Genomic DNA, 115,343 nt, shown 5'->3' on the forward strand with positions numbered 1-115,343 from the left:
GGCTCAGGCAGTCCCTCGCCATCAAGACGAAGTGTACAAACAGTCACTGGAGACTATCTCCACTTGGGTTCGCGCTTATTTCGATGTGAATGACCCGAGCACCAAAGCTTTTCTGGATGAGCTAGAGAGCCTGAGTCAACAGTCAATCTCAATGGACGTACCTGATCAATTGAAGAGCCAGCCAATGCTGGAAAAATTGATGCAAACCCGGGTTCGTAACTTACTGGCACAACCGCCAGTTGCCGCTCAGGGGGAATAAGTATGCTGCGAGTTTTACTGTTATTCCTTATCCTGACCGCCGGCATCGTCCTCGGCCCCATGTTGGCTGGGCACCAAGGCTATGTATTGATTCAAACTGACAACTATAACGTTGAGACCAGCGTGACCGGTCTGGTGATTATATTGGTGCTGGTATTGGTCGCGTTCCTTATCATTGAATGGATACTGCGCCGTATTTTCCGCACCGGTGCCCGTACCCGTGGTTGGTTTATGGGCCGCAAACGCACCCGCGCTCGTAAGCAAACCAAAGCTGCATTGATCAAACTAGCCGAAGGGGATTTCAAGCAGGTTGAAAAGTTGCTCACCCGTAATGCCGATCATGCTGAACAACCGATGGTAAACTACCTGCTGGCTGCGGAAGCTGCCCAACAGCGTGGCGATGAATTCCGTACCAATCAATATCTGGAACGAGCAGCAGAAGTTGCTGATACAGATCAGTTGCCGGTAGATATCACCCGAGTGCGCATTCAACTGGCGCAAGGCCACGTTCATGCGGCCCGCCATGGAGTGGATCGTTTATTGGATCAAGCCCCACGTCACCCAGAAGTGCTGCGTCTGGCTGAACAGGCTTTCCTGCGTACCGGTGCTTACAGTTCATTGCTGGAAATTTTACCCGCGATGAGCAAAGTGCAGGTCCATACACCAGAAGAAATCGCCGCATTGGAGCAGCAAGCTTATATTGGCATGATGAATCAATGTATGGCGGAAGAAGGCAGTGATGGTCTGAAACGCTGGTGGAAAGATCAAAGCCGAAAAGTCCGCAATGAGATCCCGCTGCAAGTCGCACTGGCAGAACATCTAATTGAGTGTGACGATCATGATGTCGCCCAGCAAATCATTCTGGATGGCCTGAAGCGTCAGTATGATGAGCGCTTAGTACTCCTGATCCCACGCTTAAAATCAGGTAACCCAGAGCCGCTGGAGAAAGCATTGCGCCAGCACATCAAGCAGCATGGCGCGACCCCGCTACTTAATAGCACCTTGGGCCAACTCATGCTAAAACACGGTGAATGGGAGAAGGCCCACGAAGCCTTTAAAGCAGCGCTTGAGCAGCGTCCAGACGGTTATGACTATGCATGGTTAGCTGATGCCCTGGATAAACTGCATCGCCCTGAAGATGCAGCGCAGGCGCGTCGTGAGGGGCTACTGTTGACCTTGCGGCAGAATGGGGAATCGCTCTGACCATTAGCAAAACAGCAATCTAAAGGCTCCTACGGGGCCTTTTTTCTGCTCCTGATTCGGGGAACAAATCTGTCGGGAGCAGATTTGAACGCTGCTTGCAGCGGCCTCAACGAAGCGAGGCCCACGGATGGACCGAGTAACTAGCACAGCTAACAACCCTGCGGCTTCAAGTAGCAAAGAGTACCCAAAGTAATTGGAGTTGCAGGTAGGCAGCCAGCAAACGCATCCCGATGAGCTGACTCAAGTCAGTGACTCGGGGAACAAATCTGTCGGGAGCAGATTTGAACGCTGCTTGCAGCGGCCTCAACGAGGCGAGGCCCACGGATGGGCCGAGTAACTAGCGCAGCTAACAACCCTGCGGCTTCAAGTACGAAGGGTATGCAAAAAAAAACGCTTGCCGGAAAGGCAAGCGTCTAAAATTTTCAGGTCTACAGACAACAATGTCGGCGCCTCACTCAACGTTATGCCCGGTATGTGATGAAGATATTCGACATCGTTTACATGGACAATAGGCACCCTAAAATCGGCTCTGCATCATCTCTGGGTTTATGAAGCTAATTTGGCTATAACACCACGCTATCATAATAAGTGAGATGAGCATCTACAGGGTAGATATTGCACTTAGCGTGCCAACTCCATCTAACCGAGAGCAATTTCATCTAATTACCCGCGAGTAAGCGTTTAATCAACTGATAAATAATAAATTTATTTTCATCCTAATAGATGGTGCGATACAACGCACCAGCCATAGCGCGACCAATACTGTCTAAGTGATCTGTCGCTACAAAACGACGTTATACACTATCATTTATTTTCTTTATTTTTATCATGATCTTATATGTCTCTGTTTGGAGACAAAGCCTCTGCCTTTTGTCGCAAAAAACCAACACCTATTCTTTTACCTGATAAATCACCAGTCTGGTCACCCTATAGGGCTAATTTGATCAAAGGGTGCCAACAAAGGTTCTAATACAAGGGGGACAGACTGTGAGGTCGGATTAGCGACCGTCAATACAACAGGATGAAAAGAGAGGGCTATGATGGGGAATCGATATTATACCGACGAAAAAAAACCCCGCATTGCGGGGTTTCTTCTGAAATTGGTCGGCGAGAGAGGATTCGAACCTCCGACCCACTGGTCCCAAACCAGTTGCGCTACCAAGCTGCGCTACTCGCCGATTTCTTACTGTTCACTCTACATGGTCTCTCGACCTATGTCCATGTAAATATTAATGAATATCTACATGTTTGTGTGGTGCGAAGGGAGGGACTTGAACCCTCACGTCCGTAAGGACACTAACACCTGAAGCTAGCGCGTCTACCAATTCCGCCACCATCGCATGTTCCACAAAATTTGGGGTGGCTAATGGGGCTCGAACCCACGACAACTGGAATCACAATCCAGGGCTCTACCAACTGAGCTATAGCCACCATAACTTCTTTACAGCTTACTTCGTCGTACGCGGCAATCTTACCACCGCAGCTCTTGCACACAAAATTAATGGTGCGCCCGACAGGATTCGAACCTGAGACCTCTGCCTCCGGAGGGCAGCGCTCTATCCAGCTGAGCTACGGGCGCTTAGCGCCGTTGCGGGTGAGGATACTACGGTTTTAATACTTGGCTGTCTAGTGCTTTTTTAGAAGAAATGGTGTGTTTGCTTACGCTTTGCACACTCTGCCGCAAAAGTTAGCCATTAATAGCCCCACCTCGCCTTGTTCGCTGGTTTTATAGACGTTTTATCCCCTTCATACTTGAAGCCGCAAGGATGTTCACTGCTCTCGGTACCCGGCCCTTCCATGGACCGGGCCTCTAGGCTACTACTGCAAGCAGCATTCAAATCGGTTCCCAGCAGATTCGTCATTCGCTTGCGGCCTACCTACAACGCCAATTACTTTGGAGATGTTTCAGCAACGTTGTGTTTATGCATTCTCAGTCCGAAATAACATGCCGACACCAATCCAAGGAAAATCACCCCGACTAACAAAGATAAACGGGTATCAGGGTTAATCCCCATCCCGACCAGTACACATATCAAGAAAGCGATAGTTAGATAGTTTACATACGGGAACATGATGGATTTAAACGGATGCTGCTTTAACGCTTCTTTATGTACCTGGCGGAAACGCAGCTGGCTAACGAGGACCACAAACCACGGCACCATGCCCGGTAATACACTGGCACTGTAAACATAGACAAACACCTGCTGTGGATTTGGAATAATGTAATTAAGGCTTGACCCCACTAGCAGACACAGAATCGTCACCGCAATACAGTAAACTGGCACACCGCTGGCCGACAGTTTAGTCAGGCAGGCAGGTAACTGGCGATTTTTCGCCAGTGCATACAACATACGCCCGCCGCTATACATACCGCTGTTACAGCCTGACAGTGCCGCAGTCAGCACCACGAAGTTAATAATACCCGCAGCTGAAACTATCCCAATCTTGGCAAATGTCAGGACAAACGGGCTGCCTTCCGTGCCGATACCATTCCACGGGAAGATAGTGACAATGACAAATATCGCGCCAACATAGAAAATCAGGATGCGCCATAAAATATTATTAATGGCTCGCTTTAATGTCACTTGCGGGTTTTTAGCCTCACCGGCGGTGATGCCCACCAGCTCAACCCCCTGATAGGACGCCACCACAATACACAAAGCAAACATGAACCCTTTCCACCCGCCGGCAAAAAAGCCGCCATGGGCTGTCAGGTTATCAAAACCAATCGCTTGTCCGTGATTACCAAAACCGAAGAAGATAACGCCCAGCCCCACCAAAATCATCACAATGATGGTGGTAACCTTGATCATCGCGAACCAGAACTCCAGCTCACCATATAATCTAACCGCCGCCAGATTAGCCAGCGCCACTATGGCCACCCCGGCAATCGCAGGTAACCATTGTGGAATTTCTGGGAACCAAAACTGAACGTATACCCCAATCGCGGTAATTTCTGATATCCCCACCGCTATCCACATAAACCAATAACCCCAAGCCGTTAGATAGCCGAAATAGGGGCTAAGATACTTATGGGCATAGACGGCAAAGGAGCCGGCAACCGGCTCCAGATAAAGCATTTCGCCCATGGCCCGCATAATAAAGAATACAAATAAGCCAGCAATGATATAAGCCAGCAATACCGAAGGCCCGGCCCATTTTAGGGTGCTGGCTGACCCCATAAACAACCCGACGCCAATTGTCCCACCTAACGCTATCAGTTCGATATGCCGGGCTTCCAACCCACGGTGTAATCCTTTTTTCTCTTCGTTATCTGCCATATATCCTCTGTGAGCTGATGATGTGTCTGCTCCGGCTTTCCCGGTTGTTTTTATTAATTAATCTATTGTTTTTATTAAAAATAGACGTTTTTCACACAAAAAAATCTAACGACTGCACCAACGTGTTCAGCCTAATGATGACTACTTTAATTTATGCAAGTTAACGAATAGGGAAACCACCCACAATAAAAGGCGATTATGAGCACATAACCCTAACCGGCCGGTATCCTTCCGTATCTGGGTCAGATTAGCAAACAGGAAACTAAAACTTTATGGAATAAAAATTAAATAATCGATTCCAAAATGGAATTAAGGCGTGATGATATTGGTAGAAGGAATAAATGCGAGAGGTTTTATAACAGCAGGGTTGGTGAAACCCTGCCCAAAAGACAATATTACAGACGGCCGCTGTAATAATAACCAACAAACTTAAGCAACTTGAACTGACGCCGGATACGACTTGGTTGCGCCAGCAGGCGATAAAGCCACTCCAGCCCCATGTTCTGCCATATCTTAGGTGCACGTTTGACATGACCGGTAAAGACGTCATAGGTGCCACCAACGCCCATATACAGTGCATCGGGATAGAACTTACGGCAGTCACGCATAAACATTTCCTGTTTAGGCGATCCCATGGCGACAGTCACTATCGCCGCGCCACTAGCCGCTATTCTCGCAAACAGGGCTTCGCGCTGCTCTGGTGTAAAATAGCCATCCTGGCTACCCACCAGATTCACATTCCATTGCGCGCGTAATTTAGCCTCAGTTTCTGCCAACACGTCAGGTTTACCGCCCACCAAAAAGACCGGCGTCCCTTGCTGCCCGGCACGCTGCATGAGTGCTTCCCACAAATCTGCACCCGCTACCCGTGACAGCTTCGCCTGTGGGTATTTACGACGAATCGCACGCACCATACTGATACCGTCGGCATACAGATATTCAGCCTCGGTGATCAACTCACGCAACGCCGCATCATCCTCAGCTTTGAGCAGTTTCTCTGCGTTCATTGCCACCAGCGTTCCGGTCTTCACCGGGCCACTGCTTAGCAAATGATCCAGCGTTTGAGCCATATCACGAAAGCCCCAAATCTCGAAACCACGGACATTATATTTTGGAATAACAGTATTCGGTTCCATTACGATCCTTACAGTTGGCGGCCCGTTTCAGGAGTGGATGAACGCTTCGGCTTGTTAACCCGACGCTGTAACTGTTGCGTTATCAAACCCGCGGTATCGAACAACCAATACAACAATTTTGCCAGTACCAGACAGGCACCAAAAATCACGCAGAAAAACACCACGCGTGACACAAACGAATCTAATCCTTCCCGTGCCAATACAATGATGTTAAATACCGCACCAAAACAGAAACTTTGCAGAATTGCCGCTTTATAACGGTTGTTTTCTGCTTTGCCTTGTTCGTAGAGCCAATCGAACCATTTAATGATTAATCCTACGACAATGGCACCCAGTGGAATAAACAGCACCCCGCCCATGACCACCAAAGAACCGATCAGGGTTGGAGAGATAGCCAGCCCGGAGTGATTATCCAGCACATCCCAAGTAAAGTAATTGGCGGTATTAAGTACCAAGTCTGGACGCTCCGGCCAAAGCGAACTGGGAATAAAGACATAAAAATCACGAATAATCGGCGCCAGCCCTTGGAAATCTATTTTGTCGTAGTTTTGTAGCAGCAGCCCTAGGTTTTCCCACGGCGAGAAGGTATCCCGTGTCAGGTAGAGGAAAGTGTAAAATGCCTCTGCGCCGTTCACATCCAAACCATAGCGTTTCAGGGCCAGCCAGAACATACCAACAATCCCAAAGACACCTGCCGCAGCCAACATCCACAACGTTATCCAACCGCGAACAATACCGATAAACAGGAATAATGAGAACGCGATAATGATATTAGCGCGGGTACCGCCGACGATAACATAGGTCAGGATGCCAAACGCCACCGTGCTTGCCAGGAAGAAAAACCAGGCGCGCATATCTTGTTTCAAGAAATAGACCACCAACATCGCCGGGATAAAGAAGTAGAAAAAGCGCTTCAGTGCCACACCCGAAACATCACTGGAGAAGATTTTGCTGTAGGAATCGAGCTTAAACAACAGGAAACCATTTTGCATAAAGAAGATGCCGACAGTGCCAATAGCCACCAGTGCCAACAGTATCCAGGTCAGATTAGTTTCCACCCGATTCATGGTGAATACCGGCGCCCGTGGCTGGCGGCGCGGCTTAGTCAGGCGTGTTTTGTAACTCACATAATAAATGCCATAAAAGGCCGTGGCCGACAGCATTGCATACAATAAGTACTCAACCGGCACCACCGCAACCCCGAACTGAAACACCAGCATACAAGTCAATGGGAAGCCAAAATAGAAAGTCAGCAGGTAAAGCATTGAAAACAGCACATTGAAGTTAAAACGAACCCGCCGAAACTCCTGATAGGTTAATGTCAGGATAAAAATAACTGCCATCAGATAGACACAGAAAAGACCACCAAATTGCCCCAGCGTCATGGGTGTTCTCCTGCGGCCAACGCCAGCGCCTGCTGCCAACCTTCGATATAATTTGGATTAAAGAAAGCGATAGATTGCTTATCCAGCCCGGCTAATTGGCGCTGTGCCTCACGGATCAACGGCTCATCCAATGAGTCACCATAGAAAAGTACCGGAATATGCTGCTCAGCCAAGTCTTGCCAGAAAGGGTTTTTGCGACTCAAGACAAAAGGCACACCAAATTGCGTTAATAAACATAAGGTGCCGATACCTTGCTGCCGATTAAAAATAAAATAGCCCAAATCGCATTCACGCAGGATATTCAGATAATCATCGAACGGGATCTGTTCTGTCAGGAGACGCAGATTTTCTGCGGCAAACAGCGCCAGCCCAGCCTGCCTGACCTGCTCGATATACAGCTCATTATTAGCCGGATACCCCATCGGCAGAATAACCCGGGCATCAGGGCCAAATTGCTGATGAATGGCCTGCAACGCCTCGATATGACGATTGGTGGTATCACCAGAGTTCCCCACCAGAATAGTCATCGGGCCAGCTAACGACTTTTCGATGTTGACCCCCGTCAATGCCGGATCCATACGGGTTGGGAAATAGAGCAACGATGCGGGCACCCGCGGATGACGCTGCTGAAAATGGATTAAATCGCCACGGGTCGCAAAAACATGACCAACCCGCCCTTGAGCAATACGCCGCAATAGGTAAAACAGGCGAAACTTCCAGCTTTTGGCATCTTCATATAAATCAGCACCCCAGATATGCCAGTAAACCTGGCGTGGCTTGATTTTGCCACTCAGTAGGGCCAGCCACAGGGTGGCATTAAACTGACCATGCCAGAAGAAGCGCGTGCTGCGATCAGCTTGTGCACGGGCGATAACCGCCTCAGCCAAAGCTTTCTTGCTGCTGTGCGTTTCGATATCCAACTGAGGGAATGACGAAAAAGGTGCTGTCTCTTTTGCCGCGACCATAAAATGCCGCACCTGTTCTATCGGCACACGCGTTGTCAGCACGTCATTAAAGAAGCGCAGCACAGTCAGATTATGGTGCGGGATATCAGATCCCAGTACATGAATCAGGGTTGTCATTTTTTTCTACTGTAAAGAGTGTCTACGGTGATGAATGTCTACGATACATAATGAATACGCAGCTACAGAGCGCAAAATAGACGATATAAGTTGCCATATAGGCCTGTGCTGCACCTAAAGAGCCATTCATTGGAATTAACCAATGGGCAAACCCGGTCAACAGTAAGAACTGGCTCACTTCCGTCAGAATGTAAAAGCGCAAAGAGGCTTTGGCAATAACCAGATAGCCAAACACATACGACCCGACTTTCAACACATCACCCACCAACTGCCAGGCAAACAGGTCACGCATGGCGGTAAACTGGTGCGAAAACAGCAGCCAGATAGCAAAATCACGTAACAGCCACACCATCAAACTGGCGGTCGCCACTGCCGGTAAGACAAATTTCAGTGAGCGCAGGATTTCACGAGAGATATCCGCTTTAGCTTTGAGCCTTGAGAGTGTGGGTAGCAAATAGACCGTAAATGACGCCGTAATAAATTGTAGATAAGCATCTGAAATACTGCTTACCCCCTGCCAGATCCCGACGGCATCCCAACCATACCTATCTGCCAGCAAGTTACGCATCATCACATAGGCGACTGGCAAGGTCACTGAGGTAATCAGTGCCATGATAGTAAACTTACCTAAATGGCTGGCTAATGCCTTATCCCAGCTAAGTTTAAGATAACTTAGGGGGATAGTCTTGCGGCGAATCAGCATGGCTGCCGCAGGTATCACCACCAGCGCGGGGACTAATGCCAACCCCACTAATGCGCCGGGATAACCGCCGATACGAAAGCAAAGATAATACGCCACGACACCAATCAGACTGCCGCCTATCACCGCCAGCGCATTACCCATGGCGTCGCGATAGCCTTTGAGGATCGCCAAAAACAGGTTGGCGTAGGCAATACCCATCTGGATAAGCGCCACTGCGCGCACCACATTCTGGTAATCCCCATGGCCGAATAACGCAAAACTAACAGGTTTAGCTGCCAGCAAAAAAATTAACGCCAGCAGAGTGGAGAACCCCAACACTATCGCTGAAGAGGTACCCAGTACCGCACGTAAACGTTCAGGTTGTTGATGATATTCAGCAACATACTTAGTAATACCGTTAAAGATACCCGCGCCGGAAAGCACGCCTAATACCGTAATTAGCTGGCGAAAATTACCTGCCTGCCCAACGCCGCTGGGACCAAAGGTCACCGCCAGCAGCTTAACCACTAACAACCCTACGCCGATTTTAATCAGCGTAGAGCCAGCAGTCCAAATCGATGCTTTTGCCAGAGACATATCAGGCGAAGAAACTCAGAACAGTATTAATGACCGTTTTCTGATTCACATCAGTCAGGTTAAAGAAGATAGGCAAGCGAACCAGACGCTCACTCTCCTTGGTGGTAAAGCGGTCTTCACCCGCCATACGGCCAAATGCCTCACCTGCCGGGCAACCATGCAACGGAATATAATGGAATACCGCCATAATCTCAGCTTCTTTTAAGTAGCTGATAAAATTAGAACGATCGTCAATATCGCGTAGTTTGATATAAAACATATGCGCATTTTGCACCACATCACCGGGGATCACTGGCAAATCAATGCGCCCAGCATCAGCCAACGGTTTGAAAGCATCATAATAGGCTTGCCACAGCGCCAAACGGCGTTGGTTAATTTGTTCTGCGGCTTCCAACTGGCCCCACAGATAAGCGGCCTGTAAGTCAGACATCAGATAGCTAGAGCCGATATCACGCCAGGTATATTTATCGACCTGCCCACGGAAGAACTGGCTACGGTTGGTACCTTTTTCGCGAATGATTTCAGCGCGATCTATCAGTAACGGGTCATTAATGAGCGTCGCGCCACCTTCACCGCCAGCCGTGTAATTCTTGGTTTCATGGAAACTAAAGCAGCCGATATGGCCAATAGTCCCTAACGCTTTGCCTTTGTAGGTGGACATCACACCCTGAGCGGCATCTTCTACCACAAACAGATCATGCTTTTTCGCCAACGCCATAATGGTATCCATCTCACAGGCAACACCTGCATAATGGACTGGCACGATAACCTTGGTTTTATCAGTAATCGCCGCTTCAATCTTGGTTTCATCGATATTCATGGTATCTGGGCGGATATCGACAAACACCATTTTTGCCCCACGCAGCACAAAGGCATTCGCGGTGGAAACAAAGGTGAAACTCGGCATGATCACTTCGTCGCCGGGTTTGATATCCAGTAACAACGCAGCCATTTCCAGTGAGGCGGTGCAAGAAGGCGTCAGTAAAACTTTCGGACAACCGAAACGCTGCTCCATCCACTGCTGACAGCGACGGGTAAACCCACCATCACCGCATAATTTACCGCTAGCCATCGCGGCCTGCATATAACCAAGTTCGGTGCCTACTACCGGTGGAGCGTTAAATGGAATCATCTCATCCCCTGCATAACCAATACGCGGTGCTCTCAATAGCAGCACCACTGCGAATATAAAGACGTAAAGCAGCAATATTGCTCATCTGTGTGGCTACCCGTAATCGCTGTAACCCATGACTCTGGCACCACTGCTTTGCCGCCGACATTAACGATGAACCAACACCTTTACCCTGTGCCTCGGGGAATACCGCCAACAAGCCAATACGCGCACTGCCATCTTGCAAGTCTCGTAGCGTCACAAACCCCGCTGGCTGGCCCAACGTATCAGTCACCAATAAACATTGATGGTCGAACGTACCCAATACGGCTTTTTCTGCCCACAATGCATAAAATCGGCCACTGTCCTGCGGGTCATACCACGGCGCACGGAAACGACTTAATGCAAAAGCATTGGTGGCGACGCTGCGCAATTGCGGGATATCCGCCGCCGTTGCAACTCGGTGTCTGGATACAGTGACATCGGCCTCAGATGAAGCATTTTCCGTGCCAATTACATTTTTTACATCAATGGCTAACGAGAGATCGACTTCTCCTTCAACCAGATGGAAATCGAGTTGACCAAGAGAATCAATGAGATCAAGGCGATGGGTAGGTACTTTAGCTTGGGTAAGCGTAAAAGCGTCCAACTCAGCCGGATTAAGCTGCGGGGCTGAGTCGGAGAAAATCAGTTTTGCACTGTGGCGCTGGAAAAATTCACTTTCCCAGTCCAAGGGCTCAATACTGGCGTGGACGGGCATGTAACAGATCCAATAGATATTTGCCGTAACCGGTTTTGGCTAGTGCAGTCGCCGCACGCCTGACACCGTCATCATCCAACCAGCCATTACGCCAGGAGATCTCTTCCAGACAGGCAATTTTGAAACCTTGCCGTTTTTCAACGGTTTGCACAAAGGTACTGGCCTCAATCAGGCTGTCATGCGTCCCTGTGTCCAGCCAGGCAAAACCACGGCCTAAGAGCTCAACGGTTAATTCATCACGTTCCAGATACATCTGGTTGATACTGGTAATTTCCAGTTCACCACGCGACGATGGCTTGACTTTTTTAGCAAAATCAACAACTTGATTATCATAAAAATAAAGCCCGGTCACCGCCCATTTGGATTTAGGCTGACTTGGTTTCTCTTCGATAGACAACGCGCGGAAATTGTCATCAAACTCCACCACACCAAAACGCTCGGGATCCATCACCTGATAACCGAAAACGGTTGCCCCTTTGGTCCTTTCCGCCACATGTTTCAGTTTCGGGCTAAAACCTTGACCAAAGAAGATATTATCGCCAAGAACCAAGCAGCAAGGTTCATTGCCGATAAATTCTTCCCCGATAATAAATGCCTGTGCCAATCCGTCGGGACTCGGTTGTGCGGTATAACTCAGATGAATACCAAACTCATCACCATTACCCAGCAAGCGCTGAAACGACGGCAAATCTTCTGGGGTGGAAATAATCAAGACGTCACGGATCCCTGCCAGCATCAGCACTGACAGCGGATAGTAAATCATCGGTTTATCATAGACGGGAAGCAGTTGCTTAGAAACGCCACGGGTGATGGGGTGCAAACGGGTACCAGAACCACCAGCCAGAATTATGCCTTTCATACGATCTCCTGAAACATACAATCTCCTGAAACCATCAGGCAGACGTTATACACAGGCAAAACATCATGCAAACTACTGGATGACGTCATCCCAGTGATTAATAGACTACGAACCTATCGTCAGTCGCTTAAGCCCAAACGCTCACCGGCGTAAGAACCATCCTGTACCCGCCGCCACCACGATTCATTATTCAAATACCACAATACGGTTTTGCGGATGCCACTTTCGAAGGTTTCCTGTGGCCGCCAGCCTAATTCCCGCTCAATTTTGCCGGCATCGATGGCATAGCGCATATCGTGGCCTGGACGGTCTTTGACATAAGTAATCAGGTCACGGTAATGCACAATTCCGGCCGGTTTGGTGGGGATAAGTTCATCCAGAAGTGTACAAATGGTCTCAACCACCTCAATATTTTTGCGCTCATTATGGCCGCCAATATTGTATGTTTCGCCCACCACACCTTCGGTAACCACCTGATACAAGGCCCGCGCGTGGTCTTCGACATACAACCAGTCGCGTACCTGTGCGCCATTGCCATACACCGGTAACGGTTTACCCGCCAGCGCATTCAGAATAACCAGCGGTATCAACTTCTCAGGGAAATGATAGGGACCATAGTTATTTGAGCAATTAGTTACCAGCGTCGGTAGGCCATAAGTCCGCAACCAAGCACGAACTAAATGGTCACTGGACGCCTTAGACGCTGAATAGGGGCTGCTTGGCGCATAAGGTGTGGTTTCGGTAAACAGATCATCCGTACCATGCAGATCCCCATACACCTCATCAGTTGAGATATGGTGGAAGCGAAATGTTAATTTCGCCTCAGCGTGCAGTTGCTGCCAATAATGGCGCGCCGCTTCTAACATAGTGTAAGTGCCCACCACATTAGTTTCGATAAAAGCCGCTGGGCCATCAATCGAGCGGTCCACATGACTTTCTGCCGCCAGATGCATCACCACATCCGGCTGATAGTGCGCAAAAACCCGATCCAATTCGGCGCGATCGCAGATATCTACCTGTTCAAACGCATAACGTTCGCTCTGGGCGACAACAGCCAATGACTCCAGATTTCCGGCGTAGGTGAGCTTATCTACCACCACTACGCTGTCTGAAGTATCATCGATAATATGTCTTACCACCGCAGAGCCGATAAAACCGGCCCCGCCTGTGACTAGAATGCGTCTCAACGCCATACTCCTTTGGTGTCAACAATCCACGATTGCTTCACATCTTCAGGTTTAATTGCTTTGAATTGGCGGTGATCGACCAACATCACCAGCACATCCGCTTGCTGCAACGCAGTCGCGGTGTCTTTCAGTGTCACGTGACCTGCCAGTGATTTTGGCAGTTGCTCAACATTAGGTTCAACTACCAATGTTTCGCCGATATGCCATTCGGCGATCAAATGGGCAATTTCGACTGCCGGGCTTTCACGCAGGTCATCAATATTGGGTTTAAATGCCAAGCCAAAGCAGGCAATTTTCACTTCAGAAGCACGTTTATTGGTGGCTGCCAAACAATCAGCAACAGCGGTTTTAACCCGATCCACGACCCACAATGGTTTGCCGTCATTCACCAAACGTGCTGTATGGATCAAACGAGCTAATTGTGGATTTTGTGAAACGATAAACCACGGATCAACTGCGATACAGTGGCCACCCACACCTGGGCCTGGCTGCAAAATATTTACGCGTGGATGACGGTTCGCCAAGCGAATCAGCTCCCACACATTGATGCCCTGCTCATCACAAATCAGTGACAATTCATTGGCAAAAGCAATGTTAACATCGCGGAAGCTGTTTTCTGTCAGCTTACACATCTCAGCAGTGCGGGAGTTAGTCACCACACATTCGCCTTCGAGGAAGATTTTATACAACTCACTGGCGCGGGCAGAACATTTCGGCGTCATACCACCGATAACACGGTCATTCTGAATCAGTTCAACCATGACCTGGCCGGGTAACACACGTTCAGGGCAGTAGGCGATGTTGATATCAGCATCTTCACCGGCTTGCTGTGGGAAGCTCAGATCCGGGCGCACTTCAGCCAGCCATTGGGCCATTTGTTCAGTCGCACCAACTGGAGAGGTGGATTCCAGAATGACCAGATCACCTTTTTTCAATACTGGGGCGATAGATTTAGCAGCTGATTCAACATAAACCATATCCGGTTCGTGATCGCCTTTAAACGGTGTCGGTACGGCAATAAGAAACGCATCAGCTGCCAGCGGTTTGGTCACCGCTTGCAGGTAACCGCCTTCAACAGCAATCTTCACCACTTTGTCTAAATCCGGCTCCACGATATGGATAGCACCGCGATTAATGGTTTCAACAGCATGGGCGTTGACATCAACCCCAATCACTTTCTTCTTGCGCGACGCGAAAGCAGCAGCAGTTGGCAGACCAATGTACCCAAGACCGATAACAGAAATAGTTTCAAAACTCATAACGTCACCTGATGATTCTTTAAAGCTTCAAGGATGCGTTGACAGGCATGCCCGTCACCGTAAGGATTATGCGCCCGTGTCATTTGATGATAGGCAGTTTCATCAGTGAGCAAGCGGGTCACTGCATCGACAATTTTATTAATATTAGTGCCAACCAACAGAACCGTACCGGAATCGACTGCTTCCGGGCGTTCGGTGGTATCACGCATCACCAACACCGGCTTACCTAATGAAGGCGCTTCTTCCTGAATACCGCCAGAATCGGTCAGGATCAGGTAAGCGTGGTTCATCAGATACACGAATGGCAAGTAATCTTGCGGGTCAATCAGAATGATATTATCAATACCCTTCAAGATGCGATTGACCGGCTCACTGACATTCGGGTTGAGATGCACCGGATAAACCACCTGCACCTCGGGGTGCTTAAGGGCAATTTCAGCTAACGCACTGCAAATCCGCTCAAAACCACCACCAAAGCTCTCACGACGGTGACCCGTGACCAAAATCATCTTCTTACTGATATCAAGGAACGGGTAGCGTTGCGCCAGGCTGGAGCGTAACTCCGGGTTATTCATCACCCGATCCCGCACCCAGAACAGCGCATCGATCACCGTATTGCCGGTGACAAAAATGCGGTTCTCCGGCACCATCTCACGGAGCAGGTTTTGGCGGGAATTCTCGGTCGGTGCGAAATGGTACATAGCAAGATGCCCCGTCAGTTGACGGTTGGCCTCTTCCGGCCACGGAGAATAGAGATTCCCTGTGCGCAATCCCGCCTCGACGTGGCCGACAGGAATACGGTGATAAAATGCCGCCAGGCTGGTTGATAGTGTCGTGGTCGTATCGCCATGAACTAAAATAACGTCTGGCTTAAATTCTGCCAGAACAGGCTTTAACCCTTCCAAAATACGGCAGGTTATTTCCGTCAATCCCTGTCCCGGTTTCATGATATTTAAATCATAGTCCGGTTGAATCTCAAATAAGCGTAACACTTGATCCAGCATCTCGCGATGCTGGGCCGTCACGCAGACTCTCGATTCAAAGGCTTCATCCTGAGCCAAGGCATGCACCAGAGGAGCCATCTTAATGGCTTCAGGCCGGGTGCCAAAAACAGTCAACACTTTCACAGTGAATCTCTTTAAGGTCAGTTAGCCGCAGACAACGCCTGCAAGTTGGGCGCACAATGCGCCCATTAACGATTTATACTCTTTTTACCTGGCACTGCTACATGGCCGCTTTACCCGACGGCAACGCCAATGAATTACGCTGGTATACTGGTACGACGAACCAACACCACGCCAGCCCCAACTAGTGCGCCAATCGCACCCCACATAATCAGCAGGAAAATACGGCGCGGACTATCACGGGTAACTGGATCTTCCGGTGTACGTAAGTAGCGATATGTCTGGAACGTCTTATCCAACGTTGGACCGACGTTCAATGTTGCCAGCATGGCACGGTTCTGATCGTAATCAATATCAAAACTTGGTCCGGTAGCCTGTAATGTTTCCAAACGGGCTTCAAGCATCGGTTTACCCAGCATAAACATCTTGGAATCTGGTAACTGCTCTGCCGGAGTATCCGTTTGGTTTCGGTTAATTCCTTGCTGACCTGCGACTTTCAATGCTTGCTTAACTGCCGTCACTTCACGATCAAACACCGCTTGAGCGACCGCTTCTTGCCGTTTAACTTGTGCTTTCATCGATTGAGTACGAGCCGCCCATGCCCCTTGAATCTCATCGTTCAAATGGCTGGCAGCACGCTGACTGGCAAAATCAATATAACCACGAAGTAATTTATTGGAATCACTGGCCGTTTCTGCCGTCAATTTAATGCTGTCATTCAGCATTTTTTTGTCATCGCGTGGGGTGAAAACAATATTGTTTATCAGCTCATCCAGTAATGCGGCATCAGCCTTGGCATCACCTTCCAGACGCTGTTTGTAGTAATCACTTTGCAGCCAGAAATCACGACGGGTATCGTAAGCCGCAAGTTGGGTAATAAACTCACCATAAGCTTCGTCAGAGATACCGGGTTGTTCACTGGCAACTCCGCTATTAATGCGAGTATCCAGATTACGTAAAAACTGCTGCTGAGAATAAAAACCACCCAAATTATTGACTGTTGGCCGGTCAGTAATGGCTGTCGCACTCCACTGTTGTTTCACCAGATAGGAAACACCCAGCGCGATCGCAGCAAAAAGAATTGCCATACCGATAATCCACACCTTACCGCGCCAAAGAGTACGGAACAGGCTGCGGATATCTAATTCGTTATCCACAGTAGGCTCATTATTGGTAGACCCTGTTTTATCAGTCGACATAGATTCTGGTTTCATCACTGCCTAAAAGCCTCAGGTTAAGATTCATGCTTATTTTGCGATGCACGACGCATCCGACGCTTCATCCGTTTGATAAAACGTGCCACACGCCATGCTCGTTTAATGCAGTAGCCATACAACAGAAATGCAAGCAAGAATAATGCCAACATCACCCATTCAGGGACAAATGTCAGCCTTTCGCCAATAACACCAATCGCCGCTAACAACGCTGCCGCCAGTGTAATTAAGACAAATGCCTGCCGTGAGGTAAAACCAGCACGCATAATCAAGTGATGGATATGTTGACGGTCTGGTGAGAAAGGACTCATTCCTTTACGTAAACGCCGGTACATGATGGCAATCATATCCATCAATGGAATTGCAATAATCCATAATGCAGTCACCGGGTTAATCGGATGGGAATTCCCTTGTGTGGTTTGCAGCAACATCCAAATAGCGGTGAAGCCAATTAGCGTACTGCCCGCATCACCCATAAAGACTTTATAGCGACGCCCTAATAACCCAAGGTTTAACAGAATATAAGGCAAGATAGCGGCTATCATGGCAAAGCACCATAATGCCAATGCCATCTGCCCGCTTTGATACAATAGAATACCCATGGCACCGAAAGAGACACAAGACAGCCCCCCCAGTAAACCATCAATACCATCCACCATATTGAAAGCATTTATCGCCGCCCACACCGCGAACAGTGTGACGACATAGCCAAATGGCCCTAATGACATCTCCCACGGACCAAAAGCATGTCCCAGGCTCCGCAAATAGAGCCCCGCGACTGCCATCATGGCGATACCCACCAATGCCTGAACAAAGGCACGGATTTTTACACTGATATCAAAGCGATCATCTAAAGCACCAATGAACACCAATAAACCGGCGCAACCGAGATAGAGTCGGAAATGAGGGATCTGCTGATTGGTTATCAGAAAGGTAAAACAAATACCCGCAAACACGGATATTCCGCCCACTAATGGAATCAACCCTTGGTGACGTTTGCGATAATTAGGTTTATCAACGAGTCCGATTTTCTTGGCAACTTTGCGAGCAACAAATAAAAATGCCAGAGAAAACAGGAATATAATAAATATTTCAGTACTCATAGTGAGTAAGTTCACGTTTAACCGCTCTCTGCAAAAATGATACGACAGCTTAGCATGCGGCTTGGCGCATACCATGCCTTCCCCACGCTTTCAGTTATTTCCGAATATGATGACAGCCTTGCTTGTTATTCCCAACTCTATTTTTTGCTATTTTCTCATTGGTAATGAGAATAACTACCAAAATAGCCATAAATTATGGAATGCCTATCACTTAATGGATAACAAGCCCAACTATCGTATATTCCAAAAGCAAAAAACGCCACGACTGTGCGTGGCGTTTTGACTGATTTTACTCGACTTACGAACGTCTCATATTATCGAAGAACTGATCGTTAGTTTTCGCTGTTGCCAGTTTACTGATGAGGAACTCCATCGCATCGATTTCACCCATTGGATGAAGAATACGGCGCAAGATCCACATTTTTTGCAGCTCTTCAGTGGTGGTCAGCAGCTCTTCTTTACGTGTACCAGAGCGGTTGAAATCGATGGCTGGGAACACACGTTTTTCGGCAATTTTGCGCGATAAATGCAGTTCCATGTTGCCGGTACCTTTAAATTCTTCATAGATAACTTCATCCATTTTAGAACCGGTATCAACCAATGCCGTGGCAATGATGGTCAGGCTACCGCCCTCTTCAACATTACGTGCAGCACCAAAGAAACGCTTAGGACGATGCAAGGCGTTAGCATCCACACCACCTGTCAGCACTTTACCTGAAGCAGGAACCACGGTGTTGTATGCTCGGGCCAGACGAGTAATGGAGTCCAGCAAGATGATAACGTCTTTTTTGTGCTCAACCAGACGTTTCGCTTTCTCGATAACCATTTCAGCTACCTGAACGTGACGGGATGCTGGCTCATCAAAAGTGGAAGCAATAACTTCACCCTTAACCAGACGTTGCATCTCAGTCACTTCTTCAGGACGTTCGTCAATCAGCAATACCATCAAGACGCAATCAGGGTGATTGTAAGCAATGCTGGTAGCGATGTTCTGCAACAGCATAGTTTTACCCGCTTTAGGCGGTGCCACAATCAGACCACGTTGACCGCGACCGATTGGCGAGGCCAAATCAAGTACACGGGCAGTTAAATCTTCCGTCGAACCATTACCACGTTCCATGCGCAGACGAGAGTTGGCATGTAATGGGGTTAAGTTTTCGAACAGGATTTTGTTACGGGCGTTTTCCGGTTTGTCGTAGTTAACTTCGTTAACTTTTAACAATGCAAAATAACGCTCACCCTCTTTCGGCGGACGAATCTTACCGGCAACGGTATCACCAGTGCGAAGGTTGAAACGGCGAATTTGGCTTGGGGATACATAGATGTCGTCGGGACCGGCGAGGTAGGAGCTGTCTGCAGAGCGGAGGAAACCAAATCCATCCTGCAATATCTCCAATACACCGTCACCGAAGATATCTTCTCCACTTTTCGCGTGCTGCTTAAGAATAGAGAAAATAATATCTTGTTTACGCATCCGGGCCAGGTTTTCCAGCCCCATATTTTCGCCAAGTGTTATCAGATCAGAAACCGGCGTGTTCTTTAATTCGGTAAGATTCATAATGGTGGGTTCTTAAACTCGGGGTATGTCTCGAACTATGGTCGTGAATGGTATGGCAGCGTCATCCGTGCCTGTTTAATGGGACATTCAATCACCGGCCTTGAGCAAACTACGCAAGTAATGACTTACGCGGGATTTGCGCGACACAACGGTCAAAAGATTGAAGGTACCTTAGACTGATTTGTAAAACCGTTAGACTGTCAAAAAACTGATTGAGTTCATAATCATTCTCAACACACATTATTTCGACATAGAGTAAAGCTTTAGATTCAAACTATTTAGGTGCTACAGACTATTTATTAGATGCTAAAGAGTAAATTAGATACTAAAGAATAAGCTAGATGCTATAAACCCGGACTCGATACACAGGAATGTTCTATATGCAGTAGAGTAAACTTAACACGCTTCTTTGCAGGCGTCTAGCGGTCAGTGTGAGAAATCACAACTGCCGCTAAACATACCCTACAGCCTTGCAGCCACAGCCGTGTTAGCCGCTATTACAACTCAGCCCATCCATGAACCTCACCTCGTTGAGCCCGCTGCAAACAGTGCTCAAATCTGCTTCTGGCAGATTTGTCGCCCGAATCACTAACCTTAGTCAGCTCATCGAAGCTCACTTGCTGCAACGCCAACGACTTTGGGTATTGACGGCTAATACCGCTTACAGATTTGCATCCAAGAAGGCTTTAAGCTGGCCTTTAGACAAGGCACCCACTTTGGTGGCCACTACTTCACCGTCACGGAATAACAACAATGTAGGGATACCACGGATACCGTATTTCGGTGCCGTGCCCTGATTGTCATCAATATTCAATTTAGTGATGGTCAGTCTGCCTTCGTACTCTTCAGCAATTTCATCCAAAATCGGAGCAATCATCTTGCACGGACCACACCATTCAGCCCAGAAATCGACCAGAACCAGGCCGCTGGCTTTCAGCACGTCAGTGTCGAAGCTGTCGTCACTCAGGTGAATAATTTTATCGCTCATGTTCTACTCCAAAGGATTGTGTCTACCTCGTTGGTGTAGCATTAACCAACAATAGGATGACTTTATTTCACCGGATACGCTTTCGTAAAGCAATAGTTAGCTGATATTCTACCACACTATGAGCAAAACACACTTGACCGAACTGAAGTTTTCCGACTTCGCCCTGCACCCGCTAGTTATAGAAGCTCTTGAAAACAAAGGGTTTCATAACTGTACGCCGATCCAGGCGTTAGCATTGCCACTCACCCTCTCTGGGCGTGATGTAGCGGGTCAGGCGCAAACAGGTACCGGCAAGACGCTGGCATTCTTAGCGTCTACTTTCCATTATTTGCTTTCTCACCCGGCTGAAGAGGGTCGCCAGACTAATCAACCACGCGCATTGATTATGGCACCAACGCGTGAATTAGCAGTACAAATTCACTCCGATGCGGAATCACTTTCCCAGATGACTGGCCTGAAATTAGGCTTGGCTTATGGTGGTGACGGCTACGATAAACAGCTTAAAGTGCTGGAAAGTGGCGTTGACATTCTGATCGGTACTACTGGCCGTTTAATCGACTACGCGAAACAAAATTATATTAACCTCGGTGCGATTCAGGTTGTGGTCCTGGATGAAGCTGATCGGATGTACGATCTAGGCTTTATTAAAGATATCCGCTGGCTGTTCCGCCGTATGCCTTCCGTTGATAAACGTTTAAACATGTTGTTCTCTGCCACACTCTCGTACCGGGTACGTGAATTGGCATTCGAACAAATGAATAACGCTGAATATGTTGAAGTGGAACCGTTACAAAAAACCGGCCACCGCATTCAGGAAGAGCTGTTCTACCCTTCAAATGAAGAAAAAATGCGTCTGCTTCAGACGTTGATTGAAGAAGAGTGGCCAGACCGCTGTATTATTTTTGCCAATACCAAACATCGTTGTGAAGAGATCTGGGGTCACCTGGCTGCAGATGGTCATCGTGTTGGTTTACTGACCGGTGATGTGGCACAGAAAAAACGCCTGCGTATTCTGGAAGATTTCACCAAAGGTGATTTGGATATTCTGGTTGCTACCGATGTTGCCGCCCGTGGCTTGCACATTCCACTGGTCACCCATGTGTTCAACTATGACCTGCCTGACGACTGTGAAGACTATGTTCACCGCATTGGCCGTACCGGTCGTGCTGGCGAAAGTGGTCATTCTATCAGCCTGGCATGTGAAGAGTACGCGTTAAACTTACCGGCTATCGAGACCTACACCGGTCATAGCATTCCGGTAAGCAAATATAATAGCGATGCGCTATTAACTGATTTGCCGGCGCCAAAACGTCTGGCCCGTACCCGTACCGGGAATGGCCCACGCCGTAACTCTGCCCCACGTCGCAGTGGTGCACCACGGAATAACCGTAAGCGACCGAGCTGATAAATGATGCTAAGTTCCACCTCACTTTATGCTGCCATCGATCTTGGCTCCAACAGTTTCCATATGTTGGTAGTACGTGAGGTGGCAGGCAGTATCCAGACGTTGGCCCGAATCAAGCGGAAAGTCCGTCTGGCTGCGGGTCTGGATAGTCAAAACCATTTATCACAAGAAGCGATGGAACGCGGCTGGCAATGTCTGAAGCTCTTTTCAGAACGTTTGCAGGACATTCCTTTGGACCAGATCCGGGTGGTTGCAACTGCAACCCTGCGTCTTGCCTCAAATGCTGAAGAGTTCCTGCAAACTGCAATCGACATTCTTGGTTGTCCGATTCAGGTCATCAGTGGCGAAGAAGAAGCTCGTCTGATTTATCACGGTGTGGCACATACCACCGGTGGGCCGGAGCAGCGTCTGGTAGTGGATATCGGCGGTGGTAGCACCGAACTGGTCACCGGCAATGGTGCTCAAGCGAACATTCTCGTCAGTTTATCAATGGGTTGCGTCACCTGGCTGGAACGTTATTTTAGCGATCGCAATCTGGCAAAAGACAATTTTGAGCGTGCGGAACTGGCTGCACGTGAGATGATCAAACCGGTCGCGAAACGTTTTCGTGACCATGGCTGGCAAATTTGTGTTGGAGCATCGGGTACGGTTCAGGCCCTACAAGAAATTATGGTTGCTCAGGGCATGGATGAACTGATCACGCTGGCCAAATTACAACAGCTCAAGCAGAGAGCCATTCAGTGCGGCAAGTTGGAAGAACTGGAGATTCCCGGTTTAACACTAGAACGAGCGCTGGTTTTCCCCAGTGGTTTGTCTATCTTGATTGCGATATTTCAGGAACTGGCAATTGACAGTATGACACTGGCTGGCGGCGCGCTGCGCGAAGGGCTAGTCTACGGCATGCTTCATTTACCGGTCGAGCAAGATATTCGTAGCCGGACAGTGCGCAATTTGCAGCGCCGTTATTTACTCGATATCGAACAAGCCAAACGCGTGAGCAAGTTAGCCGATAATTTTTTTTTACAGGTAGAAAAAGAGTGGCAACTCGATAATCGATGTCGGGAGTTATTGCAAAATGCCTGTTTGATTCATGAAATTGGTCTAAGTGTCGATTTTAAACGTGCTCCCCAACATGCTGCTTATCTGATCCGCAATCTAGACCTACCCGGCTTTACCCCCGCGCAAAAGCTATTACTGTCCGCATTGTTGCAAAATCAGAGTGATACTCTCGATTTGTCCCTGTTGAATCAGCAGAATGCATTGCCGGTGAATATGGCACAACATCTGTGTCGAATCCTGCGTCTGTCGATTATTTTCTCCAGCCGTCGGCGGGATGATACCTTACCAGCTGTCAGGCTACGGGCCACGGGCGAGGCTCTTTATGTGCTGCTACCTCATGGCTGGTTACAACAGCACCCTTATCGAGCAGAAGCGCTGGAACAGGAAAGCCATTGGCAAAGCTATGTCCAATGGCCACTGTCATTAGAAGAACTTAATTAAATTCTTTGCTGTTGGGCGGCCTGGGTCGCCCTATCCCCTCATCCTTCACACTGAAATCTCTACAAAACCATTAGATTGTGATCATCCTCAGCTTAAAAAAGAAACATTGTGTGTATTTTTATAAAACAACGTTTCTTTTTTTTGAAAGAGGTAACAATGCGAGCACAGCTTCAACGTCCACATAGCTTGGCTATGTTGGTAATGATGTCCAGTCTGATAGCCAGCACCCCAACAGCAATTGCAGCTAAAGCAAGTGCCCACCATGCCCCGCAACAGCTTCAGGTTCCTACTCTCGCTTATGATGAGAGCACTATTGTATTAGTGTGGAAAGCACCAGAAGACACCGGTAAAATTGTCGATTATCAAATTTATTCTGCTGGAAAGCTGCTGGGCAAAGCCAGTGATAACAATAATAAATTCTCTCCCGCCAAGCCCTATATTGATCACTTTTATGCCAATGATAAAGATAATTTCCAGCATAAGATTGTGCTACAAAACTTCACCGTTGATGGCCTGAAACCCGATACCCGCTATCAGTTCACGGTAAAAGCCCAATATGCTGATGGCTCGTTATCCGCTGCCAGTAATCTTGTTACGGCAAAAACCAGCGCCAAACCACAAATCGTCAACGTGCGCGACTTCGGCGCAGTTGATGATGGCAAGACATTGAATACCAAGGCGATCCAACAGGCAATCGATAGTTGTAAGCCGGGCTGCCGGGTTGAAATCCCTGCGGGTACTTTCAAAAGTGGCGCACTGTGGCTAAAAAGTGATATGACCCTCAACCTGCAAGCAGGTGCAACACTATTAGGCTCAGAGAACCCTGATGATTATCCAGCGGGCTACCGTTTATATCCCTATTCCACCATTGAGCGCCCAGCCTCACTGATCAATGCCATTGACCCGAATAAAAGCACACCAGGGACTTTCCGCAACATCCGTATTACCGGTCCGGGGGTGATTGATGGTAATGGCTGGCAACGGGCAAAAACGGCTGAAGTGACCGATGAGCTAGGTCATCCATTGCCACAATATGTGGCGAGCAAAAACAGCAAAGTGCATGAAGATGGGATTCTGGCTAAAAATCAGGTTGAGAAGGCTGTTTCTGATGGTATGGATTTGAAAAATGCCTATGGTCAACGTCGCTCCAGCCTGATGACATTGCGCGGTGTAGAGAACGTCTATCTGGCAGGTTTTACCGTACGTAACCCCGCATTCCACGGCATCATGAATCTGGAAAACCACAACGTGGTCGCCAACGGTTTAATTCATCAAACCTATGATGCAAACAACGGTGATGGTATCGAGTTTGGTAATAGCCAAAATGTAATGGTGTTTAATAACTTCTTTGATACTGGCGACGACTGCATCAATTTTGCTGCCGGTACTGGAGAAAAAGCACAGCAGCAAGAGCCGATGAAAGGTGCATGGCTGTTTAATAACTATTTCCGTATGGGCCACGGTGCCATTGTAACCGGTAGCCATACCGGTGCCTGGATTGAGGATATTCTGGCGGAAAACAACGTGATGTATCTGACCGATATTGGCCTGCGTGCCAAGAGCACCAGCACCATTGGTGGCGGCGCCCGTAACGTGACATTCCGTAATAATGCCATGCGCGATTTGGCCAAACAGGCGGTAGTGATGACGCTGGACTATGCCGACAGTAATGCCAATATCGACTATCCACCAGCTAAAATACCGGCTCAATTCTATGATTTCACAGTAAACAATGTGACATTAGATAATATAACCGGCAAAAACGCTGTGATTGAAATCAAAGGCGATACGGCAAACCAAGCCTGGCACCGTTTGGTACATGTCAACAATGTGCAATTGAAACAGGTAAACCCAACCGCTATCAGTGATTTACGTGACAGTGAATTTAATAACGTGGTCTTTACTGAGTTACGGGGTGATACCCCTTGGCACTTCAGCGACGTGAAAAACGTGACTGTCGATGGCAAACCCGTAACGCCTTAGCGGGGCAAAAACGGGCAGACCCAGACACTGCCCGTTACTGTTTTCGCCTTCGCGGCTATTTTTAGCTTTGACTACTGTTTCTTCGCATTTGCTAATTGCGCACGAATATTGGCCAGATGACTCTGGCCTTTTTGCATCCGCTCTTCCGGGCTAACGGCTTTGCGCTCATCTTCCCATTTCAAGTCGTCTTGCGGTAACTCCATCAGAAAGCGACTGGGTTCCGGCCGAATCAGCTCACCATACTGCCGCCGCTCTTTGCACAAGGTAAAGAACAACTCACGCTGGGCGCGGGTGATACCCACGTAGGCCAAGCGCCGCTCTTCATCTACATTATCTTCATCGATACTGCTTTGATGCGGCAGCAAGCCCTCCTCCATGCCAACCAAAAACACATAAGGGAACTCCAGCCCTTTGGAGGCATGCAAGGTCATTAATTGCACTTGATCCACTTCTTCATCACTTTCCCCCCGCTCCATCATGTCGCGTAGGGTAAAACGTGTAACGACCTGAGTGAGCGTCATCGGCTCATTCAGCTCAGAGCCTTCCAGCATTTCAGTCATCCAACTGAATAAGAGATTAACGTTCTTCATCCGCATTTCTGCCGCTTTGGGGCTGGGAGAGGTTTCGAACAACCAACTTTCATAATCGATGCCGTGAATCAGATCGCGCACTGCCGCCACTGGCTCACGTTCTACCAGCCGAATAATACTATCCATCCAGTGCGTGAAACGCTGCAATGACTCCAAACCACGGCCTTTCAGATGCTCGCCTAATCCCAAATCAAAACTGGCTCGAAACAGGCTTTTATTACGTAAATTGGCCCATTCTCCCAGTTTTTGCACGGTCGTTGAACCAATCTCACGCTTGGGTGTATTCACGATACGTAAAAATGCACTGTCATCGTCCTGATTGGTCAATACCCGCAAATACGCCAATAGGTCTTTGATCTCTGGCCGCGAGAAAAATGAATCGCCTCCCGAAATACGATAAGGGATACGGTTTTGCATCAGTAGCTTTTCGAACAACCGCGACTGATGGTTACCGCGATACAAAATGGCGTAATCACTGTATTGAGTCTTTTTGACAAAGTGATGGGCGATAAGCTCACCGATCACTCTTTCCGCCTCATGATCTTCATTATTAGCAGTGATCACTTTCAGCTCATCGCCATAACCCAATTCAGAAAAGAGTCTCTTTTCAAAAACATGGGGGTTATTGGCAATCAGAATATTTGCCGCCTTTAGAATACGGCCCGAGGAGCGGTAATTTTGCTCCAGCTTGATCACCTGCAATTGCGGGAAGTCTTCATTCAATAAGACTAAGTTCTGTGGTCGCGCTCCGCGCCATGAATAGATAGATTGGTCATCATCACCGACTACGGTAAAACGCGCCCGGTTGCCCACCAGTAATTTAACCATTTGATATTGGCTGGTATTGGTATCTTGGTATTCATCGACCAGTAGGTATCGCAGACGATTTTGCCAGCGTTCGCGCACGTCCAGATTGTTTTGCAGCAGCAGTGTCGGCAGGGTGATAAGGTCGTCGAAATCCAACACATTGCAGGCTTTCAAATGGGCGTCATATAAGCCGTAGCAATGCACAAACAGCTTATCACGCTCGGATCGCGCCAGTGCCGCAGCCGCCGCTGGCGAGAGCAGATCATTCTTCCAGTTGGAGATCTGGGATATCAATTGTTGCAGTAACGTTTTATCGTCTTCCAACCACTTGTGGGTCAGATCTTTCAATAGCCCCAATTGGTCCTGTGCATCAAACAGCGAGAAGTTGGATTTCATCCCCAACGCCACATACTCTTTTTTGATAATCTCTAATCCCAGAGTATGGAAGGTTGCTATCATCAAGCCACGTGCTTCTTTACGCCCCAATGTTTGCGCCACACGTTCTTTCATTTCACGCGCCGCTTTATTGGTAAAAGTCACCGCCGCAATATGTTTCGGTTGATAGCCACACTGGCGGATCAAATGGGCAATCTTGTTAGTGATAACTCTGGTTTTGCCCGATCCCGCACCGGCCAACACCAGGCAGGGGCCAGTAACGAATTCGACGGCTTGTTGTTGGCTGGGATTTAATCGCATGGCACTCAGAAGCTCAGTGGGTTAACGGGGGAACAGGATTGTAGCAGAAAGCGGTCGGCGAAAAAAAACCACCTGCTGTTTTTGATTTGTAAAACGCTCGCCGCAGTGGCCCCATCACGACCAAAATACGCTACACTGGCGCGCTTCAAGACCTATTGAAGATAACCTTCGTTCAAATAACTATGTAGTCTAAATAACTTAGTGGTGATTGTTACTATGGCAAACAAAGCTTCTGCACTGCACATTTTGGTTGATGATGAAAAGCAGGCAAACGATATTCTGGCGCAATTGAATAACGGCGCAAATTTCCAAGAGTTAGCGAAAAAATTCTCTAACTGCCCGTCAAAACGTAATGGCGGCGATTTGGGCGAGTTCAATAAAGGGGATATGGTCCCAGCTTTCGATAAAGCGGTATTTAGCTGCGAACTGCTGCAACCTTATGGACCGGTTAAGACCCAGTTTGGATATCACATCATTAAAGTGTTATATCGTAACTAAGTTAGTGATGCGCCACCTTTCTGGCGGCGCAATAACTCAGTTTTAGTCCAGTGGCTCTCATCTGATGTAATCCTCATGCTATAAGATTATTTTTAATAAATAATATTATATCCCTCATGACTTTATCTATACTTTCTATACAAATACTCCACTAAACTTTACAAAAGAACCAGTGAAATTATATAGAAAAGCTATTTTTAGGTACCAAAAAACAGCAAAATCAATATTTTTTAATAAAAACAACAAGAAAGATCCCATTAGTTGTTTTATTTTAAATAAAAAAACCATTTAAATACAATAAGTTGACAGATATTTTGTAGATGCACAGTTTTTGTAGGAATATTCCCACACAGATTGGTTCGTTTATCTGATGTGAAGTTAAGACAGCTTTCTATATTATCTCCCTCATCAAGTAACAGACGTGGCGGAATATTTACCACCGATTTACTTAAACGAAAAGAATGTGGAAAGCTGACAAGTATAATCGAATAACATTCGCACATATAGTCATTAACCCACTTCATATTTATTAAGTTAAGTATTCATTCATATTTAAATTCGAATGAATGCTCACCCACATTTAATTATTATATTGGAGTTTTAAATGAACAAGTTAACTTTGGCTATGGCGTTATTCTCAGCATCTACAACTATTGCAATGGCAGCAAGTAATAATACAATTACTTTCCAAGGTGAAGTCACAGCACAAACCTGTTCTGTTACCGTCAACGGCGTTGATGCCAACCCAATGGTATTGCTGCCAACTGTATCCAGCAGCGATTTGGATTCTTCAGGGAAAACAGCAGGTAAAACGGCCTTTACCCTGGGTGTATCTGGTTGTGCAGTTGGCAATGATGATATTGATGTCAAAACTGTTTTCGTCGCTAACCAAGTCACAGCTTCCGGTAACTTAAAAAATACAGGCACGGCAGCAAACGTTGAGCTTCAATTGCTGAAAGACACAACAACGACTTCAGGTATCGATCTGAATAGTGGTTTGGCGCAAGATGGTATAGTGTTAAAGGCTGGTGATACAGCAGCAGAGCATGATTTTGCAGTTCAATATTATGCAACTGGACAAGCAGGCGCTGGTTCTGTGATCGCATCGGTACAATATGCAGTTTCTTACCTGTAATCCCTGCTTTGCCGAATAGGATATACTTTAACTAGTTGGCGCTGCAATCAGGCAAAGTAAATGACAAATCGGTCATAGACCTTTTTGAATAGCATTTATACTAGCCCACAGGGTGAGCCTCAATGAGGCTCATTAATCCCGATGATCTTCACAATAGTGATTCGGGTAAAGTTCCCCGATGTGTATTCAGCAGCTTCAAGCACCAACAAAATAGCTATTCGGCCAGTTTCATTCAGAGGGTATCCCCATGATGGTTAACATACATAGCTACAGTTATCGTTATCTGTTCATCGCGTTATTAATTTTTATGGGCATCTCTTCTGCTAAAGCCAGCGTCATCATGACGGGTAGCCGCATTATATATTCGGCGGGCGAAAAAGAGCACAGCGTACAATTAACAAATAAAGACAACTTCCCCAATGCGGTTCAGGTCTGGCTAGACAGTGGTGATGCCCAATCAACACCAGAAACAGGCAAAGCACCCTTTATCGTCACACCACCGTTCTTTCGCATGGAAGCCAATGCGGGACAAACATTGCGGCTGAAATATACCGGTAGCGGCCTGCCAACAGATAGAGAATCCGTGTTCTATCTTAATTTTTTACAGGTGCCTCCCGTCAACAAAGCAGAAAAAAGTAATAAAATGTTAGTGTTGATGCGTAACCGCATTAAAGTATTTTATCGACCCGAAAGTATTACTGGCCGTGTTGATCAGGTCTCCAGCGCACTGACTTTCAGTGTGCGCCAACGGGGTAAAGATGTTGTTGTAACAGGGAAAAACCCAACAGGATTCTATGCCACCATTGCCAGTGGTGAAGTTGTTGGCAGTGGTAAAAAACTTAAAATGAAATCCGAAATGATTTCACCGATGTCTCAAGCAGAATGGGTTATCCCAAATTCATCTGTACCTTCTAATGCTATTGTTAATTTCCTGATAGTGAATGATTTCGGCGGGCAAGATACCGGAAGTTATCGTATTTAGCCGGTAAAGGAAGATTTATGAGGCTTGCACGCGCTTCTGTGAAGAGAAAATTCTTTGGACGCAAGAAAGCATTAACACTATGTATTGCTTTAATCTTACATGTTGATACGGCTGTGGCTCAGGATGAGCCACAAAACCTCGAGTTCGATGAATCTCTGTTTTTAGGGACCAATTTTGCTTCAGGTTTGAATCAACTCAATAAAGAGAATTCTGCCACAGCCGGAAATTACGATGCTGTCGATGTCTTGGTTAATAACAAACCGTTCAAACGCACTACCATTGAATTTATTAAGAATGCTGACTCATCAGAGATTTACCCCTGCCTGAGTGATGAGTTCTTAACTGCGGCTGGCGTACTTCTAACCAACAAAGACGGCGCTGTAACCAACGAAACTAATACCCAAGAGACAGAATCAGCCCCTTCGGAGACTGCTGCAACCTCGTCTACAGAGCAATGTAGGCCACTGGCTGAGCGAGTAAAAGGGGCCTCTTTTCACTTTGATCAGGCTAAACTTCGCCTGGAACTGTCGATCCCACAAGCTTTGTTGCAAAAACGCCCCAGAGGTTATATCGAGCAGAGTGAATGGCAGGAAGGTGAAAAACTCGCATTCATCAACTACAGTTCTAACTTTTATCGCAGTGATACTCAGGCCCAGCAAAATAGCACCTCTGATTACGGGTTTGTTGGCTTAAAAAGTGGCCTCAATCTCGGATTATGGCAACTGCGTCAACAATCAAACGTACGTTATTCCAGTAATGATAATAGCAGCGATACCCAATGGAATAATATTCGTACTTATGTCCAGCGCCCTATCCCCCAATTGGATAGTCAATTAACGCTGGGCGAAACCTTCACCGACAGTACATTATTTGGCACCATGTCGTTTCGTGGCGTTAAAATGGCAACCGACCAACGTATGTGGCCAGAATCCATGCGTGGATTTGCCCCTGAAGTCCGTGGTGTTGCCAGTACCAATGCGCGGGTGGTTGTTAGCCAGAATGGGCGTGAAATTTATGAAACTACGGTTGCGCCTGGCCCATTCGTTATTAACGATTTATATAGCACCACCAGTCAGGGTGACCTCAATGTTGAGGTGATTGAAGCGAATGGTAGCCGTTCGACATTTACCGTGCCATTCAGTGCCGTCCCGGACTCAATGCGCCCAGGTGTTAGCCGTTATAATGCGGTGGTCGGCGAATCCCGTGATTTCACCAATATTGATAACTATTTCACTGACTTCACCTATGAGCGCGGTGTTACCAATCAGTTAACTGCGAACAGCGGCCTGCGTTTAGCACAAGACTATACGGCACTCCTTGTCGGTGGCGTATTGGGTACCCCCATCGGGGCCTTTGGCCTCAATACTACCTACTCTCATGCTAAAGTTGAAAATGATGAAACGCAGAATGGCTGGCGAATGCAAGCAACCTATAGCCAGACATTTAATCAAACCGGGACCACATTCTCATTGGCTGGATATCGCTATTCAACCAAAGGATATCGCGATTTAAATGATGTTTTTGGCGTGCGCTCAACGCAAAAAAATGGCGGGACATGGGATTCAACGACCTATAAACAACGCAGCCAGTTTACAACCTCAATTAATCAGACGTTGGGTAATTATGGTCAACTTTCTGCGTCTGCATCGACCAGTGATTATTATAATGATACGCAACGAGATACGCAGTTACAGCTAAGCTATTCAAACAGTTACCAAGACATCAGTTACAACCTGGCCATTAGCCGTCAGCGCACTGTTTATACCTCAACCCAATATAATTGGGATGACGATACGACGAATGAGACAACAACGCGCTACGGTAATACTGAAAATATTGCGACGCTAACGGTGTCTATTCCACTAAGTATTGGCAATAAGAACCAATATTTATCGATGTCTGCTAGCCGTAACCCAAAAAGTGGTAATAGCTATCAGACGTCATTATCAGGTACCGCCGGTGAACGAAACACCTTTAACTATTCAGTGAATGCCGGCTATGACGACAGCAATATCAGTAGCAGTTCAAATAACTGGGGGGCAAATGTGCAAAAACAATTCCCTAATGCGACCGTCAATGGCAGCTATTCCCGCGGCAATAATTACACCCAATATGGTGTTGGTGCTCGCGGAGCCGCAGTAATACATAGTAAAGGTATGACACTCGGGCCTTATTTGGGCGAGACCTTTGGTTTAATTGAAGCGGATGGTGCTCAGGGTGCAACAGTACGAAATGCACAAGGGGCGAGGATTGATAATAACGGATTTGCCTTGGTGCCATCGTTAACACCCTATAATTACAATACGGTGGGTTTGGATACTAAAGGCATTAATCGCAATACTGAACTGAAAGAGAATCAGGGCCGCGTCGTTCCTTACGCCGGGGCCGCTGTGAAAGTAAAATTCGACACCCTGAAAGGCTATGCCGTGTTAATTCAAACCCAAACTAACGAGGGTGAAGGGTTACCACTGGGTGCCGATGTTTATAACAGCAAAAATGAAATCGTCGGGATGGTAGGTCAAGGGAATCAGATCTACGTACGAGTGAAAGACGACAAAGGCTCACTTTATGTGCGCTGGGGTGAAAGCAGCAGTGAGCAGTGTGAATTACCTTATACTTTTGATGGTCAAGATACTGAGCAGGATATTATTCATATAACAGGCAGTTGCCACCGTTAACAATTATGAGAAAAATAATGTTAAGAACAACAGAGCAGTTAATATCTTGCGAACTATCACCGCCAACGGCCACTACTTATCACCGCCGCTCGCGTATTTTGGCTGGAGCGATATTATTTATAGGGCTATGCAGCACCTCAGTATGGTCAGCCTGTACTCGCATTACGGCACAAACTCAACTTGGTGCCGGTGATGGTACGGCAAGTGACTGGGCGGGTTCTCTGGATTATAATAATGGCTCACTCGGCTTGCCGGGCCTTATCGACCTTAGCACGGCGGCGAATTTTCAACCCGATGGGACATTATTAGCCGCAGGTACCTCTGACTTCACCACCTTTGCCCTGAACACCGGTTATGACCCTAATCGGGTGCTATTCCGCTGCGCTGCGGCCGATGTTGATCAACTCTTCGAAATGTATGCCACTAACGGAGATAATGACTTTGGTGGTAAAAATGAAGATGGTGCCATTGCCGGTAATGTTCCCTCTGGTTTTGCCACCTATGTCCGCAATGTTGTTATCAGGCTTACAAATCTATCCACTGGCGAGTATTACTCGCGCTTATGGAAAGGGCGGCGCTTAACCGACCTGGATAAAGATAGCAGTGGCCGTATTTTAGTCAAAGCCAAGAATTTCAGTAACCTGTATACCGAGCTGTTTCGTATTGATTATGTCCGTGCCGGCACTAACAATGCAGCCTCTTACCTGTATGCCTATACCCAACCCAATGCTTATATCGCGTTTAAAGGACCAGGAATTAGTGGCCCTATTGAAGGAACTGACTCAGTATCAAACTGGCCCGGCTGGTATGCCACCTGGCCTGCCTCTATTGGATTGTACAATTATGTCACTTTCCGTCGAACCACGATTTGTGCGGTAACCAATTTTACCCCCACAGTGATATTACCGAGAATTTCTGTGGCAGAGCTGAACAGTGGCAGCACCACTTCGGCTGAATTTAAAGTAGATTTTCAGTGCCAGACCGGCGTGACATCAGGTGTCACTGCTGGCACGGTAGCGATGGGCTTTCTGGTACCAGCAGCAAATGCCGCTAAAGCGCAAGCTTTGGGATTAATGAACGGCAGTGGCGGGATCAGCCACTTGGTGTCAGATAGTTATGGTTCTGCCGGAACAGCAAGCGGTGTAGGCATCCGTATCTACCGCAATAATAGTCCGATTTATCTGCTATCAAAGAATGTAACTCAAACCGGTAATAACGCCGGCTGGTATGGCATCTTCCAGGGCGCCCAAGAAATAACCGGCACGGTGAGTGGGGGTAACAGTTACACTGAGAACTTTCGGGCTGAGTTAACTAAAATCAGCGGGCAAACTGTGACACCAGGAGCGGTGAATGCACATGCGCAAGTGGTTATACGTGTCCAATAATATGTTTTTCAGACACATAAATAGTGGGATTGGTGGGTTACTTTTGTTGCTTATGGTTACCAGTATACCGGCCACGGCAAGTGTCATTGCGGAAAGAACACGTATTATCTTCAGTGAAGGTAGCACCGAAGAGTCACTACAACTGGTTAACAGCAATAGCTATCCGGTGGCAGTGCAGGTCTGGGTGGATGACGGTGATTTGACCGCAACACCAGAGAAGTCTATTTCACCGGTATTAGTGTTGCCCCCGCTATTTCGGCTACAACCACAGGCACAACGCAGCCTGCGATTGATCTTATCGGGGGCCAGTAAATTACCCGTTGATAGGGAGTCTGCATTTTGGCTCAATGTTTACGAAATTCCACCGAAGGTGACCCCTAAAACTGAGGATGAATCTTTCGTCACGCTGGCCTTGCGCATGCAATACAAAGTATTTTACCGCCCTAAAAACTTACCAGCCCCAGGAGATACTTTAGGTAAGGCGTTAACCTTTACTCTTGAGACAAAAAGCGATACCGCCCTGATTCGGGTTGATAACCCGACGCCTTATTATGCATCATTAGCCTCACTGACATTAGGCTCAACTGAAAGCCTGCCAGATATGGTTGCTCCTTTTTCGAAGCTCGATTTTTCGCTCAATCGTTTACCCCCAGCAGTCAGCAAGACGGTCAATTTTGTCTTAATTGATGATTTAGGTAACCGAAAGGTATTTAGCAGCAATTTAAAATAAAAAATTAATGAATATAAACTGTCGCAGAGACAGTTTATATTCTGGTTTCTAATTACCACAACCAGTCATATGCCTTGCCCCGCCCTATTCCACGTCTGATTCAAGTCTAATTACCGATAATAAGATCTATTCTTGATTGCTCTATTCTATTAAAGCTTATTATGTTTATAAAAAATCACTCCACCTGCATTTCCAGTGAAATGCCCAATTGCATTATGCATCCTTCAATAAAACTTTCAGCAACTTGTAATTGACGTCGAATCTCCCGTTCATTACATTTTTTCAATCGGGCAATAGAGGCTTTAGATTGCCCATACACATAATGTCGAAGGATAAGCTCCAGTTCTTTTTCTCGCGAGGCCCGCTGTAAATTTCCTATTGTTTTATCAATGGCTAATCCATCATTATCGCAACATGACTCTACCTGTCTATTGCTCGTCACCAATCCCTTAAACCCGCTAGCGATATGAGGATAATCCAGATGAGAGTTATCCCTAGCCCATACACCCCAACGCGTCAAAACAGTTTGGATATCACTCATTACTGCTCTCCTTTTATATTTAAATGCCTTTTCATTTATTTGATTAATATCACCCACAAAAAAGACCTCACTAATTAGCAAGGTCTATTAATTAATAATATTGAGAAATAATAGATATACCCATAATGTGTTAAACCACGATTAACACCTTACAAGATTTTTTTCGGACCGGGATAGCATTAATTTAATAAATTTCACCCCCATGAAATACATAGGCATTAAGATAGAAAAGTTAACATATCCTCATCCGAACTTAGAGCTATTTATATCATATAACCGACTCATTAATTATAGAATAATAAATCATGAAAATATAAACTGCCAGAAAGGCGGCTTATATTATTAATTAACGATATAAATTACTCTTTGAATCCAGGCTTGCCATTTTCGGCCCGCCATTTTTTAATGAATTCAAGAATACCTTCGGGGCTATTATCAACGTCTGAGTCGGGATAAAATAGCACACCATTCCCGTGAGGATGCTCAGTAAGCATTACAAAATGATGAATAAGAGCATCATGTTCCTTCTCTGAAACATCTACGGCCCAAATTTTGTTTAAAAAAGCTAAAAACTCAGATTCAGTATATTCAGTTATACTATTTTTTAATTCCATTACTCACCTCCATTCTTTGAGTGAATATTTATATGTCGTTTTGGTGTCATTACCCTTATATTTTCAATATCATAAACTGCACCATCATCACGAATAAATCTAACATGATGGAGCTCAAACTTCTCTCTTCCTCCTACCTGCTCAGTTGGTATTGGATATGGAGCGTAACCACGTTTCATTCTATTCTGGTTCAAAGGCGAGAACTGCCCAGCCAATTCAGGGTCATTCGCAACCTCCTGCCAAAACGCTTCCCTAAATCTATCAAAACTACTGAACTTTCTGCCACGTAATTTATCGGCAATTTGTGCCGGGATCGGTGCTCCCAGCTACTAAGAATCTGATGACTAAATGATATAATAAATGAGTGTTTATTTTTTTATTAACTAATTAATAACAGAAGTATAAACCGCCAGAAAGGCGGCCTATATTTTTACTTAACGATATAAGTTACTCTTTGAATCCAGGCTTGCCATTTTCGGCTCGCCATTTCTTAATGAATTTAATAACTCCCTCGGGGCTATCCTCCACTCCAGCCTCAGGATAATAAAGGATATCAGTACCATTAGGGTGTTCTGTAATTTTTACAATATGATTTACAAGTTCGTCATGCTCCTCTTCTGAAGAGAATTCACCAATAAATAATAAATTAATCAACTCTAGAAACTCATTTTCAGTATAGTCTGTTAACTCTTTTTTAAGTTCCATATTATTTCCCTCTATTTCCGGAGTGAATATTAATGTGCCGTTTCGGTGTCATGATTCTTAGGTTTTCAATATTGTAAACCTCTCCTCCGTTATTTATAAACTTAACATGATGAATTTCATATTTTTTCCTATCACCAATTTGCTCTATGGAAGGTGGGTATGGGGCTCGTTGATTTAGCATTTCGACGTAGTTAGTTTTATTAAACTGCCCAGCCAATTCAGGGTCATTCGCAACCTCCTGCCAAAACGCTTCCCTAAATCTATCAAAACTACTGAACTTCCTGCCACGTAATTTATCGGCAATCTGTGCTGGGATCGGTGCTCCCAGCCACTAATAAGCTGAGGACCAAATGATGTAATAAATAGAGTATTTATATTTAAGCGAATAATTAATAAAGTAAATATAAACCACCAGAATGAACTGGCGGCTTATATTATTAATTAACGATATATATTATTCTTTGAATCCGGGCTTGCCGTTCTCGGCCCGCCATTTCTTGACTAATTTAAGTATTCCTTCAGGGCTATCGTCTGCGCCATCTTCTGGGTAATAAATTAAATCTGTTCCTGAAGGGTGCTCACTAACTTGTATAAAATTCTCCAAAAGAAAATCTAATTCATCCTCTGAACCTTCATCTGAAATTATTATTGAGATCAGTTCAATGAATTCAGATTCCGTATATTCTTCTAGCTTATATTTTAATTTCATTTCATTCGCCCTTCTTTGAGTGAATCTCTATATGTCTTTTGGGTGTTATCACATGCAAATTATCTACATTATAAACATCTCCACCATCACGAATGTGTTTTACATGGTGTATTTCAAAAGAGCGTCTTTTTCCCACAGTATCAACAAATCTAGCTCTAGGGGATCTTTCATGCTTCATTCGGGTCACATTTCTCGGGATAAACTGCCCAGCCAATTCAGGGTCATTCGCAACCTCCTGCCAAAACGCTTCCCTAAATCTATCAAAACTACTGAACTTTCTGCTACGTAATTTATCGGCAATTTGTGCCGGGATGGGTACCCCCAGCCCCTTACCCGCCTCTGCCAGTCAAACGCCTGCAACTTGCTGCCCACGACCGGTGACCACTCCCGGCTCATCCCGTGGCGTTTTAAGATAAATATACTCCGGTTCCAGCCCCGACGCTGCTGGGAACCAAATGACGTAATCGTGGAAATCAATCTCGTTCGGAGACAAAAATGTCATGCTAAGATTGGAGTGATCGAAGCTGATATCCGTTCCGGTATGCTGCGGAAAGACCGGTGCACTGGCCGGTGGCGGCGATACCGAACCGATATTCATGCCGGGTGGCCGCGTCGGGGTAAAGATAAAAGTATGTGGCGGTTGGCTGTCGGTGGTAAAAAGATATTAGGATTTCCAGCACTAAGCCCTCTCGGCACGCCCTTGACGCCATCAGTTGAGCCACGGCGGCCCTGACTCATGACATTACTGTGTCCTTTTCCCATACTTTATTTCCTTATTTAAGTTTTTATAATTAACGAGAATATTGACTGCTAAACCTATTTATCTTTTTCACCTCCTTAACATTATTTAAATGTCATTATTTTTATTCTTTAGTTTTGCCAGCCCCACAAATAAAAACACCCTGCTAATTAGCGAGGTGCGTCATTACCTTCATAAGAATATTATGATTAATAGAGTTTAATACTGAGTTTATCTGCGATGTGTTAAACCACGATTAACACCTTACAAGATTTTTTTTCGGGCCGGGATAGCATTAATTTAATAAATTTTACCCCCATGAAATACATAGGTATTAAGATAGAAAAGTTAACATTTCCTCATCCGAACTTAGAACTATTTATATCATATAACCGACTCATTAATTACAGAATTATAAATCATGAAAATATAAACTGCCAGAAAGGCGGCTTATATTATCACTTTAGAAACTAAGTGGGCCAATAGCTAAATTTTTGATATGGCTATTTTAATTTCTTCCAACAACTGGTTAAGGTTAAACCCTAAAGTACTAGAGTAAATGGGATTCTCCCAGTCATCACGTCTAATAGACATAACTTTAAAATAACCACTCTCGTCAAAAGAAGGATACCAACCAACATCAACAATAGAGCCATTTAGATATTTTATCTGTAGTAGATCCTCATCAAGAAGGTCAATAACATCCGACAACCCATCATCTTTTTGAATAGAATGCAGATCATTATATATATATTCAGCATTACTTATATATAATATGTCACCAAATAATTTTAATTCTTTGTTCATTTTATTAATCTCCTAGATTCGGTTTCACCAATTGGATGAGAGTGAATAACACCCCCCGATTCTTTAGTTACTACCCAGCAAGTTTCCTTTCCTTTATATGCACCTTGAACATCTCTAAATTCCTTAACTTTCCAAGATTGACCATTAGTTACTGAAATCCCTGTCAACCAAACTTCTTGATCAACTTCAGGGATATTAACACCTTGTTTGAATTTTGCCGGACCTGATTTAGTCGAGTTAACAATATCGTCCCACTTCATATTCTTAGGTGGGTAATGTTTGATACCATGAGGATATGACCCTTTAGATGTACTTAGATAAACATACACCGGTTCCAGCCCCGACTCTGCTGGGAACCAAATGATGTAATCGTGGAAATCCATCTCCTCATGTGCAAGGAACGTCAGTGCTCGCTTTGTCGCCAGAAAAGTGATATCGGTTCCAGTATGCTGCGGGAAGACCGGCGCACTGGCAGGTTGTGGTAATACCGAGCTGATATCCATGCCGGGCGGTTGTGCTGGAGTAAAAGTAAAGGTGCTTGGCGGCTGGTTGTCGGTGGTAGAAGTATATTAGGATTTCCAGCACTAAGCCCTCTCGGCACGCCCTTGACGCCATCAGTTGAGCCACGGTGGCCCTGACCCATGATATTACTGTGTCCTTTTCCCATACTTTATTTCCTTATTTAAGTTTTTATAATTAACGAGAATATTGACTGCTAAACCTATTTATCTTTTTCACCTCCTTAACATTATTTAAATGTCATGAGTTTTATTCTTTAGCTTTGCCAGACCCACAAATAAAAACACCCCGCTAATTAGCGAGGTGCGTCATTACCTTCATAAGAATATTATGATTAATAGAGTTTAATACTGAGTTTGTCTGCGGTGTGTTAAACCACGATTAACACCGTACAAGATTTTTTTCGGGCCGGGATAGCATTAATTTAATAAATTTTCGTCTGCAAGATATGGCTTAAATTTGAGATAAAAAAAGCCGCTGCCATTATTTAATGGCAGCGGCCTGTTTCACCCAGAGTTAAACGCCGCTAATAACGCAGCGGGTCAAAGACAAAAGGGACTTAGCCCGCAACTGCGATACGTTTCATATCGGTCATATAGCCACGCAGTTTGTGGCCTACGGCTTCAATTGGGTGGTTACGAATGGCTTCATTCACATCACGCAGTTGCGCGTTATCAACCGCAGTACCGGCAACGCTCTTACCCAAATCCCCTGCTTGCAGTGAATCCATGAATTTGCCTTTCAGCAACGGAACCGCCGCGTTCGCGAACAGGTAGTTACCGTATTCAGCCGTATCAGAAATAACCACGTTCATTTCATACAAGCGCTTACGAGCGATGGTATTGGCGATCAATGGTAACTCATGCAGTGATTCATAATATGCAGACTCTTCGATGATACCGGAGTCAACCATAGTTTCGAATGCCAGCTCAACGCCCGCTTTCACCATGGCAATCATCAATACACCGTGGTCAAAGTATTCTTGTTCGGAGATTTTACCTTCAAACTGTGGCGCATTCTCGAATGCTGTTCTGCCGGTCTCTTCACGCCAGTTCAGCAATTTAACATCGTCTTGCGCCCAGTCAGCCATCATGCCGCTAGAGAAAGCACCAGAAATGATGTCATCCATATGCTTTTGGAACAGCGGAGCCATGATTTCTTTCAACTGTTCAGACAGCGCATAAGCACGCAGTTTAGCCGGATTGGACAGACGGTCCATCATCAGCGTAATCCCGCCTTGTTTCAGCGCTTCGGTAATGGTTTCCCAACCGAACTGAATCAGTTTCTCAGCATAAGCCGCGTCAGTACCTTCAGAAACCAGCTTATCGAAACACAGCAATGAACCGGCCTGCAACATACCACACAGGATAGTCTGCTCACCCATCAGGTCAGATTTTACTTCCGCAACGAAAGAGGACTCCAACACACCCGCGCGATGGCCACCGGTTGCTGCCGCCCAAGCCTTGGCAATCGCCATGCCTTCGCCTTTAGGATCGTTTTCCGGGTGAACCGCGATCAGCGTCGGCACACCAAAACCACGTTTGTATTCTTCACGAACTTCAGTGCCAGGGCATTTCGGCGCTACCATCACCACAGTGATGTCTTTACGAACTTGCTCACCCACTTCAACGATATTGAAGCCATGAGAGTAACCCAGTGCTGCACCATCTTTCATCAGTGGCTGAACTGCCTGAACCACTGCGGTGTGCTGTTTGTCTGGTGTCAGGTTAACCACCAAATCAGCCTGTGGGATCAACTCTTCGTAAGTACCTACTTTGAAGCCATTTTCAGTCGCTTTACGCCATGAAGCACGCTTCTCAGCAATCGCTTCTTTACGCAGAGCGTAAGCCACGTCCAGGCCAGAGTCACGCATGTTCAAGCCTTGGTTCAAGCCTTGTGCGCCACAGCCGACGATCACCACTTTTTTACCTTTCAGGTAGCTTGCTTCATCGGCAAATTCGTCACGTGCCATAAAGCGACACTTACCTAATTGCGCCAACTGCTGACGCAGGTTCAATGTGTTGAAATAGTTAGCCATGGTATTACTCCGTTCGGGTTCTGTTTTGTGGGTGCAGCTATTTATTTTGGTTACTGCAAACGAATATTGTGTTTGTGTAGCTAATGTTGTGTGTTGCTGTTTTTCACATCCCCTGTCTGGGCCGGGGATTATCTTGGATTCACTATATGACAGGAAACACATTGCTGAAATTGATATATTAACAATGTGACGTTGCAAATTCTGCAATACAGTTTATTTCTTATGCAATACAATAGCTCTTCTCACCTAAGAGGCTGTCTGTTATGGATTTACGTGACCTGAAATTGTTTCTGCATTTGGCTGAAAGCCGCCACTTTGGCCGCACGGCTAAAGCGACACACGTCAGTCCATCCACCCTGTCGCGCCAGATCCAGCGGCTGGAAGAGACGCTCGGACAGCCCCTGTTTTTACGTGACAACCGCACGGTGCAACTGACCGATGCCGGTACACAGCTCAAGGCTTTTGCTCAACAGACATTGCTACAGTACCAGCAACTGCGCCATGCACTAGGCCAGCATGGGCCATCGCTCAGTGGTGAACTGCGGCTATTTTGTTCGGTCACCGCCGCTTATAGCCATTTGCCCCCCATTCTGGATCGCTTTCGCGCACGCCATCCGTTGGTTGAAATCAAACTCACTACCGGTGATGCCGCCGATGCGGTGGATAAAGTGCAATCGAATGAGGCTGATCTCGGTATTGCGGGTCGCCCTGAAGTGCTCCCCACCAGCATTGCCTTTACCCAGATTGGCGAGATTCCACTGGTTCTGATTGCACCAGCACTGCCTTGCGCAGTGCGTTCACAGGTTTCGGTGGAACAGCCCGATTGGGCCACGGTCCCCTTTATTTTGCCTGAGCATGGCCCATCACGAAAACGCATTGATTTGTGGTTCCGCCGTCAACGCATCAGTAACCCATTGATTTATGCTACGGTTTCCGGCCATGAGGCGATTGTATCAATGGTAGCATTGGGCTGCGGTGTGGCACTGATCCCATCGGTAGTGGTGGATAACAGCCCGGAACCGGTGCGCAACCGCATTTCCTTGCTGGATGATATCTCGTTGGTCGAGCCATTTGAACTGGGGGTTTGTGTACCCAAAAAACGGCTCAATGAGCCGTTAATCGAAGCATTTTGGGGGCTGCTGTAGTTTACAATCGAGAAGAGTAATTCATGACGGGAACAAGATTCCTCGGCCCCAGAGTTAAAGGATTACCCATAGTCGCCTCCACAGGAGCAGGAGCGCTCTCTTTGGTAAGGAAACTGTTTATCTCATTTGCCAGTTGGCAGACATCGCTTTGCAAATTGTTGGTACTGTTTACGTTGGGATCGGGATTAATCACGCTATAAATGGTTCCACCAGCAGCATCAAATATCTGTTCAGCGCGGCGAGTTATATTATTTTTAGCATCGAAGCTTTGTTCTATTACCGAGGTTTCTCCCAATTGAACCGCCTTTTTAACCGAATCATAGCTAAAGCTTTCAACGACCCTATTAGTCATATTACTCTTCAAATCAAAGTGCTCGATAGCCTGATTCATCGTATTGGTAGCTGCATCAAAGGTTTTCACTTCAACCATCTTATTGCTTGCAGCATCAATGTGTTCTTTTGTTACAATTAGCCTAATGATCTCCCCTTTGCGACGCGTTGTTTCAATTGTTGTCGCCCCATCGGGCATTGAATAAGACTGAATTGCGTTTTGCAGGGGATTAAAACGACTACTTAGCGGTGTAGGGGGTATGTAGTCAGGTGCCGATGGCTTAATTGATGCCTTAATCAAGGCTAATGTTTCACTCATATAAAAACTCCATATATTATTCAAACCATGAAAAAAAATAAACATTCAACCATGTGGTAATTAATTGCGATATTATTCATCTCAATTAATAAATCCACAGATGATATTACGCTGCACTAATACTGAATTTCATTTGGAATGCTTATTTTTGAGAATATATAAGAAGATTAAATATAACTAAGTAGAAATAAAAAACTCAGCACTTATTAGCCCTGAGTTTTATTGTTATTGATAGGTATTCACCGCCACTTCATCCAGCCAAAACTTAACCCGCCAAAAAGAACTTAAACGCCGGGTTGTTGGTTTCATCATGGCAATCATAGCCCAAAGCGGCCAGGTGCTCTTCAAATTGCGGCTCAGAATCTGACAACTCAAACCCTGCCAATACCCGGCCAAAATCAGTGCCATGGCTACGATAGTGGAACAAAGAGATATTCCAGTGCGTACCTAATGTATGCAAGAACTTCAGCAATGCGCCCGGTGATTCAGGGAATTCAAAGCTGTACAGCCGCTCACGCAATGGTTTGGAAGGTCGGCCACCCACCATATAACGCACATGCAGTTTGGCCATCTCGTCGTCAGATAGGTCCACCACCTGATAATCTTTTGCCTGTAGCTCAGCCAATATCTCTGCCCGCTCGGCATAGCCGCGCGTCAAACGTACCCCTACGAAAATGCAGGCATTATCGGCATCCGCATAACGGTAGTTGAATTCAGTGACCGAACGCCCCCCCAGCAACTCGCAGAAACGCAGAAAACTGCCTTTTTTCTCGGGGATAGTCACGGCCAGCAAAGCTTCGCGCTGCTCGCCCAGCTCACAACGTTCTGACACATAGCGCAGACCGTGGAAGTTCACGTTAGCCCCGGACAGCACATGGGCCAGACGTTCGCCTTTGATATTATGCTGCTGGACATACTTTTTCAGGCCCGCCAGCGCCAAAGCACCAGAAGGTTCGGCGATGGCACGCACATCTTCAAATAAATCTTTTACTGCCGCACAGATAGCATCACTGTCGACGGTGATCACCTCGTCCAAATACTCCTGGCACAGGCGGAATGGCTCATCGCCAATACGTTTGACGGCGACACCCTCGGCAAATAACCCAACACGGGCCAGGTCAACCGGCTTGCCCGCATCCAGTGCGGCGCGTAAACAAGCTGAGTCTTCCGCTTCAACCCCGATCACTTTAATCTGTGGCATCAGTTGCTTGATAAGCACCGCCACACCGGCCACCAGCCCACCGCCACCGACCGGGACAAAAACCCGATCAAGGTGTGCGTCTTGCTGGAGTAACTCCATCGCCAGCGTCCCCTGCCCGGCGATAACGGCCGGATGGTCAAACGGCGGAATAAAGGTATAACCCTGCTGCTGGGATAACTCGATAGCTTTGCCTTTGGCTTCATCGAAATTGGCACCGAACAGCAGCACCTCACCACCAAAACCGCGCACGGCATCCACTTTGATGTCAGCGGTTGCTACCGGCATCACGATAAGTGCCTTGATACCCAGCTTACTGGCTGAGAGCGCGACACCTTGCGCATGATTACCGGCAGAGGCTGTTATCACACCACAGGCTTTCTGCTCTTCTGTCAGACCCGCCAGCATCGCATAAGCACCACGCAGCTTAAAACTGTGCACTGGCTGGCGGTCTTCACGTTTAACCAAAATGGTATTAGCCAGGCGGGAAGAGATTTTTTCCATCACTTGCAACGGGGTGACTTGTGCCACCTCATACACCGGCGCGCGCAATATCGCCCGCAGATATTCTGCCCCGCAAGGGGCAGCAGATAAGGGTTGTGATACCGCCATGGGTATTAGCCTCCCAGCTTACTTTTGTCGCGCACAGCACCTTTGTCGGCGCTGGTTGCCAGCAGAGCATAAGCGCGCAGTGCATAAGAAACCTGACGTTCGCGGGCTTTAGGCGACCAGGCAGCATCGCCACGGGCTTCTTCAGTTTCACGACGAGCGGTCAGCTCAGATTCGCTCACATCCAACACAATGCCACGGTTCGGGATATCGATATCAATGAAATCGCCATCCTGCACCAGACCAATCAGGCCGCCACTGGCCGCTTCTGGTGAAACATGACCAATCGACAAACCAGACGTCCCGCCGGAGAAACGGCCATCAGTCAGCAAAGCACAGCTCTTGCCTAATCCCATGGATTTCAAATAGGTGGTCGGATAGAGCATTTCCTGCATCCCCGGCCCGCCTTTTGGCCCTTCGTAACGGATAACGACCACGTCACCCGCCACAACTTTACCGCCGAGAATCGCTGCTACCGCATCATCCTGACTCTCATACACTTTTGCCGGGCCACGGAAGGTCAGGCTCTCTTTATCCACACCGGCGGTTTTAACAATACAACCGTTCGCGGCGATATTGCCGTACAGCACAGCTAAACCGCCGTCTTGGCTGTAAGCATGTTCGCGAGTACGGATACAACCCTCTTCACGGTCAGTATCCAGTGATGGGAAGCGGCAATCCTGCGAGAAGGCTTTAGTGGTACGAATACCCGCCGGGCCTGCGGCGTACATCTGCTTGACCCCTTCGTCACCGGTCAGCATCACGTCATAGGTTTCCAGCGTATCGGTCAGATTCAGCCCCAACACATTACGCACCTCGCGGTTAAGCAAGCCAGCCCTGTCCAGTTCGCCTAAAATACCCATAACCCCCCCCGCACGGTGCACGTCTTCCATATGATATTTCTGCGTGCTCGGCGCAACTTTACACAAATGAGGCACCTGGCGAGATAAACGGTCGATATCGCTAATATCGAAATCAACCTCCCCTTCCTGTGCTGCGGCCAGTAAGTGCAGTACGGTGTTGGTCGAGCCACCCATCGCGATATCCAGCGTCATGGCGTTTTCAAATGCGGCTTTGTTCGCGATGCTGCGCGGCAAGGCACTAACATCATCCTGTTCGTAATAACGTTTAGTCAGCTCAACAATGTGCTTACCAGCATCGAGGAACAGTTGTTTACGATCAGCATGGGTCGCCAACAGTGAACCGTTACCTGGCAGCGCCAGACCCAGCGCCTCATTCAAGCAGTTCATCGAGTTGGCAGTAAACATCCCCGAGCAGGAACCACAGGTCGGGCAGGCAGAGCGTTCAATCTGCTCACTGTCGGCATCACTGACATTCGGGTTTGCGCCCTGGATCATGGCATCCACCAGATCCAGTTTGATGATTTTATCGGACAGCTTGGTTTTACCCGCTTCCATCGGGCCGCCGGACACAAAGATCACCGGAATATTCAAACGCAGAGACGCCATCAGCATCCCTGGGGTAATTTTGTCGCAGTTAGAGATACACACCATGGCATCCGCGCAATGGGCGTTAACCATGTATTCTACGGAGTCGGCAATCAATTCACGTGAAGGCAGTGAATAGAGCATGCCGCCGTGGCCCATCGCGATCCCATCATCCACCGCAATAGTGTTGAACTCTTTAGCCACGCCGCCAGACGCTTCAATTTGCTCCGCTACCAGCTTGCCTAAGTCGCGCAAATGAACGTGGCCCGGTACAAACTGGGTAAATGAGTTAACCACTGCAATAATCGGTTTGCCGAAGTCATCATCGGTCATACCGGTAGCGCGCCACAGTGCACGAGCGCCGGCCATATTGCGGCCATGAGTGGTGGTATGGGAACGGTACTTAGGCATTGTCTCTTCACTCCAATGTATTCTGTGTTGCAGGTGGCGAACGAACCACCTGCTGATTCTGTCTGTCAGTTTTTATTGATTATTGATTGGATCCAGCCAACCGTACTTATCTTCAGTTTCACCGGTGAACAGGCCAAAGAACGCTTGTTGGATCTTGGTGGTAACCGGGCCACGTTTACCAATACCGACCTGAATACCATCTACGCTGCGTACCGGGGTAATTTCTGCCGCAGTACCGGACATAAAGACTTCATCCGCCAAATAGAGAGATTCACGTGACAACACTTGCTCACGCACTTCCAGACCCATATCTTTCGCCAGTTTGATAATCGCATCACGAGTGATACCCGGCAGGGCTGAAGAGGTAAACGGCGGCGTGAACAGGATGCCATCTTTTACTTCAAACAGGTTTTCACCCGCACCTTCAGACAAGAAGCCATGAATATCCAGCGCAATCCCTTCCTGATAGCCGTGACGGCGTGCTTCGCTGCCCACCAGCAAGGAAGACAGGTAGTTACCACCGGCTTTCGCCGCAGTTGGAATGGTATTGGGTGCCACACGGTTCCATGAGGACACCATGGCATCAATGCCTTGCTCCAATGCTTCCGCACCCAGATAAGCACCCCATGGGAACGCGGCGATTATCACATCTGTTTTATAGCCATCTGGCGGGTTCACACCCATGCCGACATCACCAATAAACACTAACGGGCGGATATACGCGCTGGTCAGATTGTTTTTACGCAATGTCGCACGGCAGGCTTCCATCAGCTCATCAACCGACTGGGAAACCGGCATACGATAAATTTTAGCTGAGTCATGTAAACGCTGCATATGTTCGCGGTGACGGAAAACTACCGGACCTTTGTGGGAGTCGTAGCAACGGACACCTTCGAAGACTGACGTGCCGTAGTGTAACGCGTGAGACATCACGTGAACTTTAGCCTCTGCCCACGGAACCATGTCACCGTTAAACCAAATAAAATCAGCTTTCTTCGTCATTCTTTTCTTTCCTTGTGGCGCATCAGGCGCGTATCTGTAATGTATTAGGTTGTAGGATCTCGACGCAGGCGACATCCATAAGCTTACTTAACTGAGAAGACAGTAAATCGACAGGTCGCCCGCTGGCAACGGTCAATTCAATATTAATATTCTCAGCATTAATCATTGGCGACATATTCATAGCACAAACCTGGAAGCCACGGTGCCGCACAACCCGCAATACACGCTCTAACATTTCAGGGCGGAAGCGGGCTTGGATAGAGATTTGATGTTGGATAGAGGATTGATGGTGCATCATGAGATTTTCTCCAGCATGGTTTCATTACCTGCGCCTGGCGGCACTAACGGCCAAACGTTTTCGAGTTCGTCGATGGAAACCTGGAGCAGATAAGGGCCTTCGCTGTTAAACAGCGCATCCAGAGCGGCGTCGACTTGGTCTTTGCGGGTGATACGTTGGCCGGGGATATTAAACGCACTGGCCAGTGTGATGAAATCGGGGTTATCAGAAAGATTGGTTTCGCTATAACGTCCATCAAAAAACAGTTGCTGCCACTGTCGAACCATACCCAATCGCTGGTTATCTAATAATACGATTTTCAGCGGTAACTGTTTTCGTTTTATCGTGCCCAACTCCTGAACATTCATCATAAACGAACCGTCACCGGAGATACAGATAACCATGTCATCAGGGCGGGCCATTTGTGCGCCAACCGCGGCCGGCACACCAAAACCCATCGTGCCCAAACCGCTGGAGGTGATGAAATTCTCAGGCCGGGTAAAGTTCATATGCTGCGCCGTCCACATCTGGTGCTGGCCCACATCGGTAGTCACTACCGCTTGCGGTGCTTTGCGCTCAGATATCTGCTTCAGTAACAACGGAGCATAAATTGCCTGGCCAGGGTGATCGTAGCGCCAGCTATGCTGGTGTTTCAATGCCATGACCTCATCACGCCACGGCTGGATATCCAACGGTTGCTGTAATGCGGGCAGCAATACTTTCAAATCGCCCTGCAACACGACATGCGCCTGACGCAATTTACCCAATTCAGCCGGGTCGATATCCATATGGATAACTTTTGCTTTTGCGGCGAATGTATTCAGCTTGCCGGTAACACGGTCATCAAACCGCGCACCAACCGCTATCAGTAAATCGCAATCCTGCACCGCAAAGTTTGCGGCTTTAGTGCCATGCATCCCCAGCATCCCCAGATAGCACGGGTGATTAGTATCCGGCGCACCTAAGCCCTTCAGAGTGGCAACCGCAGGAATACCCGTTACCTCGATAAAAGCACGTAAAGCAGGAACGGCCTGTGCCATGCCAACCCCGCCACCGACATACAACATCGGTTTTTGCGCGGTTGCCAGCATATCCCAGGCTTGTTGTAACTCGGCGGCAGAATCAACAAGATGCTCTTCAACTGGCATCAGGTGCGGAGTTAAATCACCCACAGCTAACTGAATATCCTTCGGAATATCGATTAAAACCGGTCCAGGGCGGCCACTGGTAGCAATGGCAAACGCCTCCGCCATGATACCAGGCAACGCCTCTAATGATTCAACCAGAAAACTGTGTTTAGTACAGGCAAGTGACAAGCCCAATACGTCAATCTCCTGAAAAGCATCAGTACCGATTAAAGCAGACCCCACCTGACCGGTGATAGCAATGACCGGCACAGAATCCAGCAATGCATCAGCCAAACCGGTGATCAGATTAGTGGCTCCAGGGCCAGAAGTGGCAATACACACCCCGACTTTACCGGTTGCACGGGCATAGCCAATGGCAGCAATCGCAGCACCTTGCTCATGGCGGCAGAGCAAATGCTCGACACCACCATCATACAAAGCATCGTAGACAGGCATTATTGCCCCACCCGGATAGCCGAATACCGTATCAACACCCTGCGCACGCAACGCTTGAACCACCCACTGAGCACCATTCATAGTTATTTCCCCGACCTTTTGCGGGAGGCACAGGATTTTATTCTGTTGTGCATTTTATGTTCCTCGCGTCTTTAACGTACCAATAAAAAAACCCCCGGACCTTTCGGTGCGGGGGTTCTCTTGAGATTAAGGCTTGATTTTTATGCCTTTATTCGTCCAAGTGCAGCCCAGCACGGTGGGATAATAATCACCACCACGCTAATTAGGACTAGGTTAATCACTTGGACAATCGCTTTCATAATTAGGTTGTTCATCTGTCAGTGTCGAACGAATACCTACAGAGTTATCACAGTTATTGGTTATCTGACAATATTTATTTAAATTATTATTCTGTGAGCCGCTACACGATATGACACAAATATATTATTTATCAATTAGTAATACTCATATCAGTAGTTTGGCCTTTTTTTGCGTACCGTATCGCAATTTTTAATTTTGATACTTCCCTTGCAGCGAAATTTCTCGCGAGCGTTCGCAAATCAATTCTTTTTCGCTGTACTCAAAAAAGACCTAGGGCACACTGCTGCGGCTACCTCGTATCTCAGCCCGGTCGATTAATAAAAGTCCCGGTAGCCCTAAGGACACATCACGGCAAAGGAAAGCACCATGTCACTAGCAACCATTCATACCCGCGCCACATTAGGCATTCAGGCCCCACCGGTTACAGTAGAAGTTCATATCAGCAATGGGCTCCCCGGATTGATTTTGGTCGGATTACCGGAAACCACCGTAAAAGAGGCTCGAGATAGGGTTCGGAGCGCATTAATCAACAGTGGATTCACCTTTCCGGCGAAACGTATCACCGTTAGTTTGGCACCGGCAGACTTGCCGAAAGAGGGTGGCCGCTATGATCTCCCTATCGCTTTAGCAATACTGGCAGCGTCAGAGCAGATTCCTGCGGATAAATTAACCCACTATGAGTTCTTGGGTGAGTTAGCCCTATCAGGGGCGCTAAGGCGGGTTAGCGGCGCAATTCCGGCAGCACTCGCCAGTAGCCAAGTTCAGCGGCAATTAATTCTTCCGGTCGCGAATAATCTTGAGATAGGTCTTATTCCACAAGGTAACAGCCGGGTTGCCGATCACTTGTTAGCCGTGTGCGGTTTTTTACAGGGTGAAAATACCCTTGATCAGGGCCAGCTAGTTGAATCTGCACCAGAGTGGGATAGCAGCCTCGACCTGCAAGATATCATCGGGCAGTCACAGGCTAAGCGAGCCTTAGAAATTACTGCGGCGGGGGGCCATAACCTGCTATTACTCGGGCCACCAGGAACGGGCAAAACGATGCTGGCAAATCGGTTAACTGGATTATTGCCGCCGCTGACGGATCAAGAGGCATTAGAGGCCGCGGCCATTAACGGTCTACTGCACAGTAACGCGCTACCCGCCCAATGGCGCTGCCGGGCTTTTCGCGCCCCCCACCATAGCGCCTCAATGGCGGCACTGATTGGCGGTGGTTCTATTCCACGCCCCGGTGAAATCTCATTGGCGCACAATGGTGTACTCTTCCTGGATGAATTACCCGAATTTGAACGTCGGGTGCTGGATTCACTGCGCGAGCCACTGGAATCAGGCGAAATTATCATTTCTCGTGCAGCGGCTAAAGTGTGCTTTCCTGCCAAAGTACAACTGATTGCCGCAATGAACCCCAGCCCCAGTGGCCATTATCAGGGTGTCCATAACCGTACACCGCCACAACAGATTCTGCGTTATCTGGCAAAATTGTCGGGGCCGTTTCTGGACAGGTTTGATTTGTCGATAGAGGTGCCATTGCTGCCATCAGGTATGCTGGGGGCTCAGAAACATCAAGGGGAAAGCAGTGAAACGGTTAGGCTACGAGTATTGCAGGCAAGGCAGAGGCAATTGGATCGAGCAGGGAAGATAAATTCTCAGCTTAATAGCCAAGAAATTGCCGAATATTGCTCCCTCGCTCCTGAGAATGCGGCCTTTCTGGAGCAAGTCCTGCTGACGCTGGGTTTGTCGGTACGCGCCTGGCACCATATTTTAAAAGTAGCGCGGAGCATTGCCGATCTCGCTCAGGAGAATTACATCCAAAGAAATCATCTTTCTGAAGCACTGAGCTATCGTTGTATGGACCGGCTGCTGTTGCAGTTACACAAGAGCCTGATGTAAATAGGGGAGAAAAACCCCCTATTATCAAACACCTATCTGATATCCAACGTCATTGGAATCGCAGGTAGGCAGCAAGCAAACGCATCCCGATGAACTTACTCAAGTAAGTGATTCGGGTAAGAGTGCGCCGCTAACACCCCTGCGATTTCTAGGACGAAGGATAAGAGGGGATTAATCGTCGCTATCGGTATAATCTTCCACCGCATCCATCTGCGGCTTGCCGCCTGATAGAGTATGGAAGCGTTTAGGACGACGAGTTCGGGTCACATATTTGGACCAGACTTTCTCCTCGGCACTGACGGGCTCACGTTCGCCGCGACAAACAGCAACAAACAACTGTTCTTCTTCCGTTACAGGCTGGCGTTTTCCGAGATCGAGTTCGTTGAAGGCGTAGCCATGGCGCTCTAGTAATTGCGCCTCTTTAATGGTGAAATCGCCGTGGCGCGAGAACCCGCGAGGATAATGCTTATTATCAAAAAAACGATTGGTCGTGATGAAGCTATCCGCCATCTGACACGCTCCTAATTCTCTCATGGTCGTGCTGTTTATGGCGCGGAGTATTAGATAGGCTTGACAGCGTGTAAAACAAAACATTTAAATCTTAACGACAAAAAAAATTGGAGATGGGTTTGGATACCGAATTACTGAAAACCTTTTTGGAGGTCAGTAGGACTCGCCACTTTGGTCGCGCTGCTGAATCTTTGTACTTAACACAGTCGGCGGTAAGTTTTCGTATCCGTCAGTTGGAAAATCAATTAGGTGCAAATTTATTCACTCGTCATCGCAATAATATTCGTCTGACACCTGCGGGAGAACGTTTGGTGCCTTACGCAGAAACACTAATGAGTACCTGGCAACTAGCCAAAAAAGAGGTTGCTCACTCACTACAGCATACCGAGTTGTCCATTGGTGCAACCGCCTCACTGTGGGAGGCATACCTCACTCCGTGGTTGCAACAATTATATAAACAACGAGAGGCATTGCGCCTTGAGGCGCGGATTGCACTGCGGCACTCGCTGGTGAAACAGTTGCACGAACGGCAACTGGATTTATTGATAACGACCGAACCACCTAAAATGGATGAACTGGCAAGCCAACTGTTAGGGCATTTTTCGCTGCGACTATTTTCTTTTGAGCCGATTGATTTATCGAAAGAAACTGAGCCAGACGCCGAGCATAAAAATGCAAATGAAGCACCTTATATCAAGCTTGAGTGGGGAGCTGATTTTCATCAGCAAGAGAATAGATTGCTGGAGAGCGAGCAAATGGCGGTATTAACGACCACATCGGCACATTTGACCCGGCAGCTATTAGAAACCACCGGTGGCTGTGCTTTCCTGCCCGAACACTGGCAAAAAGAATACCCTCAATTAGCCATGAACGCTGATATGCCAGCTATTGTGCGGCCACTGTATGCTGTTTGGTTGCAAAACAGTGACCAGCAAACATTGATTCGACAACTATTAAAAACACCGATGAATAACGCAGCTCAGAGCGCTATACGGGATTAAGTGGCGGCGACTGAGGGCGAGCACGCCGGTTCAGATAAAAAGCACTCATCGCCTTCTGAATCGCAATAAAGCTAAATAATAATATTCCGATGACAATTTTGGTCCACCATGAGCTAAGTGTGCCATCGAATGTGATGTAGCTCTGAATCAACCCCTGAATCAAGACACCAAACAGCGTGCCGAAAACTGTCCCGATACCACCGGTAAGTAATGTGCCACCGATAACGACTGCGGCAATGGCATCTAGCTCAACACCACTGGCTGCTAATGCATAGCCAGCAGAGGTATAGAGTGAGAAAACGATTCCCGATAGCGCGGCTAACGTGCTCGATAACATATAAATTTTAATTGTCGTTTGCCTGACAGGAACACCCATCAGTCCGGCAGAAACGCTATTACCCCCGATGGCATAAACATTATGGCCAAAGCGGGTTCGATGAGCCAACAGAATGCCAAATGCCACAACCATTAGCATGATGAAAGCTAATAATGTGAATCGGCCGCCACCAGGAACTTTCCAGGCATAGTTCGCCAGCGTGGCATAAAGTGGGTGATCAATCGGTATCGACTCTTCAGAGACGATAAAACTCATACCACGAACGAAGAACATCCCAGCCAGAGTAATAATAAACGCAGGGAGTTTCAGAGAATCAATAATCCACCCCATCAATGCACCAAACATCGCCCCCATAACTAAGACAATGGCAAAAGCATACATTGGGTGAATACCATAAGTTCCGATTAACTTAGCCAATAACACGCCGGTAAATGCAATTACCGACCCAACCGATAAATCGATGCCGCCCGATAGAATAACGAAAGTCATCCCTACGGCGACAATGCCCAGAAAAGCATTATCAGTCAGTAAATCACACCACACTCGGGTGGAGGAGAAACTGGGGAACTGACTGAGACAAAAAGCGTATCCCAGAATAAAAACGGCGATAGTAATCAGCAAAGGAATATTGCGCTTTAACATTATTTTCGCCTCGTGAAGATATGGCTAAATGAGATCATCGGTGACTGCACAATCAAGACGGCTAATACCACAATAGCTTTAAGGACCAGGTTAAACTCTGGCTGATAGCCTGAAAGTAAGATCCCTGTATTCATCCCTTGAATAATCAAAGCACCAATAACCGAAAGCAAAAGATTAAACCGCCCTCCCATTAAAGATGCACCACCAATGACTACCGCCAGAATTGCATCCAGCTCCAGCCATAAACCAGCATTGTTAGCATCGGCACCACGAATATCTGCCGTCACAATAATGCCAGCGACCGCTGCACAGATACCACAAATCACATACACGGCAATCAGCACCAAGCGAGTACTCACTCCCGCATTACGTGCTGATCGTAAGTTGATACCAACAGACTCAATGAATAGACCCAGTGCTGTTTTTCGGGTCAATAACCACACTATAATCAACATACTAAATGCGATGACTACTGACATCGGCAAATACATCAGCGTACTGCTACCCAACTTCGCCAAGCCACCCGTATCAAATGTAACAATCTGCCCCTCAGTAATCAGCTGGGCTATCCCCCGTCCTGCCACCATTAACATTAAGGTGGCCACAATCGGTTGGATTTGTAATACCGCCACTAAGAAACCGTTCCATAAACCACATAACGCGCCAACCGCAAGGGCGGCGACTAATACCGTTGGCAAAGGATATCCAGCACTGGTCAGTGTGGCCGCAGTTGCACCGGCTATTGCCATTACCGCACCAACCGACAAATCAATGCCGCCAGTAGCAATGACCAGTGTCATACCTAATGCCAGTAAAGCAACGGGAGCACCGCGATTTAGAATATCGATGACACTGCCAAACAACCGTCCATCCTGAATATGGATCGAGAAAAAGTTCGGGGCGACTAAACTATCAATCAATAAAATGACCGCCAGAGCACCAAATTGAGTGACACCTTTCGGCAAGACCCATTTAACTTTGCGCGGCCGTTGCGGCATTGACAGGCTCCTATTAACCATGAAGTAACTCCTTATTGCACCGCGATCGCCTGCATGATGGCAGGAACGGAAATCTCATCGTGACCGAGTTGTGCAATATGTCGACGGTCACGCAGAACAATGACGCGATCGGCATAACCTGCCAATTCCTCTAATTCGGAAGAGATAATTAACAGTGCCAGCCCTTCATCACACAGTTTCTCAATCAGCCGAATAATTTCAGCATGCGCCCCCACGTCAATACCGCGCGTTGGCTCATCTAAAATCAAAAATCGAGGTTTTGTGGCAAGCCAGCGCGCTAATAAAACTTTTTGCTGGTTTCCACCGGAGAGATACTGAATTTGTTGCTCAGGGCCAGGAGTACGAATACCAAGCTGCTGAATGAATTGCTCAGCAATTTGAGTTTGTTCCCGCATTGAAAGTGGCCTTAACCATCCGCGCTGGGCCTGTAAGGCCAGAATAATATTCTCCCGAACTGTTGCAGCACCGACAATGCCATCAGTTTTACGATCTTCTGGGCAATAGCCAAAACCGAATTTTGATGCCGTGCGTGGTGTTCGGATCTTAACGGGCTTGCCTTGTATTTTGGCCTCCCCAGTATCCGGTGTCGTAACACCGAAAATTAATTGCGCAGTCTCGGTGCGCCCAGATCCTAATAGCCCAGCAAGTCCGACAATTTCACCAGGAGAAACAGCCAAATCGAAATTTTCCACCACACCCCGCCGACCATAGTTTTTAAACTCAACCAGTGGGTTGCTTGCCACAATATTATGTTCACCACGTTTGAGTAATTGCTCATCAAAGCTATGGCCCAACATCATCTGAACCAATTCGATACGGGGAAGTTCTGCGGTTGTTTTAGTGCCAACAAGTTTGCCATTGCGTAAGACAGTAATACGATCGCTGATCCGATAAACCTGATCGAGGAAATGCGTCACGAATACCATACCGATACCCTGATCTCGTAACTGACGCAAAATATCCAGCAACATACTGACTTCTTTAGCATCTAAACTTGCCGTTGGCTCATCCAGAATAAGTACTTTTGCTGATAGATCGACCGCGCGAGCAATGGCGACAATCTGTTGTATTGCAATAGAAAAGTTAGCTAACGGTTGCTGCACATCTAATGTAAGACCATAGCCCGTTAGCAGTTTTTCTGCCTGTAGATTCATCGTACGATGGTCAATTAACCCCCAACGTAATGGCTCACGGCCAATAAATAGATTTGCCGCAACAGATATATTGGGCAGCAAGTTGACCTCTTGATAAACAGTGCCAATCCCCAGTTTCTGGGCATCCGCAGTATCAATGGGACAAATGGCCTTACCATCTAAATAAACTTCACCGGCGGCCCGCTTATAGACCCCAGTTAATGCTTTGATTAAAGTCGACTTTCCTGCACCATTTTCCCCTAACAATGCGACAACTTCACCGCGAAGCAGAGAAAAATCGACAGAGTCCAATGCCTTAACACCAGGAAATTCAACTGACAAGCCACGGACTTCTAGCAGTGTTTCCATCAGATGTACCCACGTTCAAAAACGACTCAGATATTGCCCAAATACAGGTGACGAAAGCAGGCGGAGCAAGCCCCGCCATTTGAATCAATAACCAAGGCTCTTCTTAGATTCGTATTCCTGTTTAGCCGTATCAGGCTGTAACAGACGAGATTCTGTCTGGATAAACTTAGGCGGTTGGGTGCCATCTTTCTTCAGCGCAATTAATGCATCGAAAGCAGGGCCTGCCATATTCGGTGTCAACTCAACAGTAGCATTAGCCTCTCCGCTACTCATCGCTTTAAAAATATCAGGAACGCCATCGATGGATACAATTTTGATCTCTGAACCCGGCTTCAACCCGGCTTCTTTAATGGCTTGAATGGCACCTATCGCCATATCATCGTTATGTGCATAGACAGCACAGATGTTCTTACCGTTTTGCTCCGCTTTAATGAAACTCTCCATTACTTCTTTGCCTTTACTCCGTGTGAAATCCCCGGACTGAGAGCGAATTATTTTTACGTTAGGTGCCGACGCTATCCCGTCAGCAAAACCTTTCTTGCGGTTAATAGCCACACTCGAGCCAACAGTGCCTTGTAGTTCAACCACATTACAAGGTTTACCTGCCACATCTTTCAGTAGCCACTCACCAGCGACTTTACCTTCATATACACTGTCTGAAGCCACTGCGGCGGTGTACAGGGAGGGATCATTCACCTCTATCATTCGGTCAAGCAGGAATACCGGGATTTTAGCTTCTTTCGCTTCCTGCAAAACCGGTGTCCAACCCGTTGCAACCACAGGAGCAATAAAAATGGCATCAACACCCTGAGCAATAAACGATCTAACAGCCTTGATTTGGTTCTCTTGTTTTTGTTGAGCATCCGCGATTTTTAATGTAATACCGCGCTTTTCAGCCTCTTGTTTAGAAACCTTAGTTTCCGCAGAGCGCCAACCGGACTCTGAACCAATTTGAGAAAAACCCACGACTAGCGGAGCCGCTTGGACTGCACTACACATTGCCGCTGTTACAGCTGCTGCTAACAGTAAACGCCTGTACATATTTCTCTCCTCACTTGTCATCGTCGAGCCGCTGACTCACTACCATTCCGAAGAACAGTTAAGATAATCATTCAGGTCATTTACTGTCCTGAGCATCGGCCAATTTGCAAATTATGTTGTTCTAAAAGCATATGATGTTTTTTAAGGTGAGCTTCCTGATAGCTAAAATGTTAATTAGTTTTAGTACATTTTGTAAAAGTAATAATGAGCAACGTCACACCACAGAATAACAATCGTTTTGTACATAAATTCAGCTAAATAGGTATGCATTGGGAACGTTACCTTTTAAAATTTTGTCAGGCTTAAAAAATAACTGTTGTTAATGGCAGAATATTGTTCGAACAAAAAGATCTTTTTGGAATTGGTAAAATGGATGGAAAATATGAGGGAATAGTGGTCAGAACAGAGGTCAAGATAAAAGCAGAACTATGTTAAAGAAGTAGTGTAAGTGTATCGGCGTATCATAAATGTACTAATTACGATTTTTGGGCATAAAAAAACCCCTCGCTTTCGCGAAGGGTTATTTATATGGCAGGGGCGGAGAGACTCGAACTCGCGACACCCGGTTTTGGAGACCGGTGCTCTACCAACTGAGCTACGCCCCTAAATTATGCTTAACATTATGCCTGCTAAGATAAGCAGGCATAATTTAAATAAGTGGCGGAACGGACGGGGCTCGAACCCGCGACCCCCTGCGTGACAGGCAGGTATTCTAACCAACTGAACTACCGCTCCACCGATTCTTTTACGTGTATCTTCCCGATATTTACCCTTGACAGGGCCAGCGCTCCGCGCTGTGCAAAACCGCTCTAAGCGATTTTGTCAGTTACCAGATGTCACTCTGATAACTCGTGTTTGATGCCTGGCAGTGTCCTACTCTCGCATGGGGAGACCCCACACTACCATCGGCGCTACGGCGTTTCACTTCTGAGTTCGGCATGGGATCAGGTGGGACCACCGCGCTATGGCCGCCAGGCAAATTCTGTCTAAACTAAACCCGCTATATGTTTCCACACAGCCAGCCAGCCCAATCTCGGAACTTCGCTGAAAATATCAATCTTTCAAATCTAAAACACCTTTGGTGTTGTAAGGTTAAGCCTCACGGATCATTAGTACTGGTTAGCTCAATGCATCGCTGCACTTACACACCCAGCCTATCAACGTCATAGTCTTTAACGTTCCTTCAGGGGGCTTAAAGCCCCAGGGAAGACTCATCTCGAGGCAAGTTTCCCGCTTAGATGCTTTCAGCGGTTATCTCTTCCGAATTTAGCTACCGGGCAATGCCATTGGCATGACAACCCGAACACCAGTGATTCGTCCACTCCGGTCCTCTCGTACTAGGAGCAGCCCCTCTCAATCTTCCAACGCCCACGGCAGATAGGGACCGAACTGTCTCACGACGTTCTAAACCCAGCTCGCGTACCACTTTAAATGGCGAACAGCCATACCCTTGGGACCTACTTCAGCCCCAGGATGTGATGAGCCGACATCGAGGTGCCAAACACCGCCGTCGATATGAACTCTTGGGCGGTATCAGCCTGTTATCCCCGGAGTACCTTTTATCCGTTGAGCGATGGCCCTTCCATTCAGAACCACCGGATCACTAAGACCTACTTTCGTACCTGCTCGAGCCGTCACTCTCGCAGTCAAGCTAGCTTATGCCTTTGCACTAACCTCACGATGTCCGACCGTGATTAGCTAACCTTCGTGCTCCTCCGTTACTCTTTGGGAGGAGACCGCCCCAGTCAAACTACCCACCAGACACTGTCCTCACCCCGGATCACGGGGCCGAGTTAGAACATCAAACATTAAAGGGTGGTATTTCAAGGTTGGCTCCATGCAGACTGGCGTCCACACTTCAATGCCTCCCACCTATCCTACACATCAAGGCTCAATGTTCAGTGTCAAGCTATAGTAAAGGTTCACGGGGTCTTTCCGTCTTGCCGCGGGTACACTGCATCTTCACAGCGAGTTCAATTTCACTGAGTCTCGGGTGGAGACAGCCTGGCCATCATTACGCCATTCGTGCAGGTCGGAACTTACCCGACAAGGAATTTCGCTACCTTAGGACCGTTATAGTTACGGCCGCCGTTTACTGGGGCTTCGATCAAGAGCTTCGCCTTGCGGCTGACCCCATCAATTAACCTTCCAGCACCGGGCAGGCGTCACACCGTATACGTCCACTTTCGTGTTTGCACAGTGCTGTGTTTTTATTAAACAGTTGCAGCCAGCTGGTATCTGCGACTGGCTTCGGCGCCGGGAGCAAGTCCCATTACCTAATGCCAGCGTGCCTTCTCCCGAAGTTACGGCACCATTTTGCCTAGTTCCTTCACCCGAGTTCTCTCAAGCGCCTGAGTATTCTCTACCTGACCACCTGTGTCGGTTTGGGGTACGATTTAATGTTACCTGATGCTTAGAGGCTTTTCCTGGAAGCTTGGCATCAACTACTTCACCACCGTAGTGGCTCGTCATCACACCTCAGCGTTGATAAGCAACCGGATTTACCAAGTCACTCCGCCTACATGCTTAAACCGGGACAACCGTCGCCCGGCTAGCCTAGCCTTCTCCGTCCCCCCTTCGCAGTAACACCAAGTACAGGAATATTAACCTGTTTCCCATCGACTACGCTTTTCAGCCTCGCCTTAGGGGTCGACTCACCCTGCCCCGATTAACGTTGGACAGGAACCCTTGGTCTTCCGGCGTGCGGGTTTTTCACCCGCATTATCGTTACTTATGTCAGCATTCGCACTTCTGATACCTCCAGCAACCCTCACAGGTCACCTTCAACGGCTTACAGAACGCTCCCCTACCCAACAACACCTAAGTGTCGCTGCCGCAGCTTCGGTGCATGGTTTAGCCCCGTTACATCTTCCGCGCAGGCCGACTCGACCAGTGAGCTATTACGCTTTCTTTAAATGATGGCTGCTTCTAAGCCAACATCCTGGCTGTCTGTGCCTTCCCACATCGTTTCCCACTTAACCATGACTTTGGGACCTTAGCTGGCGGTCTGGGTTGTTTCCCTCTTCACGACGGACGTTAGCACCCGCCGTGTGTCTCCCGTGATAACATTCTTCGGTATTCGGAGTTTGCATCGGTTTGGTAAGTCGGGATGACCCCCTAGCCGAAACAGTGCTCTACCCCCGAAGATGAGTTCACGAGGCGCTACCTAAATAGCTTTCGGGGAGAACCAGCTATCTCCCGGTTTGATTGGCCTTTCACCCCCAGCCACAAGTCATCCGCTAATTTTTCAACATTAGTCGGTTCGGTCCTCCAGTTAGTGTTACCCAACCTTCAACCTGCCCATGGCTAGATCACCGGGTTTCGGGTCTATACCTTGCAACTAGACGCCCAGTTAAGACTCGGTTTCCCTACGGCTCCCCTATTCGGTTAACCTTGCTACAAAATATAAGTCGCTGACCCATTATACAAAAGGTACGCAGTCACACCACGAAGGTGCTCCCACTGCTTGTACGTACACGGTTTCAGGTTCTATTTCACTCCCCTCGCCGGGGTTCTTTTCGCCTTTCCCTCACGGTACTGGTTCACTATCGGTCAGTCAGGAGTATTTAGCCTTGGAGGATGGTCCCCCCATATTCAGACAGGATGTCACGTGTCCCGCCCTACTCATCGAGTTCACAGCAAGTGTGTTTTGGTGTACGGGACTATCACCCTGTACCGTGCGACTTTCCAGACGCTTCCACTAACACACAAACTGATTCAGACTCTGGGCTCTTCCCCGTTCGCTCGCCGCTACTGGGGGAATCTCGGTTGATTTCTTTTCCTCGGGGTACTTAGATGTTTCAGTTCCCCCGGTTCGCCTTGCATGGCTATGTATTCACCATGCAATAGTGCAACGAATTGCACTGGGTTTCCCCATTCGGGTATCGTCGGTTGTAACGCTTCATATCAGCTTACCGACGCTTTTCGCAGATTAGCACGCCCTTCATCGCCTCTGACTGCCTAGGCATCCACCGTGTACGCTTAGTCGCTTAACCTCACAACCCAAAGATGTTTCTTATGTTCAAGTCGGTTGCGCGTCGTGAATACAGCGTTGTGCGGTACTCGGAATGCTCATGAACGTTAAGTTCACTCCGCGTCCTCCGTGCCGTACGCCTTGCCTTCACTTAGCTCACGCGACTCTCTTCATCAGAATGCACATTGGCATTGCGATTATTTGAGAGACTCTATTACAGGTTACTCTTTATCTCAGTATATCTACGGAGAGATAAATTTCGGCTGTAATGTTTCAATTTTCAGCTTGTTCCAGATTGTTAAAGAGCAATATTTCACAACACACTGTGCCTTACGACCGCAGTACGTTTTGAAATAGTTTTTTTATATGGTGGAGCTAAGCGGGATCGAACCGCTGACCTCCTGCGTGCAAGGCAGGCGCTCTCCCAGCTGAGCTATAGCCCCATATAAAAAGCAAAATACCTTATCGGCATAACTCATTCTCAGACAAGACGCAGTCACGCGACGTTTATGGGTATAAACGAGTGTGTCTGTAACGCACTATGAGGATGAGTTGGTGGGTCTGAGTGGACTTGAACCACCGACCTCACCCTTATCAGGGGTGCGCTCTAACCACCTGAGCTACAGACCCAACAAGGTACTAAAGCCCGACTAATCTCTCAGTCCGGCCTTATTTGCTCGTTACTTTCTATCAGACAATCTGTGTGGACACTACGCAATGCGTATCGTTTAGGTAAGGAGGTGATCCAACCGCAGGTTCCCCTACGGTTACCTTGTTACGACTTCACCCCAGTCATGAATCACAAAGTGGTAAGCGCCCTCCCGAAGGTTAAGCTACCTACTTCTTTTGCAACCCACTCCCATGGTGTGACGGGCGGTGTGTACAAGGCCCGGGAACGTATTCACCGTAGCATTCTGATCTACGATTACTAGCGATTCCGACTTCATGGAGTCGAGTTGCAGACTCCAATCCGGACTACGACAGACTTTATGTGGTCCGCTTGCTCTCGCGAGTTCGCTTCACTTTGTATCTGCCATTGTAGCACGTGTGTAGCCCTACTCGTAAGGGCCATGATGACTTGACGTCATCCCCACCTTCCTCCGGTTTATCACCGGCAGTCTCCCTTGAGTTCCCACCATTACGTGCTGGCAACAAAGGATAAGGGTTGCGCTCGTTGCGGGACTTAACCCAACATTTCACAACACGAGCTGACGACAGCCATGCAGCACCTGTCTCACGGTTCCCGAAGGCACTAAAGCATCTCTGCTAAATTCCGTGGATGTCAAGAGTAGGTAAGGTTCTTCGCGTTGCATCGAATTAAACCACATGCTCCACCGCTTGTGCGGGCCCCCGTCAATTCATTTGAGTTTTAACCTTGCGGCCGTACTCCCCAGGCGGTCGACTTAACGCGTTAGCTCCGGAAGCCACGCCTCAAGGGCACAACCTCCAAGTCGACATCGTTTACAGCGTGGACTACCAGGGTATCTAATCCTGTTTGCTCCCCACGCTTTCGCACCTGAGCGTCAGTCTTTGTCCAGGGGGCCGCCTTCGCCACCGGTATTCCTCCAGATCTCTACGCATTTCACCGCTACACCTGGAATTCTACCCCCCTCTACAAGACTCTAGCTTGCCAGTTTCAAATGCAGTTCCCACGTTAAGCGCGGGGATTTCACATCTGACTTAACAAACCGCCTGCGTGCGCTTTACGCCCAGTAATTCCGATTAACGCTTGCACCCTCCGTATTACCGCGGCTGCTGGCACGGAGTTAGCCGGTGCTTCTTCTGCGAGTAACGTCAATCAACCGTGCTATTAACACGATTGCCTTCCTCCTCGCTGAAAGTGCTTTACAACCCGAAGGCCTTCTTCACACACGCGGCATGGCTGCATCAAGCTTGCGCCCATTGTGCAATATTCCCCACTGCTGCCTCCCGTAGGAGTCTGGACCGTGTCTCAGTTCCAGTGTGGCTGGTCATCCTCTCAGACCAGCTAGGGATCGTCGCCTAGGTGAGCCATTACCCCACCTACTAGCTAATCCCATCTGGGCACATCCGATGGCGTGAGGCCCGAAGGTCCCCCACTTTGCTCTTGCGAGGTCATGCGGTATTAGCTACCGTTTCCAGTAGTTATCCCCCTCCATCAGGCAGTTTCCCAGACATTACTCACCCGTCCGCCGCTCGCCGGCAAAGTAGTAAACTACTTCCCGCTGCCGCTCGACTTGCATGTGTTAGGCCTGCCGCCAGCGTTCAATCTGAGCCATGATCAAACTCTTCAATTTAAGATTTGTTTGATTTGCTGCTAATAAAAGCAGCGATGCTCAAAGATTACTTTCTGCAAATAAGCATTCGAACCGAAGTTCAAATGTGTACTGCTTTGGTCACTCTTCAAGACTTTGATATTGCTTCTGCCTGTCGAAACAGGCTTCGATATCGTCTTGCGAGTGCCCACACAGATTGTCTGATAAATTGTTAAAGAGCGTTCGTTACCCGTTTGCCTTTCGGCGAATCTTACGGTAACGCGGGAGGCAGATAATACGCTTTCCCGCTGAAGAGTCAAGAGTTTCTTTGGTTTCTTTCGAAGTCAAAATCATTCTTTTCGCTTCCTGACCCGGCGAAGTATGTTTCGTTGTTCCCGGTCAGTGGAGGCGCATTATAGGGAGTTCCTGACAGCCTGCAACCCCTAATTTGAAAAAACTTTTCAACCGCTGAATCTTTAGTCAAAATGCCTTTAAATTGGCAGTTTTTGCAGCACCGGGAAGCCATAACCCTGCAAAACGGGCAATAAAACGTCAGTATCTGCATTCAACGCCATGCAGTAAGCAATATTATCTTCCTGAGAAGAAACTACATTTTCTTGAGAAGAGATGAGCCAGGCAGTGCGACGAGCAATTGCGGCACCGGAATCGACCATGCGAGTACCTTCAGGCAACACTTGCGCCAACTCTTCTACTAATAGAGGGAAATGAGTGCACCCCAATACAATGGTGTCCGGTGGCTCACGCATCGCCAACCATGGGTGGAGGATTTTCTTTAATGTTTCGATAGGTACAGCACCACCATGCAACTTGGACTCTGCCAGTTCCACCAGCTCAGATGAACCCAGCAATTCAATTTTGCAATCGGTAGCAAAGCGCTCAATCAAGTCCCGTGTATAAGAAGCATGTACCGTGCCACGGGTAGCCAATAAGCCAACAACACCATTGCGGGTTAATCGCACCGCCGGTTTGATAGCAGGAACAACCCCAACCACAGGGAATGCAAAGCGTTCACGTAAAGCAGGAAGTACTACTGTGCTGGCGGTGTTACAGGCAATGACGACGATTGCCAGCGGATGGCGCTGCTGTACCGCAGTGACAATTTCCAGAACGCGTTCAACGATAAACTCACCGGACTTCTCCCCATAAGGGAAAGCGACATTGTCGAAAGCATATATATAGTGGAGATCCGGCAACAACTGCCGAATCTCTTGATAGACAGATAGCCCGCCAACACCTGAGTCAAAAATCAGTGCTGTCGGGCGAGGAGCAGTATCAGCCTTAGAAGTTATAGCTTCCGGTGAGGTAATACTCTCGTCCAGCGGTTTTATAGCCATAAACCGTCTCATAATCTTTATCAAACAGGTTGGCAATTCTACCACGAACTGTGAGATGAGAGGTGACCGGATATGAAACAGCTAGATCCCAAAGGCTAATCCCTCCCAGTTTTACTGAGCTTGGTGCAAAAGTGGTTGGATCGAATATATTGTCATAACGCTGGCCAAGATATTGATATGTTACTGACCAATCTAACTCGGCCACCAGCCAATCAAGTTGGTATTTGACCTGTTGCTTAGCGCGGCGCACCAGAATTTGATTGGTTTCAGCATCGCGAGGATCAAGATATTCCAAAGTAACTTGGTGAGATAACGGCCCTGTGTCGAAAGCACCCGTCCATTCCACACCTTTTATCACCGCTTTACTCACATTGTAGTAACGGTTGCTACTACTGTCATAGTCTATAAGTTGTTCAATATCATTACGATAAGTGGATAAACGCCAAGTTACCGGCCCGGTTAAGCCTTCAAGCCCGCCTTCCCATTGTTTGCTCTCTTCTGGTTTCAGGTTCGTGTTACCGCCATAGGCACTATAAAGCTGCATTAGATTGGGAGCCTTATAGGCAGTACCGTAAGAACCGATCAAACGATAGCCATCAATAAATTCCCATCCCGCGCTGGTCTGCCAGGTGGAGTGCCAACCAAATTGCGAATTATCGTCACTGCGCGCTGAGCCTTCTAAAGTGACATCATTGATCTGTTGCTGCCCTGTCAGATAAATACCCGTGTTGCGCAGTGTGTATTCATCAGAATTAGTTGCACTCATCGCTTTGCGTTTGGTTGTTTGTTCCTGCCAATCAGCCCCTGCACTAACCTCGCCTTTACCGACTTGTAGCGTATTACCCCATTGTAAGTTGTATTGTTCTGCATCATCTAAAGAGGCGGATACATCATGCCGGCCAAACAATGGATCATAGTTATAGTCTTTAGTGCGGTTATAACTTGCGATCAGTTGAGACGCATAAATTCCATTTTTAAAACGTAACCCAGTGTCATAAGTACGGCTTGATAGCTGGCGGGTATCTAATAATGCTGAACCGGGATAATAACTGCCGTCATAATCACTACGATTATCGAAACCGTAAGCACGCGCAAAGCCACTGAATTGATTATTGAAATCATGATTAACACCTGCCCACAGCATTTTCCCCATGTATCCGTCACGATCCGGCTGGCTTGCCATGCCAGTATTACCAGCAGCAACAATGTCATAACCTTTACTGTAATCGTAATTTCCTGCCAACGTCACTGTGGTGTTATCACCCAGTTTTTGCTGAGTTGAACCACCGTAGTTCTGGTAACCATTCGAACCCACGCCTGCGGTGAGTGTGCTACCCAAGGCTTCACGCACAGTAATGATGTTTACTACCCCACCGATAGCATCTGAACCATATACCGCAGAACGTGGTCCACGAATATATTCAATACGCTGTACTAAAGAGACAGGGATTTGGCTGAGATCAGAAGAACCGCTGATACCCGACTGATTCAGACGAACACCATCAACCAGAACTAAAACATGCCTGGCATCTGTACCTCGGATAAACAAGGAACTCTGTTGGCCAGGCCCACCAGTTTGTGCAATGTTCACACCAGGCAAGCGGCGCATGACATCATTCAGGTTAGTTGATTGCCAGCGATCAATATCATTACGAGTAACAACATCAACCGGAGCCAAGATAGAAGATATGGGTTGGGGGAATCGATTGGCGGTAACCACCATTTCGTCTTTATTACCTGTTGTGGTGCTGTCCTGGGCCCATCCAGAAAATGCCGTCACAGAAAGGGCTGTGATCAGCGTATATTTTTTAATTGTCATGAATACAAGCATCCAAACTCAATTGGCGGATGCCGCAGTGCCATGGCCGATAGTTCGCGACGACCACGCATATTGCGACGTAATACCGGCAGGTCTTCGGGCTTGGGATCTCTGATGTCACGTCTTCTTCATTACTTAAATGAATTAATACCGTGAAATAGAGCTGGCGATGACTTCCCGCCCTTGCGGACAGTGTCTGGTTGAAACCTATCGCCGTAACTTCCCCTTACCGCTGCGCGTCAGCTCCGGATTTACACCGGATTCCCTTTTAACTCGTAGGTGTTTCAGTAACAGCATGAGGCCGGACCGCAATGCTACGATCAAGTAAAATAGATGTCTAGACTTCCATCCTCGTTATAGGGAATAAACACAACAAAACTGGACATCACTCCCACTTTCCCTACAATCCGCAGCAATACCTCTCTTTTATAATGGCCAGACGAGAAGAAACATGACTCCCGACATCCTGCCGACAGACAGTTACGACCAACAACTGGCGGAAAAATCTGCCCGTCTTCAGACGATGATGTTGCCGTTTCAGGCACCTGCTGCGGAAATATTCCGTTCTCCGGCAGAGCATTACCGCATGAGAGCCGAGTTTCGCGTTTGGCACGATGAAGATGACTTGTACCACATCATGTTTGACCAGCAGACCAAACAGCGTATCCGTGTTGAACAGTTCCCGGTGGCAAGTTTGTTGATCAATCGTCTGATGAGTGCGCTGATGACGGCCATCAGGGCCGAACCGATTTTGCGGCGTAAACTGTTCCAGATTGATTACTTATCTACCCTAAGCGGTAAATTGATCGCCTCTTTGCTGTATCACCGTCAATTAGATGAAGAGTGGCAGCAGAAGGCGCTGGAATTACGTGAAAAGCTACGCGAACAAGGTTTTGATCTGCAACTGATTGGCCGGGCATCGAAAACTAAAATCATGCTAGATCACGACTATATCGATGAAGTGTTACCGGTTGCTGGGCGTGAAATGATTTATCGTCAGGTGGAGAATAGTTTCACCCAACCGAATGCAGCGGTGAATATTCATATGCTGGAATGGGCGATTGATGCCACTAAAAATGCCAGCGGTGATTTATTGGAGTTGTATTGCGGTAATGGTAATTTCTCGTTGGCGCTAGCACGCAATTTTGCACGGGTGTTGGCAACAGAAATCGCTAAACCCTCAGTGGCAGCGGCACAATACAATATCGCGGCAAATAATATCGATAACGTGCAAATTATCCGCATGTCAGCTGAAGAGTTTACCCAGGCAATGCAAGGTGTACGCGAGTTTAACCGTTTGAAGGGTATTGATCTGAGCAGTTATAACTGCGAGACCATTTTTGTCGATCCCCCGCGCAGCGGGCTGGATAACGAGACAGTCAAACTGGTACAAGGTTATCCGCGTATCCTTTATATCTCCTGTAACCCTGAAACGCTGTGCGCCAATCTGGAACAGTTACAACAGACACATAAAATCAGCCGATTAGCACTGTTCGATCAGTTCCCCTACACCCATCATATGGAGTGTGGGGTATTGCTGGAAAAGCGCGGCTGACAGGCAATAGATAAGTAAAAGGGCAACGCGATGTTGCCCTTTTTCGTTTTAAAATATGTCGTTTTAAAACATATCGCTTTCAGGTTATTGCGGCTGCTGGTTATCCGAATTATCTGGCTCAGATTCTGATTGCACCGACTTACGTGCTTTTAGCTTAAACAAGATCCAGAACACCAACACGACACTGAGAATAGAAGGAACGAAATTAGAACCAATTGCCGGATGCTCAACCCGAACAATCGCGCTATACAGCAAAATCCCGAGCAGGAAACACGCGGAGGCCAGTACTGGCAAGCCATGTGGCATGGCGAAATTGAGGTAGCGCTGATGCAAACAATATACGGCTAATATTAACGTTAGCAGCGGAAAAACTGAAAAAGGCACAAACGCGCTGAATAACGTGTTAAATGAACCATTTATTGCCAGGCCAGTAATCAACGCCAGCAGCAGGGTGCCGATTTCACGGCGAGACTGTTCCATCATTTTCCTTACCTTATTAAGTGCGAGATACGGCGAGTTTTTCCTGCTCGCGGCGATACCAATAATAAGCGCCCTTGGAGATCATCCGCAGTTGTAAGACCAAGCGTTCCTCTAACTGTCGCCGTTGTTCAATATCCACGTCCAGCACTTCTGCACCAGCACTGAAGACAATTGTGACCATGGCCTCAGCCTGAGCTTCAGTGAAGCTGCGTGGCATGTGGTTTTCCAATTCGAGGTAATCTGCCAGCTCAGCAATAAAATGCTGAATTTCACGTGCCACTGCGGCACGAAATGCGGCGGACGTGCCGGAACGCTCGCGCAGCAATAAGCGAAATGCATTCGGGTTATTACCGATAAATTCCATAAATGTAGATACGGAGGTACGGATAACACTGCCGCCCTTGGCAATCCGCTGGCGTGCCTGACGCATCAGTTGGCGCAACATCAGGCCGCTTTCATCGACCATTGTCAGGCCAAGTTCGTCGACATCGCGAAAATGCCGGTAGAAAGAAGTCGGTGCGATACCAGCTTCGCGAGAGACTTCCCGCAAGCTAAGGCTGGCGAAACTCCGCTCAGCGCTCAGTTGGCTGAACGCCGCTTCGATAAGGGAACGACGAGTCCGCTCTTTTTGTTGTGCTCTGACGCCCATAATCGTGCCCAAGGGATATCCAAATTCTCAATCTAAGATATATAGTCAGCAATATACCAAACTTTATAGTAACAACCGTTATACAAACGTATCATCCCAATACTGAATTGCCGCTTTACAACACACATCACGGTGATTTACCCATGGTTGATTGACTTATACCTGTCATCTTTCAATTTACAGATGTGTTGGCTGCATCTTGAAATCTATTGGGTATCTGGTTGGGATGATGTTAATGTACCGTTGTAATTTTGTATAAGAATAGGTCTCTCCTACATGCAACAGCACTTCCATTTTGATGCCATTGTTATTGGCTCGGGTCCTGGCGGTGAAGGTGCCGCTATGGGGTTGGTCAAGCAAGGTGCCCGTGTTGCCGTAATTGAACGGTATAATAATGTGGGCGGTGGATGTACCCATTGGGGCACTATCCCTTCCAAAGCTTTGCGCCACGCCGTTAGCCGTATTATCGAATTCAACCAAAATCCACTCTACAGCGACAATGCCCGAACCATCAGTTCTTCTTTCGCTGATATTTTAAACCATGCTGATCGTGTTATTAATCAACAGACACGTATGCGCCAGGGTTTTTACGATCGCAATCACTGCCATATGTTTTCAGGCGATGCCAGCTTTATTGATGCCAATACTATCAACGTGCGTTATGCCGATGGCACCAACGATACACTACGCGCTGATAACATTGTGATTGCTACAGGTTCACGCCCCTACCGCCCGGCGAATGTTGATTTTAGCCATGAACGGATTTACGACAGCGATACCATTTTACAGCTCAGCCATGAACCTCAGCACGTCATTATCTATGGCGCAGGGGTTATTGGTTGTGAATATGCTTCAATCTTCCGTGGTTTGAGCGTCAAAGTTGATTTAATCAATACCCGCGACCGCCTACTGGCCTTCCTTGATCAGGAAATGTCAGATGCCCTCTCTTACCACTTCTGGAATAACGGTGTCGTTATCCGCCACAACGAAGAGTTTGAGCAAATTGAGGGAACCCTTGATGGGGTTATTGTCCATCTGAAATCAGGTAAAAAGGTCAAAGCAGACTGCTTGTTGTATGCCAATGGTCGTACCGGTAATACCGGCGGTTTAGGGTTGGAAAACATTGGTCTGGAAGCCGATAGCCGTGGTCTGCTGAAGGTCAATAGCATGTACCAGACAGCGCTGCCACATGTGTATGCGGTGGGTGATGTGATTGGTTACCCGAGTCTGGCCTCTGCGGCCTATGATCAGGGGCGTATCGCGGCACAAGCAATGATCAAAGGCGAAGCCAACGTTCATTTGATCGAGGATATTCCGACGGGTATTTACACTATCCCGGAAATCAGTTCGGTTGGGAAAACCGAGCAAGATTTGACCGCGATGAAAGTGCCCTACGAGGTCGGCCGGGCGCAATTTAAACATCTGGCGCGCGCGCAAATCGTCGGGATGGATACCGGTAGCTTAAAAATCCTGTTCCATCGGGAAACCAAGCAGATCTTGGGTATTCATTGCTTTGGCGAACGTGCAGCGGAAATTATCCACATCGGGCAGGCGATTATGGAACAGAAAGGAGAAGGCAATACTATCGAATATTTCGTTAATACGACCTTCAACTATCCGACGATGGCTGAAGCCTATCGTGTGGCAGCCCTGAACGGTTTAAACCGCCTGTTCTAGCTTTTCCTTTATAACATCTGGATTCATACGCGGTTGCATGTGTTCACGTATCGCCTCGGCCAGTTGCTCATAGCGGCCACGCAGTGGGGAACCGGGGCGGTACACCAACGCGATAGTGCGTTTAGGCACAGGCTTGTAGCACTCCAGATAGCATACGCCATCACGCTTGCGCTCATTCGGTACCGCCAGCGACGGCAGCAAAGTAATGCCGCTCCCCGCAGCCACCATATTACGCAGAGTTTCCAAACTGGTGGCGCGGAAATGGGTATCTTCCTCTGCACCGGCCTGGAAACAGAAGCCCATCGCCTGATCGCGCAGGCAGTGGCCATCTTCCAACATCAATAATTTCTCACCCGCCAGCTCATGCATTTGCACTCTGTCACGATCGGCCCATGGATGATCGGCATAAATAGCCAGGCTCATCGGTTCATCAAATAGCGGAACTTCGATAAAAGCTTCGGTCTCTTTGACCAGTGCCAGAATGGCACAGTCCAGCTTGCCACTGTCCAACTGAGCCAGAAGATTCTGGGTTTGTGCTTCATGCAGATACATTTCCAGTTTCGGAAATGCCTTATGCAACATGGGAATGATTTGCGGCAACAAATAAGGCCCGACCGTAGGTATCAGGCCGATATGCAGTGGACCGGACATGCTTTCGCCCTGCAAGCTGGCCATCTCTTTCAGTACCTTTACTTCTCGCAATATAGTTCTGGCTTGTTCCACTAGCAACAGCCCAGCCTGCGTAAACAAGACCTTACGGCTAGTGCGCTCCAGCAACATCACGCCCAACTCATCTTCCAGCTTACGAATCTGACCACTTAATGTGGGTTGGCTGACATGGCAAGAGTCGGCGGCACGCCGGAAATGCCTGAATTCAGCCAGCGCCACCAAGTATTCTAAATCACGAATATTCATCTGTGCTCCGCTTTATGATAGCCATTGACGATAGATAAGATAGCAACCAGTGATTAGATCTATCAAGCGATAAAATGAATAATGTGCCCCAACGAAAAGATATTCATAAAAATTTAAATATTTTATTTTTTAATTAAGGAGTTACAGATGTTTACTAGCCAAGAAGGTAAAAAAATCCCACAAGTAACTTTCCATACTCGTCAGGGGGACCAGTGGGTTGATGTAACCACCGACGATTTGTTCAGCAATAAAACAGTGATTGTATTTTCACTACCGGGTGCATTTACCCCGACTTGTTCTTCCAGCCATCTGCCACGCTATAACGAACTGGCAGGTGTGTTTAAACAGCACGGTGTTGATAGCATTCTGTGCGTATCAGTCAACGATACCTTCGTGATGAATGCCTGGAAAGCTGATCAGCATGCTGAAAATATTACTTTCGTTCCAGATGGTAACGGCGAATTCACCAAGGGCATGAATATGCTGGTTGAGAAAGCTGATCTGGGCTTCGGTCCACGTTCATGGCGTTACTCCATGCTGGTGCGTAACGGTGTGGTTGAGAAAATGTTTGTGGAGCCAAATAAGCCGGGTGACCCGTTTGAAGTGTCCGATGCCGATACCATGCTGAAATATCTGGCACCCGACTTTAAAGTACAGGAGTCGGTATCTGTCTTTACCAAACCGGGCTGCCCATTCTGTGCTAAAGCGAAACAAATGCTGCAAGAACGCGGGATTCAGTATGAAGAGATCGTGCTGGGTAAAGATGCGACAACCGTCAGCTTACGTGCTGTCACTGGTCGTGGAACTGTGCCACAAGTATTTATTGGTGGCCGTCATATTGGTGGCAGTGATGATTTGGAAAATTACTTATCTGCTTAATAATATTAATAGAATGAAGATAATGTGAATACCCAAAGTCATTGGAGTTACAGGTAGGCGGCAAGTGAACTCATCCCGATGAGCTTACTTATTTTTAAGGTCAAGACCAGTAAGTGATTCGGGTGACAAATGTAGCCAGCAACCCTGTAGCTTCAAATACAACGGGTATACTTGGTAGGCTTCGGCCTACCCTTTTTATGTTAGGAGCAGACATGAAAACCTTAAACGTTGATGTCGCCGTAATTGGCGGCGGCACTGCCGGACTTGGCGCTTATCGCGCTGCCAAACTGTCAACCCCAAGTGTGGTGATGATTGAAGGTGGCGAATACGGTACCACCTGTGCACGCGTTGGTTGCATGCCATCCAAACTGCTGATTGCAGCGGCCGAAGCCGTACATCATATTGAAAAAGCGCCTAAATTTGGTATTCACCCGCAAGGCGATATTCTGATTAATGGCCGTGAAGTGATGAGTCGTGTTAAACGTGAGCGCGACCGGTTTGTTGGTTTTGTGCTGGAGGGTGTAGATAACATTCCAGCCGCGGACAAAATTCAAGGCTATGCCCGTTTCATTGATGATAATACGCTACAAGTTGATGATCATACGTGTATTGTTGCACAGCGTATCGTGATTGCGACTGGCTCCCGCCCAACCTGGCCCACAGCCTGGGATGAGCTGGGTGACCGACTGATAGTTAATGATGATGTGTTTAGCTGGGATGACCTACCCGAATCTGTTGCGGTATTCGGACCTGGTGTTATTGGTCTGGAACTCGGTCAGGCACTGCACCGGCTGGGCGTTCAAGTAAAAATGTTCGGTGTCGGTGGTGGTGTTGGCCCACTGACTGACAGCATTGTACGTAATTACGCCGCGAAAACCTTGGGTGAAGAGTTCTATCTTGACCCAGACGTGAAAGTGGAAGTCATGCAGCGTGAGGGGGATAAAGTCTTTATCCGCTATCTGGATAAAACCGGTAAACCACAAGAGATCATGGTTGATTACGTGTTAGCTGCCACTGGTCGTCGCCCTAATGTGGATAAACTGGGTCTGGAAAATACGTCCCTCATTTTGGACGAACGAGGAGTTCCGCAAGCTGATCGACTTACCCTGCAAACCAGCGTGCCACATATCTTTATCGCCGGTGATGCCAGTAACCAATTACCATTACTGCATGAGGCTAGCGATCAAGCCCGTATCGCCGGAGTGAATGCAGGTGGATTCCCTGAAGTGGTTCCCGGCTTACGTCGCAGCCCTATCTCGGTTGTTTTCTCTGACCCACAAATTGCGATGGTAGGCTCAACCTTCCGTGAATTATCACAAAAATTCAGTGCATGTGGTTGTTTTGAAATCGGTGAAGTCTCTTTTGAAAATCAGGGGCGCTCGCGTGTCATGCTGAAAAACAAAGGTATTTTGCGCGTTTATGGCGAACAGGGAACCGGCCGTTTCCTCGGCGCCGAGATGATGGGGCCGAGTGCCGAACATATCGCACATCTATTAGCTTGGGCACATCAACAACAGATGACCATCAATCAAATGCTGGATATGCCATTTTATCACCCAGTCATTGAAGAAGGCTTGCGTACTGCGCTGCGTGATTTACAGTCCAAGTTAAGGTTGGGTACCGATGAGGCTGAACGCTGCCTGCGCTGCCCAGGTGACTAATTTAACTCGCTGAAGGTTTTTGTTTTCCCACACCGGGCTTTATGCCCGGTTTTTTTATTCCTTATTTTGCGCACTGCTTCCATGAATTGAATCATCCCACTTGGCATCTGAAGCCGTAATGCCCACTGTTTGTTCAATTCTAGTCGTTTTAAAACGGCACTAGTGGGTCTATCACTATTGATTTGATACCACTAATGATACTAAAATGGAGGTGCTATGAAAGACATGGACAGTCGGGTTGCTCAGATTAAAGCTAACCCCGCTGGGGTTAAATTCCGCGAACTCGTCAAAATCTGTAATTTTTACTTTGGCTTTCCCAGGCATTACTCCAGTAGCCATCATGTCTATGGTACTCCCTGGCAAGGAGACCCTCGGATCAACATTCAAAAGGACAGCAGCGGAATGGCCAAATTTTATCAGGTAAAACAGGTGATCGCTGCATTGGCTAAACTCGAGGAAATGGATAATGGTTAACATCGAACACTATACGTATCGGATTACTTGGTCGGCAGAAGATAATGAGTTTGTTGGTTTGTGTGCGGAATTCCCTGGCTTGTCATGGCTTGCAAAAGAGCGCTTCGAAGCCTTGGCAGGTATCACTGCGTTGGTTGCCGATATTCTGCGCGACATGCAGACTAATGGTGAAATACCACCACAACCCTTGGCAGAAAAGCATTATAGCGGGAAACTGGTTCTTCGCTTACCACCGGAACAGCACCGGCGTCTGGCAATTAATGCCTCGGAGGAAGGGATTAGTCTAAACCGCTATCTGTGCGCTCGGTTGGCTGTCTGAATAAGACTAAACAGGGAGAAGTTTATCCCCTGTTTAGCCAAACTACTCGCCTTATAGATTGTCGTGCTCGTTACCGCTATTACTCGCGTGTATTTTTTAAATCAAAACCAATGGGCAGAGCTAATGTTATTTGCCCATGCAATAACAACTCGCCAGGTGGTTTAGGTAATGGCTGAGCACGTTTAATAAGTGCTAATGCTTCATGATCTAAAATAGCTGCCCCACTGCTTTTTATAAGCTGTGCAGATAGAACATGCCCATCTTTATTCAACACAAAACGGATAATGGCGATGCCTTGTTGTCGCTGTTTTCTGGCACTGGGGGGATAACGTTTAAACCCCATCAGATGTCCTTGTAAGCGACTTCGCCAACTCATTTTAATCTGTTGTTTATACAAGGAATCACTATTCGCTGCGGCAGCAGTTTGATGACTCTCGCCAGATAACGTGGTGCTGGTTGTTGCTGCTGGCGGAGATGATTTATTATTGTTCTCTGGTGTTTCTTCAATGACGGGTTTGCGCGATTTTATTACTGGTTGTTGTGACCGTTTTATTTTAGCTGGCTCTTTTTTAGCGATTCCCAACTCTTTCTCAACTAGCAGTACAGCATTGGGTTGTTCAGGCACTGTCAGCAAATTATTCACTTCTTCTGGTTGAGCCTCCCGTTGCTCAACCTGCGGTTCGTTAAAGATCTGCTGCATACCCACCACCGGGTTTTGCTCTAAATTTTGGCTAAACTGCGTTTCTGTCGACCAAGTGAGCATCACTGCTACTGGGGAGTCATCGGGATGTTTAACAAGTACAGATTCGGTACTCAGCAACCAGAGCAGGTACATATGGGTGCTGCTGGCAAACATGGCACTCCCCCACCAAAGAAGAGTGCGGGTATTATTTTTTCTTATCATCATGAATTAAATCGCCATATTCCTTTATCTTCCATGAGTTACCAACAGTGATTCGCCAAAAGCGTTATTCTTCAGCAAATGCTACATGCAGGCGATCCGCTAACGGTTTAAACAGATAATTGAGTAATGATCTTTCCCCGGTTCGGATAAAGACATCAACAGACATACCTGGCCGGATGGCCAACTCGGTTTGAGACATATCAATAGCGACGGTTAAAGGGTAATAAGGCTGTGAGGTTTGCGGATGCTGTATACGGTCGGCCCCAACATGTAATACAGAACCGTATAATTTAGGGGTATTACTCTGATTAAAAGCAGAAAAATTGAGATCAACGGGTAAGCCTGCTCTGGCTTTATCAATTAACTCTACTGGTAACTGGGCTTCAACTAATAATGGTTGCCCACTGGGGACCAGTTCCATTAATGTTTGCCCGCTACTCACCACGCCTCCCACCGTATGCTGAGCCAGGGCAATAACCGCACCACTGACTGGGGCATATATCCGGGTATTATCCAACTCATATTCTGCTATGCTCAAACGCTGCTTCAAGTCTTGGGTATTTTGCTGCGCTTTCGCTAATTGCTCACGATTCTCACTTTGATACTGTTCACGCCGTTGTGAAATATGCTGTTCGGTTTCATCAATTAGTTTATGAGCCTCTTCAATATCACTGGTATCCTGCTCTACCCGTGCATGGAGTGATATCGCCTGACGCTCCATATCCAGTAACTGATTGTTGGCAACATGACCATTTTTCGCCAACAGTTGAACACCTTGTAATTGCCGCTGGAATAAGTCCGATTGGCGCTGATTATTACGCCGCATCACCTGCAAACCATTCAACCGGTCTTGATGACGCGTAATTTGTGCGGATAAGCGAGCAATCTCACTCAATTGAGCCTGGCGACGATGATGAAAAAGTTGTTGCTGCAAGACAATATTACGTTCAACCAGCGGTTGGGTTGGATGCAGGAGTAATGTTTCGGGAAAAATAATTTCACTCACACCATCCTGCTCAGCGGTTAAGCGAGCCTCCTGCGCCAAAGCACTTAAGTACTGATTTTTCAGGCTATCCCGCTGACTACGAATCACTGAATCATCCATGGTGATGAGTAATTGCCCTATGGTTACCTCTTCCCCTTCAGCAATATGTAACTGTTGGATACGCCCCCCTTGCAGGGGCTGGATAACTTTGCGATTTTCAGCAACCACAACCTGGCCAATAACCGCAATCCCTTTATCCAGTGGTGCCAGCGCAGCCCAAAGTAAAAAACCAATAAAACCACCGACAACCAGTAACCCACCAAGATTTAGATAGTAGCCACTATTTATCTGTGGCCGTAATCGGTTTTGCTGCTGATGGTTTTCATCAGTAACTGGAAAACGGCTTGATTCAGGTAGCATTGTTTTATCTCCCTCCGTGGTGTTTATTTTTGTGATGCGGTGCGAATGGGAGCTACGTCATATGACACCCCACTACCCCAGCCATTACGCGTGTTAAATGCTTTGGTCTCAGGTTCAACTGCTGCTTTATCTTTTATTTTCAATATGCTCTGAGTACGATCAAACAGCTCTATTTGCCCACTTTTTAAAAACAATAAGTAATCACTACCCGATAACAGTTCTGGTTTATGGGTGACCATCACAATCGTGCTGCCCTGCTGTTTTAGCTGGCAAATGCCAGCTAATAAGGCTTTTTCACCTTCTTTGTCCAAACTGGCATTTGGCTCATCTAATACGATAAGCCTTGGTATCCCATACACAGCCCGCGCCAAGGCAATTCGCTGCCGCTGGCCGCCGGATAACCCTTCGCCTTCGTCTCCTAGCTGAGAGTCATAGCCTTGCGGCAGATGCAGAATCAAGTCATGCACATCGGCTAATTGTGCGGCAGCAATAACTTTTGCATTATCAATCGGGCCAAAACGCGCAATGTTTTCAGCAATTGAACCGCGAAATAGCTGAATATCTTGGGGTAGATAACCAATAAAGGCCCCTAAATGGCTTTTATCCCACTGAGAAATGTCTGCACTGTCTAGACGAACCGAGCCACTGAATGCAGATTGGCTTGCGACCAACAACTTCGCCAGAGTGGATTTACCACTGCCTGACGGCCCCAAAATGCCAAGCACATCGCCGGGTTGCAGTTCAAAGTTGATAGATTGCAATACCGGAATATGTGTTCCCGGTTTGCAAACTGTAAGTTGTGTGACGCTTAATTTGCCCTGTGGAGGCGGCAAAATCATACCGGTAGCGGGTTGAGGTTGTTGCGCCAACAGATAAGAGAGACGTTGGTAGGCCAGTCGCGTGTGACTCCACTGTTTCCAAACCGCAATCAGTTGATCAATTGGCCCTAACACCCGACCGACCAAGATAGAGCCAGCAATCATCACACCTGCGGTAATAGCACCATCGATTACCAACAACGCGCCTAGCCCCAACATCATAGATTGCAACGCCTGACGGCTAGATTTGGATAAAGCCGTCACGCGGCTGCTTTTATCGCTGGCAACATTTTGCTGATAGAGAAATTGAGAGTGTTGCCTCAGCCAGCGTTCACGTAAGGCTTTTAACATCCCCATTGCTTGGATGGCATCTGCATTGCGCAAATTCGCATTAGCATGCTGTGTTGCTTGTGCCGTGATTATTGAGGCTTCTTTTAGCGGCTTTTTACATATCCAATGATTGAGCCAAGCCAAAAATATCAATATACAAGCGCCGGCGGCTGCCAGCGCCCCCAGCCAAGGGTGGAGGAGAAAAATCACCAGCAAATACAACGGGAACCACGGCGCATCAAAAAAGGCAAACAAAGCACTGCCCGTCGCGAACTGGCGCAGAGAAGTTAAATCATTCAATGCCTGAGCCGCAGGTGTTTTATCGCCCATAAGTTGGGAAGCAAAAGCAGCATTAAAGACTCGTTGATTAAGCTGCATATCAATACGTGTGCCCAGCCGAATAACTACCGCACTGCGAATCCATTCTAATAGTCCAATAAAGGCAAATATGCTCAATACTAGAATCGTCAGCATTAATAGCGTCATGGTATTCGCTGAAGCAAGAACACGATCATAAACTTGTAGCATGTAGATTGCGGGTGCCAACATCAGCAGATTGATTACAGCAGTAAATAGTCCTATACCCCAGAGACTTTTTTTATGATGGGCCAGAGCTGAGAGGATCGTTGGCGATGCCGACGAAGAGCTAGCGTTTTTGCTTGATTCCATGGCATCCATTTCCATACAGAATGTATATTCTTCGTAATAATTCCTGCGACTGATATTAAATTAAAGTAATATATATTTATCAGAACAGATTGATATTAAAAAGAAAGTCATTTTCAGAAAAGCAACAAAATGAACTACCGCCTATATAGTAATAAAAAGTAAATTATAGAATATGGTGGTAGTATTATTTCCCTAGCCAGAAAGTCATTTGTCGATTGTCTTTATCACGCTGCTAATAATATGTCACTCCCATCAGTTACACCCACAGTGTCAATGACCGGCGTATCAGCTATAGCGTTAAACTGAGTAGCGATCGCCATATCGGTGAGTGGTGTGTTTACATCAATACCTTGGGCTTTTAGGAGTTCCAGCATAGGGGTAGCATTACCTCTCAATAAATTGTATATGCCTTCATCTTCACCTCCTTGGTAAGGTTTTCCTGGCTCTGCATGCATCGTTCTGGACAATGAGCATACCGAATAATAAAAATCACCGTCAATACTTAAACCATCTAGTCTCAACTGCACTTGATCAAGCTGCTTAGGGGTATTACCGGTATTAGAGGCGTTATCTGCATTAGGAATAAATGAATTACCAAATTCTAAGGATTGGATATAATTCCCCCGTTCCATGAAGCCATTATCGCCCAATAGAGTGCCACCAACAATTAGCGCAGCTGGCCCATCAGGGTTTTGAAACTCAGCCAGAGCGATTCTATTATTATTCATATCTGTGCTGTCGGAAAAAGTATAGTTGTCATGAATATTGGATATATTAACTAAATCACCATACGCCGTAGCCCACTGGTGAGCATAGGAGGAAATAGTTTCATATTTAATTGATTCATTGTATTTTAGAGTTACTGTCATAATGATATCCTTTTATTTTTAAAAATACCTTATCATTGAAATATATTTACCACTGAGTAAATCATTTAATCCACTTAAATAATTTTAAAGTTAATATACAACACCAACTTTGTTAAATGTTAAGCGGCTAATAATAGCTCACTGCTATCGGCCACGGTGTCAATGACTGGCATATCAACAATAACGTCAAACTGACTGGCAAGCGCCAAATCTTTGAGTGGTGTATTTATATCTACACCTTGGGATTCGAGGATTTTTAGTATGGAAGCGTTATTACCCCTCAGCAGGCCATAGACACCAAGATCCATATCACTTGGATAGCTATTATCTCTATACATTGCATAAAGGGTCTCTAAAATAGAGATATCAATATCATCTGAGATATCTAATCCGCTGAATTTCAGTTGCACTTGCTGGAGTTGAAGGTGATGAAACTGAGGATCCTCCAAGTTAATATCAGGAATAGGAATTAAATTCGCACCAAATTGCAGACTTTCGTTTTCACCGGGGATTATAGGAGACACTTCGGATAACTTCACTCCGTGAGCTTCCTTAACCGCCGCCGCATGCACTCCCTTAGACTCTATCACTATTGCGGCTTTACTTTGAGGGGAGCTACTTTGAATCGCGAATTTGACACCAACGGTGGGCGGATTTGGGCCAGCCGAGTAAATACCATATCCTCTTTCACTCGACTCCAAAGCTATATCACCAAAATCATTGGCCCACCAGTAGGTATAAGAAGAAATAGTTTCATTTTTAAATTCTTCATGGTACTTAATAGTCACAGTCATATTAAAATCCTTTTAATTAAAAATATAACTCATCATTAAGTTATATTGATCTATGGATAAATTAATTCATCTAATTCATCTACAAATATGAATATTATATTTAAAATATAAATATTAACCACTGCCGCAGCCAAGAAGAAACCAGATCTACCAGAGTACGGCAGTGGGCACTTACACTTATTAAAAACACACTAACACATATTACACAGCAGCTAGAATCAACCAGAAAATCCTTTCCCGGCTGTTCTATTTAATTAAGCAGCTAACAGCATATCACTGCTTTCAATTACACCAACGGTATCAATAAGTGGTGCATCGGATGCCATAACGTCAAATTGGCTGGCGATAGGCATATCTTTCAGTGGGGTATTCACATCAATACCCTTAGCGGCGAGGATTTCCAACAAGGGTTCTGCATTGCCCCTCATCAAACCGTAGGTGGCTTTATGCATATCGCCTTGGTGGTTTTCTACCATTGTTTTGGTAGGGTCATATTCACCGGTCAGATCTATGCCACTCAATTTCACTTGCACTTGGTCAAGCTGTTTACCAATGCCACTTGGATTATCGCTCAAGTATTCACCCAACTCCAAGTTTGCCATTTTCCCGTGGAAGGTATGGTGGCCCATATTATAGTGCAAATCACCCTCTACGATCATAGCAGTATTAGCACTACTATGAGAGCTGCCAATTGAATATTGGGTACCACTAAACCACCCGCCGCCGGAAAATTGGCCAAAGTCCTTGGCATATCCTGGCGCCTGCGTGTCTTTTATATCACCATGAGTGGTAGCCCACTGCTGAGTATAAGAGGTTAGAGTGTCATTACTGAACTGGCTTTGATATTGGATCGTTACTGTCATATTAAATTTCCTTATTATTAACAACAATTATATGACTCATCATTGAGTCACCGTGACTACAGATGAAATTATAATTCCACCTGAATACTTTAAATTAAATGTTATATCTGGTGTTTTTATTTAATAACTAGAATTTATATTCAAAACCGCCCTGAATAGTTCGACCACGATTTGGCGCAAAAGAAAGTGAATCACCATAACTGACTATATAAGCGCGATTAGTTATATTTTCTATTGTGCTACGCAAAGTTAAATTATTAGTTACCTTATAGCTAGCATAAAGATCAAATAAGGTATACTTCGGCCAATCCGCAACATAAGCGGTATTAGCGTGGCCGTAGCTATTAACAACCGATGCGTCTTGATGTCCTTTGTTATAGCGAATAATGGTGCCGAGATCCAGCTTTTTATCAAATAATCTTCCACCTAAAGTTAAACTACCACGATCACCGGGCAAATAAGCAGAAGAACCAAATAAGTTATTCCCCGCCAAGCAATCAATTATATTGTTTATTTTATCATTTTCGACAAGATACTGATCATCCTTAGTAAATACACGGCGTTTTACCCCTCCTAACCAAGCCCTTTTAGAACAAAAGTTATTAACACCAATCATTCTGGTATAATTTAAACTGGTATAAAAAAAACCCATGTCATAGCTTAATTGATATTCCAGACCGCGAAAACGGGTTGCCAATAAATTATTAATGTAGGTTGCATTTGCAAAAGAACCGGAACCTAGCAGTGGTTTGGTCTTGGATAATTCAAGATTAATATAATTGCTGACGCGGGTATCAAAGTAGGCCATTTTGGCCACCAGGCGGTCTTGTTCACTAAACAGATTACTGTGTTGAATATTAATGCCCGCTTCCCAAGCTTTAGAATGCTCTGCGGCCAGAAACGGATTGGGCAACATCCAGCCGTGACCATGCGCACTGCCGGTCGCCAGCACTTCGGTCATCGCCGGTGGCCGCCAGGATTTGCCGTAATTACCAAAAAACTCCAGCCACTGCACACCAGGTTTGATACCGATAGCCAAGGTGGGTGAAAGCTGTTGTTCACGGCGATCCACATCCCAGGTCATTTTGACCGTGTTATTTGAGGAGCACCGTCTTGATTCAATAGTAATATGTTGCTCATGTATCTTTCTGTTGCATGGATTTTCACGGGAATAGTTGGCAAGGTAAGATTTGCTCGGCATCCAGGTATTACCCTTTAAGCGAAATTGATCATAACGCAGGCCACCTTCCAGCCGCAGCCAGTCGGCATGTTCGTAATTCAACTGGGCAAAGGTGCTGGTCATGGTGCGCTTGCCGGGTGGGGTGACACCCAGCATTGTTTCGTGAGTTGAGTTGCCGGTGGAGCGGTCACTAAACCACTCGAGGCCATATTTGACTTGTAATTGATGGTGGTCGGCGAAGGTAAAGTAATTGGTATTTTGCAGTTGTAAACCACGGGTGTTCAAACGGGTTTGAGTCCAAAACTTTTTACAAAAAACGGCATCAGAACACAGGGTATCGGTTTCATCATTGGTATCAACGTAATAGATTTTAGCCGCCACATCCAGCCAGGCAATATGTTCTGGCTTGAGGCTATAATCCAACCCTATATTACGGTTCAGCACATCACTTACGCTGCTATTTTTCCAACCCATTTTAATTCTACGGTAGGGATCTGACTTATCGACAAGCGGCATTAACATACTGGCATTGGGGCTATTTATTTGCGTTTGCAAATAGCTGAATACCAGCCGTTGGTCGGCGGGCAAATTCCAGCCCAGTTTAGCGAGCTGTGAGCTCATTTTATAGTTGGCAAATTCAACTTTGTTATTGGTAACTTCTCTGCTTAAAACTGGGGCGGCTTTTGCGCCAAAACGAAGACCACCAATATTTCCTTTATTGCCGGGCCAATAATCTTTTAAATTGCGCTCACTGACAGCAATTAATAGATCACCATATTCATTGCCCAGCGCCAGTGCCGCACTGCCAATAAAATTAGTGCCATTATCACCGGTCATGGCGCGAATTTTACCGCCAATCTCTTTGCCCGGTTCGAGGAAATCGCTGGCATTGACCGTATTAAAGGTGGCAATCCCACCAATGACGCCCGCACCGCCAATATCACTGGTGGCTCCCTTTTCAATCACAACACTACTCAATATTTCTGGATCGATATACATCACACCATGGCGCTGACCATGACCACTTTTCATAAAGTTTTGTCGCATGCCGTCAATATTCATATTGACGCGGCCGTAGTCTTGGATCCCACGGATATTTACGGAAAGCGCGGGGTCTTGCTGACTGACGCTGGAATAGACACCGGGGGTTTGTTCCAATATATCTGCCGCATGGCGGGCAGGGCGATTATCCAATTGTTCGCGGGAGATTTCACTGACTGAGTGCAGCTCATCATATACCCAGTCACCGTCCTGGGAATTATTCGCTCCTTCTACCTTGAGTTTATCCAATAGCATATCATTTTCAGCCGAGGGGGTTACCGTTGCCTCCGCCCGAACTTTTGCTGAATACCCTTGCGTAGTTGTTAATGCTATAAAGATACCAATGGCAATTCTATTCATTGAGGTTATTATTTTTCTTCTATCTCTCACTTTATTGTCCATTTATTAGATTTCATCCTTACGATATGAATATAATTAACCTGTTAACTATTGTTAGTTCTTGAATAGCAGACGTGATAATGACCAGCAATAAAGCTAATGCCGGGCAACCAGAGAGGTTTGAACAAAGGAAAGTCATTATCTATTAACGATATGACTGACCTTTTTCAAAATAGAAAAATCATAAAGAATTAAATCCAATAACAGCCCAGCTACTTTATTAATAGATAAGGTAACGTGAAAATAACATGGGGTTTAGGCTATTTTTGAATTTTATATCTTTATTTTTAATCTTAGTAGAGGTTTCACTACAACGCCACTGGTTGATAATGATTATCATAATCATTAGGAGGTATAAACTCAACTGAATATTAAAATTAAAATCTTATTAGGCTGAAAATATTGGTTTTATAACGTAGGTTAAATAAGAAAAATAATCGTTAGAGTAACGTTAATCAAAATAAGACAATATGAAAAATAACATGTAAATTATTTCAAATACGTTTGCATGTAAAATGGGCCACTATAAAGTGGCCCATTATCAATATTAATACCTAACTAATTAAATTAGGCGTTCTTTCGCTTCGGCAATAGCAGAAGCCACCTGCTGTGGTGAGACCCCACCTTTAGCAACACGTTTATCCAGGCAAGATTGCAATGCCAGAATCGGATAGACATCATCGCCAATCACTGCGCTGAACTTCTGCAAATCGGCCAGCGAGAGTGCTTCCAGCGCTTTACCCTGACGAATAGCTTCAACGACTGCTTCACCAACAATATGGTGCGCCTCACGGAAGGGTACGCCCTTGGCGACCAGATAATCAGCCAGTTCAGTAGCATTGGCGTAACCCTGTTCTGCCGCTTCTTTACAACGTGGCCGTTTTACCTGAATACCGTCTAATACCAGCGCCGCCATATGCAGGCAATCGAGCCAGGTATCCAACGCATCAAACAGCCCTTCTTTGTCTTCCTGCATGTCTTTGTTATAAGCAAGAGGCAAGCCTTTCAACGTCATCATCATTCCGGTCAATGCACCTTGTACCCGGCCACATTTACCACGGATTAATTCCAACGCATCTGGGTTTTTCTTCTGTGGCATCAAGGAAGAACCGGAGGTCACACGATCCGATAAATCAACAAAAGCCGCTTCGCCACTGTTGAAGAAGATCAGATCCTCAGCAAAACGAGACAAATGCACCATGCCGATGCTGGCATCAGACAGTAGCTCTAAGACGTGGTCGCGGTCTGAAACACTGTCGAGGCTGTTGCGAGTGGCAGAGGCGAAACCTAACCAGCTAGCCAGTTGTTCGCGATCGATGGCATAGGCAGTACCTGCCAATGCACCACTGCCCAATGGGCTGACATCCAAGCGCGTCAGGGTATCTTGCAGTCGGCTTTGGTCACGCGACAGCATTTCTGCATACGCCAGACACCAGTGAGCAAAAGTCACCGGTTGAGCACGTTGCAAGTGGGTATAACCCGGCATGACGGCATCCTGATTCGCTTCGGCTGTGGCAACCAGCGCCTGCTGCAACTGCTTAACCGCAGTTTGTAATTCAGTAATCTGGAATTTGCACCACAATTTCAGATCGGTCGCCACCTGATCATTACGGCTACGGCCGGTATGCAGTTTTTTGCCTAAATCGCCAACTTTATCAATCAGTTTGGTTTCGACCCAACTGTGAATATCTTCAGCATCACTGTTCAAGATAGCCTGTGGATCGGCCTGCACTTCTTTTTGCAATGCATCAAGTGCCTGTTCCAGTTGTTGCTGTTCGGTAGCCGTTAATACCCCAACCGTCACCAGCGCTTTCGACCAGGCAACAGAACCGATAATATCCTGCTCCGCCAGCCGATAATCAAACCGCAGTGAATCGTTGAATTGCTTGAAACGCTGATCTGCCGCCTGACTGAACCGCCCGCCCCACAATGCCATAATCTTTCTTCCCTAGTTTCAGAATAAAAACTCATAATAAAATAAACAGTATCAGGTATCAGGCCGAAATACGTGTACCGATCGGCTCACCATTAAACAGTGCCGGTAACTGATCCGCATGACGCCAACTGGCAATATCTACCGGGCGGCCTAGTGAGCGTGCTGCATCCAGTGCTGCGTTCACTTTAACTACCATACCATCGGTGATGATGCCTTGAGCAATGAGTTGCTCGGCTTTTTGCGCCGTCATTTCAGCAATCCGTTGGCCTTTACCATCCAGTATGCCACTAACATCAGACAACAAGATCAAATCTGCCCCAAGGGTGGCGGCTAACGCGGTGGCTGCCTGATCGGCATTCACATTCATCAGTTGACCGTCGGCAGTAATACCAATGGAGCTGATAATGGGCATGTAATCCGCAGCCAGCAAGGTATTCACCAAAGTAGGTGACCCCGGCTGAGCATTACCCACATGCCCCAGCTCGGCATCCAGTAGGGTTACCGAGACGGTTCCACCATCGCCCAGACACAAGCCAACAGCATTAATATTATGTTTCACCGCCCAAGACAGCAGGGTTTTGTTAGCGGTGCCCGCCAGTGCGCCGGTAATGATATCAATCTGATCAGCAGGGGTGACGCGTAAGCCGTTTTTCTTCACCACCGGCAAAGCGAGTTTTTTCATAAGATCGTCAACCAGACAACCGCCACCGTGCATAATCACTAGCGGGCGCTCATGCTTTTCGCGATAAGTCACCAATGCAGTAAACAGGCGTTCCAGCGCTTCTTCGCTGTCGAGCAACACGCCACCTAATTTAATGACTAACGGATTCATCATTTTTGCGCCTTATTTAATCGGGTAAAATTTATGGGGTTACAGGCATGACCGCGACCAGCAATTTCGGCTAGTGACTAACCTTGCCCCACAACAAAGACTCGGTTTCTGTAAAACCAAAACGTATATTCATGCATTGCACAGCCTGAGCTGCTGCACCTTTCAGTAGGTTATCTTCGGTCGCGACAATAATTAAATGTTCGCCTTGCACTGAGAAACCAATATCGCAGAAAGGCAAACCAACCACCGCTTTCAACGCGGGAACACCTTGCTGATACAACCGCACCAGCGGTTTATCCTGATAAGCATGGTGATACGCGTTGGCAATATCTTGCGCCGTAATACCCGCGTTCAGACGGCAGGTAATGGTCGCCAAAATGCCCCGGGCGAAATTACCCAAGTGCGGGGTAAAAATAACTGGCGTGCCAAGGTGAGCCACAATTTCTGGATGATGACGATGATTAAACAAGCCGTAGGGCTGTAAACTCACTTCACAGAAACTGTTGCCGATACTGGCCTTACGCCCTGCGCCGCTGACGCCACTGACCGCATTAATCACCGGCCACTGTGCTTCATTCAATAATTTATTATCAACCAACGGCTTAAGCGCTAATTGCGATGCGGTTGGATAACAGCCTGGTACCGCGATCAACTGTGCCTGCTTAATCTCTTCTGCCTGCCATTCAGCAAGCCCATAGACGGCTTTATCCAGCCAATCGGGATGTTTATGTTCAAAACCATAATACTGACGGTAAAACGCCGTATCTTTAACCCGAAACGCACCAGAGAGATCGAATACGACACAACCGGCAGCTAAAAATTGCGGCGCTAAATCATGGCTGACCTCGTGGGCGGTAGCGAGGAACACAACATCAACTCCGTTTGCTGCCTGAGCCACATCCACCAAGGGTTGTAGCGGGAGATCAATAATGCCTTTTAGCTGCGGATGCAGGTCAGAAAGTAATTTTCCTGCATCTGCACTTTGCGCTGAAACCGTTAAACCGGTTATGTTCATATGTGGGTGACGACTCAGGTAAGCCGTAAGCTCCGCTCCGGCATAACCACTGGCACCAACAATTAGCGTATTCAACATGGGTTCAGTTCACCTTACCCTGCTTACTTGACGTTGCAGCAGTGCTTATTACTCACTTGCCGCCTACCTGCAACTCCAAGTACTTTGGGTATAAAAATGTAATTCGGTATAAAGACATAAGTAGTCAAAACCGGTATTTGGGTTTTCAGCAAGGTTTTGCTGTTCCCCTCGTGATTGAGCGTTGACATTTTCGTAAATTTAAGGGTGTTTTTCGGTTCCCTTACGCTCAAGCTTAATGTATTTTTATTCATAATTACTGCATGAATATTGATACTATCCTAACCAAAGGCTGTCAACAGTGAAGATGAAATTACCTCCATTTATTGAGCTGTATCGGGCGTTAATCGCGACGCCATCGATCAGCGCAACCGATAGCGCTCTCGATCAAAGTAATGAGGCGTTAATCAACTTGTTGGCCGGATGGTTTGCAGACTTGGGTTTTCGTGTCGAGATCCAACCCGTGCCCGATACACGCCACAAATTTAATCTGCTTGCCAGCATTGGAGAAGGCAATGGTGGATTATTGCTGGCGGGTCATACCGATACTGTGCCTTTTGATGAAGGGCGTTGGACGCGCTCACCGTTCACCCTGACCGAACATGACAATAAGTTGTATGGCTTGGGTACCGCCGACATGAAAGGCTTCTTCGCCTTTATTCTGGATGCGGTGCGCGATATCGATGCCAGCAAACTGAGCAAGCCACTGTATATTCTGGCAACCGCCGATGAAGAAACCACCATGGCAGGCGCGCGCTACTTTGCCGCCTCCAGCCAGCTGCGCCCAGATTTTGCCATTATCGGGGAGCCAACCTCGCTGCAACCGGTGCGGGCGCACAAAGGGCATATTTCCAATGCTATCCGAATTACCGGTCAGTCTGGGCATTCTAGCGATCCGGCACGTGGGGTGAATGCCATTGATTTAATGCATGAATCTATCACTCAATTGATGAAGCTACGCACCAGGTTGCAAGAGCGTTATCACAATCCGGCGTTTACTATTCCGTATCCCACCATGAATTTTGGTCATATTAACGGCGGTGATGCGGCAAACCGTATCTGTGCTTGCTGCGAATTGCATATGGATATCCGCCCGTTGCCAGGCCTGACATTAAGTGATCTGAATGAGTTAATGACCGAAGCGCTGACACCGGTAAGCCAGCGCTGGCCGGGCCGTTTGAGCATTGACGAACTGCATCCACCGATCCCAGGCTATGAATGCCCAACCGATCACCATATGGTAGGAGTTATCGAGAAATTATTGGGTGAGCGTACCGCGGTGGTGAACTATTGCACCGAAGCGCCGTTTATCCAGCAAGTGTGCCCAACTCTGGTGCTGGGACCCGGTTCGATCGATCAAGCCCATCAGCCAGATGAATTTATCGATATGGCCTTTATCGAGCCAACCCGCGAGCTGATTGGTCAGTTGGTTGACCATTTCTGCCAGCAGTAATTACCTCTTATGGGGTAGGCGATCAATTTTGCCTATTAGGAAGACTGATAACCTGACCTTGGTAATTAAATTTCAGCAATATCCCTAAAATTGATGTTTTTTTGCTAAAAATAGTGTCAATTGGAGTATGGAATTGAACGTGGCGAGTGGAATTGTCCATCTCGGCCTTTTGGGTGAAATTAATTTACAAAAAGAAACCATAAAAGTTTATACCCAAAGTCATTGGCGTTGCAGGTAGGCAGCAAGTGAAAGACAAATCGGTTGAAGACCGATTTGAACAGCATTTATGCTAGCCCGCAGGGTGAGCCTCTTTGAGGCTCATTAATCCCGATCAGCTGACACCGGTCAGTGATTCGGGTGAGTAAGCGTCGCTAACCACCCTGCGGCGTCAAGGGCGAAGGGGATATGGGTCAGGGGTCATATGAACGAACAATATTCCGCAATGCGAAGTAACGTCAGTATGCTCGGTACGCTACTCGGGGACACCATCAAAGAAGCGCTTGGTGAACACATCCTTGAAAAAGTAGAAACCATCCGTAAATTATCCAAATCTTCGCGTGCTGGTAATGAAGCGAGCCGTCAGGAACTGCTGACCACGCTGCAAAATCTGTCCAACGACGAGCTGCTGCCGGTAGCCCGTGCTTTTAGCCAATTCCTCAATCTGACGAATACGGCAGAGCAATATCACAGTATTTCACCACACGGTGAAGCCGCAAGTAACCCAGAAGCTCTGGCCCAGCTTTTCACCCGCTTAAAAGATAAAAAGCTGAGTGAGAAAGATATGCGCAGCGCGGTTGATGAGTTATCCATTGAGTTGGTGTTAACCGCTCACCCAACCGAAATTACACGTCGCACCCTGATCCACAAACTGGTGGAAGTGAATACCTGCCTGAGCCAGTTGGATCACAATGACTTAGCCGATTACGAACGCAACAAGATCATGCGTCGTTTGCGCCAGTTAGTTGCACAATCGTGGCATACTGACGAAATTCGTAAAATACGCCCTTCCCCAGTAGATGAAGCCAAATGGGGCTTTGCCGTGGTTGAAAACAGCCTGTGGGAAGGTGTGCCCGCATTCCTGCGTGAGTTTAACGAGCAGTTACAAAACTCGCTCGATTACCGCTTGCCTGTAGAGGCCGTACCAATACGCTTCACCTCTTGGATGGGGGGGGACCGTGACGGTAACCCGAACGTTACCGCTGAAATTACCCGCCATGTGCTGTTACTCAGCCGTTGGAAAGCCACCGACCTGTTCTTGCGTGATATTCAAGTGTTGGTATCAGAGCTGTCCATGTCGGAATGTACCCCGGAACTGCGTGAATTGGCCGGTGGCGAAGAGGTGGTCGAACCTTATCGCGAATTAATGAAACGCGTCCGTACCCAGTTGACCAATACTCAGGCTTATCTGGAAGACCGTCTGAAAGGCGAACGTGTCTTGCCACCAACTGATTTGCTGGTGAGTAATGACCAACTGTGGGACCCGCTTTACGCCTGTTATCAGTCTCTGAAAACCTGTGGCATGGAGATCATTGCTAACGGCCAACTGTTGGACACCCTGCGCCGCGTGCGCTGTTTTGGTGTGCCATTGGTGCGTATCGATGTGCGCCAGGAAAGTACCCGCCACACCGATGCCATCGCTGAACTGACCCGTTATCTGGGCCTCGGCGATTATGAAAGCTGGTCTGAGGCAGACAAACAAGCCTTCCTGATCCGCGAACTGAACTCCAAGCGCCCACTGGTTCCGCTGAAATGGGAACCGAGTGCTAATACACAAGAAGTGCTGGAAACGTGCCGGGTGATTGCCGAAGCACCACAAGGCTCTATCGCCGCTTATGTTATCTCCATGGCTAAAGTGCCATCAGACGTGCTGGCAGTACATTTACTGCTGAAAGAAGCGGGTTGCCCATTCACGCTGCCAGTTGCGCCATTGTTCGAAACCCTTGATGACCTGAACAATGCCGACGAAGTGATGACCCAGTTGCTAAATATCGACTGGTATCGCGGCCTGATCCAAGGCAAGCAGATGGTGATGATTGGCTATTCCGACTCGGCAAAAGATGCCGGCGTAATGGCAGCATCCTGGGCGCAATATCGTGCGCAAGATGCGTTGATCAAAACCTGTGAGAAGGCCGGTATCTCTCTGACGCTGTTCCACGGTCGTGGCGGTTCTATCGGCCGTGGCGGTGCGCCTGCACATGCAGCTCTGCTCTCTCAGCCTCCGGGTAGCTTAAAAGGCGGCTTACGCGTCACTGAACAAGGCGAGATGATCCGCTTTAAATTTGGGCTGCCGGAAGTCACTATCAGCAGTCTGGCGCTGTATGCCGGAGCGATTCTGGAAGCCAATCTGTTACCGCCGCCAGAGCCGAAGAAAGAGTGGGTTGAGGTGATGGACATTCTATCGGACGCTTCCTGCGATATGTATCGCGGCTACGTGCGTGAGAATCCTGAGTTTGTCCCTTACTTCCGCGCCGCGACCCCAGAGCTGGAATTAGGTAAGTTGCCATTGGGTTCTCGCCCGGCAAAACGCCGTGCGGATGGCGGAGTCGAGAGCTTACGTGCCATTCCGTGGATTTTCGCCTGGACACAAAACCGCCTGATGCTACCTGCCTGGCTGGGTGCAGGGGCCGGTTTGCAAAAAGCGATTGATGCCGGTAAGAAAGAAGTATTAGCCACGATGTGTCGTGACTGGCCATTCTTCTCTACCCGTATCGGGATGCTGGAAATGGTGTTCGCCAAAGCTGATTTGTGGCTGGCGGAGTATTACGACCAACGTTTAGTGGATAAATCACTGTGGCCGTTGGGTCAGCAATTACGTGACCAGTTAGCCGCAGATATTAAAGTGGTGCTGGCTATCGCCAACGATGACCACTTGATGGCTGATTTGCCGTGGATTGCGGAATCGATCGCGTTGCGTAATGTGTATACCGACCCACTGAACGTGCTGCAAGCTGAGCTGTTGCACCGTTCGCGCCAGCATGAGCACCCAGATGCCCGTGTTGAGCAGGCATTGATGGTGACTATCGCCGGTGTGGCTGCGGGAATGCGGAATACAGGTTAGCCATTGATTTTGGGGGAAGCGATTCCCCTGATTATCTTTTGTTTGCTTGATGATTATGATGAAAAGGGGCCACCGCCCCTTTCAAAAATTACGGTCTCACCCCGAGGGTATGGCAAATCGCATAACTCAACTCTGCCCGATTCAAGGTATAGAAATGGAAATCCTTCACCCCTTCACGGCTTAAAATCTTCACCATATCCATCGCCACTGAGGCACCCACCATTTTGCGCGTCTCAGGATCATTATCCAGCCCTTCGAAAATACTGGTCATCCAGTGTGGTACCCGCACGTTGGTCATGGTGGCAAAGCGCTGAAGCTGTTTAAAATTGGATACCGGTAAAATGCCCGGCACAATTTCAACGTCGATGCCGGTAGCCACACAGCGGTCGCGAAAACGCAGATAGCTCTCAACATCAAAGAAGAACTGGGTAATCGCCCGGTTAGCACCCGCATCAATCTTACGCTTGAGGTTGATCAGGTCAGCTTGCGCGCTTTTGGCTTCAGGATGGACTTCTGGATAAGCCGCCACCGAGATATCAAAATCCCCTACGTCTTTCAGCAAGGTCACCAAATCAGATGCGTACATTTCTGGTTTACCACTATCCGGTGGCAAATCCCCCCGCAGAGCAACGATATGGCGGATACCGCTGTTCCAGTAATCGGTAGCAATATCACGTAACTGAGTCGGTGAAGCATCAATGCAGGTCAGATGCGGTGCGGCTTCCAGGCCAGTGCGCTCTTTTATCCCTTTGATGATGCTGTGGGTACGATCGCGCTCGCCAGAGTTCGCGCCATAAGTCACCGAGACAAACTTAGGTTTCAGGGTGCTAAGACGATCAATCGAACTCCACAGGGTCTCTTCCATCTCGCTGGTACGCGGCGGGAAAAACTCAAAAGAAACATTAATCTGACCCTGCAACTCTGACAGACTTTGATTCAGCGCTTCCCGCTGGTTTGCGTGGAAAAAACTCATACCCTGTTACTCCATTGTCGTTATGACGACTTATGTTATCTGTTACCGCTCATTTATGAGCATCTATACGTTTAGACGGCTAAATAGAAAATGACGGAAGTTGGCTAAAGAGTCAACTTTTAAATAAGTTTAGGACGATGATTAATCTTCACACGCCATACGCAGAAAATTCATGTAGACCTCTAACCCTTGAAGTCACAGGGGTTCGCGGTGTTCGCTTACTGCCTGTCAGCAATATGCGCTCTTGGGGACCGGCATTAAAGAGGGAATGGATTAAAGAGGTAATTTCGCCTCCTCCGCTTAAGCAGAAGAGGCGAATTAATGCAAATTACAGCAATTGAGACAGGCGGTTTAAATCAGACTGAATTGCTCCGGCAGTAACATCACGCCCGGCACCAGGGCCACGAATGACCAGAGGGTTATCGCGATACCAACGGCTCTCAATGGCAAAGACGTTATCGCACGGCAGCAACGAAGCCAGCGGATGGTCAGCACGAACGGCTTCAACGCCCACTCGAGCCTTACCATTAGCATCAAAGCGTGCCACGTAACGTAACACCAACCCCATCTCATTCGCGGCTTCTAAGCGCTGAATCATTTGCTGATTCAATGCTTCGCCATTTTCAAAGAACTGATCTACCGACCCCACATCAGCACCAGCAGGCACCAGCGACTCCACCCGCACCTGATTCGGTTCAATGTCATAACCCGCTTCACGGGCCAGAATCACCAGTTTACGCATCACATCCTGGCCGGAAAGATCCACCCGTGGGTCTGGCTCAGTCAGACCTTGCTGCCAGGCTTGATCGACCAATTCGGTAAAGGGTACCGTGCCGTCAAATTGCAGGAATAACCACGACAGCGTGCCGGAGAAGATACCACTGATCGCCAAGATACTGTCGCCGCTATCACGTAGATCACGCACCGTGTGGTTAACCGGTAAGCCAGCGCCCACCGTGGCGTTGTACAGCCAGTGGCGGCCGGTTTTGGCAAAAGCATCGCGAATTTGGCGGTAGTTATTGCTACTGGATGCACCGGCCAGTTTGTTGGCGCTGATAACGTGGAAACCGTAGCTGGCGAAATCCAGATATTGTCCGGCCAGCGACTCACTAGCGGTCACATCCAGCACCACCAAATCATCAAACGGGTGTGCTCGCATCCACAAGAACAGCGACTCTTCATCCTGCTCTTTGGCTTCGTCATCATAAAATGCCAATGTCCGACTGGCATCCAGCCCATCGTAACTTAACAGGCTGCGGCGGCTATCCACCACACCTGCCAGCACAAACTCAAAACCACTGCGCGCCGAGATATTCTTCTGCTCGCGGGCGAACAGTTCCAGCCAGCGGGCACCAATATTACCTTTGCCGAACAGCATCAGACCAATGCGTTTTTCTGCACGGAACAGTGACTGGTGCAAGCCCTGAATCAGGTGTTCAGTCGGACCAAGGCGCAAAACGGCCACCATGCTGATCCCATCTTCTGCCTGCCAAATAAACTCAACTGGCTGATCTTTTAACTGTTGGTAGAACCGGTGGCTGTGCAGTGGGTTCTTGCAGACCCCCGCGCCCACCAGTGCGACCAGTGCCAGCCCTTCGCGTAGGGATAATTTACCCGGCAGCGCGGCATCTTCCAGCACTCTTAGTGCACTGTTAACTACTTCGGAGGTATAGCAGAGTTGCAACAGATTGCGATCGGGATGAATACCGGTGGCTAGCGGTTTGATTTGCGCACGTTTGAGTAGCAAATCAATCTCTTTCTGCGCCAGCGAGAAATCGTGATGACCGGCAATCTGCAATTCGATCAGGCAGACATCATCATGGCTGGTAACGATTTTCGCCCCCGAACCTGATGCCAGTACGCGCTCAATGCGGGTTGAACCCTGCTCTGGCTGATAACTACAACGCAGTTGTAAATCGATATCACTGCCTGAAACCGGCTGTAGCGTGCGGGTATGCAGCACCGGTGCTGCCAGACGGGCCAATTCACTGGCTTCATCCAATCGCAGTAACGGTAACAGACAGGCATCTTTTACTTTGCGTGGGTCAGCACTGTATACCCCAGCAACATCACTCCAGATGGTCACCCGCTCGACCCCCGCCAGCGCCCCGACTTGTGTCGCCGAGTAGTCACTGCCGTTACGCCCCAGCAGCACGGTTTCACCGGAATTACTGCGCGAGATAAACCCTGTCACCACCAAACGTTGATGTGGATGCTGGGCCATTAATTGTTGTAACAGCGGGTAAGAACGGCCTTCATCGATTTGTGGTTGTGCCGCACGCTCTGCGCGCAGGAAACTACGGGCATCCAGCCAGGTGGCGTTCATATCCTGCTTGTTCAAAACCGCCGCCATCAAACGGGCGGACCAAATCTCACCGTGCCCCACCACTTCGGCATAAATTGCATCGTCGACTTTGTTATCCAGCAGGCCCGCCAAACGCTCCAAATCATGGATAAACTCACTAATCAGCGGTTCGGCCATTTCTGGAGACAATAAGCCACTGATCAGATCATGTTGATAACGACGTAAATTTTGTTGCACCTGATGAGCAGAAAGACGATCACTTTGGCTCAGTTTCAACCAGCTAATCAGTTGGTTGGTGGTACTGCCTGCCGCAGACACCACCATCAGATCACCAGGATGACTGTAATTGGCCATAATATTGGCCACCCGCAGGTAACACTTCACATCCGCAAGGCTACTGCCACCAAACTTATGCAGTTGACGGCCGGTCACCGCCGCTGCTACCGCTGTTGCATTCATGCTTACCTCGTTCCCGCCAACTGGAAAGCATTTTCCAAATCGGCAATCAAATCTTCGCTGTCTTCAATACCCACGGAAATGCGCAACAAGCTGTCAGTAATACCTGCGGCAATGCGCGCTTCTGGTGCCATACCGGCATGGGTCATGGTCGCTGCATGGGAAATCAGACTTTCCACACCGCCCAAAGACTCTGCCAGAGTAAATAACTCAAGGGCTGAGAGGAAGCGACGCAGTAGCTGTTCATCACCATCAAGCTCAAAACTGAGCATCGCACCGAAACCAGACTGCTGACGGCAAGCAATTTCGTGGCCGGGATGTTGTGGCAGAGAAGGATGATACAGCTTTTTCACTAAAGGCTGCTGCTGTAAATAACGAACAATCTCATCCGCATTACGTTGCTGCTGAGCCATACGTGGCGACAAGGTACGCAAACCGCGTAATAACAGGTAGCTATCAAATGCTGCCCCCGTTACCCCGATATTATTCGCCCACCATGCCAGCTCAACCGCCAGCTCAGGATCTTTGGCAATTACCGCACCAGCGACCACATCAGAGTGACCATTTAGGTATTTAGTACAGGAGTGAACCACCAAATCCGCCCCTAAAGAGAGTGGCTGCTGCAAGGCGGGGCTGAGGAACGTGTTATCACAAACCGTCAGAGCACCTACTGCACGTGCCGCCTTGCAGATAGCGGCAATATCTACCACTCGTAGCAGCGGATTACTGGGTGTTTCAATCAATATAAGCTTGGGTTTTTCCGCCAAGGCCCGGCTCAATGCCGTTTCATCACCCTGATCGACAAACAGCACCCGATAAGCACCGCGCTTGCTCAGACTATCGAATAAACGATAACTGCCGCCGTAACAGTCGTGTGGGGCGACCAGCAAATCACCCGGTTTTAGGAATGTGGTGCAAACCAAATGAATCGCCGACATCCCGCTGCTGGTCATGACTGCACCCGCACCACCTTCCAGTTCCGCCAGTGCACGCTGTACCACATCGCGCGTCGGATTCCCGCGACGTGAATAATCATGTGTGCGCGGCTGATTAAAATCGATAAAATTATAGGTACTGGAGAGGTGAATCGGGGGAACAACGCAGCCGTATTGCTCGTCATCGTTCAACCCGCTACGGACTGCTATTGTTGCCTGTTTACGCGTCATATGGATTTCCACCAGCCGGTTATCGAGAAAATGTTACGCCAGATTAGACGCACAAATTACGGACGTCAATACATCTGGACATCTAAACTTCTTTGCGTATAGATTGAGCAATGGAATAATAACCGCTAAAATTGTAGAGGCTTTAACTATCTTAATGATGTCAGTGAGTTTTCGGTGGTGTTTTGTTTAACCGCAAGGAGCGTATCGAAAGGTAACGGCTATCAATAAGTAGTAAAATGATTAAATGGGTGATGTTGCTCTAGTAAAATCGACATTTATTTAGTGAGAACAGCGAAGATCGGGCATAATTGGCCGGTTTTCAGAATTTTGTATTTTCCCGACAAATTTAAGGTGTCCCATGGCTGAGTGGAACGGCGAGTATGTCAGCCCTTACGCTGAACACGGTAAGAAAAGCGAACAGGTCAAAAAAATTACGGTATCCATTCCGCTGAAGGTGTTAAAAATCCTCACCGATGAACGGACCCGCCGTCAGGTGAACAACCTGCGCCACGCCACCAACAGTGAATTGTTGTGTGAGGCCTTTTTGCATGCATTTACCGGCCAGCCGCTACCGAATGACGAAGACCTGCGTAAAGAACGTAGCGATGAAATCCCGGAAGCCGCGAAAATTTTAATGCGTGAGTTGGGTGTTGATCCCGATACCTGGGAATATTGATAAATACAGTTTTAACATGATACTCATCACTCCACTGATTCGCTTTAATTGTATTTTTAATCGTAAAGTGGAGTGAAATTAATGCCTTTTCCCGTGGGAGATGGTTTGCTTACCGCTAAAATAAGCGACTTACAGATCAACAATATGTGGAGTGAGGATGTCCGTCCTCATCTTAGTCTGTGGGAAAAAATCAAAGATTTTTTCTTTTCCATTCATCAAGAAGAAGCACTACAACTCTTATTTGATCTCTATCACCCTTCGCCAAATACTACCCCACAAAGAGTTAAAGAGATTTGGGAACAATTAAGACAGTTAGCCTCACCGGGTTATGAGAGCTGTTTTGGTTGTACCGATTCTAATCTCGATCCCAATCATTTCACCATTGATGGTACAAATTTATCGCTGCAAATAGGTACTGATGGCTACAAAGTCACTAATGATTTTACTCTAGATCTAAAGTACAGATACCAACCTAGCAATTAAGTGCCCTATAGTCAGTTGGATCATGCCAATCTCGCGACACTGACTATCATCTTTTGCTAACAACAAAAAAGGCACCCGAAGGTGCCTTTTTCATCTGACGGGCAATAATTACTTCTTAGCGCCCGGCATGCTGAAACGCTTGTTGAAGCGGTCAACACGGCCACCGGTAGCAACATCACGCTGCTTGCCAGTGTAGAACGGGTGGCATTCGCCGCACACGTCCAGATTCAGGTCATGACCAACAGTAGAGTTGATCTTGATAACGTTACCGCAAGAGCAAGAAGCAGTAACTTGTTCGTATTTAGGGTGGATACCTTGTTTCATGGAAAACCTCTATATTTAGGCCGTGTCGCTATCCAGCCCTGTTCCGCCAGACACCACACGATTGATAAATAACAATTTGATTGTTAACGAACAGCTGCGGATAAAGTAAGCAACGGTTGTTAACAGGATTTGATATCGAATTATACCAAAGGCGGCGAATCATACAGAATTTGACTAAACCGCGCAATCGAATCCGCACATTGTGAAGCACGCAGTGTAAACTGTTCAATCTTTATTTATACCCGTCATACTTCAAGTTGCATGTGCGTTGGCTGTGCTCAATAACCCGAATCACTTACTCATGTAAGCTCAGCGGGATTTTCTCGCTTGCCGCCTTCCTGCAACTCGAATTATTTAGGGTATAGGCCAATTGTACTTATTTAGACCAATTTTAGTTATTAGGATGAAAAAACATGTCCGTTGTTCAAGTGGCATTACCCGTACCGTTGGCCCGTAGCTTTGATTACCGTTTAGACAGCGCCATGGCCTGCCCGGTGGTCGGTGCTCGCGTCAGTGTGCCATTTGGTAAACGCAAAGCCATCGGAATTGTGGTGGGTATCAGTGATACCAGCACATTCCCCCTTGAACAACTGAAAGCCATTGACGCCGTTCTGGATGAGCGCAGCCTATTCCCACCCAGCTTGTGGCGCATTCTCTGCTGGGCAACCGAGTATTATCATTACCCGATAGGTGAAGTGCTGTTCCATGCTCTACCTATTCTGTTGCGCCAGGGGAAGCCTGCCCAATCTGCGCCGTTGTGGCAGTGGTTCGCAACCGAACAAGGGCGAGCCACACCACCGGAAAGCTTAAAACGCGCACCGAAGCAGCAACAAGCGCTTGCCGCATTATTGCAAAAACCGGTCTATCGCCATCAAGTTAATGAAATGGCACTCACCGAAAGCGCATTGCAGGCATTACGCAGTAAAGGGCTAATTGACCTGCGGGCGCAGGAAATCGCGACTACCGATTGGCGCAACGGCTTCGCCGTTCTGGGTGAGCGCCTGCGGCTGAATACCGAGCAGGCAACCGCCGTTGGGGCGATTCGCAGTGAAGATACCCAGTTTGCGGTCTGGCTGCTGGCTGGGGTGACCGGCTCCGGTAAAACAGAAGTTTATCTGAGCGTGCTGGAAAATATTCTGGCACAAGGCCGCCAGGCGTTGGTTTTAGTCCCTGAGATCGGCCTGACCCCACAGACTATCGCTCGTTTTCGCGAAAGGTTTAACGCCCCCGTTGAGGTGCTCCATTCAGGTTTAAATGACAGCGAGCGTTTGTCCGTCTGGCTACGGGCGCGTAACGGCGAAGCCGCAATTGTTATTGGTACCCGCTCGGCACTGTTTACGCCGTTTTCCCGCCTCGGGGTCATTATTATCGATGAAGAGCACGACAGCTCTTATAAACAACAAGAAGGCTGGCGGTATCATGCCCGGGATTTAGCCGTATTTCGTGCCCGTGAAGAAGGCATTCCTATCGTGATGGGCACGGCGACCCCGGCGCTTGAGACCCTGCACAATGTGCAAATGGGTAAATATCGCCAGTTGACGCTATCTAAACGGGCGGGGAATGCCAAACCCGCCGTACAGCATTTGCTCGATTTAAAAGGCTTGCCGCTTAAAGTTGGCCTCTCTCAGCCACTGCTAAAACGGATGAAAACCCATTTGCAGGCCGATAATCAGGTAATTTTGTTCCTGAACCGCCGTGGCTATGCTCCCGCGCTACTGTGCCATGAGTGTGGCTGGATTGCTGAATGCCAGCGCTGCGACCACTATTACACCTTGCATCAAAATCACCGTCAGTTGCGCTGCCACCATTGCGACAGCCAGCGCCCGGTGCCTCAGCAATGCCCAAAATGTGGTTCAACCCATCTGGTCTCTGTCGGTGTTGGCACTGAACAGTTAGAGAACGAACTGGCTCCTCTGTTCCCGGATACTCCCATCACTCGAATTGACCGCGATACCACCAGCCGCAAAGGCTCGCTGGAACAGCATTTGGCTGATGTCCATCAAGGGGGTGCGCGCATCTTGATTGGTACCCAAATGTTGGCTAAAGGGCATCACTTCCCTGATGTCACGCTAGTGGCCTTGCTGGATGTCGATGGCGCACTGTTCTCGGCAGATTTCCGTTCGGCGGAACGGTTTGCCCAGCTTTATACACAAGTTTCAGGTCGTGCCGGGCGCGCGGGTAAGCAAGGTGAAGTTATTTTACAAACACACCACCCCGAGCATCCACTGCTGCAAATTTTGCTGCAACAGGGCTACGATGCCTTTGCCAAACAGGCCCTAGAGGAACGTAAAAGCGTATTTTTACCGCCTTATACCAGCCATATCATCGTGCGCAGTGAAGATCACGATAACCAGCAATCCGCGCTATTCCTGCAGCAATTGCGTAATTTGCTGGAAGCCAGCCCACTCAAAGATGATGCATTGTGGATTATGGGGCCAGTGCCCGCATTGCAGGCCAAACGCAGTGGGCGCTTCCGTTGGCAATTGCTGTTACAGCACCCTTCACGGCAATTGCTACAACGGCTGATTAAAACCTCTCAGCCGCTAATCAATACATTGCCGCAGGCACGTAAGGTTAAGTGGACGTTGGATGTTGACCCAATAGACAGCTAATTCCCCGCCTTAATTAATGCCAATAACGTTGAGTAGTCTCTCTTTCACTTGGGGGATTTATTGTTTGATCTGTGCCACAAAGCAATCGATTACCCCGCTTTCTGCGAGCCAGTGCGAAAAAACCTACTTATGTCACACTTTTTATGCAAATTAGGTAACAAATTACCCCCACTATCTGTATAGAATGACGGAAAGCCTGCATTAAGCATCAGTGCTGGCTCGGAGCCAGAGCAAGGAGAAAGGCGTTGGAACATAAGAAAGAATTCACGATGGCTACCATGAAAGACGTTGCTGAAATGGCAGGTGTTTCAACTGCGACGGTGTCACGCGCACTGATGAACCCGGAAAAAGTGTCAACAGTCACCCGGCAAAAAGTGGAGCAAGCTGTTCTGGCGGTGGGTTATTCTCCTCATGCTTTGTCCCGCAATATTAAACGTAATGAATCGCGCACAATTCTGGTTATTGTACCGGATATTAGTGACCCGTTTTTTGCTGATATCATTCAAGGGATTGAGTATGCGGCAGCCCAGCAAGGTTATCTGATCTTAATTGGCGATTGCGCACAACAAACCCAGCAAGAGCGTAGCTTCGTTAACCTGATCATTACCAAGCAAATTGATGGCATGTTGTTGTTAGGTTCCAATCTGCCTTTTGATGCCAGCAAAGAAGAGCAGCGCAATTTGCCGCCAATGGTGATGGCAAACGAGTTCGCTCCTGAACTGGAACTGCCAACGGTACATATCGATAATCTGACTGCCGCTTATGAGGCGGTTAATTATCTACATGAATTGGGGCACAAACGTATTGCCTGTGTTGCCGGGCCGGAGAGTTTGCCGCTAAGCCATTATCGGCTCCAGGGCTATATTCAGGCACTGCGTCGTAATGGTATCGCTGTCGACAGTGACTATATTATGCGCGGTGACTTTAGCTATGAAGCTGGCGCAGAAACCTTTGCGGTGCTGATGGCATTGCCTCATCCCCCAACAGCAATATTTTGTCACAATGATGTGATGGCGATAGGCGCGATGTGGCAGGCAAAGAGAATGGGACTACGTATCCCGCAGGATGTCTCGCTGGTAGGCTTTGACGACCTGAAGTTGTCACAGTATTGTGATCCCCCTTTGACCACCGTGGCTCAACCACGTTATCAAATTGGTCAGCAAGCCATGTTACTATTACTTGAGCAGCTACAAGGGCATTCAGTACAAAGTGGCTCCCGGTTGTTAGACACCGAGTTAATTGTCAGGGAAAGTACTGCTGCGCCTAAACGCTAGGCAAATATTCAGGGGTTCAGTAACATGACGGACTTATTCCATCATCAAGACGCAGCGAAACGATAGTGGCACAAAGAGATTATGTAAGCCGAGGGCGCTCAGGAGCGCGGCGCAAAAGCACCAGCCGGAAAAAACGCAGTGCGCCAGCAGTATCTAAAACCGTGGTGGCGCTGGCCGTCGCGCTATTAGTGGTATTTGTTGGTGGCCTCTATTTCATCACCCACAATAAGCCGGGTGAGCTTCCGTTATTGCCCAGCCATGACCCTCGTACCGGTAATGGGTTACCGCCCAAACCGGAAGAGCGCTGGCGTTATATTAAAGAGCTGGAAAATCGCCAAATTGGTGTACCGATGCCAACAGAACCTTCTGCTGGTGGCGAAGTTAATTCCCAGACACAACTGACTAATGAGCAGCGCCAATTGCTAGAGCAGATGCAGGCAGATATGCGCCAGCAGCCAACGCAGTTATCAGAGGTTCCGTATAACCAGGGGATGCCGGTGCCACGCTCTGCTGTGACCATCAAACCACCGGTCACGACCCTGCAACAGCAGCCGCTAACACCGCCGCGCCAGACTACCGCGCCGGTACAGCAGCAGACGCAGGTACAATCGCCTGTGGCTACCCCACAGCGCGCGCAACCGGCAGCTCCGGTAACACCGGCCGTTACACCGCCGAAACCGGAGAAAGAAAAAGAGAAAGAGAAAGAAAAAGCGCAACGTTGGATGGTGCAGTGTGGTTCATTCAAAGCCATCGATCAGGCCGAATCTATCCGCGCCCAATTGGCATTTGGCGGTATCGAAAGCCGCATTACCAGCGGTGGTGGCTGGAATCGTGTGGTCCTTGGCCCTTACAGTACCAAAGCAGCCGCTGATAGTACCTTGCAACGTTTGAAAGGCGCGGGTCAATCAGGATGCATTCCCCTCGCTGTAGGGGGTTGAAAAGTAGCAATCCTCCCCCATTTATAATCTCAATATACCCCGTACTGTTTTTTGACAAACAGTACGGGGACTCATTCAGTCTGCAACGAGGGTCCGCTCGTGACAACAATTGTAAGTATACGCCGTAATGGTCATGTCGTTATTGGTGGTGATGGCCAGGTCACTCTGGGCAATACCGTAATGAAGGGTAATGCCAAAAAAGTACGCCTGCTATATCACAATAAAGTGATTGCGGGCTTTGCTGGTGGTACTGCTGATGCCTTTACGCTGTTTGAGCTGTTTGAGCGCAAACTGGAGATGCATCAAGGCCATCTGACTAAAGCGGCTGTCGAGTTAGCCAAAGACTGGCGTACTGATCGTATGTTACGCAAGCTTGAAGCACTACTGGCTGTAGCGGATGAAACAGCATCACTCATCATTACCGGCAACGGCGATGTTGTGCAACCAGAAGACGACCTGATTGCTATCGGTTCCGGTGGGCCTTATGCCCAATCTGCCGCGCGCGCGCTGTTAGACAATACTGAATTAAGTGCCAAAGATATCGTTGAGAAGTCTCTGAGCATTGCGGGGGATATCTGTATCTATACCAACCGCTTCCAAACCATCGAAGAATTAACGTATAAAGCGTAAGGATAGAGTGACATGTCTGAAATGACCCCACGCGAAATCGTCAGCGAACTTGATAGCTACATCATCGGCCAGGATAAAGCTAAACGTGCGGTGGCAATTGCCCTGCGTAACCGCTGGCGCCGTATGCAGCTCAATGAAGAGTTGCGTCACGAAGTTACCCCTAAAAACATTCTGATGATCGGTCCAACCGGTGTCGGTAAAACTGAAATTGCTCGCCGTCTGGCAAAATTGGCCAATGCGCCATTTATCAAAGTTGAAGCGACCAAATTCACCGAAGTGGGTTATGTTGGTAAAGAAGTGGATTCTATTATCCGCGATCTGACCGATGCGGCTGTGAAAATGGTTCGCCATCAATCAATTGAGAAAATGCGTTACCGGGCTGAAGAGTTAGCCGAAGAACGTATTCTGGACGTGTTGATTCCACCGGCCAAAAATAACTGGGGCCAGCCGGATGAAACACAAGAGCCATCCGCTACCCGCCAGGCTTTCCGCAAAAAATTGCGTGAAGGGCAACTGGACGACAAAGAGATTGAAATCGATCTGGCTGCTTCGCCGATGGGGGTTGAAATCATGGCACCTCCTGGCATGGAAGAGATGACTAACCAGTTACAATCTATGTTCCAGAACATCGCCGGTCAGAAACAAAAACCGCGTAAAGTCAAAATCAAAGACGCATTCAAACTGCTGATTGAGGAAGAAGGCGCGAAACTGGTCAATCCAGAAGAACTGAAACAGCAAGCAATTGATGCCGTTGAACAACACGGGATCGTGTTCATCGATGAAATCGATAAAATCTGTAAACGCGGTCAAACATCAGGCCCGGATGTGTCCCGTGAAGGGGTACAGCGTGACTTGCTGCCATTGGTCGAAGGTTGCACCGTATCAACTAAACACGGCATGGTGAAAACTGACCATATCTTGTTTATTGCCTCCGGCGCATTCCAGGTGTCCAGCCCGTCAGATCTTATCCCGGAATTGCAAGGCCGCCTGCCAATCCGCGTTGAATTGCAGGCGCTGACCACCGATGATTTCGAGCGTATCCTGACCGAGCCAAGTGCCTCATTAACCGAGCAGTACAAAGCGCTGATGGCTACTGAAGGGGTTACCGTTGAATTTACTCGCGAAGGTATCCGCAAAATTGCTGAAGCAGCATGGCAGGTTAACGAGCGCACCGAGAATATCGGTGCACGCCGCTTGCATACCGTGCTGGAGCGTTTGATGGAAGATATCTCCTATGACGCTAGCGAAAGTAATGGTCAATCCATCACTATTGATGCTGTATATGTTGGTAAGCATCTTGATGAGCTGGTAGCAGATGAAGATCTGAGTCGTTTTATCCTATAATTCGCTTTATATCTTTATGCTGGATAAAATAGTCCGCCAGGACAATATCGAGTGGGAGGCATCGCCTCCCACTGCTGTTTTTTGACAGACATAATGTTTTTAACACGCCGATATGGGCGGACCAGACTCCTAATATAATAAAATGAAGCGAAACATGAGCCTATCAACCAACACCAGCCAGACCCAGGCTTGGCTGGAAAGCCTGCGACCACGAACCCTGCCACTGGCCTTTGCCTCAATCGTTACCGGTTCAGCCCTTGCTGTCTGGCTCGATAGTTTTAAACCTGCCGTAGCACTCCTCGCCTTATTAACTGCTGGCCTGCTGCAAATTCTATCTAATCTGGCTAATGATTACGGTGATGCCATCAAGGGCAGTGATACTGAAGAGCGTATCGGGCCATTGCGCGGGATGCAAAAAGGGATGATTACCCGCCAGCAGATGAAAGTGGCGCTGATTGTTACCGTTATTCTGACGATTATTTCCGGTATCGCACTCATTGCTGTGGCCTGTGAAAAACCCAGCGATGTTTTAGGCTTTTTATTGCTTGGGTTAATGGCAATTGTGGCAGCTATTACCTATACCGTCGGTAGCAAACCCTATGGTTATATGGGGCTGGGTGATATTTCAGTACTGGTCTTCTTCGGCTGGCTGAGTGTCGCGGGGACTTACTATCTCCAGGCTGGGCACTTTGACACTATCGTGATGTTACCCGCTACGGCCTGCGGTTTACTGGCAACTGCGGTTTTGAATATTAATAATTTGCGCGATATTGAAAACGACGCAGCTAATGGTAAAAACACGTTGGCAGTGCGTTTGGGGCCGGTGGTCGCACGTTATTATCATGCCATATTAATCGCGGCAGCAATTTTGTGCCTGGCAATATTCACGCTTCAGAATTTGCATAGCTGGGCCGGTTGGATCTTTATTCTAGCCGTTCCGTTACTGGTCAAACATGCGCTGTTTGTACTGCGTGAGCCTACTGCTGCTGGTATGCGCCCAATGCTTGAGCATATGGTTAAAGCCGCATTACTGACCAACGTTCTGTTTGCTGTCGGTCTGGTATTCAGTTAATCCCAGCGGTTTGTTCTTCAAACCTTCTCCGGGCCACACCCCATAAAGGCCAGCCCGGATAAATTTAACAATTGATGATTTTGCCAACAGTAGCCAGAAAGGGATATACTTAATCTCCCAGCCGCAACCAGACGTTAATCCTATGAAATATGATACTTCCGAACTCTGTGATACCTATCATGAAGAGGTAAATGTGGTAGAACCACTGTTCTCCAATTTTGGGGGGCGCACTTCATTTGGTGGCAAGATTACTACTGTAAAATGTTTCGAAGATAACGGCTTATTGTTCGACCTGCTTGAAGAAAATGGTCTGGGCCGAGTTCTGGTCGTTGACGGCGGTGGCTCGGTGCGCCGTGCATTAATCGATGCTGAGTTAGCTGAATTGGCATTGAAAAACGAGTGGGAAGGCATTGTGGTTTACGGTGCCGTGCGTCAGGTAGACGATCTGGCGGAGTTAGATATCGGTATTCAGGCAATGGCTGCAATTCCGGTAGGTGCGGCAGATGAAGGCATTGGTGAGAGCGACATCCGTGTGAACTTTGGCGGTGTAACGTTCTTCTCTGGTGACCACTTGTACGCAGATAACACTGGGATCATCTTGTCAGAAGAGCCACTGGATATTGAATAATATCCCTCTGATTTTCATAAGAAAGGGCGATATTGATATCGCCCTTTTTGCTACTTCGTATTTGCAGTAGCTACGTGACAAGCTGCCTTCAACAACCGATTACAGTTGCATTAAGCCAGCCGGCACTTAGACTTCTTCCATCTTTCCCAACAGTGCCCGCAGACGATCCTGCCAAACATGCTGCTCTTGTTTTAGTTGCTCATTTTCGCGCACTAAGGCTTCACGGCCACCAGCAGCATCCTGAACTTCTTGGGACAGGGTGTTATTCTTCTCTTTCAGCTCTTCAATTTCCATCTGTAGCAAAGTGATGGTATCAATCGCCTGCTGAACTTTAACTTCCAATTTCTCAAATACTTCAAATGACATTCTTCGGTCCCCTTATGGTAGCAAGGCGTACATCTTTTGGTCGCAGTCATCATTCTTAGCCGACGTCGCCGTATTAACTAAGTCACCGTATCTACTGAGCTGACCCTCGGCAGATGAAACTGCTGTGAATACTTATCGCGCTATATATCCATCGAACTAGGTGTAACAAGCGCTATGTTCTAACGCGTTCCTTTGCAGAGGCAACGCAGCTTGATAAAAACGATGCTCTTGATAAACCGATTGTATGTAGCCAGCCCCCCCCTGTCTAGCGCCATACCGGTACAAACCACACTCTGTAGCAATTTCGTGTCAGTAACTATCAGCAAAAACCGAAAAACCGCTATGACCCATCCTGTAAAGTTATACATGCCTTTAACAACTGATAGCGAAACCACTGGTCTGATCACACTTTCAAAGTCCCTTAACAGCCTTGAATAACGCGAAATCGCTCATTTTTATGACACACCACACACATTTTGATTTCGCTATTTCTCGTTTGTGCTCGTTAACGATAAATTTACATCACTCCCTTCGCGGTTCGAAGGGCAAAAATAAGAAATACCCTATAAATCTCTGTCTGTAGGACATCTACTATGAGCCAAACCGCTAGTTCGACGTTGAAGGGCCAGTGTATTGCGGAGTTTCTCGGTACCGGTCTGCTGATCTTTTTTGGTGTAGGCTGCGTTGCTGCATTGAAGTTGGCTGGAGCCAGTTTTGGGCAGTGGGAAATCAGTATCATTTGGGGCCTGGGTGTTGCCATGGCCATCTATTTGACAGCAGCAATCTCAGGTGCACATCTTAATCCGGCCGTAACCATTGCATTGTGGTTATTCGCTTGTTTCGATCGCCGTAAAGTTCTCCCTTACATTGTGGCGCAGGTTGCCGGCGCATTTTGCGCTGCCGCGTTAGTGTACGGCCTCTATTACAACCTGTTTGTCGATTTCGAACAAACGCACCAAGTGGTTCGCGGTAGTGCCGAGAGCCTGAATCTGGCCGGAATCTTCTCAACTTATCCAAATCCTCATATTTCTGTGTTCCAGGCCTTCCTGGTTGAAACAGTGATTACTGCCATTCTGATGTGTCTGATTCTGGCACTGACCGATGATGGTAATGGTATTCCACGCGGCCCACTGGCTCCTCTACTGATTGGTATCTTGATTGCCGTTATCGGTGCATCTATGGGTCCATTGACTGGGTTTGCATTGAATCCAGCACGTGACTTTGGTCCAAAGGTATTTGCTTATCTGGCAGGTTGGGGCGAAATTGCCTTCACTGGCGGGCGTGATATTCCTTACTTCCTGGTCCCTATTTTCGGGCCTATCGTCGGTGCATTACTTGGTGCTTTCGGTTATCGCGCCCTGATTGGCCGCCATTTACCGTGCGATGTCTGCGTGGTTGATGATGAAGAAACCACGGTAACGACCACAGAACGTAAAGCATAAATAATAGATACTACCCAATAGATTTACGGCAACTTAAAAGTAGGCTAACTATGACAACTGAAAATACTACTCAAAAGAAATACATTGTTGCGCTTGATCAGGGAACCACCAGCTCCAGAGCCGTGGTGCTGGATCATGATGCCAATATCGTGAGTGTTTCTCAGCGCGAATTCACTCAAATTTACCCGAAAGCCGGTTGGGTTGAACATGACCCGATGGAAATCTGGGCGACGCAAAGCTCAACACTGGTTGAAGTGCTGGCAAAAGCCGGTATCAGTTCTGACGAAATCGCCGGTATCGGTATTACCAACCAACGTGAAACAACCATTGTTTGGGATAAAGTAACTGGGAAACCAGTGTATAACGCCATTGTTTGGCAATGCCGTCGTACTGCTGATATCTGCGAAAAACTGAAAAAAGAAGGGCTGGAAGAGTACATCCGTTACAACACCGGCCTGGTGGTCGACCCTTACTTCTCCGGCACCAAAGTGAAATGGATCCTTGATAACGTCGAGGGTGCCCGTGAGCGCGCTGAACGCGGTGAGTTACTGTTTGGTACGGTGGATACCTGGCTGGTATGGAACATGACCCAAGGCCGCGTACACGTTACGGATTACACAAACGCATCACGTACCATGATGTTTAATATCCGTACCAAAGAGTGGGATGACCGTATGCTGAAAGCGCTGAATATTCCGCGCGCTATGCTGCCTGAAGTCCGTCCATCCTCAGAAGTTTACGGCCAGACCAACATTGGTGGTAAAGGCGGGACCCGTATTCCAATCGCAGGGATCGCGGGTGACCAGCAAGCGGCCTTGTTCGGTCAACTTTGTGTACAACCCGGTATGGCCAAAAATACCTACGGAACCGGCTGTTTCCTGTTGATGAATACCGGTACAGAAGCCGTTCAGTCTACTCATGGCCTGCTGACTACTATTGCCTGCGGCCCACGAGGTGAAGTTAACTATGCACTGGAAGGCGCGGTATTTATTGGCGGCGCATCTATCCAGTGGCTGCGTGATGAGCTAAAACTGATCAGTGATGCTACCGACTCCGAATATTTCGCCACTAAAGTGAAAGACAGCAACGGCGTATACGTAGTGCCAGCGTTCACCGGCCTCGGCGCCCCTTATTGGGACCCGTATGCCCGAGGTGCGATTTTCGGCCTAACACGTGGGGTTAACAGTAACCACATTATCCGTGCAACCCTTGAATCGATTGCTTACCAGACGCGTGATGTACTGGATGCGATGCAGGCAGATGCCGGCGAACGTCTGAAATCACTGCGTGTGGACGGTGGTGCGGTGGCGAATAACTTCCTGATGCAGTTCCAGGCCGATATTCTGGGTACCCGCGTTGAGCGCCCAGCGGTTCGTGAAAGTACCGCTCTCGGTGCTGCGTTCCTCGCAGGTCTTGCGACTGGCTTCTGGAGTGATCTGGATGAAGTGAAAAGCAAGGCAACGATTGAACGCGAATTCCGCCCAGGGATTGAAACCACTGAACGTGATGTTCGCTACCGTGGCTGGAAGAAAGCCGTGGCACGTGCCCAGGCATGGGAAGAACACGAAGAGTAACGGCCCGCTTGTTTTACACTGTTTTTTGTAAACCAAAGGCGCCATCATCCCTGATGGTGCCTTTTTATTGTGAAAAATCTCATCCCGCCAAAAGACACCCCTACGGCTTTACTTCGCAAAGATGGTAGAATTCCTGCTTACATCCTTCTTCTATTACCCTAAATAATTCGAGTTGCAGAAAGGCAGCAAGCGAGAAAAGCCCCAAGAGCTTACATTAAGTAGGTGACTGGGATGACAAATCTGCTTGCAGCGGCCTCGCCTTGCGAGGCCCATGGACGGGCCGAGTAACGAGCGTAGCCAACACACATGCAGCTTGAAGTATGACGGGGATACAGGTCTAACCATGAAACGTGAACTAGCCATCGAGTTTTCCCGTGTCACCGAAGCTGCCGCGCTGGCAGGCTATAAGTGGCTGGGCCGGGGCGATAAGAATGCCGCCGACGGCGCTGCCGTACGGGCCATGCGTATTATGCTCAATCAAGTCAATATTGATGGGCAGATTGTTATCGGTGAAGGTGAAATCGATGAAGCACCGATGCTGTTTATCGGTGAAAACGTGGGGACCGGTCAAGGTGATGCTGTTGATATTGCGGTTGACCCGATTGAAGGCACCCGTATGACAGCCATGGGCCAGGCAAATGCGCTGGCAGTGCTGGCAGTGGGAGATAAAGGGACATTTTTACATGCCCCGGATATGTACATGGAAAAGCTGGTGGTTGGACCGGGAGCCAAAGGGGCTATCGACCTTAACCTACCGCTGGAACAAAACCTGCGCAATATCGCCATCAAGCTCAATAAACCCTTGAGTGATTTAACTGTTATCACGCTGGCTAAACCACGCCATGACGGTATCATCGCTGAAATGCAGCAACTTGGGGTGAAAGTGTTTGCCATTCCAGATGGCGACGTGGCAGCGTCCATTTTGACCTGCATGCCAGAAAGCGAAGTCGATGTGATGTACTGCATCGGTGGTGCGCCTGAAGGTGTCATTTCTGCTGCGGTGATCCGTGCACTGGATGGCGATATGCAAGGCCGCTTGTTGCCACGCCATCAAGTTAAGGGCGATAACGAAGATAACCGCCGTATGGGTGAACAAGAATTGATACGTTGCAAATCCATGGGTATTGAAGCAGGTAAGGTGCTGTTATTGGGGGATATGGCCCGTAATGACAATGTGATTTTCTCTGCAACCGGTATTACCAAAGGCGACTTGCTGGAAGGGATTTATCGTAAAGGCAACATGGCGACCACTGAGACACTGCTGATCCGGGGTAAATCCCGCACTATCCGCCGTATCCGTTCGACCCATTTCCTTGATCGCAAAGACTCAGCCTTACACGAGTTCTTGCTGTAAACCGCCCCGTGAATCTTTTTCGTCCTCTTTGAGCAAAAAATAAAACGGGTACCGCATTTAATCAGTACCCGTTTTTATCTGCCGACTTAAGCATGATGCTCTTGTGGTTGCATCCGATGAGATAACGGCCACCAGCACAGCAAAATCAGAATTGCCATGGCAAACATCAGTAGCCCCAAACTAAATTGCCCGGTTTGTGGCAGCATAGCTGACAACCAGGTAGCCAATCCTGATCCCATATTCTGCAATCCCCCCACTAATGCCCCTGCCGCACCGGCCAGGTATGGAAACGGCTCCATGGCACCGGTAGTTGCCAGTGGGAACAGCATTCCGGCACCAAAGAAGAATAACGCTGCCGGTATCACCAGCGTCCAGATATTCATGATGCCGAACCAACCAGGGATCCACATCATCAACCCGGCCAGCAGGCAACTGATAACCGAATGCCACATCAGGCTGTGAAAGGTTTTACCCTCGCGCCCGGCATACCATGCACCGAAAAATGCGGCGGGGATCGGCAGAATAAACAGAATACTGACCATCATACCGCTCAGCCCCAGCACACCCCCCATCAACACGCCGGCACTGGCTTCAAATACGGCAATCCCGGCCAACGCTCCAATCAACATGATTAAATAGCAGCTAAAGGCCCGGTCAGAGAGTAACAGGCGGAAGCTGGCCAACATTCGCCGCTTTTCAGTTTGCTGTGGCCGAGTCTCCGGCAACCAGCGGAACATACAAAACGCCACACCACCACACAGAAATAGCAAGAACGCATAGCAAGCGCGCCAGCCAAATAGACTGGCCAGCACTCCGCCGATAACCGGTGCCATTAAAGGGCTGACTAAAATACCCATATTTAACATACTGTTGGCGTAGCGTAGCGCCGTGCCGGCATATAAATCCCGTGGCATGGTGCGTGCCATCACACCTGCAACTCCCGTCCCCATCCCCTGCAAAGCGCTGGCAGCAACCAACATGGTCAGGCTATCCGCCAGCCAAGCCCCAAGCGCGCCCAACATGAATATCATCATACCGACCAGAATCACTGGCCGGCGACCAACCCGGTCTGATAGCGGGCCATAAATCAATTGTGAAAAACCATAGGTCAATAGATACGCTGCCATCACGCGCTGCACCACTCCGGTGCGAACCGATAAATCACGGGCGATATCCGAGATAACCGGCACATAAATGGTTTGCGCCATCTGACCAACGGCAACCAGGAGGATCAACATAACCAGCAGGTGGAAATTTTCTATTTTTCTCATTGTCTTAACTAGTCTATTAGCCGGACTACGTGCCACATTGATATTGAAAAAGTGACACACCTCACTATTGGCGCATAAGCTAACAAATCTAGGAATTTTAGCGAGCCAGCACGACATATTGCTAAACAGCCAACTGGCAGATAAAAACACCATGGGCGTAAAGTAAACTGTCCATCTCGACAGGGACCGGTATTCCCCAGTAGATAAAACAGGACATAACATTTAATCGATAATACTTTTCAGCTAGATACCATAAAATATCGTCATCGCTTTAGGCATCACTTCAGATAAGCATATGACGGGAAAAGAATTATGGCTGAATGGGTTAGTGGCAAGATTACTCACATCGAACGCTGGACAGATTCTCTGTTTAGTATTCGGGTCAATGCGC

95 protein-coding genes, 8 tRNA genes, 3 rRNA genes, 1 pseudogene and 1 riboswitch (2 of these 108 running past the window's edge) are annotated in these 115,343 nt (G+C 47.8%); of the genes and pseudogenes, 35 read left to right on the top strand and 72 right to left on the bottom strand.

All coding sequences use genetic code 11. The annotated features are described in order from the left end of the window. Positions 1 to 259, top strand: partial view of a uroporphyrinogen-III C-methyltransferase gene (gene hemX / locus V1956_RS01025; RefSeq protein ID WP_083161894.1) — the final stretch only. Its footprint begins 866 nt before the window's first position; 259 of the gene's 1,125 nt are visible here — the last part of the coding sequence; its start codon lies off the left edge, out of view; its stop codon occupies positions 257 to 259. Between the two features lie 2 nt (positions 260 to 261). After that, the gene (gene hemY, locus V1956_RS01030; protein WP_083161892.1) at positions 262 to 1,461 is read left to right on the top strand and encodes a protoheme IX biogenesis protein HemY; all 1,200 of its coding nucleotides are present in this window, start codon (positions 262 to 264) and stop codon (positions 1,459 to 1,461) included. Positions 1,462 to 2,562: 1,101 nt separating this feature from the next. Here hemY and V1956_RS01035 read toward each other — a convergent pair. The 19 genes from V1956_RS01035 to trxA form a co-directional block, all read right to left on the bottom strand. Beyond that, positions 2,563 to 2,639: transfer RNA gene (locus tag V1956_RS01035), tRNA-Pro, on the bottom strand. A 75-nt stretch (positions 2,640 to 2,714) separates the two neighbouring features. Further along, positions 2,715 to 2,801: transfer RNA gene (locus tag V1956_RS01040), tRNA-Leu, on the bottom strand. Between the two features lie 15 nt (positions 2,802 to 2,816). Beyond that, positions 2,817 to 2,892, bottom strand: a tRNA-His gene (locus V1956_RS01045). A 71-nt stretch (positions 2,893 to 2,963) separates the two neighbouring features. Then, positions 2,964 to 3,040: transfer RNA gene (locus V1956_RS01050), tRNA-Arg, on the bottom strand. Between the two features lie 310 nt (positions 3,041 to 3,350). Beyond that, a complete protein-coding gene (thrP, locus tag V1956_RS01055; RefSeq protein WP_083161890.1) occupies positions 3,351 to 4,742 on the bottom strand; it encodes a bifunctional threonine/serine APC transporter ThrP in 1,392 nt (463 codons plus the stop codon). Positions 4,743 to 5,137: 395 nt separating this feature from the next. Next, positions 5,138 to 5,878, bottom strand: a complete 741-nt coding sequence (gene wecG / locus V1956_RS01060) for a lipopolysaccharide N-acetylmannosaminouronosyltransferase (RefSeq protein WP_083161888.1) — start codon at positions 5,876 to 5,878, stop codon at positions 5,138 to 5,140. Between the two features lie 8 nt (positions 5,879 to 5,886). After that, positions 5,887 to 7,263 carry an ECA oligosaccharide polymerase gene (gene wzyE / locus V1956_RS01065; RefSeq protein ID WP_372560076.1) on the bottom strand — a complete coding sequence of 459 codons (1,377 nt, stop codon included), beginning with the start codon at positions 7,261 to 7,263 and terminating at the stop codon, positions 5,887 to 5,889. Further along, entirely contained in the window at positions 7,260 to 8,345 is a 1,086-nt protein-coding gene (locus tag V1956_RS01070) for a TDP-N-acetylfucosamine:lipid II N-acetylfucosaminyltransferase (protein ID WP_372560077.1), read from the bottom strand. The genes wzyE and V1956_RS01070 overlap by 4 nt, the downstream gene beginning before the upstream one ends. Before the next feature lie 22 nt (positions 8,346 to 8,367). Then, entirely contained in the window at positions 8,368 to 9,624 is a 1,257-nt protein-coding gene (gene wzxE, locus V1956_RS01075) for a lipid III flippase WzxE (protein ID WP_420074674.1), read from the bottom strand. Between the two features lies 1 nt (position 9,625). Further along, the gene (rffA, locus tag V1956_RS01080) at positions 9,626 to 10,756 is read right to left on the bottom strand and encodes a dTDP-4-amino-4,6-dideoxygalactose transaminase (protein WP_372560079.1); all 1,131 of its coding nucleotides are present in this window, start codon (positions 10,754 to 10,756) and stop codon (positions 9,626 to 9,628) included. A 1-nt stretch (position 10,757) separates the two neighbouring features. Then, positions 10,758 to 11,495 (bottom strand): dTDP-4-amino-4,6-dideoxy-D-galactose acyltransferase, encoded by a 738-nt coding sequence (gene rffC / locus V1956_RS01085; protein WP_420074675.1) that lies wholly within the window; start codon positions 11,493 to 11,495, stop codon positions 10,758 to 10,760. Then, positions 11,473 to 12,354, bottom strand: coding sequence for a glucose-1-phosphate thymidylyltransferase RfbA (gene rfbA / locus V1956_RS01090; protein ID WP_442824730.1), 882 nt, complete (start codon positions 12,352 to 12,354; stop codon positions 11,473 to 11,475). Before rfbA ends, rffC begins: the two co-directional genes overlap by 23 nt. A gap of 119 nt (positions 12,355 to 12,473) precedes the next feature. Continuing rightward, positions 12,474 to 13,547: a dTDP-glucose 4,6-dehydratase gene (gene rffG / locus V1956_RS01095; protein ID WP_420074676.1), complete on the bottom strand. Its 1,074-nt coding sequence runs from the start codon at positions 13,545 to 13,547 to the stop codon at positions 12,474 to 12,476. Further along, positions 13,538 to 14,800, bottom strand: a complete 1,263-nt coding sequence (wecC, locus tag V1956_RS01100; RefSeq protein ID WP_372560083.1) for a UDP-N-acetyl-D-mannosamine dehydrogenase — start codon at positions 14,798 to 14,800, stop codon at positions 13,538 to 13,540. Before wecC ends, rffG begins: the two co-directional genes overlap by 10 nt. Further along, a complete protein-coding gene (wecB, locus tag V1956_RS01105; protein WP_372560084.1) occupies positions 14,797 to 15,927 on the bottom strand; it encodes a non-hydrolyzing UDP-N-acetylglucosamine 2-epimerase in 1,131 nt (376 codons plus the stop codon). Before wecB ends, wecC begins: the two co-directional genes overlap by 4 nt. 134 nt (positions 15,928 to 16,061) lie before the next feature. After that, positions 16,062 to 17,138: an ECA polysaccharide chain length modulation protein gene (gene wzzE, locus V1956_RS01110; RefSeq protein WP_372560085.1), complete on the bottom strand. Its 1,077-nt coding sequence runs from the start codon at positions 17,136 to 17,138 to the stop codon at positions 16,062 to 16,064. 20 nt (positions 17,139 to 17,158) lie between these two features. Further along, entirely contained in the window at positions 17,159 to 18,256 is a 1,098-nt protein-coding gene (wecA, locus tag V1956_RS01115) for a UDP-N-acetylglucosamine--undecaprenyl-phosphate N-acetylglucosaminephosphotransferase (RefSeq protein WP_420074677.1), read from the bottom strand. A gap of 283 nt (positions 18,257 to 18,539) precedes the next feature. Continuing rightward, entirely contained in the window at positions 18,540 to 19,799 is a 1,260-nt protein-coding gene (gene rho / locus V1956_RS01120) for a transcription termination factor Rho (protein WP_004704159.1), read from the bottom strand. Between the two features lie 661 nt (positions 19,800 to 20,460). Further along, positions 20,461 to 20,787, bottom strand: a complete 327-nt coding sequence (trxA, locus tag V1956_RS01125) for a thioredoxin TrxA (RefSeq protein ID WP_004714235.1) — start codon at positions 20,785 to 20,787, stop codon at positions 20,461 to 20,463. 118 nt (positions 20,788 to 20,905) lie between these two features. Here trxA and rhlB point away from each other — a divergent pair, with 118 nt between their 5' ends. The 3 genes from rhlB to V1956_RS01140 all read left to right on the top strand — a co-directional run bounded on the left by rhlB (position 20,906) and on the right by V1956_RS01140 (position 25,675). Continuing rightward, positions 20,906 to 22,192, top strand: a complete 1,287-nt coding sequence (rhlB, locus tag V1956_RS01130) for an ATP-dependent RNA helicase RhlB (protein WP_005190253.1) — start codon at positions 20,906 to 20,908, stop codon at positions 22,190 to 22,192. A gap of 6 nt (positions 22,193 to 22,198) precedes the next feature. Then, complete coding sequence (gene ppx / locus V1956_RS01135) at positions 22,199 to 23,692, top strand: exopolyphosphatase (protein ID WP_372560668.1); 1,494 nt, start codon at positions 22,199 to 22,201, stop codon at positions 23,690 to 23,692. A 156-nt stretch (positions 23,693 to 23,848) separates the two neighbouring features. Beyond that, a complete protein-coding gene (locus tag V1956_RS01140) occupies positions 23,849 to 25,675 on the top strand; it encodes a glycosyl hydrolase family 28 protein (protein WP_420074678.1) in 1,827 nt (608 codons plus the stop codon). A gap of 71 nt (positions 25,676 to 25,746) precedes the next feature. Here the strand turns inward: V1956_RS01140 and rep are convergent, their stop codons facing one another. Next, the gene (rep, locus tag V1956_RS01145) at positions 25,747 to 27,768 is read right to left on the bottom strand and encodes a DNA helicase Rep (RefSeq protein ID WP_372560088.1); all 2,022 of its coding nucleotides are present in this window, start codon (positions 27,766 to 27,768) and stop codon (positions 25,747 to 25,749) included. A gap of 216 nt (positions 27,769 to 27,984) precedes the next feature. Here rep and ppiC point away from each other — a divergent pair, with 216 nt between their 5' ends. The 6 genes from ppiC to V1956_RS01175 all read left to right on the top strand — a co-directional run bounded on the left by ppiC (position 27,985) and on the right by V1956_RS01175 (position 35,176). Beyond that, a complete protein-coding gene (ppiC, locus tag V1956_RS01150) occupies positions 27,985 to 28,266 on the top strand; it encodes a peptidylprolyl isomerase PpiC (RefSeq protein WP_004704164.1) in 282 nt (93 codons plus the stop codon). 604 nt (positions 28,267 to 28,870) lie between these two features. Beyond that, positions 28,871 to 29,401, top strand: a complete 531-nt coding sequence (locus tag V1956_RS01155) for a fimbrial protein (RefSeq protein ID WP_372560089.1) — start codon at positions 28,871 to 28,873, stop codon at positions 29,399 to 29,401. 250 nt (positions 29,402 to 29,651) lie between these two features. Then, a complete protein-coding gene (locus V1956_RS01160; RefSeq protein WP_372560669.1) occupies positions 29,652 to 30,383 on the top strand; it encodes a fimbrial biogenesis chaperone in 732 nt (243 codons plus the stop codon). Positions 30,384 to 30,400: 17 nt separating this feature from the next. Further along, positions 30,401 to 33,061 (top strand): fimbria/pilus outer membrane usher protein, encoded by a 2,661-nt coding sequence (locus V1956_RS01165; protein WP_420075320.1) that lies wholly within the window; start codon positions 30,401 to 30,403, stop codon positions 33,059 to 33,061. A gap of 17 nt (positions 33,062 to 33,078) precedes the next feature. Then, entirely contained in the window at positions 33,079 to 34,446 is a 1,368-nt protein-coding gene (gene stbD / locus V1956_RS01170) for a fimbrial usher protein StbD (protein ID WP_372560091.1), read from the top strand. Continuing rightward, on the top strand, positions 34,412 to 35,176 hold the full coding sequence (locus V1956_RS01175) for a fimbrial biogenesis chaperone (RefSeq protein WP_372560092.1): 765 nt from the start codon (positions 34,412 to 34,414) through the stop codon (positions 35,174 to 35,176). Before stbD ends, V1956_RS01175 begins: the two co-directional genes overlap by 35 nt. A 175-nt stretch (positions 35,177 to 35,351) precedes the next feature. Here V1956_RS01175 and V1956_RS01180 read toward each other — a convergent pair whose 3' ends face one another. From V1956_RS01180 to ilvC, 12 genes and pseudogenes are all read right to left on the bottom strand, one after another. Next, positions 35,352 to 35,717, bottom strand: coding sequence for an antiterminator Q family protein (locus V1956_RS01180; RefSeq protein ID WP_083161860.1), 366 nt, complete (start codon positions 35,715 to 35,717; stop codon positions 35,352 to 35,354). 359 nt (positions 35,718 to 36,076) lie between these two features. Beyond that, entirely contained in the window at positions 36,077 to 36,331 is a 255-nt protein-coding gene (locus tag V1956_RS01185) for a bacteriocin immunity protein (RefSeq protein WP_372560093.1), read from the bottom strand. Next, positions 36,331 to 36,657: an HNH endonuclease signature motif containing protein gene (locus tag V1956_RS01190; RefSeq protein ID WP_372560671.1), complete on the bottom strand. Its 327-nt coding sequence runs from the start codon at positions 36,655 to 36,657 to the stop codon at positions 36,331 to 36,333. The genes V1956_RS01185 and V1956_RS01190 overlap by 1 nt, the downstream gene beginning before the upstream one ends. A gap of 121 nt (positions 36,658 to 36,778) precedes the next feature. Next, the gene (locus V1956_RS01195; RefSeq protein WP_049610279.1) at positions 36,779 to 37,036 is read right to left on the bottom strand and encodes a bacteriocin immunity protein; all 258 of its coding nucleotides are present in this window, start codon (positions 37,034 to 37,036) and stop codon (positions 36,779 to 36,781) included. Between the two features lies 1 nt (position 37,037). Then, positions 37,038 to 37,364, bottom strand: a complete 327-nt coding sequence (locus V1956_RS01200) for an HNH endonuclease signature motif containing protein (RefSeq protein WP_442825772.1) — start codon at positions 37,362 to 37,364, stop codon at positions 37,038 to 37,040. 126 nt (positions 37,365 to 37,490) lie between these two features. Further along, positions 37,491 to 37,745: a bacteriocin immunity protein gene (locus V1956_RS01205; protein WP_372560094.1), complete on the bottom strand. Its 255-nt coding sequence runs from the start codon at positions 37,743 to 37,745 to the stop codon at positions 37,491 to 37,493. A 1-nt stretch (position 37,746) separates the two neighbouring features. Beyond that, on the bottom strand, positions 37,747 to 38,091 hold the full coding sequence (locus V1956_RS01210; RefSeq protein WP_372560673.1) for an HNH endonuclease signature motif containing protein: 345 nt from the start codon (positions 38,089 to 38,091) through the stop codon (positions 37,747 to 37,749). Then, positions 38,092 to 38,370 carry an S-type pyocin domain-containing protein gene (locus V1956_RS01215; RefSeq protein WP_420075586.1) on the bottom strand — a complete coding sequence of 93 codons (279 nt, stop codon included), beginning with the start codon at positions 38,368 to 38,370 and terminating at the stop codon, positions 38,092 to 38,094. After that, the gene (locus V1956_RS01220; RefSeq protein ID WP_420075585.1) at positions 38,340 to 38,507 is read right to left on the bottom strand and encodes a hypothetical protein; all 168 of its coding nucleotides are present in this window, start codon (positions 38,505 to 38,507) and stop codon (positions 38,340 to 38,342) included. The genes V1956_RS01215 and V1956_RS01220 overlap by 31 nt, the downstream gene beginning before the upstream one ends. Positions 38,508 to 38,970: 463 nt before the next feature. Beyond that, entirely contained in the window at positions 38,971 to 39,291 is a 321-nt protein-coding gene (locus V1956_RS01225) for a hypothetical protein (RefSeq protein WP_442824731.1), read from the bottom strand. Then, positions 39,288 to 39,848: pseudogene (locus V1956_RS01230) on the bottom strand (S-type pyocin domain-containing protein); the annotation flags it as partial. The pseudogene V1956_RS01230 and the gene V1956_RS01225, both read right to left, overlap by 4 nt. A 521-nt stretch (positions 39,849 to 40,369) precedes the next feature. Then, complete coding sequence (ilvC, locus tag V1956_RS01235) at positions 40,370 to 41,848, bottom strand: ketol-acid reductoisomerase (RefSeq protein WP_372560096.1); 1,479 nt, start codon at positions 41,846 to 41,848, stop codon at positions 40,370 to 40,372. 263 nt (positions 41,849 to 42,111) lie between these two features. On the opposite strand from ilvC, the gene ilvY reads away from it, so the two are divergent. Beyond that, positions 42,112 to 42,993 (top strand): HTH-type transcriptional activator IlvY, encoded by an 882-nt coding sequence (gene ilvY / locus V1956_RS01240; RefSeq protein ID WP_005190304.1) that lies wholly within the window; start codon positions 42,112 to 42,114, stop codon positions 42,991 to 42,993. A gap of 1 nt (position 42,994) precedes the next feature. On the opposite strand, the gene V1956_RS01245 is transcribed toward ilvY, so the two are convergent. The 7 genes from V1956_RS01245 to ilvL all read right to left on the bottom strand — a co-directional run bounded on the left by V1956_RS01245 (position 42,995) and on the right by ilvL (position 50,490). Next, positions 42,995 to 43,642 carry a hypothetical protein gene (locus V1956_RS01245; RefSeq protein WP_442824732.1) on the bottom strand — a complete coding sequence of 216 codons (648 nt, stop codon included), beginning with the start codon at positions 43,640 to 43,642 and terminating at the stop codon, positions 42,995 to 42,997. Positions 43,643 to 43,907: 265 nt separating this feature from the next. Then, the gene (gene ilvA / locus V1956_RS01250) at positions 43,908 to 45,452 is read right to left on the bottom strand and encodes a threonine ammonia-lyase, biosynthetic (protein ID WP_442824733.1); all 1,545 of its coding nucleotides are present in this window, start codon (positions 45,450 to 45,452) and stop codon (positions 43,908 to 43,910) included. Positions 45,453 to 45,457: 5 nt separating this feature from the next. Beyond that, on the bottom strand, positions 45,458 to 47,308 hold the full coding sequence (ilvD, locus tag V1956_RS01255) for a dihydroxy-acid dehydratase (RefSeq protein ID WP_083161840.1): 1,851 nt from the start codon (positions 47,306 to 47,308) through the stop codon (positions 45,458 to 45,460). Positions 47,309 to 47,380: 72 nt separating this feature from the next. After that, entirely contained in the window at positions 47,381 to 48,310 is a 930-nt protein-coding gene (locus tag V1956_RS01260; protein WP_442824734.1) for a branched-chain amino acid transaminase, read from the bottom strand. A gap of 22 nt (positions 48,311 to 48,332) precedes the next feature. Beyond that, complete coding sequence (gene ilvM / locus V1956_RS01265; RefSeq protein WP_372560674.1) at positions 48,333 to 48,605, bottom strand: acetolactate synthase 2 small subunit; 273 nt, start codon at positions 48,603 to 48,605, stop codon at positions 48,333 to 48,335. After that, complete coding sequence (ilvG, locus tag V1956_RS01270; RefSeq protein ID WP_442824735.1) at positions 48,605 to 50,251, bottom strand: acetolactate synthase 2 catalytic subunit; 1,647 nt, start codon at positions 50,249 to 50,251, stop codon at positions 48,605 to 48,607. Before ilvG ends, ilvM begins: the two co-directional genes overlap by 1 nt. 140 nt (positions 50,252 to 50,391) lie before the next feature. After that, on the bottom strand, positions 50,392 to 50,490 hold the full coding sequence (ilvL, locus tag V1956_RS01275; protein ID WP_442824736.1) for an ilv operon leader peptide: 99 nt from the start codon (positions 50,488 to 50,490) through the stop codon (positions 50,392 to 50,394). A 367-nt stretch (positions 50,491 to 50,857) separates the two neighbouring features. Here ilvL and V1956_RS01280 point away from each other — a divergent pair, with 367 nt between their 5' ends. Beyond that, positions 50,858 to 52,381 (top strand): YifB family Mg chelatase-like AAA ATPase, encoded by a 1,524-nt coding sequence (locus tag V1956_RS01280; RefSeq protein WP_372560099.1) that lies wholly within the window; start codon positions 50,858 to 50,860, stop codon positions 52,379 to 52,381. Positions 52,382 to 52,552: 171 nt separating this feature from the next. On the opposite strand, the gene V1956_RS01285 is transcribed toward V1956_RS01280, so the two are convergent. Then, the gene (locus V1956_RS01285) at positions 52,553 to 52,891 is read right to left on the bottom strand and encodes a DUF413 domain-containing protein (RefSeq protein ID WP_005190326.1); all 339 of its coding nucleotides are present in this window, start codon (positions 52,889 to 52,891) and stop codon (positions 52,553 to 52,555) included. A gap of 119 nt (positions 52,892 to 53,010) precedes the next feature. Here V1956_RS01285 and hdfR point away from each other — a divergent pair, with 119 nt between their 5' ends. Continuing rightward, positions 53,011 to 53,892, top strand: a complete 882-nt coding sequence (gene hdfR, locus V1956_RS01290; protein ID WP_372560100.1) for an HTH-type transcriptional regulator HdfR — start codon at positions 53,011 to 53,013, stop codon at positions 53,890 to 53,892. On the opposite strand, the gene yjfF is transcribed toward hdfR, so the two are convergent. The 13 genes from yjfF to btuB all read right to left on the bottom strand — a co-directional run bounded on the left by yjfF (position 53,879) and on the right by btuB (position 67,814). Next, positions 53,879 to 54,871 carry a galactofuranose ABC transporter, permease protein YjfF gene (yjfF, locus tag V1956_RS01295; protein ID WP_083161832.1) on the bottom strand — a complete coding sequence of 331 codons (993 nt, stop codon included), beginning with the start codon at positions 54,869 to 54,871 and terminating at the stop codon, positions 53,879 to 53,881. The two genes, hdfR and yjfF, sit on opposite strands and share 14 nt — an antisense overlap. Continuing rightward, a complete protein-coding gene (gene ytfT / locus V1956_RS01300; RefSeq protein WP_442824737.1) occupies positions 54,871 to 55,890 on the bottom strand; it encodes a galactofuranose ABC transporter, ATP-binding protein YtfT in 1,020 nt (339 codons plus the stop codon). Before ytfT ends, yjfF begins: the two co-directional genes overlap by 1 nt. An 11-nt stretch (positions 55,891 to 55,901) precedes the next feature. Next, positions 55,902 to 57,392 (bottom strand): galactofuranose ABC transporter, ATP-binding protein YtfR, encoded by a 1,491-nt coding sequence (gene ytfR, locus V1956_RS01305; protein WP_420072141.1) that lies wholly within the window; start codon positions 57,390 to 57,392, stop codon positions 55,902 to 55,904. 84 nt (positions 57,393 to 57,476) lie between these two features. After that, on the bottom strand, positions 57,477 to 58,433 hold the full coding sequence (gene ytfQ, locus V1956_RS01310) for a galactofuranose ABC transporter, galactofuranose-binding protein YtfQ (protein ID WP_005162730.1): 957 nt from the start codon (positions 58,431 to 58,433) through the stop codon (positions 57,477 to 57,479). A gap of 529 nt (positions 58,434 to 58,962) precedes the next feature. Beyond that, positions 58,963 to 59,038, bottom strand: a tRNA-Trp gene (locus V1956_RS01315). Between the two features lie 53 nt (positions 59,039 to 59,091). Then, a tRNA-Asp gene (locus V1956_RS01320) sits at positions 59,092 to 59,168 on the bottom strand. 125 nt (positions 59,169 to 59,293) lie between these two features. After that, positions 59,294 to 59,409 (bottom strand): 5S ribosomal RNA (rrf, locus tag V1956_RS01325). A gap of 112 nt (positions 59,410 to 59,521) precedes the next feature. Further along, positions 59,522 to 62,428: ribosomal RNA gene (locus V1956_RS01330) — 23S ribosomal RNA — on the bottom strand. Between the two features lie 345 nt (positions 62,429 to 62,773). Continuing rightward, positions 62,774 to 62,849, bottom strand: a tRNA-Ala gene (locus V1956_RS01335). 110 nt (positions 62,850 to 62,959) lie between these two features. Next, a tRNA-Ile gene (locus V1956_RS01340) sits at positions 62,960 to 63,036 on the bottom strand. A 103-nt stretch (positions 63,037 to 63,139) separates the two neighbouring features. Then, positions 63,140 to 64,682 (bottom strand): 16S ribosomal RNA (locus V1956_RS01345). The 16S, 23S and 5S rRNA genes sit together here with 4 tRNA genes alongside, the layout of an rRNA operon. A gap of 449 nt (positions 64,683 to 65,131) precedes the next feature. Beyond that, entirely contained in the window at positions 65,132 to 65,995 is an 864-nt protein-coding gene (gene murI / locus V1956_RS01350) for a glutamate racemase (protein ID WP_083161826.1), read from the bottom strand. Then, the gene (btuB, locus tag V1956_RS01355) at positions 65,940 to 67,814 is read right to left on the bottom strand and encodes a TonB-dependent vitamin B12 receptor BtuB (protein ID WP_442824738.1); all 1,875 of its coding nucleotides are present in this window, start codon (positions 67,812 to 67,814) and stop codon (positions 65,940 to 65,942) included. Before btuB ends, murI begins: the two co-directional genes overlap by 56 nt. 70 nt (positions 67,815 to 67,884) lie before the next feature. Next, a riboswitch (cobalamin riboswitch) is annotated at positions 67,885 to 68,135 on the bottom strand. A 130-nt stretch (positions 68,136 to 68,265) separates the two neighbouring features. Between btuB and trmA the strand changes: the two genes are divergently transcribed. Beyond that, entirely contained in the window at positions 68,266 to 69,369 is a 1,104-nt protein-coding gene (gene trmA, locus V1956_RS01360) for a tRNA (uridine(54)-C5)-methyltransferase TrmA (RefSeq protein WP_372560103.1), read from the top strand. Positions 69,370 to 69,453: 84 nt separating this feature from the next. On the opposite strand, the gene V1956_RS01365 is transcribed toward trmA, so the two are convergent. Together V1956_RS01365 and fabR are read right to left on the bottom strand one after the other, a co-directional pair. Further along, on the bottom strand, positions 69,454 to 69,852 hold the full coding sequence (locus V1956_RS01365) for a YijD family membrane protein (RefSeq protein ID WP_226716428.1): 399 nt from the start codon (positions 69,850 to 69,852) through the stop codon (positions 69,454 to 69,456). A gap of 13 nt (positions 69,853 to 69,865) precedes the next feature. Then, positions 69,866 to 70,498: an HTH-type transcriptional repressor FabR gene (fabR, locus tag V1956_RS01370; protein WP_005192099.1), complete on the bottom strand. Its 633-nt coding sequence runs from the start codon at positions 70,496 to 70,498 to the stop codon at positions 69,866 to 69,868. 276 nt (positions 70,499 to 70,774) lie between these two features. On the opposite strand from fabR, the gene sthA reads away from it, so the two are divergent. Continuing rightward, positions 70,775 to 72,175, top strand: a complete 1,401-nt coding sequence (gene sthA / locus V1956_RS01375) for a Si-specific NAD(P)(+) transhydrogenase (protein WP_083161820.1) — start codon at positions 70,775 to 70,777, stop codon at positions 72,173 to 72,175. Here sthA and oxyR read toward each other — a convergent pair. Continuing rightward, complete coding sequence (gene oxyR / locus V1956_RS01380) at positions 72,158 to 73,090, bottom strand: DNA-binding transcriptional regulator OxyR (RefSeq protein WP_083161818.1); 933 nt, start codon at positions 73,088 to 73,090, stop codon at positions 72,158 to 72,160. The genes sthA and oxyR overlap by 18 nt on opposite strands. Before the next feature lie 147 nt (positions 73,091 to 73,237). On the opposite strand from oxyR, the gene V1956_RS01385 reads away from it, so the two are divergent. From V1956_RS01385 to V1956_RS01400, 4 genes are all read left to right on the top strand, one after another. Next, the gene (locus tag V1956_RS01385) at positions 73,238 to 73,969 is read left to right on the top strand and encodes a glutathione peroxidase (protein ID WP_372560104.1); all 732 of its coding nucleotides are present in this window, start codon (positions 73,238 to 73,240) and stop codon (positions 73,967 to 73,969) included. Positions 73,970 to 74,181: 212 nt separating this feature from the next. Beyond that, positions 74,182 to 75,630, top strand: coding sequence for a dihydrolipoyl dehydrogenase (locus tag V1956_RS01390; RefSeq protein ID WP_442824739.1), 1,449 nt, complete (start codon positions 74,182 to 74,184; stop codon positions 75,628 to 75,630). 216 nt (positions 75,631 to 75,846) lie between these two features. Beyond that, positions 75,847 to 76,104, top strand: coding sequence for a toxin HicA (locus tag V1956_RS01395; protein WP_083161812.1), 258 nt, complete (start codon positions 75,847 to 75,849; stop codon positions 76,102 to 76,104). Beyond that, a complete protein-coding gene (locus tag V1956_RS01400) occupies positions 76,097 to 76,423 on the top strand; it encodes a type II toxin-antitoxin system HicB family antitoxin (RefSeq protein ID WP_372560106.1) in 327 nt (108 codons plus the stop codon). The genes V1956_RS01395 and V1956_RS01400 overlap by 8 nt, the downstream gene beginning before the upstream one ends. Before the next feature lie 79 nt (positions 76,424 to 76,502). Here V1956_RS01400 and V1956_RS01405 read toward each other — a convergent pair whose 3' ends face one another. The 10 genes from V1956_RS01405 to argC all read right to left on the bottom strand — a co-directional run bounded on the left by V1956_RS01405 (position 76,503) and on the right by argC (position 89,556). Continuing rightward, positions 76,503 to 77,330, bottom strand: coding sequence for an energy transducer TonB (locus V1956_RS01405; protein ID WP_442824740.1), 828 nt, complete (start codon positions 77,328 to 77,330; stop codon positions 76,503 to 76,505). A gap of 61 nt (positions 77,331 to 77,391) precedes the next feature. Beyond that, on the bottom strand, positions 77,392 to 78,732 hold the full coding sequence (locus tag V1956_RS01410; protein WP_420071779.1) for an HlyD family type I secretion periplasmic adaptor subunit: 1,341 nt from the start codon (positions 78,730 to 78,732) through the stop codon (positions 77,392 to 77,394). Between the two features lie 23 nt (positions 78,733 to 78,755). Then, a complete protein-coding gene (locus V1956_RS01415) occupies positions 78,756 to 80,549 on the bottom strand; it encodes a type I secretion system permease/ATPase (protein ID WP_372560109.1) in 1,794 nt (597 codons plus the stop codon). A 224-nt stretch (positions 80,550 to 80,773) separates the two neighbouring features. After that, a complete protein-coding gene (locus V1956_RS01420) occupies positions 80,774 to 81,418 on the bottom strand; it encodes a heme acquisition protein HasA (RefSeq protein WP_372560110.1) in 645 nt (214 codons plus the stop codon). A gap of 119 nt (positions 81,419 to 81,537) precedes the next feature. Beyond that, positions 81,538 to 82,212 (bottom strand): heme acquisition protein HasA, encoded by a 675-nt coding sequence (locus tag V1956_RS01425; protein ID WP_420075601.1) that lies wholly within the window; start codon positions 82,210 to 82,212, stop codon positions 81,538 to 81,540. Positions 82,213 to 82,466: 254 nt separating this feature from the next. Further along, the gene (locus V1956_RS01430; RefSeq protein WP_442824741.1) at positions 82,467 to 83,075 is read right to left on the bottom strand and encodes a heme acquisition protein HasA; all 609 of its coding nucleotides are present in this window, start codon (positions 83,073 to 83,075) and stop codon (positions 82,467 to 82,469) included. A gap of 127 nt (positions 83,076 to 83,202) precedes the next feature. Continuing rightward, entirely contained in the window at positions 83,203 to 85,698 is a 2,496-nt protein-coding gene (locus V1956_RS01435; RefSeq protein WP_442824742.1) for a TonB-dependent hemoglobin/transferrin/lactoferrin family receptor, read from the bottom strand. Between the two features lie 559 nt (positions 85,699 to 86,257). Beyond that, positions 86,258 to 87,631 (bottom strand): argininosuccinate lyase, encoded by a 1,374-nt coding sequence (gene argH, locus V1956_RS01440; RefSeq protein WP_372560114.1) that lies wholly within the window; start codon positions 87,629 to 87,631, stop codon positions 86,258 to 86,260. Between the two features lie 58 nt (positions 87,632 to 87,689). Further along, on the bottom strand, positions 87,690 to 88,463 hold the full coding sequence (gene argB, locus V1956_RS01445; protein ID WP_372560675.1) for an acetylglutamate kinase: 774 nt from the start codon (positions 88,461 to 88,463) through the stop codon (positions 87,690 to 87,692). A 70-nt stretch (positions 88,464 to 88,533) separates the two neighbouring features. Further along, entirely contained in the window at positions 88,534 to 89,556 is a 1,023-nt protein-coding gene (gene argC / locus V1956_RS01450; RefSeq protein WP_420074415.1) for an N-acetyl-gamma-glutamyl-phosphate reductase, read from the bottom strand. Positions 89,557 to 89,860: 304 nt separating this feature from the next. Between argC and argE the strand changes: the two genes are divergently transcribed. Both argE and ppc read left to right on the top strand, forming a co-directional pair. Further along, positions 89,861 to 91,006 carry an acetylornithine deacetylase gene (gene argE, locus V1956_RS01455; RefSeq protein WP_420071222.1) on the top strand — a complete coding sequence of 382 codons (1,146 nt, stop codon included), beginning with the start codon at positions 89,861 to 89,863 and terminating at the stop codon, positions 91,004 to 91,006. Positions 91,007 to 91,427: 421 nt separating this feature from the next. Further along, on the top strand, positions 91,428 to 94,064 hold the full coding sequence (gene ppc, locus V1956_RS01460; protein ID WP_372560117.1) for a phosphoenolpyruvate carboxylase: 2,637 nt from the start codon (positions 91,428 to 91,430) through the stop codon (positions 94,062 to 94,064). 88 nt (positions 94,065 to 94,152) lie between these two features. Here ppc and metF read toward each other — a convergent pair whose 3' ends face one another. The 3 genes from metF to metB form a co-directional block, all read right to left on the bottom strand. Continuing rightward, the gene (gene metF / locus V1956_RS01465; RefSeq protein ID WP_083161792.1) at positions 94,153 to 95,037 is read right to left on the bottom strand and encodes a methylenetetrahydrofolate reductase; all 885 of its coding nucleotides are present in this window, start codon (positions 95,035 to 95,037) and stop codon (positions 94,153 to 94,155) included. Positions 95,038 to 95,365: 328 nt separating this feature from the next. Beyond that, on the bottom strand, positions 95,366 to 97,801 hold the full coding sequence (locus V1956_RS01470) for a bifunctional aspartate kinase/homoserine dehydrogenase II (RefSeq protein ID WP_083161790.1): 2,436 nt from the start codon (positions 97,799 to 97,801) through the stop codon (positions 95,366 to 95,368). A 2-nt stretch (positions 97,802 to 97,803) separates the two neighbouring features. Further along, complete coding sequence (gene metB / locus V1956_RS01475; RefSeq protein WP_442824743.1) at positions 97,804 to 98,964, bottom strand: cystathionine gamma-synthase; 1,161 nt, start codon at positions 98,962 to 98,964, stop codon at positions 97,804 to 97,806. 358 nt (positions 98,965 to 99,322) lie between these two features. Between metB and metJ the strand changes: the two genes are divergently transcribed. Further along, on the top strand, positions 99,323 to 99,640 hold the full coding sequence (gene metJ, locus V1956_RS01480; protein WP_004392248.1) for a met regulon transcriptional regulator MetJ: 318 nt from the start codon (positions 99,323 to 99,325) through the stop codon (positions 99,638 to 99,640). 81 nt (positions 99,641 to 99,721) lie between these two features. After that, on the top strand, positions 99,722 to 100,123 hold the full coding sequence (locus V1956_RS01485; protein ID WP_372560119.1) for a hypothetical protein: 402 nt from the start codon (positions 99,722 to 99,724) through the stop codon (positions 100,121 to 100,123). A gap of 108 nt (positions 100,124 to 100,231) precedes the next feature. On the opposite strand, the gene rpmE is transcribed toward V1956_RS01485, so the two are convergent. Continuing rightward, positions 100,232 to 100,447, bottom strand: a complete 216-nt coding sequence (rpmE, locus tag V1956_RS01490) for a 50S ribosomal protein L31 (protein WP_083161786.1) — start codon at positions 100,445 to 100,447, stop codon at positions 100,232 to 100,234. A 413-nt stretch (positions 100,448 to 100,860) separates the two neighbouring features. Here rpmE and priA point away from each other — a divergent pair, with 413 nt between their 5' ends. The 7 genes from priA (at position 100,861) to rraA (ending at position 108,945) form a co-directional block, all read left to right on the top strand. Further along, complete coding sequence (priA, locus tag V1956_RS01495) at positions 100,861 to 103,059, top strand: primosomal protein N' (RefSeq protein WP_372560120.1); 2,199 nt, start codon at positions 100,861 to 100,863, stop codon at positions 103,057 to 103,059. Between the two features lie 245 nt (positions 103,060 to 103,304). Further along, a complete protein-coding gene (cytR, locus tag V1956_RS01500) occupies positions 103,305 to 104,333 on the top strand; it encodes a DNA-binding transcriptional regulator CytR (protein ID WP_083161782.1) in 1,029 nt (342 codons plus the stop codon). Positions 104,334 to 104,398: 65 nt separating this feature from the next. Further along, complete coding sequence (ftsN, locus tag V1956_RS01505; protein WP_420071219.1) at positions 104,399 to 105,271, top strand: cell division protein FtsN; 873 nt, start codon at positions 104,399 to 104,401, stop codon at positions 105,269 to 105,271. Between the two features lie 99 nt (positions 105,272 to 105,370). Continuing rightward, on the top strand, positions 105,371 to 105,901 hold the full coding sequence (hslV, locus tag V1956_RS01510; RefSeq protein WP_420071218.1) for an ATP-dependent protease subunit HslV: 531 nt from the start codon (positions 105,371 to 105,373) through the stop codon (positions 105,899 to 105,901). 12 nt (positions 105,902 to 105,913) lie between these two features. Further along, the gene (hslU, locus tag V1956_RS01515; protein ID WP_083161778.1) at positions 105,914 to 107,245 is read left to right on the top strand and encodes an HslU--HslV peptidase ATPase subunit; all 1,332 of its coding nucleotides are present in this window, start codon (positions 105,914 to 105,916) and stop codon (positions 107,243 to 107,245) included. A gap of 154 nt (positions 107,246 to 107,399) precedes the next feature. Beyond that, positions 107,400 to 108,317: a 1,4-dihydroxy-2-naphthoate polyprenyltransferase gene (locus V1956_RS01520; protein WP_083161776.1), complete on the top strand. Its 918-nt coding sequence runs from the start codon at positions 107,400 to 107,402 to the stop codon at positions 108,315 to 108,317. Between the two features lie 142 nt (positions 108,318 to 108,459). Next, positions 108,460 to 108,945, top strand: a complete 486-nt coding sequence (gene rraA, locus V1956_RS01525) for a ribonuclease E activity regulator RraA (protein ID WP_083161774.1) — start codon at positions 108,460 to 108,462, stop codon at positions 108,943 to 108,945. A 126-nt stretch (positions 108,946 to 109,071) separates the two neighbouring features. On the opposite strand, the gene zapB is transcribed toward rraA, so the two are convergent. Beyond that, entirely contained in the window at positions 109,072 to 109,311 is a 240-nt protein-coding gene (gene zapB, locus V1956_RS01530) for a septal ring assembly protein ZapB (protein WP_004704796.1), read from the bottom strand. Between the two features lie 593 nt (positions 109,312 to 109,904). On the opposite strand from zapB, the gene V1956_RS01535 reads away from it, so the two are divergent. The 3 genes from V1956_RS01535 (at position 109,905) to glpX (ending at position 113,681) form a co-directional block, all read left to right on the top strand. After that, positions 109,905 to 110,753 carry an MIP/aquaporin family protein gene (locus tag V1956_RS01535; RefSeq protein WP_083161772.1) on the top strand — a complete coding sequence of 283 codons (849 nt, stop codon included), beginning with the start codon at positions 109,905 to 109,907 and terminating at the stop codon, positions 110,751 to 110,753. Between the two features lie 50 nt (positions 110,754 to 110,803). After that, the gene (gene glpK / locus V1956_RS01540) at positions 110,804 to 112,327 is read left to right on the top strand and encodes a glycerol kinase GlpK (RefSeq protein WP_083161770.1); all 1,524 of its coding nucleotides are present in this window, start codon (positions 110,804 to 110,806) and stop codon (positions 112,325 to 112,327) included. A 343-nt stretch (positions 112,328 to 112,670) separates the two neighbouring features. Continuing rightward, entirely contained in the window at positions 112,671 to 113,681 is a 1,011-nt protein-coding gene (glpX, locus tag V1956_RS01545; RefSeq protein ID WP_083161768.1) for a class II fructose-bisphosphatase, read from the top strand. An 86-nt stretch (positions 113,682 to 113,767) separates the two neighbouring features. Here glpX and emrD read toward each other — a convergent pair whose 3' ends face one another. After that, the gene (emrD, locus tag V1956_RS01550) at positions 113,768 to 114,952 is read right to left on the bottom strand and encodes a multidrug efflux MFS transporter EmrD (RefSeq protein ID WP_372560122.1); all 1,185 of its coding nucleotides are present in this window, start codon (positions 114,950 to 114,952) and stop codon (positions 113,768 to 113,770) included. 312 nt (positions 114,953 to 115,264) lie between these two features. Between emrD and fpr the strand changes: the two genes are divergently transcribed. Then, positions 115,265 to 115,343, top strand: partial view of a ferredoxin--NADP(+) reductase gene (gene fpr, locus V1956_RS01555; RefSeq protein ID WP_372560123.1) — the start only. The gene runs 668 nt beyond the window's last position; the window shows 79 of its 747 coding nt (coding positions 1-79); its start codon is at positions 115,265 to 115,267; its stop codon lies off the right edge, out of view.

The organism is Yersinia sp. 2540 StPb PI (genome assembly GCF_052217165.1).
GTDB lineage: Bacteria > Pseudomonadota > Gammaproteobacteria > Enterobacterales > Enterobacteriaceae > Yersinia > Yersinia enterocolitica_E.

Bases quoted from the DNA above. Each gene is read 5' to 3' on its own strand.
- hemY (WP_083161892.1), top strand. From the start codon at position 262: ATGCTGCGAGTTTTACTGTTATTCCTTATCCTGACCGCCGGCATCGTC.
- thrP (WP_083161890.1), bottom strand. From the start codon at position 4,742: ATGGCAGATAACGAAGAGAAAAAAGGATTACACCGTGGGTTGGAAGCC.
- wecG (WP_083161888.1), bottom strand. From the start codon at position 5,878: ATGGAACCGAATACTGTTATTCCAAAATATAATGTCCGTGGTTTCGAG.
- wzyE (WP_372560076.1), bottom strand. From the start codon at position 7,263: ATGACGCTGGGGCAATTTGGTGGTCTTTTCTGTGTCTATCTGATGGCA.
- V1956_RS01070 (WP_372560077.1), bottom strand. From the start codon at position 8,345: ATGACAACCCTGATTCATGTACTGGGATCTGATATCCCGCACCATAAT.
- wzxE (WP_420074674.1), bottom strand. From the start codon at position 9,624: ATGTCTCTGGCAAAAGCATCGATTTGGACTGCTGGCTCTACGCTGATT.
- rffA (WP_372560079.1), bottom strand. From the start codon at position 10,756: ATGATTCCATTTAACGCTCCACCGGTAGTAGGCACCGAACTTGGTTAT.
- rffC (WP_420074675.1), bottom strand. From the start codon at position 11,495: ATGCCCGTCCACGCCAGTATTGAGCCCTTGGACTGGGAAAGTGAATTT.
- rfbA (WP_442824730.1), bottom strand. From the start codon at position 12,354: ATGAAAGGCATAATTCTGGCTGGTGGTTCTGGTACCCGTTTGCACCCC.
- rffG (WP_420074676.1), bottom strand. From the start codon at position 13,547: ATGGCGTTGAGACGCATTCTAGTCACAGGCGGGGCCGGTTTTATCGGC.
- wecC (WP_372560083.1), bottom strand. From the start codon at position 14,800: ATGAGTTTTGAAACTATTTCTGTTATCGGTCTTGGGTACATTGGTCTG.
- wzzE (WP_372560085.1), bottom strand. From the start codon at position 17,138: ATGAAACCAGAATCTATGTCGACTGATAAAACAGGGTCTACCAATAAT.
- rho (WP_004704159.1), bottom strand. From the start codon at position 19,799: ATGAATCTTACCGAATTAAAGAACACGCCGGTTTCTGATCTGATAACA.
- trxA (WP_004714235.1), bottom strand. From the start codon at position 20,787: ATGAGCGATAAAATTATTCACCTGAGTGACGACAGCTTCGACACTGAC.
- rhlB (WP_005190253.1), top strand. From the start codon at position 20,906: ATGAGCAAAACACACTTGACCGAACTGAAGTTTTCCGACTTCGCCCTG.
- ppx (WP_372560668.1), top strand. From the start codon at position 22,199: ATGCTAAGTTCCACCTCACTTTATGCTGCCATCGATCTTGGCTCCAAC.
- V1956_RS01140 (WP_420074678.1), top strand. From the start codon at position 23,849: ATGCGAGCACAGCTTCAACGTCCACATAGCTTGGCTATGTTGGTAATG.
- rep (WP_372560088.1), bottom strand. From the start codon at position 27,768: ATGCGATTAAATCCCAGCCAACAACAAGCCGTCGAATTCGTTACTGGC.
- ppiC (WP_004704164.1), top strand. From the start codon at position 27,985: ATGGCAAACAAAGCTTCTGCACTGCACATTTTGGTTGATGATGAAAAG.
- V1956_RS01155 (WP_372560089.1), top strand. From the start codon at position 28,871: ATGAACAAGTTAACTTTGGCTATGGCGTTATTCTCAGCATCTACAACT.
- V1956_RS01160 (WP_372560669.1), top strand. From the start codon at position 29,652: ATGGTTAACATACATAGCTACAGTTATCGTTATCTGTTCATCGCGTTA.
- V1956_RS01165 (WP_420075320.1), top strand. From the start codon at position 30,401: ATGAGGCTTGCACGCGCTTCTGTGAAGAGAAAATTCTTTGGACGCAAG.
- stbD (WP_372560091.1), top strand. From the start codon at position 33,079: ATGTTAAGAACAACAGAGCAGTTAATATCTTGCGAACTATCACCGCCA.
- V1956_RS01175 (WP_372560092.1), top strand. From the start codon at position 34,412: ATGCACATGCGCAAGTGGTTATACGTGTCCAATAATATGTTTTTCAGA.
- V1956_RS01180 (WP_083161860.1), bottom strand. From the start codon at position 35,717: ATGAGTGATATCCAAACTGTTTTGACGCGTTGGGGTGTATGGGCTAGG.
- V1956_RS01185 (WP_372560093.1), bottom strand. From the start codon at position 36,331: ATGGAATTAAAAAATAGTATAACTGAATATACTGAATCTGAGTTTTTA.
- V1956_RS01195 (WP_049610279.1), bottom strand. From the start codon at position 37,036: ATGGAACTTAAAAAAGAGTTAACAGACTATACTGAAAATGAGTTTCTA.
- V1956_RS01205 (WP_372560094.1), bottom strand. From the start codon at position 37,745: ATGAAATTAAAATATAAGCTAGAAGAATATACGGAATCTGAATTCATT.
- V1956_RS01220 (WP_420075585.1), bottom strand. From the start codon at position 38,507: ATGGGAAAAGGACACAGTAATGTCATGAGTCAGGGCCGCCGTGGCTCA.
- V1956_RS01225 (WP_442824731.1), bottom strand. From the start codon at position 39,291: ATGAACAAAGAATTAAAATTATTTGGTGACATATTATATATAAGTAAT.
- ilvC (WP_372560096.1), bottom strand. From the start codon at position 41,848: ATGGCTAACTATTTCAACACATTGAACCTGCGTCAGCAGTTGGCGCAA.
- ilvY (WP_005190304.1), top strand. From the start codon at position 42,112: ATGGATTTACGTGACCTGAAATTGTTTCTGCATTTGGCTGAAAGCCGC.
- V1956_RS01245 (WP_442824732.1), bottom strand. From the start codon at position 43,642: ATGAGTGAAACATTAGCCTTGATTAAGGCATCAATTAAGCCATCGGCA.
- ilvA (WP_442824733.1), bottom strand. From the start codon at position 45,452: ATGGCGGTATCACAACCCTTATCTGCTGCCCCTTGCGGGGCAGAATAT.
- ilvD (WP_083161840.1), bottom strand. From the start codon at position 47,308: ATGCCTAAGTACCGTTCCCATACCACCACTCATGGCCGCAATATGGCC.
- V1956_RS01260 (WP_442824734.1), bottom strand. From the start codon at position 48,310: ATGACGAAGAAAGCTGATTTTATTTGGTTTAACGGTGACATGGTTCCG.
- ilvM (WP_372560674.1), bottom strand. From the start codon at position 48,605: ATGCACCATCAATCCTCTATCCAACATCAAATCTCTATCCAAGCCCGC.
- ilvG (WP_442824735.1), bottom strand. From the start codon at position 50,251: ATGAATGGTGCTCAGTGGGTGGTTCAAGCGTTGCGTGCGCAGGGTGTT.
- ilvL (WP_442824736.1), bottom strand. From the start codon at position 50,490: ATGAAAGCGATTGTCCAAGTGATTAACCTAGTCCTAATTAGCGTGGTG.
- V1956_RS01280 (WP_372560099.1), top strand. From the start codon at position 50,858: ATGTCACTAGCAACCATTCATACCCGCGCCACATTAGGCATTCAGGCC.
- V1956_RS01285 (WP_005190326.1), bottom strand. From the start codon at position 52,891: ATGGCGGATAGCTTCATCACGACCAATCGTTTTTTTGATAATAAGCAT.
- yjfF (WP_083161832.1), bottom strand. From the start codon at position 54,871: ATGTTAAAGCGCAATATTCCTTTGCTGATTACTATCGCCGTTTTTATT.
- ytfT (WP_442824737.1), bottom strand. From the start codon at position 55,890: ATGGTTAATAGGAGCCTGTCAATGCCGCAACGGCCGCGCAAAGTTAAA.
- ytfR (WP_420072141.1), bottom strand. From the start codon at position 57,392: ATGGAAACACTGCTAGAAGTCCGTGGCTTGTCAGTTGAATTTCCTGGT.
- ytfQ (WP_005162730.1), bottom strand. From the start codon at position 58,433: ATGTACAGGCGTTTACTGTTAGCAGCAGCTGTAACAGCGGCAATGTGT.
- murI (WP_083161826.1), bottom strand. From the start codon at position 65,995: ATGGCTATAAAACCGCTGGACGAGAGTATTACCTCACCGGAAGCTATA.
- btuB (WP_442824738.1), bottom strand. From the start codon at position 67,814: ATGACAATTAAAAAATATACGCTGATCACAGCCCTTTCTGTGACGGCA.
- trmA (WP_372560103.1), top strand. From the start codon at position 68,266: ATGACTCCCGACATCCTGCCGACAGACAGTTACGACCAACAACTGGCG.
- V1956_RS01365 (WP_226716428.1), bottom strand. From the start codon at position 69,852: ATGATGGAACAGTCTCGCCGTGAAATCGGCACCCTGCTGCTGGCGTTG.
- fabR (WP_005192099.1), bottom strand. From the start codon at position 70,498: ATGGGCGTCAGAGCACAACAAAAAGAGCGGACTCGTCGTTCCCTTATC.
- sthA (WP_083161820.1), top strand. From the start codon at position 70,775: ATGCAACAGCACTTCCATTTTGATGCCATTGTTATTGGCTCGGGTCCT.
- oxyR (WP_083161818.1), bottom strand. From the start codon at position 73,090: ATGAATATTCGTGATTTAGAATACTTGGTGGCGCTGGCTGAATTCAGG.
- V1956_RS01385 (WP_372560104.1), top strand. From the start codon at position 73,238: ATGTTTACTAGCCAAGAAGGTAAAAAAATCCCACAAGTAACTTTCCAT.
- V1956_RS01390 (WP_442824739.1), top strand. From the start codon at position 74,182: ATGAAAACCTTAAACGTTGATGTCGCCGTAATTGGCGGCGGCACTGCC.
- V1956_RS01395 (WP_083161812.1), top strand. From the start codon at position 75,847: ATGAAAGACATGGACAGTCGGGTTGCTCAGATTAAAGCTAACCCCGCT.
- V1956_RS01400 (WP_372560106.1), top strand. From the start codon at position 76,097: ATGGTTAACATCGAACACTATACGTATCGGATTACTTGGTCGGCAGAA.
- V1956_RS01405 (WP_442824740.1), bottom strand. From the start codon at position 77,330: ATGATGATAAGAAAAAATAATACCCGCACTCTTCTTTGGTGGGGGAGT.
- V1956_RS01410 (WP_420071779.1), bottom strand. From the start codon at position 78,732: ATGCTACCTGAATCAAGCCGTTTTCCAGTTACTGATGAAAACCATCAG.
- V1956_RS01415 (WP_372560109.1), bottom strand. From the start codon at position 80,549: ATGGAATCAAGCAAAAACGCTAGCTCTTCGTCGGCATCGCCAACGATC.
- V1956_RS01420 (WP_372560110.1), bottom strand. From the start codon at position 81,418: ATGACAGTAACTCTAAAATACAATGAATCAATTAAATATGAAACTATT.
- V1956_RS01425 (WP_420075601.1), bottom strand. From the start codon at position 82,212: ATGACTGTGACTATTAAGTACCATGAAGAATTTAAAAATGAAACTATT.
- V1956_RS01430 (WP_442824741.1), bottom strand. From the start codon at position 83,075: ATGACAGTAACGATCCAATATCAAAGCCAGTTCAGTAATGACACTCTA.
- V1956_RS01435 (WP_442824742.1), bottom strand. From the start codon at position 85,698: ATGGACAATAAAGTGAGAGATAGAAGAAAAATAATAACCTCAATGAAT.
- argH (WP_372560114.1), bottom strand. From the start codon at position 87,631: ATGGCATTGTGGGGCGGGCGGTTCAGTCAGGCGGCAGATCAGCGTTTC.
- argB (WP_372560675.1), bottom strand. From the start codon at position 88,463: ATGAATCCGTTAGTCATTAAATTAGGTGGCGTGTTGCTCGACAGCGAA.
- argC (WP_420074415.1), bottom strand. From the start codon at position 89,556: ATGTTGAATACGCTAATTGTTGGTGCCAGTGGTTATGCCGGAGCGGAG.
- argE (WP_420071222.1), top strand. From the start codon at position 89,861: ATGAAATTACCTCCATTTATTGAGCTGTATCGGGCGTTAATCGCGACG.
- ppc (WP_372560117.1), top strand. From the start codon at position 91,428: ATGAACGAACAATATTCCGCAATGCGAAGTAACGTCAGTATGCTCGGT.
- metF (WP_083161792.1), bottom strand. From the start codon at position 95,037: ATGAGTTTTTTCCACGCAAACCAGCGGGAAGCGCTGAATCAAAGTCTG.
- V1956_RS01470 (WP_083161790.1), bottom strand. From the start codon at position 97,801: ATGAATGCAACAGCGGTAGCAGCGGCGGTGACCGGCCGTCAACTGCAT.
- metB (WP_442824743.1), bottom strand. From the start codon at position 98,964: ATGACGCGTAAACAGGCAACAATAGCAGTCCGTAGCGGGTTGAACGAT.
- metJ (WP_004392248.1), top strand. From the start codon at position 99,323: ATGGCTGAGTGGAACGGCGAGTATGTCAGCCCTTACGCTGAACACGGT.
- V1956_RS01485 (WP_372560119.1), top strand. From the start codon at position 99,722: ATGCCTTTTCCCGTGGGAGATGGTTTGCTTACCGCTAAAATAAGCGAC.
- rpmE (WP_083161786.1), bottom strand. From the start codon at position 100,447: ATGAAACAAGGTATCCACCCTAAATACGAACAAGTTACTGCTTCTTGC.
- priA (WP_372560120.1), top strand. From the start codon at position 100,861: ATGTCCGTTGTTCAAGTGGCATTACCCGTACCGTTGGCCCGTAGCTTT.
- hslU (WP_083161778.1), top strand. From the start codon at position 105,914: ATGTCTGAAATGACCCCACGCGAAATCGTCAGCGAACTTGATAGCTAC.
- V1956_RS01520 (WP_083161776.1), top strand. From the start codon at position 107,400: ATGAGCCTATCAACCAACACCAGCCAGACCCAGGCTTGGCTGGAAAGC.
- rraA (WP_083161774.1), top strand. From the start codon at position 108,460: ATGAAATATGATACTTCCGAACTCTGTGATACCTATCATGAAGAGGTA.
- zapB (WP_004704796.1), bottom strand. From the start codon at position 109,311: ATGTCATTTGAAGTATTTGAGAAATTGGAAGTTAAAGTTCAGCAGGCG.
- V1956_RS01535 (WP_083161772.1), top strand. From the start codon at position 109,905: ATGAGCCAAACCGCTAGTTCGACGTTGAAGGGCCAGTGTATTGCGGAG.
- glpK (WP_083161770.1), top strand. From the start codon at position 110,804: ATGACAACTGAAAATACTACTCAAAAGAAATACATTGTTGCGCTTGAT.
- glpX (WP_083161768.1), top strand. From the start codon at position 112,671: ATGAAACGTGAACTAGCCATCGAGTTTTCCCGTGTCACCGAAGCTGCC.
- emrD (WP_372560122.1), bottom strand. From the start codon at position 114,952: ATGAGAAAAATAGAAAATTTCCACCTGCTGGTTATGTTGATCCTCCTG.